At 70.3% G+C, this 112,033-nt stretch carries 110 protein-coding genes, 3 tRNA genes and 1 other RNA gene (2 of these 114 cut by a window edge); 69 read left to right on the top strand and 45 right to left on the bottom strand.

Annotated elements, in window-relative coordinates:
- The 4 genes from AC1DWR_RS14020 to AC1DWR_RS14035 all read left to right on the top strand — a co-directional run.
- A protein-coding gene (locus tag AC1DWR_RS14020) for a hemolysin family protein (RefSeq protein ID WP_477612552.1) crosses the window boundary here: on the top strand, positions 1-705 show its 3' portion. Its footprint begins 618 nt before the window's first position; only the last 705 of its 1,323 coding nucleotides appear in the window; the start codon falls outside the window, past its left edge; its stop codon occupies positions 703-705.
- Entirely contained in the window at positions 702-1,685 is a 984-nt protein-coding gene (gene era / locus AC1DWR_RS14025; protein WP_477624667.1) for a GTPase Era, read from the top strand. The genes AC1DWR_RS14020 and era overlap by 4 nt, the downstream gene beginning before the upstream one ends.
- 317 nt (positions 1,686-2,002) lie before the next feature.
- Positions 2,003-3,739, top strand: a complete 1,737-nt coding sequence (locus tag AC1DWR_RS14030) for a BCCT family transporter (protein WP_477624736.1) — start codon at positions 2,003-2,005, stop codon at positions 3,737-3,739.
- Positions 3,740-3,783: 44 nt separating this feature from the next.
- Positions 3,784-4,818 carry an aspartate-semialdehyde dehydrogenase gene (locus AC1DWR_RS14035; protein WP_477612554.1) on the top strand — a complete coding sequence of 345 codons (1,035 nt, stop codon included), beginning with the start codon at positions 3,784-3,786 and terminating at the stop codon, positions 4,816-4,818.
- Positions 4,819-4,890: 72 nt separating this feature from the next.
- Here the strand turns inward: AC1DWR_RS14035 and AC1DWR_RS14040 are convergent, their stop codons facing one another.
- From AC1DWR_RS14040 to AC1DWR_RS14050, 3 genes are all read right to left on the bottom strand, one after another.
- Positions 4,891-6,882 (bottom strand): acyl-CoA dehydrogenase family protein, encoded by a 1,992-nt coding sequence (locus tag AC1DWR_RS14040; protein ID WP_477624668.1) that lies wholly within the window; start codon positions 6,880-6,882, stop codon positions 4,891-4,893.
- Positions 6,883-7,023: 141 nt separating this feature from the next.
- Entirely contained in the window at positions 7,024-7,668 is a 645-nt protein-coding gene (locus AC1DWR_RS14045; protein ID WP_477624669.1) for a GNAT family N-acetyltransferase, read from the bottom strand.
- A 5-nt stretch (positions 7,669-7,673) separates the two neighbouring features.
- Positions 7,674-8,570, bottom strand: a complete 897-nt coding sequence (locus AC1DWR_RS14050; protein ID WP_477624670.1) for a GNAT family N-acetyltransferase — start codon at positions 8,568-8,570, stop codon at positions 7,674-7,676.
- A gap of 121 nt (positions 8,571-8,691) precedes the next feature.
- On the opposite strand from AC1DWR_RS14050, the gene AC1DWR_RS14055 reads away from it, so the two are divergent.
- Genes AC1DWR_RS14055 through AC1DWR_RS14070 form a run of 4 tightly spaced genes read left to right on the top strand, consistent with a single transcriptional unit; the run spans position 8,692 to position 12,332 of the window.
- Entirely contained in the window at positions 8,692-9,303 is a 612-nt protein-coding gene (locus AC1DWR_RS14055) for a helix-turn-helix domain-containing protein (RefSeq protein ID WP_477624671.1), read from the top strand.
- Complete coding sequence (locus tag AC1DWR_RS14060) at positions 9,300-10,586, top strand: MFS transporter (protein ID WP_477612559.1); 1,287 nt, start codon at positions 9,300-9,302, stop codon at positions 10,584-10,586. Before AC1DWR_RS14055 ends, AC1DWR_RS14060 begins: the two co-directional genes overlap by 4 nt.
- A gap of 32 nt (positions 10,587-10,618) precedes the next feature.
- Positions 10,619-11,272 carry a GntR family transcriptional regulator gene (locus tag AC1DWR_RS14065; RefSeq protein WP_477612560.1) on the top strand — a complete coding sequence of 218 codons (654 nt, stop codon included), beginning with the start codon at positions 10,619-10,621 and terminating at the stop codon, positions 11,270-11,272.
- Between the two features lie 40 nt (positions 11,273-11,312).
- Positions 11,313-12,332 carry a 1-aminocyclopropane-1-carboxylate deaminase gene (locus tag AC1DWR_RS14070; protein WP_477612561.1) on the top strand — a complete coding sequence of 340 codons (1,020 nt, stop codon included), beginning with the start codon at positions 11,313-11,315 and terminating at the stop codon, positions 12,330-12,332.
- Here AC1DWR_RS14070 and AC1DWR_RS14075 read toward each other — a convergent pair.
- A complete protein-coding gene (locus AC1DWR_RS14075) occupies positions 12,311-13,123 on the bottom strand; it encodes a hypothetical protein (protein ID WP_477612562.1) in 813 nt (270 codons plus the stop codon). The genes AC1DWR_RS14070 and AC1DWR_RS14075 overlap by 22 nt on opposite strands.
- 222 nt (positions 13,124-13,345) lie before the next feature.
- Between AC1DWR_RS14075 and leuA the strand changes: the two genes are divergently transcribed.
- Positions 13,346-15,091, top strand: a complete 1,746-nt coding sequence (gene leuA, locus AC1DWR_RS14080; RefSeq protein ID WP_477612563.1) for a 2-isopropylmalate synthase — start codon at positions 13,346-13,348, stop codon at positions 15,089-15,091.
- Between the two features lie 51 nt (positions 15,092-15,142).
- On the opposite strand, the gene AC1DWR_RS14085 is transcribed toward leuA, so the two are convergent.
- The gene (locus tag AC1DWR_RS14085) at positions 15,143-16,630 is read right to left on the bottom strand and encodes a hypothetical protein (protein ID WP_477624672.1); all 1,488 of its coding nucleotides are present in this window, start codon (positions 16,628-16,630) and stop codon (positions 15,143-15,145) included.
- A 170-nt stretch (positions 16,631-16,800) separates the two neighbouring features.
- Positions 16,801-17,430 carry an alpha-ketoglutarate-dependent dioxygenase AlkB gene (locus AC1DWR_RS14090; protein WP_477624673.1) on the bottom strand — a complete coding sequence of 210 codons (630 nt, stop codon included), beginning with the start codon at positions 17,428-17,430 and terminating at the stop codon, positions 16,801-16,803.
- Between the two features lie 114 nt (positions 17,431-17,544).
- Between AC1DWR_RS14090 and AC1DWR_RS14095 the strand changes: the two genes are divergently transcribed.
- From AC1DWR_RS14095 to AC1DWR_RS14105, 3 genes are read left to right on the top strand one after another with little or no spacing between them, the layout of a single operon-like run.
- Positions 17,545-17,673, top strand: a complete 129-nt coding sequence (locus tag AC1DWR_RS14095) for a hypothetical protein (RefSeq protein ID WP_477624674.1) — start codon at positions 17,545-17,547, stop codon at positions 17,671-17,673.
- 53 nt (positions 17,674-17,726) lie between these two features.
- Positions 17,727-18,563: a DNA repair protein RecO gene (gene recO, locus AC1DWR_RS14100; RefSeq protein WP_477612566.1), complete on the top strand. Its 837-nt coding sequence runs from the start codon at positions 17,727-17,729 to the stop codon at positions 18,561-18,563.
- Positions 18,560-19,342: an isoprenyl transferase gene (locus AC1DWR_RS14105; RefSeq protein ID WP_477624675.1), complete on the top strand. Its 783-nt coding sequence runs from the start codon at positions 18,560-18,562 to the stop codon at positions 19,340-19,342. The genes recO and AC1DWR_RS14105 overlap by 4 nt, the downstream gene beginning before the upstream one ends.
- Before the next feature lie 27 nt (positions 19,343-19,369).
- On the opposite strand, the gene AC1DWR_RS14110 is transcribed toward AC1DWR_RS14105, so the two are convergent.
- The 6 genes from AC1DWR_RS14110 to AC1DWR_RS14135 are packed head-to-tail and all read right to left on the bottom strand — an operon-like array spanning position 19,370 to position 24,177.
- Complete coding sequence (locus AC1DWR_RS14110; protein WP_477624676.1) at positions 19,370-19,789, bottom strand: Fur family transcriptional regulator; 420 nt, start codon at positions 19,787-19,789, stop codon at positions 19,370-19,372.
- Positions 19,786-20,835, bottom strand: a complete 1,050-nt coding sequence (locus AC1DWR_RS14115; RefSeq protein ID WP_477624677.1) for a metal ABC transporter permease — start codon at positions 20,833-20,835, stop codon at positions 19,786-19,788. The genes AC1DWR_RS14110 and AC1DWR_RS14115 overlap by 4 nt, the downstream gene beginning before the upstream one ends.
- Positions 20,832-21,665 carry a metal ABC transporter ATP-binding protein gene (locus AC1DWR_RS14120; RefSeq protein ID WP_477612570.1) on the bottom strand — a complete coding sequence of 278 codons (834 nt, stop codon included), beginning with the start codon at positions 21,663-21,665 and terminating at the stop codon, positions 20,832-20,834. The genes AC1DWR_RS14115 and AC1DWR_RS14120 overlap by 4 nt, the downstream gene beginning before the upstream one ends.
- Complete coding sequence (locus AC1DWR_RS14125) at positions 21,662-22,618, bottom strand: metal ABC transporter substrate-binding protein (protein ID WP_477624678.1); 957 nt, start codon at positions 22,616-22,618, stop codon at positions 21,662-21,664. Before AC1DWR_RS14125 ends, AC1DWR_RS14120 begins: the two co-directional genes overlap by 4 nt.
- Before the next feature lie 53 nt (positions 22,619-22,671).
- Positions 22,672-22,956 (bottom strand): DUF6703 family protein, encoded by a 285-nt coding sequence (locus tag AC1DWR_RS14130; RefSeq protein ID WP_477624679.1) that lies wholly within the window; start codon positions 22,954-22,956, stop codon positions 22,672-22,674.
- Between the two features lie 18 nt (positions 22,957-22,974).
- On the bottom strand, positions 22,975-24,177 hold the full coding sequence (locus AC1DWR_RS14135) for an aminotransferase class I/II-fold pyridoxal phosphate-dependent enzyme (RefSeq protein ID WP_477624680.1): 1,203 nt from the start codon (positions 24,175-24,177) through the stop codon (positions 22,975-22,977).
- 113 nt (positions 24,178-24,290) lie between these two features.
- On the opposite strand from AC1DWR_RS14135, the gene AC1DWR_RS14140 reads away from it, so the two are divergent.
- From AC1DWR_RS14140 to AC1DWR_RS14170, 7 genes are all read left to right on the top strand, one after another.
- Positions 24,291-25,694 carry a glycine--tRNA ligase gene (locus AC1DWR_RS14140; RefSeq protein ID WP_477624681.1) on the top strand — a complete coding sequence of 468 codons (1,404 nt, stop codon included), beginning with the start codon at positions 24,291-24,293 and terminating at the stop codon, positions 25,692-25,694.
- Between the two features lie 65 nt (positions 25,695-25,759).
- Complete coding sequence (locus AC1DWR_RS14145; protein WP_477624682.1) at positions 25,760-26,275, top strand: SigE family RNA polymerase sigma factor; 516 nt, start codon at positions 25,760-25,762, stop codon at positions 26,273-26,275.
- On the top strand, positions 26,272-27,537 hold the full coding sequence (locus tag AC1DWR_RS14150) for a hypothetical protein (RefSeq protein WP_477624683.1): 1,266 nt from the start codon (positions 26,272-26,274) through the stop codon (positions 27,535-27,537). The genes AC1DWR_RS14145 and AC1DWR_RS14150 overlap by 4 nt, the downstream gene beginning before the upstream one ends.
- 108 nt (positions 27,538-27,645) lie before the next feature.
- Positions 27,646-28,581, top strand: coding sequence for an ABC transporter ATP-binding protein (locus tag AC1DWR_RS14155; protein WP_477613407.1), 936 nt, complete (start codon positions 27,646-27,648; stop codon positions 28,579-28,581).
- Positions 28,578-29,381: an ABC transporter permease gene (locus AC1DWR_RS14160; protein ID WP_477612577.1), complete on the top strand. Its 804-nt coding sequence runs from the start codon at positions 28,578-28,580 to the stop codon at positions 29,379-29,381. The genes AC1DWR_RS14155 and AC1DWR_RS14160 overlap by 4 nt, the downstream gene beginning before the upstream one ends.
- Positions 29,382-29,440: 59 nt before the next feature.
- Positions 29,441-30,685 carry a sensor histidine kinase gene (locus tag AC1DWR_RS14165; protein WP_477612578.1) on the top strand — a complete coding sequence of 415 codons (1,245 nt, stop codon included), beginning with the start codon at positions 29,441-29,443 and terminating at the stop codon, positions 30,683-30,685.
- The gene (locus AC1DWR_RS14170) at positions 30,682-31,290 is read left to right on the top strand and encodes a response regulator transcription factor (protein ID WP_477612579.1); all 609 of its coding nucleotides are present in this window, start codon (positions 30,682-30,684) and stop codon (positions 31,288-31,290) included. Before AC1DWR_RS14165 ends, AC1DWR_RS14170 begins: the two co-directional genes overlap by 4 nt.
- A gap of 25 nt (positions 31,291-31,315) precedes the next feature.
- Here AC1DWR_RS14170 and AC1DWR_RS14175 read toward each other — a convergent pair whose 3' ends face one another.
- The gene (locus AC1DWR_RS14175) at positions 31,316-32,155 is read right to left on the bottom strand and encodes a sulfurtransferase (RefSeq protein WP_477612580.1); all 840 of its coding nucleotides are present in this window, start codon (positions 32,153-32,155) and stop codon (positions 31,316-31,318) included.
- Between the two features lie 38 nt (positions 32,156-32,193).
- Here AC1DWR_RS14175 and dusB point away from each other — a divergent pair, with 38 nt between their 5' ends.
- Entirely contained in the window at positions 32,194-33,423 is a 1,230-nt protein-coding gene (gene dusB, locus AC1DWR_RS14180) for a tRNA dihydrouridine synthase DusB (RefSeq protein WP_477612581.1), read from the top strand.
- Between the two features lie 4 nt (positions 33,424-33,427).
- On the opposite strand, the gene pdxR is transcribed toward dusB, so the two are convergent.
- Positions 33,428-34,864, bottom strand: coding sequence for a MocR-like pyridoxine biosynthesis transcription factor PdxR (pdxR, locus tag AC1DWR_RS14185; RefSeq protein ID WP_477624684.1), 1,437 nt, complete (start codon positions 34,862-34,864; stop codon positions 33,428-33,430).
- Positions 34,865-34,944: 80 nt separating this feature from the next.
- Here pdxR and AC1DWR_RS14190 point away from each other — a divergent pair, with 80 nt between their 5' ends.
- Genes AC1DWR_RS14190 through AC1DWR_RS14200 form a run of 3 tightly spaced genes read left to right on the top strand, consistent with a single transcriptional unit; the run spans position 34,945 to position 38,191 of the window.
- Positions 34,945-36,351: an APC family permease gene (locus AC1DWR_RS14190; protein WP_477612583.1), complete on the top strand. Its 1,407-nt coding sequence runs from the start codon at positions 34,945-34,947 to the stop codon at positions 36,349-36,351.
- On the top strand, positions 36,269-36,952 hold the full coding sequence (locus AC1DWR_RS14195) for a YdeI/OmpD-associated family protein (protein ID WP_477612584.1): 684 nt from the start codon (positions 36,269-36,271) through the stop codon (positions 36,950-36,952). Before AC1DWR_RS14190 ends, AC1DWR_RS14195 begins: the two co-directional genes overlap by 83 nt.
- 9 nt (positions 36,953-36,961) lie before the next feature.
- Positions 36,962-38,191 (top strand): deoxyguanosinetriphosphate triphosphohydrolase, encoded by a 1,230-nt coding sequence (locus AC1DWR_RS14200; RefSeq protein WP_477612585.1) that lies wholly within the window; start codon positions 36,962-36,964, stop codon positions 38,189-38,191.
- 40 nt (positions 38,192-38,231) lie between these two features.
- Here AC1DWR_RS14200 and AC1DWR_RS14205 read toward each other — a convergent pair whose 3' ends face one another.
- The 3 genes from AC1DWR_RS14205 to AC1DWR_RS14215 are packed head-to-tail and all read right to left on the bottom strand — an operon-like array spanning position 38,232 to position 41,904.
- The gene (locus AC1DWR_RS14205; RefSeq protein ID WP_477612586.1) at positions 38,232-39,269 is read right to left on the bottom strand and encodes an ABC transporter ATP-binding protein; all 1,038 of its coding nucleotides are present in this window, start codon (positions 39,267-39,269) and stop codon (positions 38,232-38,234) included.
- Positions 39,266-40,831, bottom strand: a complete 1,566-nt coding sequence (locus AC1DWR_RS14210) for an ABC transporter permease (protein WP_477612587.1) — start codon at positions 40,829-40,831, stop codon at positions 39,266-39,268. The genes AC1DWR_RS14205 and AC1DWR_RS14210 overlap by 4 nt, the downstream gene beginning before the upstream one ends.
- A 14-nt stretch (positions 40,832-40,845) precedes the next feature.
- Positions 40,846-41,904, bottom strand: a complete 1,059-nt coding sequence (locus AC1DWR_RS14215; RefSeq protein ID WP_477612588.1) for an extracellular solute-binding protein — start codon at positions 41,902-41,904, stop codon at positions 40,846-40,848.
- A 199-nt stretch (positions 41,905-42,103) separates the two neighbouring features.
- Between AC1DWR_RS14215 and dnaG the strand changes: the two genes are divergently transcribed.
- From dnaG to AC1DWR_RS14230, 3 genes are all read left to right on the top strand, one after another.
- Positions 42,104-44,050 (top strand): DNA primase, encoded by a 1,947-nt coding sequence (dnaG, locus tag AC1DWR_RS14220; protein ID WP_477612589.1) that lies wholly within the window; start codon positions 42,104-42,106, stop codon positions 44,048-44,050.
- A complete protein-coding gene (locus AC1DWR_RS14225) occupies positions 44,050-44,565 on the top strand; it encodes a hypothetical protein (RefSeq protein WP_477612590.1) in 516 nt (171 codons plus the stop codon). Before dnaG ends, AC1DWR_RS14225 begins: the two co-directional genes overlap by 1 nt.
- A gap of 86 nt (positions 44,566-44,651) precedes the next feature.
- Positions 44,652-44,724: transfer RNA gene (locus AC1DWR_RS14230), tRNA-Asn, on the top strand.
- Between the two features lie 79 nt (positions 44,725-44,803).
- Here the strand turns inward: AC1DWR_RS14230 and AC1DWR_RS14235 are convergent.
- From AC1DWR_RS14235 to AC1DWR_RS14250, 4 genes are all read right to left on the bottom strand, one after another.
- Complete coding sequence (locus AC1DWR_RS14235; RefSeq protein ID WP_477612591.1) at positions 44,804-45,685, bottom strand: amino acid ABC transporter permease; 882 nt, start codon at positions 45,683-45,685, stop codon at positions 44,804-44,806.
- Entirely contained in the window at positions 45,682-46,347 is a 666-nt protein-coding gene (locus AC1DWR_RS14240) for an amino acid ABC transporter permease (RefSeq protein ID WP_477612592.1), read from the bottom strand. Before AC1DWR_RS14240 ends, AC1DWR_RS14235 begins: the two co-directional genes overlap by 4 nt.
- 99 nt (positions 46,348-46,446) lie before the next feature.
- Positions 46,447-47,289: a glutamate ABC transporter substrate-binding protein gene (locus AC1DWR_RS14245; RefSeq protein ID WP_477612593.1), complete on the bottom strand. Its 843-nt coding sequence runs from the start codon at positions 47,287-47,289 to the stop codon at positions 46,447-46,449.
- Between the two features lie 104 nt (positions 47,290-47,393).
- The gene (locus tag AC1DWR_RS14250) at positions 47,394-48,134 is read right to left on the bottom strand and encodes an amino acid ABC transporter ATP-binding protein (protein ID WP_477612594.1); all 741 of its coding nucleotides are present in this window, start codon (positions 48,132-48,134) and stop codon (positions 47,394-47,396) included.
- 330 nt (positions 48,135-48,464) lie between these two features.
- On the opposite strand from AC1DWR_RS14250, the gene AC1DWR_RS14255 reads away from it, so the two are divergent.
- The 3 genes from AC1DWR_RS14255 (at position 48,465) to AC1DWR_RS14265 (ending at position 50,584) form a co-directional block, all read left to right on the top strand.
- Complete coding sequence (locus AC1DWR_RS14255) at positions 48,465-48,587, top strand: hypothetical protein (RefSeq protein ID WP_477612595.1); 123 nt, start codon at positions 48,465-48,467, stop codon at positions 48,585-48,587.
- Between the two features lie 429 nt (positions 48,588-49,016).
- On the top strand, positions 49,017-49,463 hold the full coding sequence (locus AC1DWR_RS14260) for an acyltransferase (RefSeq protein ID WP_477612596.1): 447 nt from the start codon (positions 49,017-49,019) through the stop codon (positions 49,461-49,463).
- Entirely contained in the window at positions 49,460-50,584 is a 1,125-nt protein-coding gene (locus AC1DWR_RS14265; RefSeq protein ID WP_477612597.1) for a hypothetical protein, read from the top strand. Before AC1DWR_RS14260 ends, AC1DWR_RS14265 begins: the two co-directional genes overlap by 4 nt.
- Here AC1DWR_RS14265 and AC1DWR_RS14270 read toward each other — a convergent pair.
- The 3 genes from AC1DWR_RS14270 to AC1DWR_RS14280 all read right to left on the bottom strand — a co-directional run bounded on the left by AC1DWR_RS14270 (position 50,503) and on the right by AC1DWR_RS14280 (position 51,586).
- The gene (locus AC1DWR_RS14270) at positions 50,503-50,940 is read right to left on the bottom strand and encodes a GtrA family protein (protein ID WP_477612598.1); all 438 of its coding nucleotides are present in this window, start codon (positions 50,938-50,940) and stop codon (positions 50,503-50,505) included. The genes AC1DWR_RS14265 and AC1DWR_RS14270 overlap by 82 nt on opposite strands.
- Positions 50,889-51,332, bottom strand: coding sequence for a helix-turn-helix domain-containing protein (locus AC1DWR_RS14275; RefSeq protein WP_477612599.1), 444 nt, complete (start codon positions 51,330-51,332; stop codon positions 50,889-50,891). Before AC1DWR_RS14275 ends, AC1DWR_RS14270 begins: the two co-directional genes overlap by 52 nt.
- A 177-nt stretch (positions 51,333-51,509) precedes the next feature.
- A tRNA-Ile gene (locus AC1DWR_RS14280) sits at positions 51,510-51,586 on the bottom strand.
- Positions 51,587-51,718: 132 nt separating this feature from the next.
- On the opposite strand from AC1DWR_RS14280, the gene AC1DWR_RS14285 reads away from it, so the two are divergent.
- The 3 genes from AC1DWR_RS14285 (at position 51,719) to AC1DWR_RS14295 (ending at position 53,608) form a co-directional block, all read left to right on the top strand.
- Positions 51,719-52,174, top strand: a complete 456-nt coding sequence (locus tag AC1DWR_RS14285; RefSeq protein WP_477612600.1) for a hypothetical protein — start codon at positions 51,719-51,721, stop codon at positions 52,172-52,174.
- A 203-nt stretch (positions 52,175-52,377) separates the two neighbouring features.
- Complete coding sequence (locus AC1DWR_RS14290) at positions 52,378-52,893, top strand: DUF3145 domain-containing protein (protein WP_477612601.1); 516 nt, start codon at positions 52,378-52,380, stop codon at positions 52,891-52,893.
- A 94-nt stretch (positions 52,894-52,987) separates the two neighbouring features.
- Complete coding sequence (locus AC1DWR_RS14295; RefSeq protein WP_477612602.1) at positions 52,988-53,608, top strand: hypothetical protein; 621 nt, start codon at positions 52,988-52,990, stop codon at positions 53,606-53,608.
- A 122-nt stretch (positions 53,609-53,730) separates the two neighbouring features.
- Here AC1DWR_RS14295 and fabF read toward each other — a convergent pair whose 3' ends face one another.
- The 5 genes from fabF to AC1DWR_RS14320 form a co-directional block, all read right to left on the bottom strand.
- Complete coding sequence (fabF, locus tag AC1DWR_RS14300) at positions 53,731-54,975, bottom strand: beta-ketoacyl-ACP synthase II (protein WP_477612603.1); 1,245 nt, start codon at positions 54,973-54,975, stop codon at positions 53,731-53,733.
- Positions 54,976-55,090: 115 nt separating this feature from the next.
- Positions 55,091-55,339, bottom strand: a complete 249-nt coding sequence (locus AC1DWR_RS14305) for an acyl carrier protein (protein ID WP_056923461.1) — start codon at positions 55,337-55,339, stop codon at positions 55,091-55,093.
- Positions 55,340-55,435: 96 nt separating this feature from the next.
- The gene (locus tag AC1DWR_RS14310) at positions 55,436-56,455 is read right to left on the bottom strand and encodes a beta-ketoacyl-ACP synthase III (protein WP_477612604.1); all 1,020 of its coding nucleotides are present in this window, start codon (positions 56,453-56,455) and stop codon (positions 55,436-55,438) included.
- Position 56,456: 1 nt separating this feature from the next.
- Positions 56,457-57,425: an ACP S-malonyltransferase gene (locus AC1DWR_RS14315; RefSeq protein WP_477612605.1), complete on the bottom strand. Its 969-nt coding sequence runs from the start codon at positions 57,423-57,425 to the stop codon at positions 56,457-56,459.
- A 142-nt stretch (positions 57,426-57,567) separates the two neighbouring features.
- Positions 57,568-58,764 carry a PucR family transcriptional regulator gene (locus AC1DWR_RS14320; protein WP_477612606.1) on the bottom strand — a complete coding sequence of 399 codons (1,197 nt, stop codon included), beginning with the start codon at positions 58,762-58,764 and terminating at the stop codon, positions 57,568-57,570.
- 126 nt (positions 58,765-58,890) lie between these two features.
- Here AC1DWR_RS14320 and AC1DWR_RS14325 point away from each other — a divergent pair, with 126 nt between their 5' ends.
- Positions 58,891-60,024, top strand: coding sequence for a glycerophosphodiester phosphodiesterase (locus AC1DWR_RS14325; protein WP_477612607.1), 1,134 nt, complete (start codon positions 58,891-58,893; stop codon positions 60,022-60,024).
- A 53-nt stretch (positions 60,025-60,077) separates the two neighbouring features.
- Here the strand turns inward: AC1DWR_RS14325 and AC1DWR_RS14330 are convergent, their stop codons facing one another.
- The 3 genes from AC1DWR_RS14330 to fdhD all read right to left on the bottom strand — a co-directional run bounded on the left by AC1DWR_RS14330 (position 60,078) and on the right by fdhD (position 64,811).
- Positions 60,078-60,965: an NAD-dependent epimerase/dehydratase family protein gene (locus tag AC1DWR_RS14330; RefSeq protein ID WP_477612608.1), complete on the bottom strand. Its 888-nt coding sequence runs from the start codon at positions 60,963-60,965 to the stop codon at positions 60,078-60,080.
- A gap of 104 nt (positions 60,966-61,069) precedes the next feature.
- Positions 61,070-63,835, bottom strand: coding sequence for a pyruvate dehydrogenase (acetyl-transferring), homodimeric type (gene aceE, locus AC1DWR_RS14335; protein ID WP_477624685.1), 2,766 nt, complete (start codon positions 63,833-63,835; stop codon positions 61,070-61,072).
- 148 nt (positions 63,836-63,983) lie between these two features.
- Entirely contained in the window at positions 63,984-64,811 is an 828-nt protein-coding gene (gene fdhD / locus AC1DWR_RS14340) for a formate dehydrogenase accessory sulfurtransferase FdhD (RefSeq protein ID WP_477612610.1), read from the bottom strand.
- Positions 64,812-64,874: 63 nt separating this feature from the next.
- Here fdhD and AC1DWR_RS14345 point away from each other — a divergent pair, with 63 nt between their 5' ends.
- From AC1DWR_RS14345 to AC1DWR_RS14395, 11 genes are all read left to right on the top strand, one after another.
- Positions 64,875-65,396, top strand: a complete 522-nt coding sequence (locus AC1DWR_RS14345; RefSeq protein WP_477612611.1) for a PH domain-containing protein — start codon at positions 64,875-64,877, stop codon at positions 65,394-65,396.
- Positions 65,393-66,853 (top strand): PH domain-containing protein, encoded by a 1,461-nt coding sequence (locus AC1DWR_RS14350; RefSeq protein WP_477624686.1) that lies wholly within the window; start codon positions 65,393-65,395, stop codon positions 66,851-66,853. The genes AC1DWR_RS14345 and AC1DWR_RS14350 overlap by 4 nt, the downstream gene beginning before the upstream one ends.
- Positions 66,854-67,027: 174 nt before the next feature.
- Positions 67,028-67,453 (top strand): DUF3052 domain-containing protein, encoded by a 426-nt coding sequence (locus AC1DWR_RS14355; RefSeq protein ID WP_477612613.1) that lies wholly within the window; start codon positions 67,028-67,030, stop codon positions 67,451-67,453.
- A gap of 22 nt (positions 67,454-67,475) precedes the next feature.
- Positions 67,476-67,946, top strand: a complete 471-nt coding sequence (locus AC1DWR_RS14360; protein ID WP_477612614.1) for a peroxiredoxin — start codon at positions 67,476-67,478, stop codon at positions 67,944-67,946.
- 169 nt (positions 67,947-68,115) lie between these two features.
- A complete protein-coding gene (locus AC1DWR_RS14365; protein WP_477624687.1) occupies positions 68,116-69,915 on the top strand; it encodes an ATP-binding protein in 1,800 nt (599 codons plus the stop codon).
- A gap of 171 nt (positions 69,916-70,086) precedes the next feature.
- Positions 70,087-70,159 (top strand) — tRNA-Val (locus AC1DWR_RS14370).
- A gap of 1 nt (position 70,160) precedes the next feature.
- A complete protein-coding gene (locus tag AC1DWR_RS14375; protein WP_477612616.1) occupies positions 70,161-71,021 on the top strand; it encodes a Nif3-like dinuclear metal center hexameric protein in 861 nt (286 codons plus the stop codon).
- Positions 70,967-71,758: a zinc ribbon domain-containing protein gene (locus AC1DWR_RS14380; RefSeq protein WP_477612617.1), complete on the top strand. Its 792-nt coding sequence runs from the start codon at positions 70,967-70,969 to the stop codon at positions 71,756-71,758. Before AC1DWR_RS14375 ends, AC1DWR_RS14380 begins: the two co-directional genes overlap by 55 nt.
- Before the next feature lie 3 nt (positions 71,759-71,761).
- Complete coding sequence (locus tag AC1DWR_RS14385) at positions 71,762-72,934, top strand: bifunctional RNase H/acid phosphatase (RefSeq protein ID WP_477612618.1); 1,173 nt, start codon at positions 71,762-71,764, stop codon at positions 72,932-72,934.
- Positions 72,935-73,010: 76 nt separating this feature from the next.
- The gene (locus AC1DWR_RS14390; protein ID WP_477624688.1) at positions 73,011-73,439 is read left to right on the top strand and encodes a rhodanese-like domain-containing protein; all 429 of its coding nucleotides are present in this window, start codon (positions 73,011-73,013) and stop codon (positions 73,437-73,439) included.
- 5 nt (positions 73,440-73,444) lie between these two features.
- Positions 73,445-74,635, top strand: coding sequence for an O-succinylhomoserine sulfhydrylase (locus tag AC1DWR_RS14395; protein ID WP_477613408.1), 1,191 nt, complete (start codon positions 73,445-73,447; stop codon positions 74,633-74,635).
- A 35-nt stretch (positions 74,636-74,670) separates the two neighbouring features.
- Here the strand turns inward: AC1DWR_RS14395 and AC1DWR_RS14400 are convergent, their stop codons facing one another.
- The 3 genes from AC1DWR_RS14400 to AC1DWR_RS14410 all read right to left on the bottom strand — a co-directional run bounded on the left by AC1DWR_RS14400 (position 74,671) and on the right by AC1DWR_RS14410 (position 77,438).
- On the bottom strand, positions 74,671-75,504 hold the full coding sequence (locus AC1DWR_RS14400; protein WP_477612620.1) for a CHAD domain-containing protein: 834 nt from the start codon (positions 75,502-75,504) through the stop codon (positions 74,671-74,673).
- Positions 75,505-75,574: 70 nt separating this feature from the next.
- A complete protein-coding gene (locus AC1DWR_RS14405; protein ID WP_477612621.1) occupies positions 75,575-76,672 on the bottom strand; it encodes an SLC13 family permease in 1,098 nt (365 codons plus the stop codon).
- 16 nt (positions 76,673-76,688) lie between these two features.
- Positions 76,689-77,438, bottom strand: coding sequence for a YaaA family protein (locus AC1DWR_RS14410; RefSeq protein WP_477612622.1), 750 nt, complete (start codon positions 77,436-77,438; stop codon positions 76,689-76,691).
- Positions 77,439-77,518: 80 nt separating this feature from the next.
- Here AC1DWR_RS14410 and AC1DWR_RS14415 point away from each other — a divergent pair, with 80 nt between their 5' ends.
- The 6 genes from AC1DWR_RS14415 (at position 77,519) to AC1DWR_RS14440 (ending at position 82,947) form a co-directional block, all read left to right on the top strand.
- A complete protein-coding gene (locus AC1DWR_RS14415; protein ID WP_477624689.1) occupies positions 77,519-78,961 on the top strand; it encodes an RNB domain-containing ribonuclease in 1,443 nt (480 codons plus the stop codon).
- 217 nt (positions 78,962-79,178) lie between these two features.
- Positions 79,179-79,576, top strand: an RNA gene (rnpB, locus tag AC1DWR_RS14420) — RNase P RNA component class A.
- Positions 79,577-79,627: 51 nt separating this feature from the next.
- Positions 79,628-80,287 carry an MBL fold metallo-hydrolase gene (locus tag AC1DWR_RS14425; protein WP_477624690.1) on the top strand — a complete coding sequence of 220 codons (660 nt, stop codon included), beginning with the start codon at positions 79,628-79,630 and terminating at the stop codon, positions 80,285-80,287.
- Positions 80,288-80,344: 57 nt separating this feature from the next.
- Complete coding sequence (locus tag AC1DWR_RS14430) at positions 80,345-80,557, top strand: hypothetical protein (RefSeq protein ID WP_477612625.1); 213 nt, start codon at positions 80,345-80,347, stop codon at positions 80,555-80,557.
- An 18-nt stretch (positions 80,558-80,575) separates the two neighbouring features.
- Positions 80,576-81,400 carry an ABC transporter ATP-binding protein gene (locus AC1DWR_RS14435; protein ID WP_477612626.1) on the top strand — a complete coding sequence of 275 codons (825 nt, stop codon included), beginning with the start codon at positions 80,576-80,578 and terminating at the stop codon, positions 81,398-81,400.
- Positions 81,376-82,947, top strand: a complete 1,572-nt coding sequence (locus AC1DWR_RS14440; protein WP_477624691.1) for a hypothetical protein — start codon at positions 81,376-81,378, stop codon at positions 82,945-82,947. Before AC1DWR_RS14435 ends, AC1DWR_RS14440 begins: the two co-directional genes overlap by 25 nt.
- A 122-nt stretch (positions 82,948-83,069) precedes the next feature.
- Here the strand turns inward: AC1DWR_RS14440 and ppgK are convergent, their stop codons facing one another.
- Positions 83,070-83,843 (bottom strand): polyphosphate--glucose phosphotransferase, encoded by a 774-nt coding sequence (ppgK, locus tag AC1DWR_RS14445; protein WP_477612628.1) that lies wholly within the window; start codon positions 83,841-83,843, stop codon positions 83,070-83,072.
- Between the two features lie 43 nt (positions 83,844-83,886).
- Positions 83,887-84,750, bottom strand: coding sequence for a type I methionyl aminopeptidase (map, locus tag AC1DWR_RS14450; protein ID WP_477612629.1), 864 nt, complete (start codon positions 84,748-84,750; stop codon positions 83,887-83,889).
- Positions 84,751-84,800: 50 nt separating this feature from the next.
- On the opposite strand from map, the gene AC1DWR_RS14455 reads away from it, so the two are divergent.
- Positions 84,801-84,989, top strand: coding sequence for a methionine aminopeptidase (locus tag AC1DWR_RS14455; protein WP_477612630.1), 189 nt, complete (start codon positions 84,801-84,803; stop codon positions 84,987-84,989).
- An 85-nt stretch (positions 84,990-85,074) separates the two neighbouring features.
- Here AC1DWR_RS14455 and AC1DWR_RS14460 read toward each other — a convergent pair whose 3' ends face one another.
- From AC1DWR_RS14460 to panB, 4 genes are all read right to left on the bottom strand, one after another.
- Positions 85,075-85,701, bottom strand: coding sequence for a class I SAM-dependent DNA methyltransferase (locus AC1DWR_RS14460; protein ID WP_477612631.1), 627 nt, complete (start codon positions 85,699-85,701; stop codon positions 85,075-85,077).
- Between the two features lie 102 nt (positions 85,702-85,803).
- Entirely contained in the window at positions 85,804-86,811 is a 1,008-nt protein-coding gene (gene fgd, locus AC1DWR_RS14465) for a glucose-6-phosphate dehydrogenase (coenzyme-F420) (protein WP_477612632.1), read from the bottom strand.
- 61 nt (positions 86,812-86,872) lie between these two features.
- Positions 86,873-87,940 carry a M36 family metallopeptidase gene (locus AC1DWR_RS14470; protein WP_477612633.1) on the bottom strand — a complete coding sequence of 356 codons (1,068 nt, stop codon included), beginning with the start codon at positions 87,938-87,940 and terminating at the stop codon, positions 86,873-86,875.
- Between the two features lie 152 nt (positions 87,941-88,092).
- Positions 88,093-88,971, bottom strand: a complete 879-nt coding sequence (panB, locus tag AC1DWR_RS14475; protein ID WP_477612634.1) for a 3-methyl-2-oxobutanoate hydroxymethyltransferase — start codon at positions 88,969-88,971, stop codon at positions 88,093-88,095.
- Positions 88,972-89,224: 253 nt separating this feature from the next.
- On the opposite strand from panB, the gene AC1DWR_RS14480 reads away from it, so the two are divergent.
- The 5 genes from AC1DWR_RS14480 to AC1DWR_RS14500 all read left to right on the top strand — a co-directional run bounded on the left by AC1DWR_RS14480 (position 89,225) and on the right by AC1DWR_RS14500 (position 95,588).
- On the top strand, positions 89,225-91,537 hold the full coding sequence (locus AC1DWR_RS14480; protein WP_477612635.1) for an immune inhibitor A domain-containing protein: 2,313 nt from the start codon (positions 89,225-89,227) through the stop codon (positions 91,535-91,537).
- 172 nt (positions 91,538-91,709) lie between these two features.
- Positions 91,710-91,988: a hypothetical protein gene (locus AC1DWR_RS14485; RefSeq protein WP_477624692.1), complete on the top strand. Its 279-nt coding sequence runs from the start codon at positions 91,710-91,712 to the stop codon at positions 91,986-91,988.
- A 54-nt stretch (positions 91,989-92,042) separates the two neighbouring features.
- Positions 92,043-93,593 (top strand): phytoene desaturase family protein, encoded by a 1,551-nt coding sequence (locus AC1DWR_RS14490; protein WP_477612637.1) that lies wholly within the window; start codon positions 92,043-92,045, stop codon positions 93,591-93,593.
- A 124-nt stretch (positions 93,594-93,717) separates the two neighbouring features.
- Complete coding sequence (locus AC1DWR_RS14495) at positions 93,718-95,142, top strand: HNH endonuclease signature motif containing protein (protein ID WP_477624693.1); 1,425 nt, start codon at positions 93,718-93,720, stop codon at positions 95,140-95,142.
- Positions 95,143-95,219: 77 nt separating this feature from the next.
- Entirely contained in the window at positions 95,220-95,588 is a 369-nt protein-coding gene (locus AC1DWR_RS14500) for a hypothetical protein (RefSeq protein ID WP_477624694.1), read from the top strand.
- Between the two features lie 12 nt (positions 95,589-95,600).
- On the opposite strand, the gene AC1DWR_RS14505 is transcribed toward AC1DWR_RS14500, so the two are convergent.
- On the bottom strand, positions 95,601-95,726 hold the full coding sequence (locus AC1DWR_RS14505; RefSeq protein ID WP_477624695.1) for a hypothetical protein: 126 nt from the start codon (positions 95,724-95,726) through the stop codon (positions 95,601-95,603).
- Positions 95,727-95,749: 23 nt separating this feature from the next.
- Positions 95,750-96,568 carry a DUF6299 family protein gene (locus tag AC1DWR_RS14510; RefSeq protein ID WP_477624696.1) on the bottom strand — a complete coding sequence of 273 codons (819 nt, stop codon included), beginning with the start codon at positions 96,566-96,568 and terminating at the stop codon, positions 95,750-95,752.
- A 167-nt stretch (positions 96,569-96,735) separates the two neighbouring features.
- On the opposite strand from AC1DWR_RS14510, the gene AC1DWR_RS14515 reads away from it, so the two are divergent.
- The gene (locus tag AC1DWR_RS14515) at positions 96,736-97,938 is read left to right on the top strand and encodes a S8 family peptidase (RefSeq protein ID WP_477624697.1); all 1,203 of its coding nucleotides are present in this window, start codon (positions 96,736-96,738) and stop codon (positions 97,936-97,938) included.
- Positions 97,939-97,991: 53 nt separating this feature from the next.
- Here AC1DWR_RS14515 and AC1DWR_RS14520 read toward each other — a convergent pair whose 3' ends face one another.
- Entirely contained in the window at positions 97,992-98,693 is a 702-nt protein-coding gene (locus AC1DWR_RS14520) for a hypothetical protein (RefSeq protein ID WP_477612638.1), read from the bottom strand.
- A gap of 163 nt (positions 98,694-98,856) precedes the next feature.
- On the opposite strand from AC1DWR_RS14520, the gene AC1DWR_RS14525 reads away from it, so the two are divergent.
- The 12 genes from AC1DWR_RS14525 (at position 98,857) to AC1DWR_RS14580 (ending at position 111,908) form a co-directional block, all read left to right on the top strand.
- The gene (locus AC1DWR_RS14525) at positions 98,857-99,531 is read left to right on the top strand and encodes a TetR/AcrR family transcriptional regulator (protein WP_477624698.1); all 675 of its coding nucleotides are present in this window, start codon (positions 98,857-98,859) and stop codon (positions 99,529-99,531) included.
- Positions 99,532-99,622: 91 nt separating this feature from the next.
- Entirely contained in the window at positions 99,623-100,960 is a 1,338-nt protein-coding gene (gene glnA / locus AC1DWR_RS14530) for a type I glutamate--ammonia ligase (protein ID WP_477612640.1), read from the top strand.
- Between the two features lie 81 nt (positions 100,961-101,041).
- Positions 101,042-104,071, top strand: coding sequence for a bifunctional [glutamine synthetase] adenylyltransferase/[glutamine synthetase]-adenylyl-L-tyrosine phosphorylase (locus tag AC1DWR_RS14535; protein ID WP_477624699.1), 3,030 nt, complete (start codon positions 101,042-101,044; stop codon positions 104,069-104,071).
- Between the two features lie 17 nt (positions 104,072-104,088).
- Positions 104,089-105,609, top strand: coding sequence for an MFS transporter (locus AC1DWR_RS14540; protein ID WP_477624700.1), 1,521 nt, complete (start codon positions 104,089-104,091; stop codon positions 105,607-105,609).
- Positions 105,610-105,652: 43 nt separating this feature from the next.
- Positions 105,653-106,999 carry a histidinol dehydrogenase gene (hisD, locus tag AC1DWR_RS14545; protein ID WP_477624701.1) on the top strand — a complete coding sequence of 449 codons (1,347 nt, stop codon included), beginning with the start codon at positions 105,653-105,655 and terminating at the stop codon, positions 106,997-106,999.
- 7 nt (positions 107,000-107,006) lie between these two features.
- A complete protein-coding gene (locus tag AC1DWR_RS14550; protein WP_477624702.1) occupies positions 107,007-108,140 on the top strand; it encodes a histidinol-phosphate transaminase in 1,134 nt (377 codons plus the stop codon).
- The gene (gene hisB, locus AC1DWR_RS14555; protein ID WP_477624703.1) at positions 108,137-108,778 is read left to right on the top strand and encodes an imidazoleglycerol-phosphate dehydratase HisB; all 642 of its coding nucleotides are present in this window, start codon (positions 108,137-108,139) and stop codon (positions 108,776-108,778) included. Before AC1DWR_RS14550 ends, hisB begins: the two co-directional genes overlap by 4 nt.
- Positions 108,775-109,401: a hypothetical protein gene (locus AC1DWR_RS14560; RefSeq protein ID WP_477624704.1), complete on the top strand. Its 627-nt coding sequence runs from the start codon at positions 108,775-108,777 to the stop codon at positions 109,399-109,401. Before hisB ends, AC1DWR_RS14560 begins: the two co-directional genes overlap by 4 nt.
- Positions 109,398-110,036 carry an imidazole glycerol phosphate synthase subunit HisH gene (gene hisH, locus AC1DWR_RS14565; protein ID WP_477624705.1) on the top strand — a complete coding sequence of 213 codons (639 nt, stop codon included), beginning with the start codon at positions 109,398-109,400 and terminating at the stop codon, positions 110,034-110,036. The genes AC1DWR_RS14560 and hisH overlap by 4 nt, the downstream gene beginning before the upstream one ends.
- Positions 110,033-110,458 (top strand): hypothetical protein, encoded by a 426-nt coding sequence (locus AC1DWR_RS14570; protein WP_477624706.1) that lies wholly within the window; start codon positions 110,033-110,035, stop codon positions 110,456-110,458. The genes hisH and AC1DWR_RS14570 overlap by 4 nt, the downstream gene beginning before the upstream one ends.
- Positions 110,455-111,192 (top strand): bifunctional 1-(5-phosphoribosyl)-5-((5-phosphoribosylamino)methylideneamino)imidazole-4-carboxamide isomerase/phosphoribosylanthranilate isomerase PriA, encoded by a 738-nt coding sequence (priA, locus tag AC1DWR_RS14575; RefSeq protein ID WP_477624707.1) that lies wholly within the window; start codon positions 110,455-110,457, stop codon positions 111,190-111,192. The genes AC1DWR_RS14570 and priA overlap by 4 nt, the downstream gene beginning before the upstream one ends.
- A complete protein-coding gene (locus AC1DWR_RS14580) occupies positions 111,189-111,908 on the top strand; it encodes an SseB family protein (RefSeq protein ID WP_477624708.1) in 720 nt (239 codons plus the stop codon). The genes priA and AC1DWR_RS14580 overlap by 4 nt, the downstream gene beginning before the upstream one ends.
- 13 nt (positions 111,909-111,921) lie before the next feature.
- Here the strand turns inward: AC1DWR_RS14580 and AC1DWR_RS14585 are convergent, their stop codons facing one another.
- A protein-coding gene (locus AC1DWR_RS14585; protein ID WP_477624709.1) for a DUF952 domain-containing protein crosses the window boundary here: on the bottom strand, positions 111,922-112,033 show its 3' end. It continues 218 nt past the right edge of the window; the window shows 112 of its 330 coding nt (coding positions 219-330); its start codon lies beyond the right edge, outside the window — the gene reads right to left on this strand; the stop codon is at positions 111,922-111,924.

The raw sequence follows: 112,033 nt of genomic DNA on the forward strand, positions 1-112,033 counted from the left end.
ACCGACATGGTGACCATCGACGGCGAGAAGACGCTGCGCTCGGCGATGTCGCTGTTCCTGAGGTCCGGGTTCTCCCGCATCCCCGTGGTGGGCGACGGTTCCGACGACGTCCTCGGGCTGCTCTACTTCAAGGACGTCGTCCGCCGGGTCAACGCCGACCACGAGTCGGGCACCCTGCCGGTCACCGCGCAGATGCGACCCATGCACTACGTCCCCGAGAGCAAGCCGGTCGACGACCTCCTGCGCGAGATGCAGCGCGACCAGAGCCACTTCGCGCTCGTCGTCGACGAGTACGGCGGCACGGCCGGCCTCGTGACGATCGAGGACATCATCGAGGAGATCGTGGGCGAGATCGCCGACGAGTACGACCGCGAGGCACCCGGGGTCGAGGACCTCGGCGACGGCACCTTCCGCGTCCCCGCCACCATGGACATCGACGACCTCGCGGACCTCTTCGGCGTCGACATCGAGGAGGACGAGGTCGACACCGTCGGAGGCCTCATCGGCAAGTCCATCGGACGGGTCCCGATCGTCGGCTCCCGCTGCGAGGTGGGCGGGCTCGCCCTCACCGCCGAGCGGATGGCCGGTCGTCGGCACCGCATCGCCAGCGTCATCGTGCAGCCCCTGGTCGTCGACGACGAGGCGGACGCCGACGGTGGGCGCGAGCGCACTACGGTGGAACCCGAGCGCGAGGGAGTGTCATGACTGCGAGTGGTTCCGGACCGACCGAGGGTGCTTCACCTTCGATCGCCACGCCATCGAACGCCACGCCATCGGAATACACCGCCGGCTTCGCCTGCCTGGTCGGGCGGCCCAATGCCGGGAAGTCGACGCTGACCAACGCCCTCGTGGGGGAGAAGGTGGCGATCACCTCCTCGAAGCCCCAGACCACCCGGCACACGATCCGAGGGATCGTCTCGACGCCGGCGTCGCAGCTCGTCCTGGTCGACACCCCGGGGCTGCACAAGCCGCGGACCCTGCTGGGGGAGCGGCTCAACGACGTCGTGCGCGAGACCCTGCTCGAGGTCGACGTCATCGGGTTCTGCCTCCCGGCCGACCAGAAGATCGGTCCTGGCGACGGGTTCATCGCCCGCGAGCTCAAGGAGATCCAGCAGGACCGGCGCCGGCCCGTCGTCGCGATCGCGACCAAGATCGACGCGGTCGACCGACAGCGGCTGGCCGAGCACCTCATCGCGATCGACCAGCTGGGGGACTGGGCGGCGATCGTGCCCTGCTCCGCCGTCGACGGTCGCCAGGTCGAGGACGTGGCGCAGGTGCTGTCGAGCTACCTGCCGCCGTCGCCGGGCCCCCTCTACCCCGTGGGACAGCTGACCGACGAACCGGACGTCGTCATGATCGCCGAGCTGGTCCGCGAGGCCGCCCTCGAGGGAGTCCGCGACGAGCTGCCGCACTCGCTGGCCGTGGTCGTCGAGGAGATGTTGCTGCGCCCCGACCGCCCGGAGGACAAGCCGTTGCTCGACATCCGCGTCAACGTCTTCGTCGAACGGTCGTCCCAGAAGGCCATCATCATCGGCCGCGGTGGGTCGCGACTGCGTGAGGTCGGCACCACTGCCCGGATCGGCATCGAGAAGCTGCTGGGCCAGCGGGTCTACCTCGACCTGCACGTCAAGATCGCCAAGGACTGGCAGCGCGACCCCAAGCAGCTCCAGCGCCTCGGCTTCTAGTCGCTCCCGGTTCTGGACCATCCCCTCGACCGCGTGTGGTGAGGCTCACGGCATACCTGGGAACCGTTGCAGGGCAACGGATCTGGCTCAGGCACTTGCCCCGTGTGGTGTCGGCGACTTGAGATCGTTGGTCGTTCTCGACAGGGTTGGCGGTCGGCCGCAATGGTTTTGAACCGCAACTGATACGTCACCGACGAGAACCGAAGGAGCGGCGCCCTCCCCAACGAGGGCGCCTACGCCACGTGGACACGACACTGACCAAGACGGGCCCCGTTGCCCCGGCAGAAGCTGCCGGCGAGCACAACGCCCTCGAGCACCTGCCGGACAACCAGCACCCCGCCCTCGACCCCGTCGTGGTGGAGCACCAGGCCGACGAACCACAGAAGGTCGACACCATCGTCTTCGGTGTCACCGCCGCCATCGCGGTCGCCTTCGTCCTGTGGGGCTTCCTCAGCACCGACACCCTCAGCTCGGCCTCAGGCGCTGGTCTCGGCTGGGTCGTGCACAACATGGGCTGGCTCTTCTCGCTGGTGGCGTCGGGCTTCGTGCTCTTCGTCATCTGGATCGCGGCCAGCAAGTACGGGCGCATCACCCTCGGCCGTGACGACGAGGAGCCCGAGTTCAAGACGGTCTCCTGGATCGCGATGATGTTCTCCGCGGGCATGGGGATCGGCCTGATGTTCTACGGCGTATCCGAGCCGCTCTCGCACTTCGTGACGCCGCCGCCCGGCACCGGGGCGGCCGGCAACCCCGAGGCCGTGCAGAACGCCATGGCCACCACGCTGTTCCACTGGACCCTGCACCCGTGGGCCATCTACGCGGTCGTCGGACTGGCCATCGCCTACGGCGTGTTCCGCAAGGGGCGCTCGCTGCTCATCAGCTCGGCATTCGCACCGCTGCTGGGGGAGAAGCACACCAACGGTCCTGCCGGTCGCGTCATCGACATGCTCGCGATCTTCGCGACGCTGTTCGGCTCGGCCGCCTCGCTCGGCCTCGGCGCGCTCCAGATCGGTTCGGGCTTCCAGATCGTCGCGGGCATCGGCAAGGCGGGCAACATGCTCCTCGTCGCCATCATCGCGGTCCTCACCGTCTGCTTCATCCTGTCGGCCGTCTCCGGCGTCGCGAAGGGCATCCAGTGGCTGTCCAACATCAACATGGTGCTGGCCCTCGGGCTCGCGGTCTTCGTCTTCGTCGTCGGCCCGACCGTCTTCATCCTGGACCTCGTGCCCACGGCCGTGGGCTCCTACTTCCAGGACCTCGCGATGATGTCGGCGCGCACCGACGCCGCCGGCGGTTCCGCCATGAAGGAGTGGCTGTCGGGCTGGACGATCTTCTACTGGGCCTGGTGGGTCAGCTGGACCCCGTTCGTGGGCATGTTCATCGCGCGCATCTCGCGGGGTCGCACCATCCGCCAGTTCGTGACCGGCGTCCTGCTGGTCCCGAGCCTGGTGTCCCTGGTGTGGTTCGCCATCTTCGGTGGCGCCGGCATCGACATGCAGCGTGGTGGCACCGACCTGGCGGGTGCAGGGTCCTCCGAGGGGACGCTGTTCGCGATGCTCTCGCACATGCCCTTGTCGACGATCACCTCGATCGTCGTCATGGCGCTCGTCGCGATCTTCTTCGTCTCCGGTGCGGATGCCGCGTCCATCGTCATGGGCACGCTGTCCGAGCGAGGCACCCTCGCACCCAGCCGCAAGACGGTCATCTTCTGGGGCGCCGCCACTGGTGCGGTCGCCGCGGTCATGCTGCTGGTCGGCGGTGAGGACGCGTTGTCAGGGCTGCAGAACATCACCATCGTGGCAGCGCTGCCGTTCCTCGTCGTGATGATCGGGCTGGCCATCGCGCTGGTCAAGGACCTCAGCAGCGACCCGCTCATCGTCCGCCGCGCGTATGCCGTGGCTGCGATCGAGCAGGCTGTCGTGGCGGGCGTGACCGAGCACGGTGACGACTTCACCCTGACGTTCGAGGAGTCCGCTCCGGGCGAAGGTGTCGGCGATCTCGTGACCGTGGGGTCGACTTCCGACAACGAGCACACAGGTTCTGCCACATCGTGAGCCGCTGAACCGCTGCACGACCGAGCCGACCTATCCTTGGTCCCATGAGAATTGGTGTCTTCGGGGCCACCGGGCAGGTCGGCTCGGTCATGCGCGCACTCCTCGCCGAGCGGGGCTTCCCGGTCGACGAGATCCGCTACTTCGCGTCGGCGCGGTCTGCCGGCACCACGCTGCCGTGGGCCGGCGGCGAGGTCACCGTCGAGGACTCGGCCACGGCCGACTTCTCCGGGATCGACATCGCGCTCTTCTCCAACGGGGGAGCGGCCTCCAAGGAGCTCGCCCCCAAGGTCGCCGCAGCGGGGGCGATCGTGGTCGACAACTCGTCGGCCTGGCGCAAGGACCCGGAGGTCCCGCTGGTCGTGAGCGAGGTCAACGCCGACGACCTCGACACCATCCCCAAGGGCATCGTCGCCAACCCCAACTGCACGACGATGGCCGCGATGCCGGTGCTCAAGCCGCTGCACGACGAGGCAGGTCTGGTTCGCCTCACCGTGGCGTCCTACCAGGCCGTGTCCGGATCCGGTGGCAAGGGCGTCCAGGAGCTCGACGGCCAGCTGCGCGGTGGGTATGCCGCGGGCGCACCTGCCGACCTCGCCCTCGACGGGCGCGCGGTGGAGGTGCCGGCACCGAACGTCTACGCCGTGCCGGTGGGCTTCAACGTCATCCCGCTCGCCGGGTCGATCGTGGACGACGGCTCGCTGGAGACCGACGAGGAGCAGAAGCTCCGCAACGAGTCCCGCAAGATCCTGCACATCCCCGACCTCCTTGTCTCCGGCACCTGCGTGCGCGTGCCGGTCTTCACGGGTCACTCGCTGGCCATCCACGCCGAGTTCGCCGACGACATCACGCCGGAGCGCGCTCTCGAGCTGCTGGCCAAGGCGCCGGGTGTCGTCGTGACGGACGTGCCCAACCCGCTCGAGGCCGCCGGGCGTGACGAGGTCTACGTCGGGCGCGTGCGCGTCGACCAGGCCGCCCCCGCCGGCAAGGGACTGGTGCTGTTCGTCGTCGGCGACAACCTGCGCAAGGGTGCGGCCCTGAACGCCGTCCAGATCGCCGAGGAGCTGCTCAAGCGCCGCTGACCCGCTGTCGAGAGCGCACGACACGCTGACGGACTGCGGGTAAGCCCAGCGTGTCCTGCACTTTCGACGCTGTCAGCGGACGCCGCGCCAGACCGACTCGGTCTCGCTGGCACCCGGTGACCAGGGCGCGATCCACGGCCCAGTGCCCTCGCTCTGGTCGAGTACACCTTCCTCCAGCCAGGTGTAGTCGCCCGCCAGCACGCCCTTGGCCAGACGCGTGTCGGCGTCGTCGGAGTTGGACCACAGGTCCGTGAACAGAGCCTCCACCCGGTGTCGGCTCTGCTGGCAGAACACGTCGGCCAGCTGGTAGGCCGAGCGTCCTCGGGCCTCGTCGTCCACGCGCAACATCTCTGCCCGGCTGCAGGCCGCGGCGATGGCGAACAGCTCGGCGCCGATGTCGACGACCCGGCCCAGGAACACCTGCCGGTACTCCATCCTCGCCTGCCACCGCGACATGCCGTAGAAGGTCTGCCGGGCGAGCTTGCGACTGGACCGCTCGACGAACCGCAGGTGGGTCGCCAACGGTCCGAACTCGGCATACGAGGTGGGGGTTGCGCCCTTGCCGATCACGAGCTGCGGCAGCCACTTCGCGTAGAAGCCGCTGGCGCCCGCGGCTGCACGGGCCTTGTCCTCGAGCGAGGCGTCCTTGTCGGCGAGGGCGCCCGCGGCCTTGAGGTGGGCGTCGACGGCCTCGCGGGCGACGATGAGGTGCATGATCTCGGTCGACCCCTCGAAGATCCGGTTGATCCGCAGGTCGCGCATCATCTGCTCCGCCGGGACGGCGCGTTCGCCACGGGCCCTCAGCGACTCGGCCGTCTCGTAGCCGCGACCGCCTCGCACCTGGACGAGCTCGTCGGCGATCTGCCAAGCCATCTCGCTCGACCACAGCTTGGCCAGCGCCGCCTCGATCCGGATGTCCTTGCTGCCGGCATCGGCGAGCTGGGCCGACAGCTCCAGGACCGACTCGAGGCCGTAGGTGGTCGCGGCGATGAAGGCGATCTTCTCCGCCACGGCCCCGTGCTCGCCGACCGGACGGCCCCACTGGACCCGCTCGGCCGACCACTCGCGCGCGATCTTCAGCGCCCACTTGCCCGCGGCGGCGCACATCGCCGGGATCGACAGGCGTCCGGCATTGAGGGTGGTGAGCGCGATCTTGAGCCCCTCGCCCTCCTTGCCGAGCCGGTTCTCCGCCGGCACGCGCACCTGGTGGAAACGCGTGAGGCCGTTCTCGATGCCCTTGAGCCCCATGAAGGAGTTGCGTCGCTCGACGGTGATCCCTTCGGCGCTGCCCTCGACCACGAAGGCGGTGATGCCGCCCTTCTGTTGGTCGTCACCGTGACCCTCGTGGGCCGGCACCCGGGCCATGACGACGAGCAGCTCAGCGACGACGCCGTTGGTGGTCCACAGCTTCACCCCGTCGAGCAGGTATGCCGTGCCGTCCTCGGTCGGGGTGGCGGTGCTGCCCATCCGGGCCGGGTCCGAGCCGACGTCCGGCTCGGTCAGCAGGAACGCGGAGATGGCGCCTGCGGCGCACCGGGGCAGGAACGCCTGCTTCTGCTCGGGCGTGCCGACCAGCTTGACCGGCTCGGGGACGCCGATGGACTGGTGGGCGGACAGGAGGGCGCCAAGGCTCGGGTGCGCCGAGCCGACCAGCATCAAGGCCTTGCCGTAGGACGACATGGTCAGGCCGAGCCCGCCGTACTCGCGGGGGATCTTCATGCCGAAGGCACCGATGGCGGCGAGCCGGGCGAGGTCGTCGTCGGGGATCTTCGCCTCGCGCTCGATCCGGGCCCTGTCGATGTCGGCGCAGACCTCCCGCAGCCTGATCAGGAACTCCTCGCCGCGTTCCTCGTCCTCGGGGGTGGCACGCGGGTGCGGATGGACGAGGTCGAGGTCGAAGTGGCCGAGGTAGAGGCCCTTGGCGAAGCTGGGGCGGTCCCAGTCCGACTCCCTGGCCGCCTCGGCGACCGCTCGCGACTCCCGCTCGGTGGCCTGCACCACTGGTTGCTGGCTGCTGCCGGCGCCGCTCGTGGTCGGCCGCTCCTGCTCGACGTCACTGCTCATGGCTCGCCTCCTGGGGGCCTCTCACGCTACCCGCGGGTAGCCCTCCGCGCGAGTGCTGAGGCAGGCCCGCGCCAGTCAGCCTGACCGCACGCTGTGACGTGAACCCTCGGCTTCACTCCAGTCCGCACACCGGTGTCGGGCTCACGCGAACATCGACCGCGCTGCGTCCAGGCCGGTGACGTGCACGGGGACTCGGTTGGTGACCGCGGCCCAGCGGTCGCTGGTCAGCCGGAGCCGATCGGACACCACCACCTCGTCGCCGCGGCGGTCGCGCGAGATGCCATCGGGTTGGTAGCCGAGCTTGCGAGACACCCCCTGGGAGGCGTGGTTGTCCTGGAAGACCTCCGTTGTCGCGTCGGTGGCCCCCAGGTGGTCGAAAGCCAGGGTCAAGAGGGCTGTGCGAGCCTCCGTGCCGAAACCCTGCCCGTGAAATCGCAGGCCGAGCCAGGACGACGTGGTGACCTCGCGGTTGACGCGGAAGTCGCGCGCCCTCAACGTCGCGATGCCCATGGTTGTCCCGGCTCGGTCGATGATCGCCATGCCAAGGCTCCAGCTGTCCTGCTCCCAGCAGGACAACCTGTACCAGTGCCCGCTCAGAACGGCTCTCGCTCGTTCTTCAGTGGTGCCTTCCGTCCAGGGCGTGAGGAAGGGGCGTTCGTCCGGACGGTGCACTCCCTCGCCAGCGAGCTCAGCCAAGGCGGTGAGCTCGTCCTCGGACGGGAGGTGCAGGGTGAGCCGGGGAGTGGTCAGGGTCAGGCCGAACGTGGGCCACAGGTCAGCAAGCACGGCACTCAGAGGTCAGTCATCCAGTGGCGCCAGGTCTGGGTGACTTGCATGCCCACGTGCTCGTACAGGCCGAGGGCGCCGGTACGCGAATCGGTGGACAGCTCGCTCACCGTGGCGCCGTGGTCCCTCGCGTGTCCGAAAGCATCCACGAGCAGCGCCCTCGCCAGACCCAGGCCGCGCTGGTCGCGCCGCACCGCGATCGCGTCGACGTAGCCAGTGCTGCCCGCGAGGATCGTGTAGCAGACCCCGACCTCGCTGCCCTGCGGGTTGACGACGAACCGGATCTGCCACGGCTCGAACCCGGGGCGGAGCGGGCCACGGGGCGCCCAGTCCTCGAACGTCGACGGGTCGCGGTCGGGCCACTCGTTGAAGGCGTCCTCGATGAGCTGGAAGGCGACGCGGCCGTCGGCCGGCCCCGCGAACTCCCGAAGGGCGTAGCCCTCGGGCAGTGGCTGTGGCTCGATGGTCCGCTCCGCAGGCACCTGGAGCACCCACGAGGTCCACCCCAGTCGGTAGTCGCGGGCCTTGAGGAACGCCTCAGGGTTGGTGTCGCCGGGCACCGTCTGCCCGACGAGCTTCGAGCCACGAGCTCGGGCACAGTCCTCGAGCCAGTCGGCGAGCCAGGTGCCGATGCCGCGACCCCGGAACTCGGGGTGCACCGAGGCGTCGGCCCGACGCCCCTTGAACACCTCGCCCGAGGCCACGAGCCGGTCACCGTCCCAGATGCCGATGGCTTCCGTGGCGAGGTCGAAGCTGCCGCGGGCCCAGTCGCCCTCGATGTCCTCCACCTCGATGGCGGCCTCACCGACGTCATGGGTCTCCGCGGCGGTGACGATCTCGAAGACGGCGTGCGCGTCCGCAGGGGAGAGGGGGCGGGCCACCAGCCCGACGGGAAGCTCCATGGCGGAATCGTGCCGGGCTGAGGGGACCTGGTGCACCTGTATTTCGGGACGACAGGGCAGGAAGATTGTGAGAGAGTTCTCTCGAAACAACTCTCTCACAATCTCTGGTCAGGGGGCCACGGTGTCCACCAACCCGTACGGCGACGTCGAGCTGACGCCTCGGGGGATGCGCGCGCTCGCCCACCCTGTTCGGCTGGCGATCCTCAGCCGCCTCCAGGTGGACGGCCCGAGCACGGCCACCGCGCTTGCCCCTCAGGTCGGTGCGACCCCGTCGGTGACGAGCTGGCACCTTCGACACCTCGCCGAGCACGGCCTGGTGAAGGATGCGGCAGTCGACTCCGACGGCCGCCAGCGGTGGTGGGAGGCCGTGGGTCGAGGCTTCCGCTTCACTCCCACAAAGGACGACGCCGGGCGCGACGCGGCGACCCTGCTGTCCCGAGTCATGTTCGAGCAGGCCGAGGACCTCCCCGGCCGGTGGGCGAGGGACGTCGAGCCCCTCCTCGAGGACGACTGGCGCCAGTCGGCCGGCCTGTCCAACACGACCTTCGTGGTGACGGTGCAGGAGCTGGCTGACGTGGAGGCCGCGATCGAGCAGCTGCTCGCTCCCTTCGTCCTGCGCAAGGCCGACCGGGAGCCGGTGCCGGACGGGCGCAACGTGCGGATGCTGCGCTACCTGCTTCCCGAAGCGGACCTTCCCGAAGCTGGCCGCACCGAAGCGGAGCGGACCTCGTGAAGGAGACGACGGCAGGCCCAGCGGTCAAGGCCCCACTGTGGCGGGACCGACGGTTCGCCACCTACTGGGCGGGTCAGGGCATCTCGCAGTTCGGCGACCGGATCACCGAGCTGGCGCTGCCACTCATCGCGGTCACGGCCCTGCACGCCACCGCCCCCACGGTCGGCCTGCTGACGGCGGCGGTGTGGACGCCCAACCTGCTGTCGCTGTTCGTCGGCACGTGGGTCGACCACCAGGCGCGCAAGCGCCGGTTACTCATCGTCGCCGACCTCCTGCGCTGTGTCGTGCTGCTGACCCTGCCCGTCGCGCACTTCCTCGGGGTGATCACGATGGGTCAGCTCTTCGCCGTGGCGCTGCTCGCAGGAGCCGGGCAGGTGCTCTACCAGACCTCCTATCCGAGCTTCTTCGTCGGACTGGTGCGGCGTGACCAGTTCGTCGAGGCCAACAGCCTGCTCAGCGGCACCCGGTCGGCGTCGTTCGTGGCGGGTCCAGCGGTGGCTGGTGGCCTCATCCAAGCGGTGACGGCGCCGGTGGCCATGCTGGTCGACGCGGTCACCTTCGCCGTATCGGCGTTGCTGATCGGGAGGGTTCGCGTGCCCGACCTGCCGGTCGACACCTCCAACGAGGCCCGCCTGTTGCGTCGATCCCGCGACGGCATGGGCCTGGTCCTCAAAGATCCGTACCTGCGGGCGTCCCTGGCGTGCGCCACGACCATCAACCTGTTCAACCTGATGGCCGGCGCGCTGCTGATCCTCTTCGCCAGCCGCGAGCTCGGACTCTCGGCCGGGGTGATCGGCCTCGCGCTCGGCACCGGGGCGACGGGAGGACTGCTCGGCACGGTGCTCGCCGGACCGATGGCCCGGCGGATCGGGCTCGGGCGCACGATCGCGTTCGGCGCGGTCGTGTTCTCCGCGCCTTTCGCACTGCTGCCTCTGGCCCACGGTCCGACGTGGTCGAGGGCTGGCGTCCTGGCGCTCGTCGAGTTCATCTCGGCTCTGGGGGTGATGTGCCTCGACATCCCACTCAACGCCCTGATGACGGCGGTGACCCCGGACGGCGTCCGCAGTCGCGTCAGCGGTGCGTTCTCCACGGTGAACTACGGCATCCGCCCGCTCGGCGCAGTCCTCGGCGGGCTGGTCGGGGAGTGGATCGGGCTGGCGCCCACCATGGTGGTCGCAGCGGTCGGTGGCTCCCTGTCGGTGCTGTTCCTGCTGTGGTCTCCGGTCTTCTCGACCGCCTCCATCGAAGAGCTGGACGCGGTCCACGAGGTGAGTGGGGCTTGACGCGAACCACCTCTTGATATGCAATATATCGGGTGCCGATACCGTCCTCCCAGACCCCCGTGTCCCGTGCCCTGCTCCGCGACGACGTCTACCGGCGGGTGAGGGACGCGATCGTCGACGGCACCCTCGCCCCCGGCGAGCAGCTCCGCGACCAGGAGCTGGCGGTCTGGCTCGGCGTGAGCCGGACACCGGTGCGGGAGGCCCTGCTCCGCCTCCAGCAGGCCGGGCTCGTCGCCTCCCTCCCCGGCCGCTCGACCACGGTGGCTTCGCTCGACCACCGCGCGGCCCGTGACGCCCAGGCAGTCGTTGCCCAGATGCATCGGTTGGCCGTCCACGACGCCGTCGGACAGCTGACCGCCGACGACCTCGACCGCATGCGCGACGCCAACGCGCGCTTCCGTGCGGCTCTGGAGGCTGGTGACGCCGAGGCGGCGCTCGCCGCCGATGACGAGCTCCACGGCATACCGGTCTCGGCAGCGGGCAATGCGGCGCTGGCGGCCGTCCTCGACCAGTTCACCCCTGTCCTTCGGCGGGTCGAGCGACTGCGCTTCAGTTCGCTCTCAGGCCGCGGGTCGGTCGCCCTGCACGCCCGGCTCATCGACCTGTGCGAGGCGGGGGACCGCGAGGCCGCCGCCGAGGTCTCCCACGAGACGTGGCAGACCCTCGCACCCCTGCTCGACACCTGACCGCTTCAGCCCAGCCAGCCCTCTCAGCCCAGGAGACGCCATGTCGATCCACGACTTCGAGCGCTACCCGCTCACCTTCGGCCCGAGCCCGGTGCACCGCCTCGCGCGCCTCACCGAGCACCTCGGTGGCGCCCAGGTGTGGGCCAAGCGCGAGGACTGCAACAGCGGACTGGCCTTTGGTGGCAACAAGACCCGCAAGCTCGAGTACATCGTGCCGGACGCGCTCGCCCAGGGTGCAGACACGCTCGTGTCCATCGGTGGGTACCAGTCGAACCACACGCGTCAGGTGGCGGCGGTCGCGGCGCACCTCGGTCTCAGGTGCCGCCTCGTGCAGGAGAAGTGGGTGGACTGGGACGACCCGGTCAACGACAAGGTGGGCAACATCCTGCTGTCACGGATCATGGGCGCCGACGCCCGCCTGGACCCGCACGGCTTCGACATCGGCATCCGCTCGTCCTGGGAGGACGCCCTCCGCGAGGTCGAGGAGGCGGGCGGCAAGCCCTACGGCATCCCGGCCGGCGCGTCGGAGCACCGGCTCGGCGGGCTCGGCTTCGCCAACTGGGCCTACGAGGTGGTCGAGCAGGAGAAGGAGCTCGGGGTCTTCTTCGACACGATCGTCGTCTGCACGGTGACCGGGTCGACCCACGCCGGCATGATCGCCGGGTTCGCGGCGCTCGAGGATGGGGGCGGTCGGCCTCGCCGGGTGCTGGGGATCGATGCCTCGGCGACGATCGACAAGACGCGCGACCAAGTGCAGCGCATAGCGCAGCACACCGCAGACCTCATCGGGGTCGGCCGGCCGCTCCGTGACGACGAGGTGACGGTGCTCGAAGGCTGGGCCGGCGACCTCTACGGCATCCCGGTGGAGTCAACGGTCGACGCCATCAGGCTGAGTGGCCGGCTGGAAGGCATGATCATCGACCCCGTCTACGAGGGAAAGTCGATGGCCGGCCTCGTCGACCTCGTGACGTCCCGCGAGATCCCCGAGGACTCGACGGTGCTCTACGCACATCTCGGCGGGCAGCCCGCCCTCAACGCCTACTCAGGGATCTTCGACTGACCGGCGAAGGTCCAGCCGCGTTCGGCCAGCGCCTCTCGCAGGAAGCGCAGGGCGATCGGCCCCACGCCGTGGAGCGCCGCCAGCCCTTCCTCGCTGCGGTCCCTGACCTGCTCCAGGGTCCAGATCCCCTCGGCCCGCAGAGCCCGCGTCGCCGGGGCGCCGATGCGAGGCAGGGGAGTGCCGTCGGGGGCTGTGGCCCGGTCCAACCGAGGAGCACCCGACTCGGCGTCGACCACGGCCGCGCCGCGGGGTGAGAGCCGGTAGCCGATGTCGAGCGACTCCGTGAGGCCGAGCTCCTTGAGCTTGCGGACGTCACGCTTGAAGCTGGGGGTGTCCCGGCCCAGCTCGGCGGCAAGCTCCGGCGCGCGGACCGTGGGGAAGCGGTCGATGATCGCCAGCGTCGCCCTCGTCCAGGGGCCGATCCCCGAGGCGCGGTCGAGCCGGTCGAGTCGCTCGCGGATCGTGGCCACCTCGTCGGCCTCAGGCAGGGTGGCGCGCAGCTGCTCCCTCGGGTCGGCTCCCGCGTGGCGCAGCCCGACCCGCCACACCGGGCGGTCGGCCTTGGCCTCCAGCATCCGGCGCAGCTCGAGGAGGGACTTCGCGCCGGCCCGCCGGGCCTCCTCTGCAGTGATGCGCGAGGGGGCCACCTTGTCGACGGAGGTCACCTCCAGCAGGCCCACGCGGGTGCGCAGCCGGGTGCCCACGACGACCCGCGGACGGTCCCAGCGCCGGAACGCCAGATCGACGTCGCCCGCCTTGATGGCCGCGAGGGTGTCCGGTCGGATCATCATGGCGGCAACCTACCGGGCCAACGTCCGGATGGTGGGCGACGTGGTTCGGACGTTGGACGTGGGCCGGGCACGCGGCATACCCTCGTCCCGTGCGTTCCTTGCGCCTCCTCCTTCGCCGCCGCGGCGGGGCCTGACCGATCAGCCGCCCCTCGTCGCGGAGTTCGCGTTGCCGGCTGAGACCCTGAGTACAGCCACCTGCAGCGAATCGTGAGGCGAGAGAACATGATCCACCCCCAGCAGCCGTCGGGTATGCCGGTCGCGAAGTACGTGCCGTTCAAGGACCAGATCCCCTTCGAGCTGCCGGACCGCACCTGGCCGACGCGCGTCATCGAGCGTGCCCCGCGCTGGTGCGCGGTCGACCTGCGCGACGGCAACCAGGCGCTCATCGACCCGATGAGCCCGGACCGCAAGAAGCGGATGTTCGAGCTCCTCGTGCGGATGGGCTACAAGGAGATCGAGGTCGGCTTCCCCTCGGCGAGCCAGACCGACTTCGACTTCGTGCGGATGCTCATCGAGGACGACATGATCCCCGACGACGTGACGATCCAGGTCCTGACCCAGTGCCGCGACCACCTGGTCGAGCGGACCTTCGACTCCATCCGCGGGGCCAAGCAGGCGATCGTGCACTTCTACAACTCGACGTCGATCCTGCAGCGTCGCGTGGTCTTCGGGCTCGACCAGGACGGCATCGTCGACATCGCCCTCCAGGCAGCGCGACTGTGCCGCAAGCTCGAGGAGACCATCCCCGACACGATCGTCTACTACGAGTACAGCCCGGAGTCCTACACCGGCACCGAGCTCGAGTTCGCGGTGCGCATCTGCAACGAGGTGGCCGACGTCATCGACCCCACGCCGGACCACAAGATGATCATCAACCTCCCGGCCACGGTCGAGATGGCCACGCCCAACGTCTACGCCGACTCGATCGAGTGGATGATCCGCCACCTCGAGCGGCGCGAGTCGATCGTCGTGAGCCTGCACCCCCACAACGACCGGGGGACCGGCGTGGCCGCGGCCGAGCTGGCCTACCTCGCCGGCGCCGACCGCATCGAGGGCTGCCTGTTCGGCAACGGGGAGCGCACCGGCAACGTCGACCTGGTCACCCTCGGTATGAACCTCTTCAGCCAGGGCATCGACCCGCAGATCGACTTCTCCAACCTCGACGACATCCGTCGCACCGTCGAGCACTGCAACCAGCTGCCCGTCGGCGAACGCCATCCCTGGGGCGGGGACCTCGTCTTCACCGCATTCTCCGGGTCTCACCAGGATGCGATCAAGAAGGGCTTCGAGGACATGGACCGCCAGGTCAAGGCGTCCGGCAAGTCCATCAACGAGCTCGTGTGGGGCGTGCCCTACCTGCCGATCGACCCGCACGACGTGGGCCGTTCCTACGAGGCCGTGGTCCGCGTCAACAGCCAGTCGGGCAAGGGCGGGGTTGCCTACCTGCTCAAGACCGAGCACCAGCTCGACCTGCCGCGTCGTCTCCAGATCGAGTTCAGCGGGGTCGTCCAGGCCAAGACCGACAGCGAGGGTGGCGAGGTCAGCGCGGCCCAGCTGTGGGAGATCTTCCAGGACGAGTACCTGCCCGCGGTCGACGGCGCCGTCAACACGTGGGGCCGCTTCACGCCGGTCAGCCACTCGCTCATCAGCGAGCAGGGCGGCGTCGACCGGATCAGCGCGACCATGCTCGACCGCGGCGTGGAGGTCACGATCGAGGGCACCGGCAACGGACCGATCGCCGCGTTCATCGACGCGTTGTCGACCCTCGGGGTCGACGTCCGCGTCCTCGACTACGCGGAGCACGCGCTGTCCGCAGGTGGCGACGCGAAGGCTGCCGCCTACGTCGAGTGCGCCGTCGGCGACCGCGTGCTCTGGGGCGTCGGCCTGCACTCCTCGATCGTCAAGGCGTCACTCACCGCGGTGCTGTCCGCCGTCAACCGTGCGGAGCGGATGGCCCCGGGCGAGTGACCTGAGGTATGCCGCGTGGCTGGGCCACGCGGCATACCGTCGCCGTCTCCGTCAGCGGATGCGGGTCGTGTAGGTGGCGCTCGTCGGCGCCGACTCGTTACCCACGGGGTCGGTGGCCGTCGCCCGCACAGTGACGGAGCCGGCCTTGCCGGTGAGGACACCGGCTCGGGCGAAGTAGTCCTCTCCCAGGACGACCGACCACGTGCCGGAGGAGCTCGACGTGGTGGTCGTGTAGGGCGCCCCGTCGGAGTGCAGGACGCCGATGGTGAGCCCGCCTTCGACGGTCGTGCCCGAGAGGGTGACCGTGCGGGTCTTGATCGTCGAGCCCGGTGTGGGCGAGACGATGGTGGGCGGTGCCGGGGCGAGCGTGTCGACGGTGAAGGTGCGGGTCTTCGTCGCGATGACCTGCTGCGAGGCGACCATGCTCACGGTCAGGGTGCGCTCGCCGTCGGCGACGTAGGCCAGGCCGCCGCTGTAGGTGCCGGAGTAGCAGTTCTGCTCGGCGACCCACGGGTCGGAGTCGACGCTGATGCGCACGGTCGTGCCCTCGGCACACTGGCCGGAGAAGTCGACGAACGCGTTGTGGAGGCTGCCCTCCTGCGGGGCGTCGATGGTGAGGCGGGACGGGTCGATCGCGAAGCGGACGGCGGCGCAACCCTCACCGGTGAATCCCTCGCCGTCGGTGAGGCGAGCGCAGATCGTGTTGTCCCCGTAGGTCAGGTAGGCGTAGGCGTTCCAGTTGCCGTCGCCGTCGGAGAACGCCTCACGGACGTCGTGGCCGTTGATGGACACGATGACGGTCTGGCCCGGACGGTTGCTCGTGCCCCGGATGTAGACCGCCTCGGTGTCGACGGTCGACCCGTCGGCGGGGGAGGTGACCTCCACGACGACCGGTGGGGGCGCCACGACGGTGAACGAACGGTCGGCCGAGGCGAAGCTCGTCCCCGCATACCGAGCCTCCACCCTCAGCGAGTGCGACCCGGCGGCCACCCCGTAGTACTCCTGGTAGAAGAAGTCGTTGCTGCAGTCGACCGTGGCCGTGGAGCCGCCGTCCAGTGCGAGGGAGACCTGGGTGCCGTTCTGGCATGGACCGCTCACGGAGAAGCGGGTCGCCACCGACGCACCCTGCTCGGGCCAGGCGACGGCGAACGCGTTCGGGTCAGGTCGGACGGTGCGGTTCACGCACGCGGTGGCGGGCGTCACGTCGTCGACCCGGACCAGCGCGCAGATGCTGTGGTCGCCGACCTGGAGGGAACCCACGGTGGTCGACCAGGCGCCGCGGCTGTCGACGGTGGGCGTCTGACCGGTCTCGACGCCGTCGACGACCATGGTCACGGTGCCGTTCGGCGAGCTCGCCTTGCCCGAGACCGGCACGAGGACCGCCGTGCCCGACGTCCCGTCCGCCGGACTCGTGATCGAGACGCTGGCGCGTACGGGTTTGGCCGCACCGGCCGGCACGGCGCCGCCGACGAAGGCGACCAGGGCGGCCACCAGGGCAGCGAGGACGCAGAGCGGGCGACGGGTGAGGTGCAGGCGCATGTGGAATCCCCCCATAGCGGACAAGTCGACACTGACTCGTGCCCGGAAGGATGACCCATCCCCACCAAGTTTGGCAACCCCCAATCTGCCCTGACCTGCACAAACGCCGAGGGGCGGCCGCTTGGCGCCGGCGGACCGGCTCGGTCGTCGCGTGCCGTGGGATCGGCGGGTCAGCGGACGCCGCGGGGGCGGAACTGGATCGAGATGCGCGGACCGACCGCCTTGGTGGTCTTGGGGATCGCGTGGTCCCACGTGCGCTGGCACGAGCCACCCATGACCACCAGGTCGCCGTGGCCGAGGGAGAAGCCCCTCGACTCCCCGCCACCCCGTGGCCGCAGGGCCAGGGTGCGGGCCGAGCCGATGGACAGGATCGCGACCATGGTGTCCAGGTCCTTGGCGCGGCCTATCCGGTCGCCGTGCCACGCGACGGAGTCGCGGCCGTCGCGATAGAGACACATCCCGGCGGTCACGAAGGGCTCGCCGAGCTCCGCGGCATACCACCGGGACAGGGCGTCGCGGGCCTGCGTGAGGACCGGGTGGGGGAGAGCCTCGTCCTCGTCGTAGAACTTCAGCAGTCGGGGAACATCCACCATCCGCTCGTACATCTCGCGGCGCTCCGCGTGCCACGGCACCTCGCCGTGCAGGGACTCGAACAGCGTGTCGGCGCCGGCGAGCCAGCCCGGTCGGTAGTCGACCCACGCACCGCGCGACAGCTCCGTGCGCGTCAGGCCCCCCGACAACGGGTGCAGCTCGATCTCGTCAGCGGTGTCGAGGAGCGAGCCCTGGAAGGCCATGGACATGCCCCCACGATAACCCATCTTCGAACAGGTGTTCTAGCCTTTCAGCGTCTGTCGGGCTCGGCAGCTCCAAGCGGTTCTCCAAGTGGTGCTGCCGGGTGGCGCTACCGTCGTCCCATGGCGCAGAGGGACACTGGCGACGACAAGCTGGCCAGCGGACTGGCGTGTGGTTTGTGGGTGGGGCTGGTCGCAGTGGTGCTGCTGGTCCTCATCGTGGTCGTGGCGGTCTACGGCTTCGGTCTCTGAGCCGCGCGGCACGGCAGACGAGCTTCGGGCCCGGGACTTGCGACAATGGAGGCATGCCGCTCTACCGCGACGAAGGGATCGTCCTGCGCACCCAGAAGCTGGGTGAGGCCGACCGCATCGTCACCCTGCTCACGCGCACCCTGGGCAAGGTCCGCGTCGTCGGCAAGGGTGTCCGTCGCACCAAGAGCCGCTTCGGGGCGCGGCTCGAACCGGCGATGATGGTGGACGTCCAGTGCTATGAGGGCCGCAACCTCGACACCGTGACCCAGGCCGAGACGCTGGCCTCCTGGGGTGACGTGCTGGCGCGGGACTACACGACCTACACCGCCGCGGCCGCGATGCTCGAGACCGCCGATCGGCTCACCGAGGAGCGCGAACCCAACCTCCAGCAGTACCTCCTGCTCCAGGGCGCGCTGCGCTCGATGGCCGAGGGACTGCACGACCCCGGCCTGGTCCTCGACGCCTACCTGCTTCGCGCGCTCGCCGTGGCCGGCTGGGCGCCGAGCTTCCACGACTGTGCACGCTGCGGCGCCGAGGGGCCGCACCGCGCGTTCAACCTCGCCTCGGGTGGCACTGTCTGCCCCGTATGCCGTCCGGTCGGGTCTGCTGCGCCCGCGCCCGAGACGCTCGCCCTCTTGGCCGCCCTGCTGGCCGGGGACTGGGTCATCGCCGACGCGTCGCAGGGGCGACACCGCCGAGAGGGCAGCACCCTGGCCAGCGCCTTCCTCCAGTGGCACCTCGAGCGGGGTGTGCGATCGTTGCGCCTCGTGGACCGACGTGACCCCGACCAGCCCCGGCTCGACTCCCGCGTGACGTGGTCGCCCGCACCGCTCAGCGTGGTGGAGAAGGTCGAGGCGGCACACGCCGCCGCCCAGGTGGCCAAGGCGTGAGCACGGCATACCCCCGGCCGTTCGCCCACCCGAGCGGCGCCCAGCCACCGTCGCTGCCCGCCGAGCTCGTGCCACGCCACGTCGCGATCGTCATGGACGGCAACGGACGCTGGGCCAACCAGCGAGGCCTGCCCCGCACCAAGGGCCACGAAGCCGGAGAGGCGGCCCTGCTCGACGTGACGGCCGGCGCGGTCGAGGCCGGTGTGACCCACCTGTCGGCCTACGCCTTCTCCACCGAGAACTGGAAGCGCAGCCCCGACGAGGTGCGTTTCCTCATGGGCTTCAACCGCGACGTGATCCGGCGCCGTCGCGACCAGCTGCACGAGTGGGGCGTCCGCATGCGGTGGGTCGGTCGGCGGCCGCGCCTGTGGGGCTCGGTCATCAAGGAGCTCGAGATCGCCCAGGAGCTGACCAAGCACAACACCGGGCTGACCCTGTACTTCTGCGTCAACTACGGCGGGCGTGCGGAGATCGCCGACGCGGTGCAGCGGATCGCCGAGCAGGTGCAGCGTGGCAAGCTCAAGCCGGGATCGATCGACGAGAAGACGATCGCGCGGCACCTGCCCGAGGCCGACATGCCGGACGTCGACCTGTTCGTGCGCAGCTCGGGGGAGCAGCGGACCAGCAACTTCCTGCTGTGGCAGAGCGCCTACGCCGAGATGGTCTTCCAGGACACGCTGTGGCCCGACTACGACCGGCGCCACCTGTGGGCGGCCATCCAGACCTACGCCGAGCGTGATCGACGCTACGGCGGGGCAGTCGACCTTTCCACGACCTGACGAGGGGCCCCCCACCGCGAGCAGCGGTCAGGACGAGGCGCAGGTGGCGCAGGTGCCGAAGATCTCCAGCGTGTGGCGCACCTCGGTGAACCCGTGCTCCGCACTGACCCGAGCCGCCCATGCCTCGACGGCGGCACCCTCGACCTCGACGGTCCGGCCGCACTCGCGGCAGACCAGGTGGTGGTGGTGGCCGGTCGAGCAGGCGCGGTAGACGGCTTCGCCCTCGTCGGTGCGCAACATGTCGATCTCGCCCTCGGCGGCCATCGCCTGGAGGTTGCGGTAGACGGTGGCGAGCCCGACCTTGTCCCCGCCCTCGCGCAGCAGGGCGTGCAGCTCCTGCGCAGAGCGGAACTCGCCGGTCTCGGCCAGGACGGCAGTGACAGCGGCTCGCTGGCGGGTGGGGCGCCGAGCGCCCTCGGTGGTGGGCCGTTCCTGGACTCCGGTCATTGTGGTGCCTTCTCCTTCTCGGCCTCATGACTGCCGTCGTGCGGACTGCCGTCGTGGTGGTGGCTGATCGCCTCGTGCCTGGCGGGGTCGTGCTCGTCGTAGTGACCCTCGTGCGGAGCGTGCCGGTGCCCGTCGTGGACGTAGTCGACGTGGTCGCCGTGGGCGACTGCGGGGTGGCCGCACTCGGGACCGTGCTCGTGGTCGTGGCGCTCGGCTCTTCGGTGCTGGTGGGCCCGCGCCCTGGCGACTGCCCCCGTGCCGGTGGCGGCCACCACGAAGAACCCGATGGCCAGCAGCACGATCGTTCCGCCGGAAGGGGTTTCGGCGTAGAACGACATGATCACCCCGCCGACACTGGACACGACGCCCACGAGCACCGCCCATCGCGTGGATGCGCGGAAGCTGCGCCCCAGCAGCTGGGCGGTCGCGTTGGGGATGATCATGAGGGCGCTGATGAGCAGCAGCCCGACCACGCGCATCGACACCACCACCGTCACGGCTGTGAGCACGGCCAGGGCGATGTTGAGGCCGGTGACGGGAAGCCCGCTGGCCCGGGCGTACTCCTCGTCGTTGGCGACGGCGAACAGCCACGGCCGGAGCAGCCAGGTCGCGAAGAGCACCACCAGGGCGAGTCCGGCGAACACCCACAGGTCGCGCTGGTCGGCCGTGGTGATCGCACCGAACAGGTAGGCCGTGAGGTTGGCAGGGCTGCTGCTCGGCGACTTCGCGATGATCACCACACCGGCGGCGATACCGCCGTAGAACATCACGGCGAGGGCGATGTCGCCACTGGTCCGGCCCCGCCCGCGGATCACCTCGATCGCGACCGCCGCGGCAACGGCAGCCACCAGGGCAGTGACGACCGGGGCCTGGCCGGTAAGCACGCCGACCGCGACACCGGCGAGGGCGACGTGACCCATGCCGTCACCGATGAGGGACAGCCGGCGCTGGACGAGGAAGACCCCGACGAGGGGCGCGGCGACACCGACCAGGACGGCGGCGATGAGGGCCTGCCGCATGAAGTCGAGGGACAGCAGCTCGCTCATGAACGCACACCTCCGCGCGGGTCGAGGGGGCCGGCTGATGGGGCGCCGGGCAGTCTCGAGGTGGTCATGCGGTCCTCGTCCTCATGGTGGTGGTTGTCGGCGGACGACGCGAACTCGCCTGTCCGGGCAGCGAACTCGTCACGCGACCCGTCGAAGGCGATCCGCCCGGCTTGCACGACCACGATCCGGGTGACGATGTCGGCGAGGGCGGCGAGCTCGTGGGTGACGATGACCATCGTGGTGCCGCGTCCGGCGAGCCGGGCCAGCACCGCCGACAGCACCTGCTGGTTGGCGGCGTCCACCCCGGCAGTCGGCTCGTCCATCAGCAGGACGTCGGGGTTGGACGCCAGCGCCCGGGCGATGAGGACGCGGCGCTGCTGGCCGCCCGACAGGGTTGCCACGTCGGCGTGCGCACGGTCGTTCAGCCCGACGACGTCGAGGGCGCGGTCGATGATGGCGGCGTCCTGCGCCGTCCTGATGACCGGTCGCCACCAGCGGTGGTGGGGCAGTCGTCCGACCGCGACGATCTCGGTGACGGTGGCCCGCACGGACGCCGAGAGGGTGTGCCGTTGGGGCACGTAACCGAGCCGGGCGAAGTCCGAGAAGGACTCACGCGGCTGGCCGAACAGCTCCACGTCGCCACCGAGGTGGTCGTTGAGGCCGAGCAGACCGCGGACCAGGGTCGACTTGCCGGACCCGTTCGGCCCTAGGACCGCCACCACCTCTCCGGGACGGACCGTCAGCGTGGCGCCGGTGACGACCGGCTGGTCCGCGTAGCCGAAGCTCGCGCGCCGCAGCTCGATGATCGGTGGCACGTCCGTGGTGGTCATGAACACTCCTGTCCCGCGCGCAGGATCCCCAGGTTGGCCCGCATCACCGCGGGGTAGTCGCGACCGGCCGAGGCGCTGGTGATGCCCTCGATCGGGTCGAGCACGGCCAGTCTCGCACCGGTCTCCTGGGCCAGTGTCTTGGCGACGTCCTCGCTCACGAGCGTCTCGGCATACACGGTGCTCGCGCCGGTCTCGCGGATGTGCCTGGTCAGCACCGCCATGGCAGCCGGGCTCGGTTCGGCGTCGGGGGTCAGGCCCGTGATGGACTCCTGGTGGAAGCCGTAGGACTCGGAGAGGTAGCCGAAGGCAGCGTGCGAGGTGACGAGCTCGTGGTTGGCGCAGCTCTTCAAGCCGGTCCGGAACTCGGCGTCCAGGGTGGTCATCGCCGCTCGGAACACCTTCGCATTCGCCTGGTATGCCGCGGCGTTCGCCTTGTCTCGCGTTGTCAGCTCGGCGGCGATCGCGTCGCCGACGTCGGCGTAGCGCATGGGGTCGAGCCAGAAGTGCGGGTCGCGAGTGCCTGACGCGTCGGCTGCGTGCCCGGCGTGTTCCTCCTGCGTCTCGCCACCGTGGTCGTGACCGTCCTCGACCGCGACCAGGTCGAGCCGCGCGGCAGGGGAGACGTCGAGAGCCGTGTCATGTGCCTGCCCGTCGACGGCGGCGTCGACAGCGGGCTGGAAGTGCTTCTCGTAGACCACGAGGTCCGCCTCCGCGACCTTCGCGACCTGCCGCGGGCTGAGCTCGAGGTCGTGCGGCTCGGCGCCGGGCTTGGTCAGGCCCGTGACGACCACGTGGCTGCCCCCGATCTGGGACACGGCGTACTCCAGGGGGTAGAAGGCGGCCACGACACCCAGTCGACGGTCGTCGGCGCCGCGCCCCCCGGCCCCGCCGCAGGCGGAGACCATGGCGATGGACAAGAGGCCTGCGACCAGACCGAGGGGGCGAAGCGTCATGACAATCATTCTCATCTGAAGTGAGAACGATTGTCAAAGTCGCCTGGCGACGCTCAGGTGCGCGGGATGGCTCGCGTGATGGTGATGGCCACGGCGATCAGCAGAACCGCGAACCTGCCCAGTCGTGCGGTCCGGTCCAGCGCCGGCCACGCCAGGTAGAGGGTCCAGCCGAGGAAGGCCACGACGACCACGAGGAACAGCCAGCCCCACGTCGGGACGAGGATGCCGGCGACCATCAGGCCCAGGACCAGGAGGAAGGGGACCGCACGAGGCATCCGGTTCAGGGCGTTGATGACGGGCAGGCTGACGTCGGCGACGCGTTCACGCAGGGAGGGCACGGGCGAAACCCTATGTCGTCAGGTGCCTCGGACCTGCGCCAGCGCCGTCGCGAACCGCGGCAGGCTCTGCTCCATCACCGGGAGGGTCTGGGTCAGGGAGATCCGGAAGAAGCCCGGCGTCTCGAAGATCCTGCCGGGCATCACGATCACGCCCAGGTCTGAGAGCAGTCGCACGAACGCCTCGTCGTCGGGCACCGGCGAGCGGGGGAAGAGGTAGAAGGTCGCCTCGGGCACCCTGAGGTCGTAGCCGATCCGGCGAAGCCCCTCGACCATGAAGTCACGCTTGACCTGCAAGTGAGCCACGTCGAGGCTGAGCTCCTCGAGGCGCGGGGTGGCGTACTGCATCACGTTGTTCGGGAAGAGCCACCCCGCAGCGATCTGGACGCTCTCCACGGCCTCGATGATGGCGTCCACCACGTCGGCGGGCATCGACGGGGGCAGCGCGAGGTAGCCCAGCCGCTGTCCGGGTGACACCAGGACCTTGCCGTAGGAGTAGCAGAGCAGGGTGTAGGGGTAGTGCTGGCCCGGGCTGACGAAGCGTGCCCCGTCGAAGACCAGCCGGTTGTACGCCTCGTCGGACACGAGGTAGATCCGCCGGCCGTTCCTGGCGGACGCCTCCTCGAGCAGCGCGCCCAGGGCCTGCAGGGTCGACGCAGGGTAGATCCGACCGGTGGGGTTGTTCGGGGTGTTCACGATGACCACCCGAGTCCTCGGGGTGATCGCGGCCTCGATGGCGGCCAGGTCGAGGTCGAAGGTCGCGGGGTCGATCCGCACCTTGATCGGCACCAGGCTGGCCTCGAGGACCAGGGACTCGTACAGGAACCACGGCGGGAGGCTGAAGATGACCTCGTCGCCGGGGTCCGCCACGGTCTTGAGCGCGGTGGCGATGGCACCGAAGCCGCCGGTGGTCATGCGGACGCGGTCGGCCGGCCACGCGATCCCGAGGTGCCGCGACAGCGAGGCGGCGGCCGCCTCCTGGGCCGGCTCCTGGCTGAACTTGTAGGCGAACCAGAGCTCGTCCTTGGGCAGGGCGGCCTCTCGCAGCGCCTCGACGTAGGCCGGCTGGGGCAGCTCGTGCGGGTCGCCGAAGGTGAAGTCGAGCACGCCGGGCTCGAGGCGGTGCTCCTGGTAGCCGGACTTGCGGGCGAAGTCGAAGAGCATCCGGAAGGACTCGGCCTGCTGGATCCGCACCGCCCGCGTGGAGACGGGGTGGTCACTCATGGCCACCAAGGCTAGGCGGGGCCCGTGGTGGTCGGGACCACCATTCGACGGAGGCGGCCACGCGGCATACCCGTCGAGAGCCGAGCCGACGCACGCACAGTAACCTTCTGCGCATGGCTGCACCTTCCACCGTCGACACCGTCGTCTCCCTCTGCAAGCGCCGAGGCTTCGTCTTTCCCTGCGGCGAGATCTACGGAGGTACGAGGTCGGCGTGGGACTACGGCCCGCTCGGCGTCGAGCTGAAGGAGAACATCAAGCGCCAGTGGTGGAAGAGCATGGTCACCAGCCGCGACGACGTCGTGGGCCTGGACTCCTCCGTGATCCTTCCGCTCCAGACCTGGGAGGCCTCCGGTCACGTCGCGACGTTCTCCGACCCGCTCGTCGAGTGCCTGTCCTGCCACAAGCGGTTCCGCGCCGACCACCTCCAGGAAGCGGTGTTCGAGAAGTCGGGGGCCAAGCACGGGCTGACTTCGCCCGACGAGGTCAAGCTCGCCGACGTCGCCTGCACCAACTGCGGCACCCGTGGCCAGTGGACCGAGCCGCGCCAGTTCTCCGGGCTGCTGAAGACCTACCTCGGTGTCGTCGAGGACGAGTCGGGCCTGCACTACCTGCGGCCCGAGACCGCGCAGGGCATCTTCCTCAACTTCCTCAACGTGATGAACACGGCCCGCAAGAAGCCGCCGTTCGGCATCGCCCAGACCGGCAAGAGCTTCCGCAACGAGATCACCCCGGGCAACTTCATCTTCCGCACGCGCGAGTTCGAGCAGATGGAGATGGAGTTCTTCGTCAAGCCCGGCGAGGACGAGGACTGGCACCAGTACTGGATCGACGAGCGCACCCGCTGGTACACCGACCTCGGGATCAACCCCGACAACCTGCGCCACTTCGAGCACGCCCAGGAGAAGCTCAGCCACTACTCCAAGCGCACCGTCGACATCGAGTACCGCTTCGGCTTCACCGGCAGCGAGTGGGGCGAGCTCGAGGGCATCGCCAACCGCACCGACTTCGACCTCACCACGCACAGCAAGCACTCGGGCACCGACCTCGTCTACTTCGACCAGGCGAGCGGCGAGAAGTACACGCCCTACGTCATCGAGCCCGCGGCGGGCCTGTCGCGAAGCCTGATGACCTTCCTCGTCGACGCCTACACCGAGGACGAGGCCCCCAACACCAAGGGCGGCGTCGACAAGCGCGTGGTGCTCAAGCTCGACAAGCGCCTCGCGCCGGTCAAGGCGGCGGTGCTGCCGCTGTCGCGCAACGCCGACCTGTCGCCGAAGGCCCGCGACCTCGCGGCCACCCTGCGCAAGCACTGGAACATCGACTTCGACGACGCGGGGGCGATCGGTCGTCGCTACCGTCGTCAGGACGAGATCGGCACGCCGTTCTGCATCACCGTGGACTTCGACACCCTCGAGGACCAGGCGGTCACCATCCGTGAGCGCGACACCATGGCGCAGGAGCGCGTCTCGCTCGACAAGGTGGAGGAGTACCTCGGAGCGCGCCTGCTCGGCTGCTGACGCCAACCTTTTGCGTGCTCTCGTGCGTTACTGAGGTGAGATGACTCGCCGAGGTGGGAGGTGGCATGCGGCACGAGATGGACGAGGAGTTCGCTCGCTACGTGCGGGCGCGCCAGCACCGGTTGCTTCGCGCGGCGTACCTCGTCTGCGGTGACGCCCACCTGGCCGAGGACCTCCTCCAGGCAGCTCTGACCAAGGTCGCAGCCCGTTGGGACAGGCTCCGGCACGAGAACCCTGACGCCTACGTGCGGCGGATCCTCTACCGCGACGCCGTGTCCTCGTGGCGCAGGACTCGGCGCGAGTCGCTGTCGTCCCTGCCGCTCATCGAGGTCCCGGTCCACGATCGATCGGAACAGACCGGGCAGCGGGTCGACCTCGAACGAGCCCTGGCAGAGCTCACGCCCAAGCAGCGCGCGATGGTCGTGCTGCGCTTCTTCGAGGACCGCAGCGAAGGCGAGGCCGCGGAGGTTCTCGGCGTCTCGGTCGGCACGGTGAAGAGCCAGACGCACGCGGCGCTGGGTCGGCTGCGCACGCTGCTGCCGGACTTCGCGCCACACCTGTCCGGAAAGGACCAGCCATGACCGAACGGGATCTCGGCAGCCTCCTCGAGCGGGCCAGCGAGCAGCTGCCGGAGGTGGACTTCGCCCAGGGTGCGTGGGCGGCTGCCCTGGCCGAGCGAGCACGTCGCCGCCGGTTGGCGGTGGGCGCCGTCGGTGTCGTCGCGGCGGTGGGGCTGGCTGTCGCCGCCGTCCAGCTGGGGGGCTCCACCAAGCCCCGGCCGACGCCCGCCATCACCTCCACGACGCCGGCCCGCACCGGCACCCTGTCGGACGGAACGGCATACGCGGTCATGCCCCTGGAGGGCGCCGAGGCGCAGCTGCCCGACTTCGATGCCGGGCTGCCCTCGGTCATCGACGTCCGCGCCAGGAACGCCGCCCACCCGTTTGCCGGCCCGCCCGCGTCAGTGGTCGCGGTCTACCTGCGCGCGGACGGGGACGTCTTCCATCCCGTGCTCGTGGCGAGGGACGGGACGCAGACCGTCGTCGACAAGGTCGACCTGGTGAGCACGGACGAGGCCAACGGGAACGCCGCGACGCCGCTGGGTCCCCGTGCCTTCGGCGGGGGAGGGCGGTACGTCGTCTTCCCCCAACGGGACCACGTGGTCCGCCTCGACACCCAGACCGGTGAAACGGTCTCCTATCCGGTGCCGTCCCTGGTCGTGGAGTGGGCCGGATGGAATGCCTCGGGCAGTGCGATCGTGGCTCGGGATGCCGATCATCAGGCCTGGGTCATCGACCCCGGGAAAGCGGGCGCGAAGGCCGTGCGGGTCGATGCTGGGTACGACGGAACTTTCCGGGTCACGTCTGTCGACATGAACTCGGACGGGCTGATGGTCACGAGGTTCGACGAGCTGGGGCACCCAGGGGCTGAGTCCCCCGTGCGGGCCCCGGTGGCCTCAGTGTTTAAGGACACGGTCAGCACGGGTGTGTTGGCGGCGACGGGTGTGTTCTTCGACCAGAACGTGACGGCAGAGGTGATTCGGCGCGGCAACGGCCCGATCTACCAGGGACTGTTGGTCGTCGACGCGGGGTCTGCCTCGGCCCGTGTCCTGCTGGCACCGGAGAACCCGGACGGACAGACCGGCCGGTTCAAGGGGTGCTGCACGGTGCTCGGCTGGGCCGACGCCACGACCGTCCTGTACGAGTCGGTCGGCAGCCACGGCCGGTGGATCTTGGCCTGGAACGTCGACACCGGAGCGGTCTACGACGTGTCCCGTCTGACCACTGGCGCTGCCGACGACCCGCCGACCGCCATCGCGCTCAACGTTGGCGTGCGCAACTGACCCGGCACCTGTCCGATGGGGGCCCACCTGACAGACGTCATGGGGACGTCGTGACGACTGTCCGAGACCAGGGGCGGTCCCTCGCGGCATCGTGGCGCCATGCCACAGATGCAGACCCCCGCGAAGACGCTCGGGGTGCCACGAGCCGCGGAGGAGCTGCCTGCCATCGAGCTCCGCGGGCTCACCAAGAGCTTCGGCAGCGTGCGCGCCGTCCGGGGGATCGACCTGACGGTGCGACCCGGCGAGATCGTCGCGTTCCTCGGTCCCAACGGGGCAGGCAAGACCACCACCATCGACCTGGTGCTCGGGCTGTCCCGCCCGGACCAGGGGAGCGCGCAGGTCTACGGCATGGAGCCCTCGGCGGCAGTCCGACGTGGGCTGGTCTCGGCCGTGATGCAGACCGGCGGACTCCTCAAGGACCTCACGGTCGAGGAGACCCTGCGGCTCACCGCGAGCCTGTTCAGCAACACGCGACCGGTGGCCGAGGTGCTGGGTCGCGCCGGCATCTCGGACATCGCCGGACGGCGGGTCGTGAAGTGCTCCGGCGGCCAGCAGCAGCGGCTGCGGTTCGCCATGGCGTTGCTGCCGGACCCTGAGCTCCTCGTCCTCGACGAGCCCACGACCGGCATGGACGTCACGGGGCGTCGCGACTTCTGGGGGGCGATCCGTGAGGACGCCGAGCAGGGGCGCACGGTGCTGTTCGCCACGCACTACCTCGAGGAGGCCGATGCCTACGCGGACCGGATCGTCCTGGTCAGCCACGGCCAGGTGGTCGCCGACGGCACGGCGGCGCAGGTCAAGGCACTGGTGTCAGGCAGGACGGTCCGCGCGACGTGGCCAGGCGCGGATGTCGTTGCGCTGCAAGAACTTCCCGGGGTCGAAACCGTGGAGGTGAGGGGTGACTCCATCCTCATCGCGTCCACCGACAGCGATGCCGTCGCCCGTCACCTGCTCGTGTCCACCGACGCTCGCGACCTCGAGATCACCTCGCGCGGGCTGGAGGACGCCTTCATCTCGCTCACCACCGACGAAGGACAGCCATGAGCACCACCACGTCCACCACCGCGTCCGCGGTCCCGCAGCGGGACGTCCCACCTCTCGGCGGTTTCAACAGCACCCTGCTGCGGCTCGAGCTGCGCCGCATGCTCCGCAACCGGAGGACCGTGATCTTCTCGGTTGTGCTCCCCGTCGTCTTCTTCCTCCTGTTCGGGACCGGGAAGGACTACTCGCTGAAGAGCGCCGGGGCGCACGGCAACTGGGCGGCCTCGATCATGATCTCGATGGCGTTGTACGGCGCGATGCTCTCCACGACGGCGGGTGGCGCCATGGTCGCCACGGAACGCAGCCAGGGATGGAGCCGCCAGCTGCGGCTCACCCCGCTCACGCCCGCGGCATACATCGTCGTGAAGGTGCTCGTCGCAATGCTCCTCGGTGCGGTCTCGGTTGCTGTGACGTATGCCGCGGGGGGCTTCACCCAGGCGCAGCTGGACGGCCCCCTGTGGGTCGAGACAGCCCTGATCGCGTGGGTGGGGTCGCTCGTCTTCGCGGCGTTCGGGGTGTTCATGGGCTACCTGCTGCCGAGCGAGAACGTCATGCAGATCCTCGGTCCGGGCCTGGCCCTGTTGGCCTTCCTGGGTGGCTTGTTCACGCCGCTCGACCAGATGGGGTCGACGTTCCAGACGATCGCGAAGCTCACCCCGATGTACGGCCTCAGCGAGCTGGCCCATGCGCCGCTGAAGGGGACAAGTCCTGGGTGGGCGGCGGTCGTCAACGTGGCGCTGTGGCTCGTGGTCTTTGCGGGAGGGGCGGCATGGCGCTTCCGACGCGACACGGCGCGCGTCTGAGCCTGCTGCGGGCGTTGCGCCCATTCACCACCGACCCCGTCTCTGCGAGGCTGGGGCCTGTGAGCGAGCACAGCACCGAGGACGTGGTCCCGGGAACCCCCGGGCGCGTGGGGGCTCCCGAGCCGCGCCCGCAGTTCTTCGCGGGCACGGGCGAGAACACCTGGGGCGAACGAGTCCTCGGCTTCTTCTTCGCCAGCATCTGGCTGGTGTTCCTCTGGGACGCTGTCGGTGCGGCCTGGGAGCAGCGAGAGACCCTGCGCGCCGATGGTGGTCTGGTGGTGCTCGCGCTGTTCGTCGTGCTCTACCTCGTGCACTTCTCCCACCTGCGAGCGGCGGTCTGGGGGACCCGCGGGTCGATCGCCTCGCGTTGGTACGTCACGTCGGTGGGGCTCCTCTACTGGGCCGCCCTGGCGGTCCTGGCTGCCCTCGCCCCCCTCACCATCGGCCAGGAAGGTGCAGCCACGTGGGTGTTCCTCGCGGTGTCGGGGTTGTGGACCTTCCAGGTCCGCATCGGGTTGGCCATCGGTGGGGCGCTGGTGGCGCTCTACGAGTTCCTCACCTTCCACGTCGACGGCTGGCGTCACGACGCGAGCATCAGCATGTCGATGGTGCTCGCCATGGCCGCCGTCACCGGAGGGATGATCGCGTCGCAGCGGCAGCGTGCCCTGGCCGAGGCGCGTGAGGAGAACGCACGCCTGGCCATCCAGGACGAGCGCAACCGGATGGCCCGCGACGTCCACGACATCCTCGGCCACAGCCTCACGGTCATCACCGTCAAGGCCGAGCTGGCCGCGCGGTTGATGGACGTCAGCCCCGAGCGGGCCAAGGTGGAGGTCGGGGACCTCGAGCGGCTCGCCCGGGACGCCCTCGCCGACGTGCGCCAGGCGGTCGCGGGTTTCCGCGAGACGTCGTTGCCGGCCGAGCTGGCCCGTGCCCGGTCCTCGCTGGCATCCGCCGGGATCGAGGCAGACCTGCCCACCGCGGCCGACGCCGTGCCCAGCCACCTGCGCGAGCTGTGCGCCTGGACGCTGCGCGAAGGCGTCACGAACGTCATCCGGCACAGCGGTGCCACCAGCTGTCGAGTGACTCTCGACGAGCGGGGGATCACCGTCGTCGACAACGGTGCCGGCGCCCGGCCGGGCACGCCCGGCACCGGACTGCTCGGACTCAAGGAACGCGCTGAGGGCGCCGGCGCCCGGCTCGTCACGGGGCCCGTCTCACCACACGGCTTCGAGCTGTCGGTCACCTCCTCGCCGCCCCCGCGCTCCGTGGATCCGGACTGGCACGAGAGGGTTCAGGCATGACGATCCGCCTGCTGCTGGCCGACGACCAGGCCATGGTCCGCGGTGCCATCGCCACCCTCCTCGGGCTCGAACCCGACATGGAGGTCGTGGCGGAGGTCGGCAGCGGTGATGCCGTGGTCGCCGCGGCTCGCAGCAGCAAGCCGGACGTTGCGCTGATCGACGTCGAGATGCCGGGGCTGGACGGGATCGCTGCCACCGCGGCACTCCACGAGGCAATGCCCGGCGTGCGGGTGCTGATCGTCACGACGTTCGGCCGCCCCGGCTTCCTGCGTCGCGCGCTGCAGGCCGGCGCCAGTGGCTTCGTCGTCAAGGACACTCCCGCCCGCCAGCTCGCCGAAGCCGTGCGCCGCGTGCACTCGGGGCTGAGGGTGGTCGACCCGGCCCTGGCCGCAGACTCGCTGGCCGGTGGTGAGTCGCCGCTCACGGCGCGCGAGACCGAGGTGCTGATCGCTGCCCGCGAGGGCGGGTCGGTGGCGGACATCGCCCGGCACGTGAGCCTCTCCGAGGGCACCGTGCGCAACCACCTCTCGTCAGCGATCGGCAAGACCATGGCACGCAACCGCGCGGACGCCGTGCGGATCGCCGACGAGTACGGCTGGCTCTGAGCGGTGGTTGTGTAGCGCAGCGGGCTCAGTCGCCCGTCGCGACCGGACGGCTCGGGTCGGTGATCCACTCGCTCCACGACCCTGCGTAGAGAGCCGCCTCGATGCCCACTTCGTGGAGGGCGAGCACGGTGTGCGCGGCGGTGACCCCCGACCCGCAGTAGGCCACCACCGGTCCCGACGTCGGAAGTCCCTTGCGTGAGAACAGCTCTCGCAGGTCGTCGGCACCCAGGAACCGTCCGTCCGGGCCGACGCTGTCGGTCGCGGGGGCGTTGACGGCACCCGGCACCCGACCTGCCACGGGGTCGATCGGCTCGGTCTCGCCACGGAAGCGCTCGGGCGTCCGGACGTCGAGGAGCACGCCGTCCCTGGCTGCCGTGGCTGCTCCGACCGCATCGATCACGGGCATGCCGCCGGCGTGTGCCTCGAACGCGCCCGCGCCGGGTGCGGGCAGCTCCGACGTCACCGGACCACCTGCGGACCGCCAGGCCGCGAGACCGCCGTCGAGAACCCGCACGTCGCGAGCCCCGAAGTGGCGCAGCACCCACCACGCCCGGGCCGCGGCATACGACGGGCCCTGGTCGTAGACGACGATGCGCGAGTCGTTCGCGGCACCGCACCGCTGCGCCGCCGCGGCGACGGCGTGTGCCTGGGGGAGCGGGTGACGACCTCCGCGCCCGGGCGGCCCGGCGAGCTCGGCGTCCAGGTCGACGTGGTGGGCACCCGGGAGGTGCTCGGCCGCATACAGCTCTCGCCCGGGCGGGCCGGCTGCACTGGTGAGGTTCCACTGGACGTCCACGAGGACGACTGCACCCGGATCCCGGGTGAGGTCTGCGAGGAGCTCGGCGGCGCTGATCAGGGCACGCATTCGGCCAGTCAAGCACCAGATGGGACACTGGTGCCGCCATGACCACGACCTCAACGCGCTCCGCCCCGCAGCAGCAGGCGTCGACCGCCGTCCTGCCTCCGCTGCAGATCGGCCGGCACACCATCGAGTCCCCGGTCGTGCTCGCCCCGATGGCCGGCATCACCAACCGGGCATTCCGCAAGCTGTGCCGCGAGTACGGCGACCAGGGGCTCGACCAGGGCGGCGCCAGTGGCGCGACCTCGCTCTACGTCAGCGAGATGATCACCTCGCGCGCCCTTGTCGAGCGGACGCCCGAGTCGATGCGGCTCATCGAGCACGACCCCCAGGAGAACCCGCGGTCGATCCAGCTCTACGGCGTCGACCCAGCCACCGTCGCCGCGGCGGTGCGGATGCTCGTCACCGAGGACCGCGCCGACCACATCGACCTCAACTTCGGCTGCCCCGTCCCCAAGGTGACCCGCAAGGGCGGCGGCGCCGCCCTGCCCTGGAAGCGCGACCTCTTCCAGGCCATCGTCACCGGCGCGGTCCGGGAGGCCAGCCCGTATGCCGTGCCCGTCACCGTGAAGATGCGCAAGGGCATCGACGACGAGCACCTGACCTACCTGGAGGCCGGGCTCATCGCCGAGCGCGCCGGGGTCGCAGCCGTGGCCCTGCACGGTCGCACCGCCTCGCAGGCCTACTCGGGCGAAGCCGACTGGAGCGCCATCGCGCGACTCAAGGAGACCGTGCGGAGCATCCCGGTCCTCGGCAACGGCGACATCTGGTCGGCCGAGGACGCCGTCCGGATGGCCCACGAGACGGGCTGCGACGGCGTGGTCGTCGGGCGCGGCTGCCTGGGTCGTCCCTGGCTGTTCACCGACCTGGCGGCGGCCTTCGCCGGGACGCCGGCTCGTGTCGAGCCCACCCTCGGCGAGGTGACGGCCACCATGCGCCGTCACACCGAGTACCTCATCGACTTCTACGGCGACGAGTACAAGGCCTGTCGAGACATCCGCAAGCACATCGCCTGGTACCTCAAGGGATTCCCGGCAGGTTCCACAGTGCGCCACCAGCTGGCGCTCGTCGACTCGCTGGCCGCGCTGGACCGGCTGATCGCCACGATGGACGCCTCGGCCCCCTGGCCCGGTGATCCTGCCGAGGGGCAGCGCGGGCGCGCTGGATCACCCCGACACGTCGCCCTGCCCGAGGGCTGGCTCGACAGCCAGGAGCTCAGCGAGGCCCATCGCCTGGCGGTGTCCGAGGCCGAGCTGTCCGTCTCCGGCGGCTGAGGGGCTACAGCGGGAGGACGGTCGCGAGACGGCGGATGGCTTCCGGGACCTGCTCGACCGTGACTCGACGGAACCCCATCGCGAGGCCCGGCCTCGGCGGGGTGTCGAGGAACCGTACGGACACCGGCTCGAGCGACACACCGGCCTCCCACGCGGCCGATGCCACCGCCACGTCGTCCACGGTCCGGTCGACGAAGTAGGCGCACAGGTGCAGCCCAGCTGCCGACGGGAGCAGCTCGAGGACACCCGCCGGAAGGCTCTGCAGACCGTTCACGAGGGCGGCGCGGCGCTCGGTGTAGATCCGGGTGACCCGGCGGACGTGCGCGGCGAGCAGACCTTCGGCCATGAACCGCGCGAGGGCGCCCTGGGTGACGGCATCTCCCTGCCAGTCCGTCAGCAGCTTGGCCTGTCGCAGGGTGTGCTGGAGGGACTGGGGTGCGATGAGGTAGCCCACCCGCAGCGACGGCATCAGGGTCTTGGAGAACGACCCGACATAGACGACACGCCCGTCCCGGTCGAGGCTCTGCAGTGGCGCGAGCGGCCTGTCCTCGAACCTGAACTCGGAGTCGTAGTCGTCCTCGACGATCACCGCGTTCCGTCGAGAGGCCCACTCCAACAACGCGATCCGCCGCCGCAGTGACATCACCGCCCCGGTCGGGAACTGGTGGGACGGGGTGACGTAGACCATCCGGGCCGTGCGCGGGAGCTCGTCGACGACGAGACCCTCGGCATCCACGCGCACCCCCTGGACCCGGGCGCCGTGCGAGACGAACAGCCGCGTCGCGGCGGTGTACCCCGGGTCCTCGACGACGACGACGTCACCGGGGTCGAGCACTGACCGCGCGACGACGTCCAGCCCCTGTTGGGCGCCGTTGGTGAGCAGCACGTCCTCCGGGCCGGCGACGACGGAACGGGACAGGCCGGCATACCGTGCGATCTCCCGCCGCAGTGCGGCGTCCCCTTGGCCCTCGTACGCAGAGGCGGCCAGCAGGGAAGGACGGAGGGTGGCCGAGACGAGCCGCCGCCAGACCGCGAGGGGGAACAACGAGGTGTCGGGACCGCCGACGGACAGGTCGAACTCGGCCGCCGGCGAGTCGAGCACCGGGGGAGGCAGGGTCGACCAGACGGCGCGTGGACACACGTCGCCCACCGGTGCGCTACGGGTGCGGTGCGGTCGGGCCTCCCTGCTCACGAAGGTGCCCGAGCCCACTCGTGTCGCCAGGAAGCCCTCGGCGGTGAGGCGGTCGTAGACCGTGGTGACCGTGCCGCGCGACAGGCCCAGCTCGGCAGCGAGCTCGCGAGTGGGCGGCACCCTCGAACCCGCGACCAGCCGTCCGTCGACAATGGCCTCGAGCAGGTGCTGGTAGAGGGTCGAGGCCCGGTCGCCGACGACCACGCCGTCGAGCGACAGGCCCAGCTGCGGGCGCAGGTGCGGGTTCACTCCGCCAGCCTAGATTGGTCCAATCAGGATGGCCAGAACTGGCTCTTCGCACGGGTCCAATCGACCGGCACGCTGGAGGCATGGCCAAGACCAGCACGACCCCCGACGCCACCCCCGACTCCGCCGCGACCAAGGGCAGGGGCACCCGGCCGTTCGGGCTGTCCGTGCCACAGGGGGCGGCCCTGTCGATCGGCGCGGTGCTCGGCACGGGCGTCATCACGCTTCCGGCCCTCGCTGCGGGCATTGCCGGACCGGCCTCGCTCGTCGCCTGGGCGGCCCTGGTGCTGCTCAGCGTCCCGCTCGCGTCGACCTTCGCCGCGATGGGTGCGCGGTTCCCCGACAGCGGTGGGGTCTCGACCTATGTGCGGGGTGCCTTCGGGCCCAAGGCCTCCGCAGCCGTCGGCTGGTGCTTCTACTTCGCGGTGCCGGTCGGGGCGCCGCCGGCGTCGCTGATGGCAGGTGGCTACGTTTCCGATGCGGTGGGCGGTGGGCGCGCGGTGGCGGTCGCTGTCGCGGCTGGCCTCATCGTCGGCGTCGGGCTGATGAACGCCGCCGGGCTGCGCCTGTCGGGGCGCATCCAGCTGGGCCTCACCGCAGTCCTCGCCACGCTGATGGTGGTCACGATCGCCGCCGCCCTGCCGCATGCGCGAGTGGACCACCTCCAGCCCTTCGCCCCCCACGGCTGGGCCGCCGTGGGGTCGGCAGCTGCACTGCTGGTCTGGGGGTTCGCAGGCTGGGAGGCTGTTGCGTCCCTCGCCGGGGACTACCGGCGCCCGTCCCGCGACGTGCCCAGGGCCACCGCTGTTGCCGTGGTGGTCGTGGGCACTCTCTACCTCGCCCTCGCTGCCACCAGCCTGATGGTGCTCGGGCCTGCCACCGGTTCCAGCGAGGCGCCGCTGTCCGACCTCCTCGCGGCGGGCGTCGGTGGACGGGTGCGCGTCGTCACCGCCGTGGTGGCCGTCCTCCTCACGGTCGGTGCCATGAACGCGTACTACGCCGGCGGGTCCCGGCTGGGGGCCGCGCTGGCCCGCGATGGTGCGCTTCCCGCATACCTCGCCGTGGGCGCCGGCGCCGGTGAGGTGCCACGACGGAGCCTGGCCCTCATCGCGGGGCAGTCGGTGCTCTGGCTGACCGCCGGCGAGGTGCTGCACCTGGGCATGACGCCGTTGATGCTGCTGGCCACCGGCTGCTTCACGCTCGTGTACGTGCTCGGCACGGCAGCGGCGGTGCGCCTGCTCCCGCGGGGCACCAAGGTGTGGTGGACCGCACTGGCCGCACTGACGTCAGTGCTCGGGCTGCTGGTCATGAACGGCTGGCACGTGCTGTGGGCACTCGGCATCGCCGCGGCAGCGGTGGGGTACCAGACCTGGCGCGGGCGTCGGACCGTCGTGGCAGGCTTCGCCCATGACGAGGAAAGGCACGCCCAGCCAGATCGGCACACCGGGCGGGACACCGGAGAGGCCTGCGACGTTCTTCTCGGGGCCTGAGGAGTTCGCGGCCTGGCTGGCGGCCAACCACGACACCGCCACGGAGCTCTGGATGGGCCTGTACAAGAGGCACGTCCCAGACCGCGGGCTCACCTGGGAACAGGCCGTCATCGAGGCGCTGTGCTGGGGTTGGATCGACTCGGTCGCGCAGCGCGTCGACGAGGACACGACGCGGCAGCGCTGGACCCCGCGCAAGCGCACGAGCAACTGGAGCTCGATCAACATCGCCTCGGTCGAGCGGCTCAAGGCGGAGGGGCGGATGCAGCCGCCCGGGTTGGCCGCCTACGAGCGGCGCCGCGACGACCGCTCCAGCATCTACTCCTACGAGAACCGAGGCGACCTCGAGCTGCCGCCGGAGTATGCCGCGCAGCTGGCCGGCGACGCGGCCGCCAGCGCCTTCTGGGAGGTCGCCACGGAGACCTACCGGAAGCACGTCGTGTACTGGGTGCTGACGGCCAAGCAGGCGGCCACCCGCGACAAGCGGATGGTCCAGCTGGTGGAGGACTGCGCGGCCGGCCGGCTGATTCCGAGCCAGCGCTACGGCACCCAGCCGAAGTGGGTGGAGCGAGCCGCCGAGGCCGCGCGGGCCGCCCAGCCGTAGGCTCGCGGCGTGGCATACAGCTCGGTCGACCGTGAGCGCTGGGTGCGGGAGGACCCTGCCACCAAGCGGGCCGACCGCGACGACTTCGCCCGTGACCGGGCCCGGCTCGTTCACTCCGCGTCGCTGCGCAGGCTCTCGGCCAAGACCCAGGTGGTGCAGCCCGGCGACGACGACTTCGTCCGCAACCGGCTCACGCACAGTCTCGAGGTCGCCCAGATCGGCCGCGAGTTCGGCCAGGCGCTGGGGTGCAGTGCCGACGTCGTCGACTCGGCCTGCCTCGCCCACGACCTCGGCCACCCACCCTTCGGTCACAACGGCGAGCGCGCCCTGGATGACGTCGCCCGCGACATCGGGGGCTTCGAGGGCAACGCACAGACGCTGCGCCTGTTGACCCGTCTGGAGCCCAAGCGAGTCCATCCCGACGGCCGTCCTGCAGGTCTCAACCTCACCCGCGCCACCTTGGATGCGGCCACCAAGTACCCCTGGGTGCGTGGCGAGAGCACCACTCCCACAACGAAGTTCGGCGTCTATGCCGATGACGTGCCGGTGTTCGACTGGTTCCGCGATGGCAGGGCCCCTGGGGAGCGCTGCATCGAGGCCGACGTCATGGACTGGTCCGACGACGTCGCCTACTCGGTGCACGACGTGGAGGACGCGATCGCCTCGGGCCGCCTGGACGTGCGACGGCTGCGTGACACGACCGACGTGGACTCGGTGCTGGCCGTGGCCACCGGGCTCTACGCCGCCGACCTGGGCGTCGACGCCCTCGGTGCGGCGCTGGAACGCGTGCTGGCCAGCGGCGCCGTCCCCACGGCATACGACGGCTCGCGGGTGGACCGGGCGGCGCTCAAGGACATGACCTCACGGCTCATCGGGCGGTTCGTCCACGGGGTCGAGGTGGCCACGCGCGAGCGGCACGGCGACGGGCCCCTCACCCGGTATGCCGCCGACCTGGTGGTGCCCGACCAGACCCGTGCGGAGTGCGCCGTCCTGAAGGCCGTGGCCGCCCACTTCGTCATGAACGCCCTGGAGCGGGTCGACGTGCTCACGAGGCAGCGGGAGGTCGTGGCCGACCTCGTGGCGGCCTACCAGCAGGACCCGGTCTCGCGTCTGGACCCCGACCTGCTCGGTGACTGGAAGAACGCCGAGTCCGATGCTGCTGCGCTGCGCGTCGTCGTCGACCAGGTGGCCTCACTCACCGACGTGCGTGCGGAGTACCTGCACCGCGCCTGGAGCTGACCCGAGCCGTCCCCCCCCGGGATGGCGCCGCGACGACCCGTCAGGGTGCCTCGAAGGCCCGCGCCTCGCCGACCACCGAGAGCCCGACGATCGAACCGGTGTGGGGTACGTCCGAGCCGTTGACGCGGGCTGTTACCACCGTGTGGTCGGCCTGCAGCCGCAGCGCCACGAGGGCGTCGTGCCCGAAGTAGGTCGTCGACAGGACCTCGGCGCAGGGGATGCCGGGCGCCATGTCGCGCAGCACGATCTGCTCGGGACGGATGAGCACGTCGACCGTGCCCGCGGGAGCCGGCTGGTGGACAGCGAGCCGCCCGAGCGCGGTGCTGACATCTGTGCCGTCCGCGCTACCGCGAAGGAACACCGCGTCTCCGAGGAAGGCGGCCGCGTGTCGGTCCGCAGGGGTGCCGTAGACCTCAGCAGGTGTCCCGACCTGGGAGAACCGGCCGTCGTGCATGATCGCGACCTGGTCGGCGAAGGACAGCGCCTCGGCCTGGTCGTGGGTGACGAGCACGACCGTGACGTCCTCGTGGGCCAGCGCCTGCGCGACGGCCTCGCGGGTCGAGGACCGCAGCCCGGCATCGAGGGAGGAGAACGGCTCGTCGAGCAGCACGACCGTGGGGCGCCTGGCGAGGGCCCGCGCCAGCGCCACCCGCTGCTGCTGGCCACCCGAGAGCTGGTCGGGGCGGCGGGTCGCCAGGTCGGGGGAGAGACCCACGAGCTCGAGCAGCTCACCGACGCGCTCGCCCGCCCGCCGAGCGTGTCGGGGGAGTCCGTAGGAGACGTTGGCCCCGACGCTCAGGTGGGGGAACAGGTTGCCCTCCTGGGCGACGTAGCCGATGCCTCGCCTCTCCGGCGCCACCCACACGCCCGGGCCGGCCACCGTCCGGTCGCCGAGCTGAACCACTCCTTCGTCGGCAGGCTGGAACCCGGCCACCACGCGGAGCAGCGTCGTCTTGCCGCAGCCCGAGGCGCCGAGGATCGCTGACGTGGTGCCGGACGGCACGACGAGGTCGAGCCCGTGCAGGACGGGTCGTCCGTCGTAGGACGCGGCGACGCCCGAGATGCGCAGCGTGGTCACAGTGCGGGCTCCTCGTCGGGTCGGCGTAGCAGGAGGTAGGTCAGGGGGGCGGACACCAGCACGAGCGCAGCGGCGTAGGGCGCCGCACCCGCGTAGTCGATGCTCTCACTCGCGCTCCAGAACGCCGTCGCCAGTGTTTGCGTGCCGGTCGGGGCGAGCAGCAGCGTGGCGGTCAGCTCGGTCGACGTCGCGATGAACACCATGGCGAAGCCGGCCAGCGCCCCGGGCGCCGTGAGGGGCACCAGGACGCGCACGAAGGCCCGGAACGGTCCGTCACCCAGGGCCCGTGCGGCTTCCGTGAGCTCCTCGGGCGCGTGGGCCATGGCCGCCCGGATGCTCACCATGGCGCGGGGGATGAACAGGATGGCGTATGCCGCGACGAGGACGACGCTGGTCTGGTAGACCGGGCGGGCGTAGCGGACCGACAGGGTGACCAGTGCGAGGGCGATCACCACCCCGGGCAGGGACGAGGCCACGTAGGTGGCGCGCTCGACCAGGACGGACAGCCACGTGCGACGCCGGGCGATGAGCCAGGCCACGGGGAAGGCGGCGACCACCGTGACCACGCCCGCGAGGAGGGCCAGGCGCAGCGTGCCCCACAGGGTCGTCACGAGCTCTGCCGGGTCGAAGGCGCTCTCCGTGAGGCCCCCACTCCCGGCGCGGAACCAGTAGACGAGGCTCCCGAGCGGCACCCCGAGGGCCAGCACCGTCAGGGCGCCCATGCCCAGCAGGGCCGGAGCCGTCCACCTGCCGAGCCTCGCGGGGAGGGCTCGACGGGCGGCGCCGCGGCCAAGTCGCGCATGCCGCACCGTGCCGCGCAGCAACAGCTCGACCGTCAGCAGCCCGAGGCACAGGGCGATCAGCACCACGGCGAGCAGGCTGCCGGCACTGTTGCTGAAAGCCACCTGGAACTGTTCGAGGATCGCCGTCGTGAACGTGGGGAACCGCAGCATCGCGAGCACGCCGAACTCGGACAGCAGGTGGAGCGAGACGAGGAGCATGCCGCCGAGGGCGGCGGGCCGCAGCTGGGGCAGGACGGCGCGGAAGAAGGACCGCCAGGGACCCAGACCCAGCGACCGGGCAGAGTCCTCGAGGCTCTGGTCGAGCCCCCGCAACACCGCCGCCACGGGCAGGAAGACGAACGGGAAGTACGACAACGTCGTCACCAGCACGGCCCCACTCAGGCCCTGCAGCTCGGGACGCACCGTCACCCACGCATAGGAGTTCACGAACGCCGGCACGGCCAGTGGGCAGACCATCAGCACCCGCCAGAACCTCGCACCGGGCAGCGAGGTCCGCTCCACCAGCCAGGCGGCAGCGATGCCGATCGCTGTCGTCAGCGAGACCGTGAGCACCACCAGCGACCCGGTGTTGCGCAGCAGCTCACCGACCCGCGGCCGCCACAGGAGGTCCCAGGCCGGTCCCCAGCCGATGTCGAACGCCTTCACGGCCACGACCACGAGCGGCAGTACGCACACAGCCGCGACGAGCAGGCTGGCCGCGACGACCGCTGCGGGGGTGGGGTTCGAACGACCCCGTCGTGGTGTGTGCAGTGGACTCATCGGGAGTACGGCACCTAGAGGATGCCGGCGGTCGTCATCAGCTCGATGACCTTGGGGCCGTTGAGCTTGAACGGGTCCACGCGCGGCGCCTCGAGGGTGTCAAGGGGCTCCAAGGCCTTGTCGGAGGCCACTGCGTTGCCCACGGCATACTCCTTGGCGTCGCTCGTGGCGAGGATGCCCTGGCCCTCCTTGGACGTCACGAAGGCAAGGAACTTCTGCGCGTTCGCGGCCTGCTTGGTGGACTTGAGCACCGCGCCGCCGGAGATGCTGACGAACGCACCCGGGTCCTGGTGGCGGAAGTAGAGCAGCTTGGTGTTCTTGCTGCCGGCCTTGGTGAGCGCCTGGTCGCGGTACCAGTAGTAGTGGTACATGATCCCGACCGGCACCTGTCCGGCGTTGACGGCCTTCATGACGGCGATGTTGTTCTGGTAGATCTGCGCACCGTCCTTGAGGCCCTTGAGCCAGGCGGCGGTCTTGGCCTCGCCCTGGGTCTCGAGGATCGCCGAGACGATGGCCTGGAAGTCGGCACCCCCGGCGGCCGCGCCCCACTTGCCCTTCCACTTCGGGTCCTGCAGATCCATGATCGACGTCGGCAGCTCGGCCTCGGTGATCTTGCTGGGGTTGTAGACCAGCACCGTGGAGCGGGCGGCGATGCCGACCCACTCGTGCGTCGACGGCGCGTACTCGGCGCCGACCTGGCTGATGGTGGCGTCGTCGACCTTCGCGAGGAGCCCGGCGTTCTGCACCGTCGTCATGGCGGGGGAGTTCTCGGTGAGGAACACGTCGGCGGGGCTCTTGGCGCCCTCCTGGACGATCTGCGCCCCCATCGAGGAGTCCGACCCGTAGCGGATCTGCACCTTGACCCCGGTGTCTTCCTGGAACTTCTTCGCCCACGCCTGGGTGAGGTTCTCGTGCTGTGCGCTGTAGATCGTCAGCTTGTCCGGATCGAGGTTCTTGCCTGCCTCGAGGCTGCCGTCGCCGCCGCAGGCCGCCAGGGCCAGGGTGGCTGTGGTCGCCAGGGCGAGCAGGGCGGTCCGTCGACGGATCACGGTGGTGGTTCTCCTGAACAACATGGGGGACGAGAAGGCAAGGCTTACCTTACCTTTGACGTCGTGGACCGCCCAAGTCCGGGTATGCCGCGTGGCTGGCTGCCGTCTGGCTGCCGTTCTGGCCGGGGGCCATGGACCCGGCCACGCGGCATACCTGACCTGTGGAGGTGGGCCACGCGGGGCGGGCCGCACAGCCTAGACTCGGCCCCGACAAGGAGGGCCAGTGCCGGGTCGGATCAAGGCCGACGACGTCGCGCTCGTGAAGGAGCGCTCGTCGATCGAGGACGTCGTGCGCGAGCACGTGACCCTTCGACCTGCCGGACCGGGCTCGATGAAGGGGCTGTGCCCGTTCCACGACGAGAAGTCCCCGTCGTTCAACGTCCGTCCGACCGTGGGTGCCTGGCACTGTTTCGGCTGCGGCGAGGGCGGCGACGTCATCTCGTTCGTGCAGAAGGTCGAGCACCTGACCTTCACCGAGGCGATCGAGCGGCTCGCGCAGAAGCTCGGCATGGAGCTGCACTACGAGGAAGGCGGCAAGCCGGGCGGCGGGGAGTCCCTCGGACGGCGCTCGCGGCTGGTCGAGGCGCACCGCGTGGCGCAGGAGTTCTACCACCACGCGTTGCTCAACGCCCCCGAGGCCAGGGCCGGCCGCGACTTCCTGCGTGAGCGCGGGTTCGACAGCGAGGCCGCGAAACGGTTCGGCGTCGGGTTTGCCCCACGCGGCGGCGAGGACCTGTCGCGCCACCTGCGGTCCAAGGGTTTCACCGACGAGGAGCTCGTCCTGGGCGGGTTGTCCGGGCGCGGGAGTCGCGGGCTCTACGACCGGTTCCGAGGGCGGCTGGTCTGGCCGATCCGCGACATCACCGGTGACACGGTCGGGTTCGGCGCGCGGCGGCTCTATGACGACGACCGGATAGCGGCCAAGTACCTCAACACGTCCGAGACCCCGATCTACAAGAAGTCGACCGTGCTCTACGGTCTGGACCTTGCGAAGAAATCCATTGCAGGAGAACGCAAAGCGGTCATCGTCGAGGGCTACACCGACGTCATGGCCTGCCAGCTGGCCGGCATCGAGGGTGCCGTGGCGACGTGTGGCACGGCCTTCGGCGTCGACCACATCAAGATGCTGCGCCGCATCATGCGCGACGAGGTCGACCTCGCGCCGGCCCGGGTCGTGTTCACCTTCGACGGAGATGCGGCGGGGCAGAAGGCCGCGATGCGGTCGTTCGCCGAGGACCAGCGCTGGGCGTCCCAGTCGTTCGTCGCAGTGGCCGACGGGGGCATGGACCCCTGCGAGCTGCGGATCGCCAAGGGTGACGATGCCGTGCGCCACCTCATCGACGACGCGGTGCCGATGTTCGAGTTCGCGGTGCGCACGACGATCGACCGGTTCGACATGGTGACGGCCGAGGGGCGGGTGCAGGCCATGCGCGCGGCCGCGCCGATCGTCAACTCGATCCGCGACAGCTCGATGCGTCCCGAGTACATCCGTACGGTCGCGGGCTGGATCGGGGTCGAGGTCGAGCAGGTGCAGGCCGAGGTCTCCCGCGCCCAGCGGATGGCTGCACGGGACGCCAAGGAGGCTGCTGACGCGCCCGCCGGCCGCGAGCGACGTCCCGACGCCGACACCGTGCCTGAGCCCTCGATCGAGGAGGCCCGGGCGGCCCTGCCGACGCCGGACCTGCGTGACCCGATCGTCTTCGCCGAGCGCCAGCTGCTCCAGACGCTGCTGCAGTACCCCGACAGCTTCACCACCGACGACGTCGACAAGGTGTCGGCCGACGCGTTCACCGCCCCGGCTCACCGAGCGGTCTTCGACGGGGTGCGCGGTGCGGGTGGGCCACAGCGCGGGCTCTCGGTGCAGGCGTGGGCCAACCGGGTCATCGAGGCCGCGCCCCTGGCGGTTCACGGCCTCGTCGCCGAGCTCGCCGTGGCGCCCTTGCCCACCCGCATGGACAGGGCGACCGGCCTGCCCGAGCGTCGCTACATCGACGCCCTCCTCACCCGCGTCCAGGAGGTCTCGCTGACCCGCCGGATCGCCGACGCGATGTCGGCGATGCGGCGCATGGCGACCGACTCGCACTCCGACCCCGCCGCCGCGCGCACGCTCAGCAGCGAGCTCCAGGACCTCCAGCGCGAGCTCGCGACGCTGCGCGACAGGGCCTCCTGATGGCGCTCTCGCTGAGACGCCCCGAAAAGCTGCCCGCCCCGGTCAGCGAGGCGGTCGGGCTGTCCGGGGGCGAACGCGTGCTCAGCTGGGGTCGGGAGGTGGCCACCGGCGCCATCGTGGTGGCCACCAACCGTGCCCTGTATGCCGTGGACGCAGCGGGCGCGCGCACGCTCGCCCGCCCGTGGCACGAGGTGGACGGGGGCACCTGGTCGCCCGAGCTCACCCAGCTGACCGTGACCTGGGTGGATGGTTTGAAGCCGTCGCAGTGGGTCCTCGGAGCCACCAGCCTTCTCCCTGAGACGCTGCGCGAGCGCGTCCAGGCGAGCGTCGTCCTGGCTCAGCGGATCGAGCTCGGCCCGCAGCGGTGGGCCAAGGCGGTCCTGCGTCAGGACCTGGCCACGGGCGACCTTGTCGAGCAGGTGGTGCTGGGCCGCGGGGTGCGCGCCGACGACGCCGAGATGACTGCCCGCACCGAGGCCGCGCTGGCCTACCTGCGCGAGCAAGTCGGACGCTGACAGCACGGGCCCGGCCGTTTTCAGAACTGCGCGCATCCTTTGCTATGGTTGCGCAGCGCCGAACGCGGGGGACCGCAGACGGACATTCCCCTGTAGCTCAATTGGCAGAGCAGCCGACTGTTAATCGGCAGGTTGTTGGTTCGAGTCCAACCGGGGGAGCCCGCCACACCACGAGGCCCCAGACCATCAGGTCCGGGGCCTTCGTCGTGCACTCTCGAGTCAGGGAGGTCGCGCGTGGTCAGGTGGCAGCGCCCTGGCCGGCGTCAGCCGGCGCGGGGACGGCTGTCGCCTCGTGGAGGGTCGTGCGGCCACGCTTGGACAGGCGCTTCTCGATGCGGCCCGCCACCACCGTCAGCGCGTAGTTGATGAGGATGAACAGCACCGCCGCCACGAGGTAGGCCTGCAGCACGTTGGCGAAGGCCGAACCCAGGGTCTTGGACCAGTTGAGCAGCTCGAGGTAGGTGATCGCGTAGCCCAGCGCCGAGTCCTTGAGGATCACGACGAACTGGCCGATCAGGGCGGGCAGCATGGCGGTGAGCGCCTGCGGTAGCTGGATCGACCGGAGGGTCTGCGACGCGGTCAGCCCGATCGACAGGCCCGCCTCCGACTGGCCTTTGGGCAGCGAGAAGACACCAGAACGAACCAGCTCGGCAATGACCGACCCGTTGTAGAGCGTGAGGCCCGTGACGACACCCGCCAGGGGAGCGGTCTCTGGCGGGAACAGCCCGCTCCGGGAGTAGAGCCCGTAGCTCGCGATCATCATGATCAGGACGGGGACAGCGCGGAAGAACTCGACGACGATGCTGCTGACCCAGCGGACGGGGGCGATCTGCGACAGCCGGCCGATCCCGAAGAGGAGCCCGAAGGCGCCGGCGAGCAGGATCGAGATGAAGGCCGCCTTGAAGGTGCCCCAGAGCCCCTTCAGCAGGTAGTCGCGCCACACCGAGCGGTCTGTCAGGAACGGCTTCCACTGGTCGGCCTCGAGCTGACCCGCGTCCTTGAGCTTGCGGACGACTAGGAAGGCGATCGCGATGACGAGGAGGACGCCGAACACCGAGAGGATGGCGTGGCGTCTGCGGGCCCGGGGACCCGGCGCGTCGAACAGGACGTTGGCGCTCATCGCTTCACCGCCAGCCGACGGGACATCGTCGTGAAGAGCAGGCCGAGGGGGAGGGTCAGGATGACGAACCCGATGGCGAAGATGAGGAACACGATGAGGCCACCGGTCTCGTTCTCGATGATGACCGCCATCAGGTTGGCCGCCTCGGCGACCCCGACGACAGCGGCCACGGTGGTGTTCTTGATGAGGGCGATGAGGGTGGACCCCAAAGGAGCGATCGATCCGCGGAAGGCCTGTGGCAGCAACACTTCTCGCATGCTCTGGCCAAAGGTCAGGCCGATGGCGCGGGCAGCCTCGGCCTGACCTGCGGGGATGGTGTTGACGCCCGACCGCAGCGCTTCGCACACGAAGGACGCGTGGTAGATCGAGAGCATCACGATGGCCCAACGACTCGCGTTGCCGGTGATCGACGACGGGTCGAGGTTGAGCCCCAGGATGTAGGTCAGGCCCAGGACGCTGAGGACCACGAGCAGCGTCAGTGGTGTGTTGCGGAAGATGTTCACGTACCCCGTGCCAAGCAGTCGCAGGACGCGCACGGGAGACAACCGCATGATGCCGACGATGGTGCCGAGCACGAGTGACCCGATCGCCGAGAAGAAGGCGAGATAGACCGTCATGCCGAAGGCACCGAGAACGTCGTACTTGCTCAGGATGTCACCCATGCAGGAAACCTTCCGTTGCTGTGGGGGTGCAGTCCGAACGCTTCGGTATGCCGCCCGCTCGGGCGAGCGGGCGGCATACCGACAGCGGTGTGGAACCGGTCAGGAGCAGGCGTCCTGCTTGGGCGGGTTGGTGGCCGCGTCGACCTTGAACCCGGCCGGGCCGAGGTTCTTGTCGACGGCTGCCTGCCACGCGTTGGAGCTGATCATCTTGCCGATGGCCGTGTTGATCTTCTCGCAGGTGGCCTTGTCACCCTTCTTGAGGCCGATGCCGTAGCGCTCCTCGGAGAAGGTCTTGCCGACGACCTTGAGCTTGCCCTTGTACTGCGCCTGCGAGGCGTAGCCGGCCAGGATCGTGTTGTCGGTCGTGAGGGCGTCGACCCCCTTGGACACGAGGGCGGTGACGCACTCGGAATAGGTCCCGAACTCCTGGAGCTGGACGCCGGGGTACTTGTCCTTCACCTTCTGGGCGGACGTCGACCCGGTCACCGAGCAGAGCTTCTTGCCGGTGAGTGCTTCCGGTCCGGTGATGGTGGAGTCGTCGGCGCGGACGAGGAGGTCCTGACCGGCGATGAAGTACGGGCCGGCGAAGGAGATCTTCTCCTTGCGCGCGTCGGTGATCGAGTAGGTCGCGACCACCATGTCCACCTGGCCGGTGGAGATCAGCGTCTCGCGCTGGGCCGAAGGTGCCTGGACGAACTGGATGTCGGCCGCGTCGTGGCCGAGCTCCTTGGCGACGTAGGTCGCGACATCGACGTCGAGGCCGGTGTACTTCGAGCCCTCCTTGAGCCCGAGTCCGGGCTGGTCGAACTTGATGCCGACCTTGAACTTGCTGCCGCCACCACCGCCACCCGAGCCGGTGTCCTTGGCGCTGTCGCCGCAGGCGGTCAGGCCGAGCGCGAGGACCGATACGGCGGTCACTGCGCCAATCCGACGAATCTTCATTCCGTTTCCTCCTGATGTGTTGCCGCTGCGCTGGTGCGCCCCGGTGTGCAGTGCAGTGCGGGTCTGGATTGTCAGTGGGTCCTTGTTGTCAGTGGGTCAAATGGTCAGTGCGTCAGGATCTTCCCGAGGAAGTCCTTGGCGCGATCCGACTTGGGCGTGGTGAAGAAGCCCTCTGGGGTGTTCTCCTCGACGATCTGCCCGTCGGCCATGAAGACCACCCGGTTCGCTGCCTTGCGGGCGAAGCCCATCTCGTGGGTGACGACGACCATGGTCATCCCGTCCTTGGCCAGGGCCACCATGACGTCGAGGACCTCGGTGATCATCTCGGGATCCAGGGCCGAGGTGGGCTCGTCGAAGAGCATCACCTTGGGGTCCATGGCGAGCGACCGTGCGATGGCCACCCGCTGCTGCTGGCCGCCGGAGAGCTGGGCCGGGAACTTCTGCGCCTGGTGGGCGACGCCCACCCGCTCGAGCAGCTCCATCGCGCGCTTCTCGGCCTCCGCCTTCGGGACCTTGCGCGCCTTGATCGGCCCCAGCGTGACGTTGTCGAGGATCGTCTTGTGAGCGAAGAGGTTGAACGACTGGAACACCATCCCGACGTCGGCACGCAGCTTGGCCAGCTCCTTGCCCTCCTCGGGCAGGGGAACTCCGTCGATGGTGATCGAACCGGTCTCGAAGGTCTCGAGCCGGTTGATGGTGCGGCACAGCGTCGACTTGCCCGACCCCGAGGGGCCGATCACGACGACGACCTCGCCCTTGCCGATGGACAGGTTGATGTCCTGGAGGACGTGCAGCTCGCCGAAGTGCTTGTTGACGCCCTTGAGAACGACCAGTGGCTCCGTCATGTCCGGCAACCTACCGGTTTGTCGCGATCAACGGATCCCTCAGGCAGCCACCGTCATGCAATAGCAACCCGACGTGAACTGGCCCTCAGGCGGGAAATGCTGGCGGGTAGCCGCCGGTGGCGCGACGGTAGTCACGCAGCGTGATGCCGAGGAACGTTGCGGCACAAGCCACGAGGTGACGTAGCCACTTCGCCGGTGTGACGGACATCGAGGCCCAGCAGCCCAAGTCGGGCCGTTCGTCATGGGGTCCGCCTCATCCGTTCGGTGAGACCTCCCGTCGGCGCGCTCGATGTGGCGCGCAAAGGCGGAACGGGTTTGTAGCCTTTCCGCATGAGTGAGTCGAGTCCCCCCGTCAGCGACGCCAGGACACTGTCCGCCGAGGAGCGTGCCGACCTGGTGCGCTTGCTCCGCCACGGTGCCTGGCGTCCGTTCGGCGGCCCGCAGGGCGAGTAGGCCCGTTGCACGCGACCAGGACAACCGGGAGCGTCAAGGATCAGCCGAAACAACTGTCAAGCATCAGCCGAAGTCATTTCGACACTGGTGGGGCAGGTCGGGCTTGAACCGACGACCGACGGATTATGAGGGTGTCGTGACCTGCAGTTATGCGCTCTCGGCACGCGTTGCGGACGCCCGAGCGGCACCTACCGGGGCAGGCTGGTGCGCCGAACCATCCGTCCATTGTGCTCGATGACCCCGCCGACGCGGCCGTCCAGAGTTGCCATCCATCTGCGGCCAGCTGCTGGCACCAGGTCTCGAGGTCGCCTTCGGAGCCGTCGAGCGGGTAGTCGAAGAGCCGGTAGCGCCACATGCTGCTGAGGGTATGCGGCGATGGTGTCGCCCGAACTCCTGCGAACCGGTACATACCCATCTAGGTTGGCACCCATGTCTCTGAAAGCAGCCCTGCTCCACCGTGTCGCCGACTGGGTCCCCGACGACACCATGCGCTCCAAGGTCTACCGGGCATCCGGGCTCACGATGGGCACCGACGTGTTCATCGGCGAAGGGGTCCTCTTCGACAAGCTCTACCCCGCGAACGTCGTCATCGGTGACCGGGTCGCGATCGGCGCCAGGTGCATCATCACTGCGCACCAGACGACCGTCACCGCCCGCGACCTGTCCGTGCTGTACCCGGACAAGCAGTTCACCACGACCATCGAGCACGACTGCTGGCTGATGCCCGGCGTCACGATCACACCCGGCGTCACGATCGGGCACCACTCCGTCATCGCCACCGGGGTCGTGGTCCACAAGGACGTGCCGCCCTACTCGGTCGTCGTCGGCTCCGGGTTCCGGATCGCGAAGACCATGGACCCCAAGGACTTCGCGTGAACAGCCTCGCCTACCAGCAGTGGACCCCAGACCCGGCCGAGCGTGACCTGGTGAAGTCGCTCATCGTGACCTACGAGGGTGACGAGCGACGGTTCTGGGTTGAGGGCGGCCGCGTGCACGTCGCCTGCGACTGGTGGGCATACGAGCGGTGGGCACTGCTCGAGGAGGCGCTGCCGGCGCAGCAGCCGACCTACTCCAAGTCCTCGCTGATCCCCTACACCAAGATCCCCTTCGAGCTGCGGGTTCACCTAAACCGGGTGAGGATCGCGCTCCTGCGAGCGCGCGCCGAAGACGACGGCTTCCCAGCCGACCCTGTCGAGACCAGCGTCGACCTGTTCCGCCGCGACCTGTGGGCCGCCGCGGCCGAGCTCGCCGGCGCCACGGTCCACGAGGCCCCGCAGCGGCAGCTCGTGCTGACCCACGACCTCGACGAGGAGTACGGGTGGCCAGGGGTTGGCCAGATCCGCCAGGTCGAGCGTGACCTGGGGGTCGTGTCGGCCACCGGGGTCCTGTCGCAGCGCTACACCCTGCCCGAGTCGGCACTGCAGGGGCTCGTCGACGACGGGTGTGAGGTCTTCTCCCACGGCTACCTGCACGACGGAACGCTGGCCTTCCTCCCGGCTGACGAGCTGCGGCGGCGCCTCGGTCACTTCTTCGAGGCGTACCCGTCGATGCGTGGGGTCGTGCGGGGCTTCCGCGCCGGCCAGCTCGTCCGCAGCCAGCACATGTTCAAGCACGTGGGCGAGTTCTTCGACTACGACATGACGCCACCGACGACCGAGGTTGGCGGCGCCCACGGGTGGCGCACCGGATGCGCCACGACCGTGCCGTTCGTCGACGACCACGGGCTGCCACACCTGCCCCTGTCGATCGTCCAGGACTACTTCCTCCAGTTCATCGACCGGATGACGCCGGCGCAGATCACCGCGCTCTGGGTCGAGTCGACGCAGGCCGTCTGGGACGCTGGCGGTGTGGCCGTTCACCTGGTCCACCCGGACAACGTGCGTCGGCGCCCGCAGCTGCTGGCGGCATACCGGGACTACCTCGAGGTCGTGCTCGACCGTGGAGCCGAGGTGCGCCTTCCCGGGGACGTCATGACCAGCCTCGGCGTCAGAAGGTAGTTGCTGAAGAACAACGTGACGACGGCGATGATCTTCGCGACCCGGTAGTCGAGGCCTGTGCTGGTGAGGCCGAGGACGATCGCGAGGGTGGCTGCGATGTTCACGCAGCCGAGGAGTAGGTAGCGAACGACACGGCCTGTCTCGCCGGCGTTGTCGTCCTGGGGGAACACCCAGACGCGGGTGAGGGTGTAGTGGACGACGCCCCCGATGATGTACGCCGCCGCGGTGGCTGCCCCGAGCGGTATGCCAGCCGTCTTGAGGAGGATGAGGATGCCGAAGTCGACGGCGAAGCCGGCGCAGCCTGTCAGGCCGAAGCGGATGAGTCGAGGACCGTGCTGGGCGATGGTGCGACGCACAGGCTGAGTGTGCCAGCCTCGGCAGTCCGGGCATGACGAAACCGCTCCTCCCACCCGAAGGTGAGAGGAGCCGGTTTTGTCCCGCGTCGGCGTCGTGCGCCCGGGTCGATCAGATCGGCGCGGTGCAGCGCCTGGTACACCCCGGACTCGCTGGGGACCGCGACGATTCCGGCCCGGGCCAGCTCGTACACGATCCGCCGCGGGCCCCACTGAGGGTGGGCACGCCGCATCTCAAGCAGCAGCACTTCCACCGCCGGGTCTATCTGATGCGAACAGCTTCCAGGCCGGTGGGAGCGGTCGGCCAGCTCCTCCAAACCGCCCAACTCGTACTTGGCCAACCACTCGTGAAGGGTTTGCCACGAGACCGACCAGGCGGCCCCGACCTCCTTCACCGGGCGGCCGTCACTGATGACGCCAGAACAGCCTGTACCGCTGCTCAGCCACGCTCATCTCCCTCATCAAGGGAGTGTCAAGGATCAGCCGAAGTAGGTGTCAACCATCAACCGAAACACTGTCAGGCATCAACCGAAGCCACAACGGTCAAGCATCAGCCGAAGTCATTTCGACACTGGTGGGGCAGGTCGGGCTTGAACCGACGACCGACGGATTATGAGTCCGCTGCTCTGACCGACTGAGCTACTGCCCCGGCACCAGCTCGGCGTTCACCGGCTGGGCGCCGTGAGCCTACCGCCCGGCGCACAGGCAACCCACGGTCTGGGGAGGTCCCTGTCACAGAGCGCGGTTGCACGGTGGAGCTCCACCACCGAAGGAGCACCTCATGAAGATCCGAATCGTCCCCGTGGCCGCCGGTCTCGCTGCCGCCGCCGGCATCGCCCTCACCGGAGCGTCCCTGGCCAGTGCCGACGCGACCTCACCGACGTCGACCGTTGCCGCCTACGGCCAGGTAGCGCCAGGGGAGGCGCCCCAGGGCAACGGCAACACCGACCCCAGCAAGCCGATGCGCTCCGACGAGACGTTGCTCACCGGCGACGTGGCGGCCAAGGTCACGGCCGCGGCCAAGGCCAAGGAGCCCACCGCAACGATCGAGCGCGTCGAGACCGACTCCGACGGGGTCTACGAGGCACACATGGTCCGCACCGACGGCACCCACATCATCGTGCAGATCGACAAGAGCTACGCGGTGACCAACGTCCAGGTCGGCGGCGCCGGGGGACCGGGTGGCGGTGGAACGGCGCCGACCGCACAGTCCGCGGAGTCCAGCTCGACCACCTGAGTGGGAACGCCCCTGGTCACTCCAACCAGGGACCAACCACCAGAGGTGGCCGGGGACACTGAGGTTGGTGTGGGTGCTGGTGCCTGAGTGCTTCGTGGTGCACAATGGGCGAGCACAGCCAACTGAAGAAGCGACAAGCAGCCAGGCCAGCAGGTGACGAGGTTCGTGGGGAAGACGTCCCTCGCACACCAAAGGAGGCCCGGATGTCTGTCGCGATGCCGCGTGTCATGACTCGCGGGGTGGTGTTCATTCACTCCACCCCCAAAGCGCTGTGCCCGCACATCACCTGGGCTCTGGAGGCCGCGCTCGACGGCCGGGTGGCCATCGACTGGACGCCCCAACCTGCCGGTGCCGCACTCGTCCGCGCGGAGCTCGCGTGGGCAGGGGTGCAAGGCACCGGCGCCAAGCTCGCCTCGACCCTGCGTGGCTGGGACAACCTGCGCTACGAGGTGACCGAAGAGCCCAGCGCCGGGTCGGACGGCTCACGCTGGTCCCACACCCCCGCCCTCGGGATCCACCACACGTGGACCTCGGCCTCCGGCGACGCGGTGATCAACGAGGACCGGCTGCGCGAGGTCCTGCGGCTGTCCCAGGGCTCCCCCGAGGCGATGGCCGAGATGGTGGAGGAGCTGCTCGGCACCGACTGGGACGCCGAGCTCGAGCCGTTCCGGTATGCCGGGGACGGGGCTCCGGTGCGCTGGTTGCACAAGGTGGGCTGAGCTCGTCCGACGGGCCGCGCTGACCTGCACGTTTCGAGGATTCGTTCCCACCTTCGGTAACCTGTCGCGCTGACCGACGACTCTGGAGGAACGTGTGACCCGCCCCAACCTGCTCCTGGGGGCGCTGGCCGCAGTCTGTGGGGGGACGCTGCTGTGGTGCGCCCAGCTCATCCTGGCCGCCGACCTACCCCGCGGGGCGCACATCGCATCGTGGGGCCTGTGGGTGGTGGCAGCGGTGGCTGTCCTGACGCTCATCGCCTATGTTCGCGAGTTCCTGCGACACCGGCAGCAGGCCGGGCGTGAGGCCAGCTGGAAGCCCCTGCCGTCGTTGGTGCTGCTCTGGATCGGCGGGCTCACGGCCCTGCTGTCCTTCGCCTTCATCCTGCCCCACAAGGACTCGTCGGATGGCGCCTCAGCACCGGCCAAGGCGGGCACCTCCTTGTCCGCCCAGACCATGACGCCACCCTCGTCGACCCCTACCGCGGCATCGGACGTGACTCGGCCGGTGACGTCCTCGACCTCGTCGCGGTCCAAGTCGTCCCGGACCGTCCCGCCTGCCCCCGCCGCGACGACGGCGCAGCGCAGCTCCACGGGTGTCGCGCCGGCTCCGCGGTCCACGACCACGACCCCGACACCGTCCTCCACCACGTCACCCCTGATCGACATCCACATCTTCCCGACACAGTCCCAGCGGACGAAGCCGCCGCGTCACTAGCTGGCGGTCGGCGAGGGGACACGCCTCGCCGTGCGGCCTGAGACGACAGGCGCCCGCCCCGGATGGGGGCGGGCGCCAGTTGTTGGCTCGCGGCCGTGTGATCGCCTCGGCTGGAGCAGTGCCTAGACGCTGGTGAAGACCACCGCGACGTTGTGGCCACCGAAGCCGAACGAGTTGTTGAGCGCGGCGATGTCGCCGTCCGGCAGCGTGCGCGCCTCGCCGTGCACGACGTCGAGCTTGATCGCTGGATCGAAGTCGTCCAGGTTGATCGTCGCGGGTGCGAGCCGGTGGTGCAGGGCCAGGATCGTGAGGACGCCCTCGAGGGCCCCGGCAGCACCCAGAAGGTGACCGGTCATCGACTTGGTGGCGCTGACCGGCATACCGTCGGCGTCGTCACCGAAGGCGCGCCGGATGGCGTTGGACTCCGCCACGTCACCCACCGGGGTCGAGGTGGCGTGGGCGTTGACGTGGACGATGTCCTTGGGGGACAAGCCGGCCCGCTGGACGGCCTCGACCATGGCACGCGAAGCGCCGGCGCCCTCGGGCTCCGGGGCGGCGATGTGGTGGGAGTCGGCGGACATGCCCACGCCACCGATCTCGGCATAGATCTTGGCGCCACGAGCCTTGGCCGCTTCGTACTCCTCGAGCACGATCACGGCCGCGCCCTCGCCGAGGACGAAGCCGTCACGGCCGGTGTCGTAGGGGCGTGAGGCGCGCTCGGGGTCGTCGTTGCGGGTCGAGAGCGCCTGCATGGCGGCGAAGCCGGCGATCGGGAGCGCGTGGACAGCGCCCTCGGTGCCACCGGCGACGGCGATGTCGGCACGGCCGTTGCGGATCATCTCGTAGGCATACCCCATCGCCTCGAGCCCGGAGGCGCAGGCGGAGACGGGCGTGTGGGCGCCGGCTCGCGCGCCGATCTCCAGTGAGACGGCTGCCGACGAGGCGTTGGGCATGAGCATGGGCACGGCCAGGGGGAAGACCCGGCGTGGTCCCTTCTCCCGCAGGTTGTCCCACTGGTCGAGGAGCGTCCAGACGCCGCCGATCCCCGTGCCGATGCACGCGGCGAGACGTTCGGGGTCGACCTCCGGGGAGCCGGCGTCCGCCCAGGCCTCGCGGGAGGCGATGAGGGCGTACTGGGCGCTGGGGTCGAGCCGGCGCACCTCGACCTTGGTCAGCACGTCCAGTGGCTGGGTGTGGATCGTGGCGGCGAACTTCACCGGGAGCTCGTACTTCTCGACCCAGTCGAAGGGCATGGTCTTCGCGCCTGACCGTCCGGCCAGGATGGCGTCCCACGTGTCGGGGACGTTGCCGCCCACCGGGGTGGTGGCTCCGAGGCCTGTGACGACGACGCGTCGTTCGGCGGTCATGGCTGGGTCTGCTCCTTCGTCGAGGTGGTGCGGTGGCGGGGCGCCGGTTGCGGGGTGGCGGCCGAGCGACATCGGGATGCCGCGTGGCCGCCACCCACGCTGGGTTCAGACCGGCTCAGCCCTGGTTCTTGGCGATGAAACTGACGGCGTCGCCGACAGTCTTGAGGTTCTTGACCTCGTCGTCCGGGATCCGCACGCCGAACTTCTCCTCGGCGTTGACGACGATGGTCATCATCGACAGCGAGTCGATGTCGAGGTCGTCGGTGAAGGACTTCTCGGACTGCACCGACTCGGTGTCCAGCCCGGTCTCCTCGTTGACGATCTCGGCCAGACCCTCGAGGATCTCCTGCTCGCTCTGCGCCATCCGGCTCAGCTCCTTCATTTCTGTTGGTGTGACAGGTGGTCGTCACGTGTGGTCACTGCGGTGGCCCGGATCACCCGCGGGCCGGCGGGAGTCTGGTCAGGGGAGGACAACGACCTGCGCGGCATACACGAGCCCGGCACCGAACCCGATCTGCAGGGCCAGCCCGCCATGGGCCACCTCGCCCTCGCGGAGCATCCGCTCGGTGGCGAGGGGGATCGAGGCGGCGGACGTGTTGGCGGTCTCGGCGATGTCGCGGGCGACGGGGATGTCGGAGGGCAGCTTGAGCTGCTTGATCATCGCGTCGATGATCCGCATGTTGGCCTGGTGCGGGATGAAGGCGTCGAGGTCCTCGGCGCGCACCCCGGCGGCGTCGAGAGCCTTCTGGGCGACAGGTGCCATGCCCCAGACCGCCCAGCGGAAGACCGACTGGCCGGCCATGCCGATGGCGGGCCACCCCAGGTCGCCGTCGCGGACCTCGACCCACGAGTCGCGCTGCGAGATGGTCTTCCACTGCGACCCGTCCGAGCCCCACACGGTCGGGCCGATGGCGGGGATGTCCGACGGGCCGACGATCGCGGCTCCCGCGCCGTCGCCGAAGATGAAGGCGGATCCGCGGTCCGACATGTCGGTGAAGTCGGAGAGCTTCTCGACCCCGACGACGAGGACGTGGCGTGCGCTGCCGCCGCGAACCATGTCGCTGGCCAGGCTCACGGCGTGGCAGTAGCCCGCACAGGCGGCGGAGATGTCGAAGGCTGCGCCACGGATGCCGAGGCGGTCGGCAAGGATCGGTGCGGCTGCGGGCGTCTGGTAGGGGTGGGTGACCGTGGCCACGACCACCGCATCGACGTCGGACGCCTCGAGCCCGGCGGCGGTGAGCGCCTCACGGGTGGCTGCCTCGGACATGTCGACGACACTCTCGTCCTTGGCCGCGAACCGGCGGCTCTTGATGCCGGAGCGCTCCTGGATCCACTCGTCGGAGGAGTTGATCGCCTCGACGAGCTCGGAGTTCATGACGACGCGTTCGGGTCGGTAGCCACCGACGCCCATGATGCGTGCGTACGTCGCTCCCTCCGCAGGGGTGATGAAGCCGGTGCCCTTGGGGGCTGGTGCGGTCATGTCAGGCCTCTTGCGAGTCGGTCGGGAGGGAACGGGTGGGGGCGGGGTCTCCGCCGTGGTCGCGAACCAGCTGCTGGGCCGCCTCGAGGTCGTCGGGCGTCTTGACTGCCAGTGTGGCAACTCCGGGCATCGCGCGCTTGGCGAGGCCCACGAGGGTGCCTGCTGGGGGGAGCTCGATCAGCGCCGTGACGCCGAGGTCGACGAGGGTCTGCATGCACTGGTCCCAACGCACCGGGCTGCTGACCTGTCGCACGAGCCGGGCCAGCGTGTCGGACCCGCCAGCCACCGGTCGGCCGTCGGCGTTGGACAGGAGGGTGACGCCGGGGTCGCTGACGTCGAAGTCGGCGGAGAGCTGCTCGAGGGCGTCGACGGCAGGCGACATGTGGGCGGTGTGGAACGCGCCGGCCACCTGGAGCGCGATGACTCGCGTCTTGGCGGGGGGATCGGCGGCCAGGGCCGCGAGCTGGTCGAGGGTGCCTGCGGCGACGGTCTGGCCGGCGCCGTTGGCGTTGGCGGCGGTGAGGCCGTAGCGGCTGAGCGCCTCGGCGACCTCGACGGGGTCTCCCCCCAGGACGGCGCTCATGCCGGTCGGGGCGAGGGCGCTGGCGGCGGCCATCCCGGCCCCGCGCTCGCGGACGAACACCATGGCGTCGTGGTCGGACAGCGCGCCCGCGAAGGCGGCGGCCGTGATCTCGCCGACCGAGTGCCCGGCGGTGACCGCGACCACGGGCTGGGGGCCGTCGGGGAACAGGACGGCGGCGGCGGCCAGGCCCGCGGCGACGATGAGCGGCTGGGCGACTGCGGTGTCCTTGATGGTCTCGGCGTCCGAGGTGGTGCCGTGCGCCACCAGGTCGAGCCCCGCGACGTCGGAGAGCGACTCGAGCCGCTCGCGGAACGCCGGCAGCTCGAGCCACGGGGCGAGGAAGCCGGGGGTCTGGGAGCCCTGTCCCGGGCAGACGATTGCTAGCACGCTCCCAGCCTTGCGGTCCGGTCGTGACCTCAGCGTGACCGTTTGGCACGAACATCCGGCACGACATTTGGAGGATGTCTACAAATGGCGTGGCGTGGGAGCGGGTCTGTGCAGTCCCCTCCGAGCGTGGGTGAAGCCCTCTCTAGGTGCCGTTGACGGGTCTGGACGCGGAGATGACGGGTCGACTCAGCCTTCCGAGGGCGAGGGCGATCCGCACCGTGTGCGCGTCATGCGGGTCGGTGAGCTGGTAGCCCGTCAGGTCGGCGATCTTGCCCAGGCGGTAGCGCACCGTGTTGGGGTGGACGAACAGCACCCGCGCCGTGCCCTCCAGGCCGCCACCGGTCTCGAGGTAGGCCGACGCGGTCTCCAGGAGACCACCGCGGCTGGACGACAACGGGTGCCAGATGCGGTCGAGGAGCAGTGCCCTGGCCGGAGCGTCGCCCACGAGGACGCGCTCGGCGAGCAGGTCGTCGGCGGTCACCGGCCGGGGTGCGCCCGGCCAGGCATGAGCGCAGGACTGGCCGGCCAGGGCAGCCCGCGCCGACCGGCCGGCCGCGAACAGGTGCGGCACCGTGGGGCCCACGACGAGCGGTCCGTCGCCGAAGTGGTCGGCGACGGCAAGGGCTGCGGTCATGGGGTCGTCGACGTTGCCGAGGATGCAGACGAGTCGGCGTCCCTGCACCGCGATGAGCGTGTCCACACCGACGCGTTCGGCCGCACGACGGAGCCCGTCCACGATGCCGGCTGAGCCTCCCGGAGGGGTGCTGCCGGCGATGACCGCGACCCGGGTCGTGGACCCCCAGCCCAGGGCTGCGGCGCGAGACTGCATCGAGTCGTCGGCCTCACCGCGCAGGACCGCGTCGACCACGAGGCCCTCGAGCCGCGCATCCCAGGCGCCGCGCGCCTCTGCGGCGTGGGCGTAGACCTCGGCGGCGGCGAAGGCGATCTCGCGCGAGTAGCGCAACACCGACTCGCGCAGCGCCTGTTCCTCGCCGGGCTCGGCGAGGGCCGTAGCGTCCTGCTCGACGACGTCCACGACGGACCGCACGAGGTCCAGGGTCTGGCGCAGGGTGATCGACCTGGTCAGCTCGCGTGGCGCCGTGCCGAAGACGTCGGCGGTCACGGGGGTCTGGTCGCCGCCGGCCCGGAGCCACGCGATGAACGCGGCAATGCCGGCCTGGGCCACCAGCCCCACCCACGATCGGTCCTCGGCGGACAGCACCCGGTACCAGTCGTGGGCCGCCTCCATCCGCTTCGTCGCGGCCGACGAGAGCTCGCCTGCGGAACGCTCGACCCGTTGCAGGGTGGCGGTCGACGTGCTCACGCGAGTGGCCGGCATACCCCCAGTCTATTTGTATGCCGCCCACAACCATGGCACCGCGGCCTCCGACGGTTCGGCTCGGCTTCACCCGCTCGACACCGCGCGGTCGCCCGCTGCCGCCCGGCAGTTCCTAGCGTCGTGGCCATGACCAGAACCCTCCCTGTCCTCCTCGCCACCGGGGCCCTCGTCCTCGGCTCCACCGTGGCCGCCAGCGCCAGCGCCAGCACCACGGCCGCACGCGCCACCCCGGACACCGGACGTGCTGCGACCCTCCCGCTCGTGCTGGCCCATCGGGGCGCCTCCGGGTACCGACCCGAACACACCGTGGCCGCCTACGAGCTGGCTGCCGCCATGCATGCCGACTACATCGAGCCCGACCTCGTCATGACCAAGGACGGCGTGCTCGTCGACCGCCACGAGCCCGAGATCTCGGGGACCACGGACGTCGCCGACCACCCCGAGTTCGCCGCCCGCAAGACCACCAAGCTGCTCGACGGCGTCTCGACGACGGGGTGGTTCACGGAGGACTTCACGCTCGCGGAGCTGCGGACCCTGCGTGCCAAGGAGCGGCTGCCCCAGATCCGCCAGGAGAACACCCTCTACGACGGGCGCTACGCAGTCCCGACCTTCGAGGAGGTGCTCGAGCTGCGCGACAGGCTCTCCAAGGAGTACGGCCGCCAGGTCGGCATCATCCCCGAGATCAAGCACTCGACCTACTTCCACACCAAGGGCCTCAACCCCGAGGCCGCGCTCATGAAGCTCTTGGACAAGCACCACCTCAACCGCCCCAACGCACCGGTGTGGGTGCAGAGCTTCGAGCTCGGCAACCTGGTCGCGCTCCGCAGGACCTACGGCTACAAGGCGAACGAGGTCTTCCTCGCCAGCGGGACGGGCGCGCCCTACGACCTGGCCAGCAGCGGCGACCCCCGCACGTACGCGGACCTGCTCGCGCCCGCGAGCCTCAGGTCGCTGTCAGGCACGATCGACGGGATCGGCCCGGACAAGAACCTCGTGGTGCCCCGCAGGAGCGACGGCACCCTGGGCAGCCCCACCGGACTGGTTGCTGCCGCCCATGCGGCCGGCCTCAAGGTCACCCCCTACACGTTCCGTGCCGAGAACACCTTCCTGCCCACCGACTACCGGGTCGGCCCCAACCCTGCGGACTACGGCAGGGCGGTGGACGAGGTCGTGGCGTTCCTGCGGGCGGGTGTGGACGGGGTCTTCTGCGACCAGCCGGACATCTGCGTCACGGCTCGCAAGGAGCTGCTCGGGCGCTGACGTCGGGCTGACCTTGAGCTGACGTCGGCTGACGTCGGGCTGACTGCGCGCAGTCAGCCGGCGTGCTCCCGCCAGGAGTGCGCCGGCTCGTAGCCCAGCAGCCGTCGGGCCTTGTCGATGCCCAGCAGGGTCTCGTGCTCTCCGAGGTCCTTGCGCACCTCGACGCCGGGGAACACCTCGGCCACGAGGTCCGCGCTCGAGCGGCTCATCACCGTGTCCGCGTTGGCGATGACGAAGACCTCGCACCCTGGCTCGGTCCGCTCGAGGCCGAGCCGCACCGCCTGCGCGCCGTCGCGACCGTCGATGTAGCCCCAGAGGTTCCATCTGCGCAGGGACGGGTCGGCGTCGAACGACGGGAAGGCCGCGTAGTCCTCCGGGTCCATGACATTGGAGAACCGCAGCCCCACCATGGCCAGCTCGGGATCCCACCGGCAGAAGTGCCGGGCCATCTCCTCCTCGAGCGCCTTGTTCAGCGAGTAGGTCGACTCCGGCCGCGGGTCGTACTCCTCGTCGACAGGGACGTACGGCGGGGGAGTGTCGAAGGGCAGGCCGAGAACCGTCTCGCTCGACGCCCAGACGATGCTGCGGACCTTCAGGGCGCGGGCGGCGGCGAAGACGTTGTAGGTCGCGGCCGAGTTGTTCGCAAACGTCGCCGCATTGGTCGTCAGCCCGGACGCGGGGATGGCCGCGAGGTGCACGACCGCGTCCACGGGTGTCGAGTGCTCGTCCACCCCGCCGGAGAGCGCCTCGAGCACCTGGCCGTAGTCGGTGAGGTCGACGGTGATGAACGGCGTCGCCGGCGAGGGGGGTCGGGTCCGGTCGAGCGCGAGCACGTCGTACCCGTGCTCGGCAAGGTGGGCGACGACCGTGCGGCCGAGCTTGCCGGTGGAGCCGGTGACGGCGACGCGGCGCCGTGGGGTCAGTGCGGGCTGGGAGGTCACCCTGTCATCCTGCCCCAGGGACAGGTATGCCGCCCGCTCAGGTGAGCGGGCGGCATACCTTGTCGTGCAACAGGTTTCATCTCATGGGCATGGCGGGGCCAGGGTCAGCTGTCGCCACCTGCGTTGCCGGACGTGCCGGCGGTGACGTCGAGCAGGCGGTAGCGGGCCGCAGCCTCACGGGCCACCCCACCGTCGACCTCGCCGCGCTGGACGAGCATCTGCAACGCCCGCACGGCGACGGACGGGCCGTCGATGTGGAAGTACCGACGTGCCGCCGGCCGGGTGTCGGAGAACCCGAACCCGTCGGCGCCGAGCGAGGCGAAGTCTCCGGGCACCCACTGCTGGATCTGGTCCTGCACCTGGCGCATGTAGTCGGAGACGGCGACGACCGGACCGCGCGTGTCACGCAGCCGCTCGGTGACGTAGGGGGTCCGGGCCTCGCCCTCGGGGTGCAGGAAGCGCTGCTCGTCGCAGGCCATCCCGTCCCGGCGCAGCTCGCTCCATGACGTCACGGACCACACGTCGGCGACGACGCCCCAGTCGTTGCGCAGCAGGTCCTGCGCCTCGAGGGCCCACGGAACACCGACACCCGAGGCCAGGAGCTGCACACGCGGCGCGTCGTCGGGCAGCCCGTCGGGGATGCCGGGAGCGAACAGGTGCATGCCCCGCAGGATCCCCTCGTGGTCGACGTTCTCGGGCTCCTGCGGCTGGCTCATCGGCTCGTTGTAGACGGTGATGTAGTAGATGACGTTCTCCGGGTCGTCGCCGTACATCCGGCGCAGCCCGTCCTCCATGATGTGCCCGATCTCGAACCCGAACGCCGGGTCGTAGGACACCACGGCCGGGTTGGTCGCAGCCAGGATCGGGCTGTGGCCGTCGGCGTGCTGCAGGCCCTCACCGGTGAGGGTGGTGCGGCCGGCGGTGGCGCCGATCAGGAACCCGCGAGCCATCTGGTCGGCGGCCGCCCAGATCGAGTCAGCTGTGCGCTGGAAGCCGAACATCGAGTAGAAGACGTAGATCGGGACCATCGGCTCGCCGTGCGTGGCGTAGGACGTGCCGGCCGCGGTGAACGCTGCCATCGAGCCCGCCTCGTTGATGCCGAGGTGCAGGATCTGGCCGTCCTTGGCCTCCTTGTAGGCGAGCATCAGCTCCGCGTCGACCGAGGTGTACTTCTGGCCGTGCGGGTTGTAGATCTTGATCGTCGGGAAGAACGAGTCCATGCCGAAGGTGCGTGCCTCGTCCGGGATGATCGGCACCACGCGCTTGCCGAACTCCTTGTCGCGCATCAGCTCCTTGAGCAGTCGGACGAACGCCATCGTCGTGGCGATCTGCTGCTTGCCGGTGCCCTTCTTGACGACGTCGTAGGCCGAGTGGTCGGGCAGCTTGAGCGGCTCGTGCTGCACGCGACGCACGGGCAGCGGGCCTCCGAGCTTCTCGCGGCGCTCGAGCAGGTACTTGATGCTCGGGTCGTCGGGGCCGGGGTGGAAGTAGGGAGGGGAGTAGGGGTCCTTCTCCAGCACCTCGTCGGAGATCGGCAGCTTGAGGCTGTCGCGCAGGCCCTTGAGGTCGTCGAGGGTGAGCTTCTTCATCTGGTGCGTCGCGTTGCGGCCGGCGAAGTGGCTGCCGAGGCCGTAGCCCTTGATCGTCTTGGCCAGGATCACGGTCGGCTGTCCGGTGTGGTTCATCGCCGCCTGGTAGGCCGCGAAGACCTTGCGGTAGTCGTGGCCACCGCGCTTGAGCCGCCACCAGATGTCCTCGTCCGACCAGTCCTTGACCATCTCGCGGGTGCGGGGGTCGCGGGCGAAGAAGAAGTCCCGGACGTACTTGCCGTCGTTGGCGCGGAAGGTCTGGTAGTCGCCGTCGCTCGTCGTGTTCATGAGGTGCACGAGGGCGCCGTCGCGGTCCTGGGCCAGCAGCGGGTCCCAGCCGCGACCCCAGACCACCTTGATGACGTTCCAGCCGGCGCCACGGAAGAACGCCTCGAGCTCCTGGACGATCTTTCCGTTGCCACGGACGGGGCCGTCGAGGCGCTGCAGGTTGCAGTTGACGACGAAGGTGAGGTTGTCGAGCTCCTCGCCGGCTGCCAGCTGCAGCAGGCCGCGCGACTCGGGCTCGTCCATCTCGCCGTCGCCCAGGAACGCCCACACGTGCTGCTGGCTGGTGTCCTTGACGCCGCGGTTGTGGAGGTACTTGTTGAACTGCGCCTGGTAGATGGCGTTCATCGGGCCGATGCCCATCGACACCGTCGGGAACTGCCAGAAGTCAGGCATCAACCGCGGGTGGGGGTAGGACGGCAGCGCCACCGGCTGACCGCCGACGATGTGGCTCTTCTCCTGGCGGAACCCGTCGAGCTGGTCCTCGGTGAGCCGGCCCTCGAGGAAGGCGCGGGCGTACATGCCGGGGGAGGCGTGCCCCTGGAAGAAGACCTGGTCGCCACCGCCGGGGTGGTCGGGCCCGCGCCAGAAGTGGTTGAAGCCGACCTCGTAGAGGGTCGCGGCAGAGGCGTACGTGGAGATGTGCCCGCCGACCCCGATGCCGGGACGCTGCGCGCGGTGCACCATGACCGCGGCGTTCCAGCGCAGGTAGGCGCGGTAACGACGCTCCACCTCCTCGTCGCCGGGGAACCACGGCTCCTGCTCGGGCGAGATGGTGTTGATGTAGTCGGTCGCCGTCAGCGACGGGACCCCGACCTGCATCTCACGAGCGCGCTCGAGCAGCTTGAGCATGACGTAGCGAGCCCRCTGCCGACCGCCCTCCTCGATGACCCCGTCGAGGGAGTCGAGCCACTCCTTGGTCTCCTCGGGGTCGATGTCCGGGAGCTGGCTGGGGATGCCGTTGAGAATGGGTCCGGCTTCCTCGCGTGCGGCCACGGTCGTGAGTCCTTTCTCGCGCCAGAGTTGACGAGGGGTCGCGGGGTTGCCTGCGACCTCCTCGTCCATCTTCCACCCCAAAGAGGCGCAGGTCACAACCGGAGGTGGCTACTGGCCAGTATGCGAAGCGTGGACGAACTGCCTCGGCTCACAGACCGAGGCGGTGGCCGCCCGCATAGACCGTCAGGCGCGGCGGGCGGGCGAAACCCACGAGCGTCAGCCCGGACTCCGTGGCCAGCTCTGCGGCCAGCGACGAGGGTGCGGACACCGCTACCAGGGCGGGCAGCCCGGCCATCACGGCCTTCTGGACCAGCTCGAAGCTCGCCCGCCCGCTCACGACGAGGACGTGCCCGGTCAAGGGCAGCAGCCCCTCACGACCGGCCCAGCCGACCACCTTGTCGACGGCGTTGTGGCGCCCGACGTCCTCACGCACGACGAGGGGTTCGCCATCGGCGGTGAAGATCCCCGCCGCGTGCAGCCCGCCCGTCCTGTCGAAGACCTTCTGCCGGGTCCGCAGCGTTTCGGGGAGGCCAGCCACGACGACGGGTGACAGCCGCAGCGGGTCGTCGCCGACGGCATACGGGCTGCTCGCGGTGATGGCGTCGATGCTGGTCTTGCCGCACACGCCGCAGGCGCTGCTCTGGTAGCCCGAGCGGGCGACGCGTCCGAGGTCGGGCACGACGCCGGGTGCCAGCGTCACGTCGACCACGTTGTAGGTGGGGGAGCCGGACTCGTCCTCGTCGAGGCAGTGCATGAGGCGGAGGACCTGGTCGGCCCGGCGCAGCACCCCTTCGGTGAGCAGGTTGCCCAGTGCCAGGTCGAAGTCGTCACCCGGCGTGCGCATCGTGACGGTGACCGAGGTGCCGGCCACGCGGATCTCGAGGGGTTCCTCGACGGCGAGGGTGTCCGGTCGCGCCGTCGACCGGACCCCGTCCGAGGTCACCTCGACCCGGAGCGCCGGCGTCCGTCTCGTCACCCGTCCCACGCGAGCAATGTATGTCGCGGACCCGAGCCTCTCACCGGCGGATAGGTTGGGAACGTGAGCGACGCCCCCATCGAACAGTCCCCGTCCCCCGATGAGGTCCGCCTCTTCGGCGACACCGGTATGCCGTGGCGGCCCGTCTCGCCGAAGCTCGCCACCGCGCGGCTGCTCGTCCTGTCGGTGTTCCTCGTTCCGCCACTGCTGGCCCTGCTGGCGCTCGCGGTGTTCGTGTGGACGTGGTTCTGGGTGGGAGCCGTGGTCCTCGCAGTCGCCCTCGCCTTCGGTGCCTGGCTGATCAGTCGGCAGGTCCCTGCGATCACGTGGGCCGAAGGTGCGGAGGAGCTGGTGGTCCGCCGCGGTCGGATGTTCCGGACCCTGGTGAGCGTGCCCTACGGCCGGCTGCAGTTCGTCGACGTGCAGTCCGGTCCGCTGGGGCGGCGGTTCGGCATGGCCACCGTCGAGCTGCACACCGCCTCGCCCCAGAGCGGCGGCCAGATCCCGGGGCTGCCCACGGCCGAGGCCGAGGCCCTCAGGGAGCGGCTCGCGGCCCGGGGCGAGTCCCAGCGGGCTGGCCTGTGAGCGCTGTCGAGCCGACGCCGGTCCCGGCGTCGGAGCCGGCTCCCGAGACCGGATGGCGGCACCTGCACCCCCTCTCACCATTGCTCAAGGGCGGTATCGCGTTCGTCGCCGTGCTGGCCTACGTCGTGTCGCAGCAGGCGGACTCGTTCTTCGGCGCGCAGCGGGACGACCCCACGCAAGGCCACCTGGGCTGGGCCGCGATCGGCGTCCTCGTCGTCCTGCTCGGGATCATCGCGGGCGCCTGGGTGTCCTGGCGGTTCTCCCGATTCCGGGTCGCCGACACCCTCATCGAGCTGCGGACCGGCGTGGTCTACCGCCAGCACCGGCAGGTGCGGTTCGACCGGATCCAGGCCGTCGACCTGGGGCGGCCGTTACTGGCTCGCCTGACGGGACTGTCCGAGGTCGTGGTCCAGTCCGCGGGTGGCAAGGACTCGCACCTCAAGCTGTCCTTCCTCACCGACGCCCAGGCCCAACAGGTGCGAGAGCAGCTGATGGCCCTCGCGGGACGCAGCGACGAGGTCGGCGCACCCTCGGTCGCACCGCCGAGCGGAACGCGCGAGTGGGGCGGAGCCCACCTGTCTGACGAGGACTACGCCGACCTGCCGGCGCCGGCGCCCGTCGGCCAGCGCATCCTCGCGATCCCGAACTCCCGCATCCTGCAGTCCATCCTCTACACCGGCCCCGGGGCGGTCATCCTGCTCGCGGTACCCGCGCTCGTGGTCTCGGTGGCGCTCGGCGTGCCGGAGATGGTGGCCTGGCTCGGCCCGATGACCTTTGCGGTGGGCACGTCCCACCTCAAGCGACTCATCCAGGAGTGCAACTTCGAGCTGCTCCAGCAGGGCGACCGGCTCCGGATCCGGCACGGCCTCACCGACCTGCGGACCACCACGGTGCCGCTGCACCGCATCCAGGCGGTCGAGGTGAGCCAGTCGCTGCCATGGCGGCTGACCGGCTGGTGGCGGATCAAGGTCAACGTCGCCGGGGCGGGCACCGGCGACGACGTCACCCAGACGGTGCTGATGCCGGTCGGCAACCGACAGGAAGCCCTCCACGTCCTCGCTCTCGTGCACCCCGGCATACCTCCGGCTGCGGCCCTCGCCGCGCTGGAAGGGGAGGGCACGGCAGAGGGGTTCGTCACCGCGAGCAGGCGAGCGATGCCACTCGATCCCCTGAGCTGGCGACGCCAGGGGTATGCCGTGGTGCCCGGAGGCCTCCTCACCCGCCGCGGCGCGTGGTACCGCGCGGCCCAGTTCGTGCCGCACGCGCGCATCCAGTCGCTGAAGGTGGAGCAGGGGCCGGTGCAACGCCGTCGCGGCGTGGCGACGGTCAAGCTGCTCTCGACCGTGGGCCCGGTCTCACCGGTCGTCGCCCACCTCGACGAGGTGGAGGCGGTCCGTCTGCTTGCCGAGCAGGTGGTCCGCTCGGGCCGAGCCCGCCAGCGGGCCCAGCAGGTCTAGCCGGTCTAGCCGGTCCTAACCGGTCGCGTGGGGGAGTGCTGATCGGCCATATGCCCGACCCCAACCTTGTCCACGCGGTGGGAATGTGTGCGTTTTCCGCCGACTCGGTTGAAAATCCCGGCTCAACCCGATGGACTTACCCGCAACTGACCGCCTCGAGGGATGGAGAAGGGTGTGACCACGCCAGCGCGCTCCGCGCTGCAAGCATCGGTGGGCCGACTCGGCCTCACCGCAGGACAGGTGATCCAGGAGTTCGGCTACGACTCCGACGTCGATGACGACTTCCGCTTCGCCATCGAGGATCACACCGGCACCGAGCTCGAGGACGAGGAGTACCAGGACGTCGCCGACGCCTCGCTCATCTGGTGGCGGCAGGACGACGGAGACCTCGTCGATGCCGTCGTCGACGCCCTGACCAACCTGGGAGAGGGCGGCTCGGTCGTCGTCCTCACGCTGAAGTCGGGTCGTCCCGGCCACGTCGAGGCGAGCGACATCGAGGAAGCCGCGACCACCGCGGGTCTGCACACCTCGGGCACCGTCAACGCCTGCGACGACTGGACGGCCACCAGGCTGGTCGCCCCCAAGACCGGTCGGCGTTGACGTCGCTGGCAGACTGCCGGGCATGACCTCACCCTTGGCTGTCGGGGCTGCGGCCCCGGACTTCACCCTCAGGGACCAGAACGGCCAGGAGTTCTCCCTCGCGCAGTTCCGCGGCGCCAAGAACGTCGTCCTGGTGTTCTACCCCTTCGCGTTCTCCGGCATCTGCACCGGTGAGCTGTGCGAGATCCGTGACGACCTCGGCGGCTTCGTCGCCGACGACGTGCAGGTGCTCGCCGTCTCCTGCGACCACATGTTCAGCCAGCGCGCCTGGGCCGACAAGGAGGGCTACTTCTTCCCCCTCCTGTCGGACTTCTGGCCGCACGGCGGCGTGGCGCAGAGCTACGGCGTCTTCAACGAGCAGGCCGGTGCGGCGGTGCGCGGCACGTTCCTGGTCGACACCGGTGGGGTGGTCCGGTGGTCGCTGGTCAACGAGATCGGCCAGGCCCGCGACTTCACCGGTTACCACTCGGCGCTGGCCGAGCTGCGCGGCTGACCATCCCCTCCCGGGCGGCGGGTGGCTGTTTCGCCCCCCTGCGCTAGTCCCAACGGATGAAGAGGGCGGACATACCGGGCGATAGCGGTTGGACGAGCCCCCTTTGCGGTTACCCTGCGTCGGTGCTGGGGAGTCACGACAGTCAGTCAGGGGTGAGCAGTCGGTGGTCTTGACCACGACCGGGATGCAGGCGTTGCGGGGCCTGTCGGAGCTGATGAACCGCGCCAGCGGCCAGGAGAGCCTTCAGGACGTGCTCGACCTGATCGTCGAGGGCGCGGCCGACGTCGTGGGCTTTCGTGTGGCCGCCGTCAGTCTGGTGCAGCCCGACGGCGACCTCGAGGTCGTTGCCGTGGGCGGTGACCCGGGTGCGCGCCGCGAGCTGATGGGCCGACGCACCCCCCGCGGCCTGGTGGAGGCCGAGTTCGAGATCGCCGAGAAGTGGGGCACCCTGCGGTTCGTACCGGCGGACCGTTTGCCGACGACCTCGCAGCCCGGCTGGGTGGCAGAGGGGTGGGATGTCTCCGCGATCGGGGAGCCGGACTCCTGGGACCCCCTCGACACGCTGCTCGCGCCCTTCTACGACGTCGCCGGCACGTGGCTGGGCATGATCACCGTCGACCTTCCGCTCAGTGGCAAGCGCCCCGACGAGGTGCAGCAGGCGCTGCTCGAGGTCTTCGCCAACCAGGCAGGCATCGCCATCAACGGAGCTCGACAGCGACTCGCGCTGACCGAGCAGGCGCGCCTCGCCGCCGCGGTGCACACCGTCGCCCGGATCTCCCAGGAAGTCCTGGACCCGGCTCGCGCCGTGGAAGCCGTCGTCGAACCCGTGTTGGAGGGTCTGAAGGGGTCCGCGATCTGGGTGCGCACGTTCGGCCGCGAGAACGACCCGGCCGACGGCAGCGTCGTCGCCCACTTCGGACACGGCTCCGACAGCGCCCCCGCGGAGGTCCTCAACCTGGTGCGGAGGGTGGCCCAGCAGTGCTGGCGACGGCGGACTGCCGCGCTGGTGCGTGCGGGTTCGACTCACCCCCAGGGACTGCTGACCGAGGAGGAAGTTGCCACGATGCTCGCCTTCACGGCGCCCTTCGGCGGCGGGGCCTGGATGCTCGCACCCATCGGGGCGGGCCGTGAGTGCCTGGGCCACCTCGTCATCACCCGCTCGGCCCAGGAACCGACCTGGAGCGACGCGGAGGCCGCCTCGGCGCTGGAGATGGGCCGCGACATCGGACGGGCCATCGTCAACGCGCGGCTGCTCGAGCTGGAGCGCCGCCTGGTTGACCGGTTGCGCCAGTCCGACCGCGCGAAGACGGACCTGTTCGCCACGGTGGCGCACGAGCTGAAGAACCCCCTCACCTCCATCGTCGGCCACCTGGAGCTGCTGCATGACGACCCGACGACGGACAGCGACTGGTCGCTGGGGGTCATGGAGCGCAACACCCACCGGCTGCAGGCCCTGGTCAACGACCTGCTCACCCTGTCGAAAGTCAGTGACCCGGATCGCCCTCTCGTCAGCAGCCAGGTGGACCTGGCCGGGCTGACCCGCGATGCGATGGACATGTTCCTGCCGGGCGCCGAACAGCGCGGCATCCGCCTGACCAGCGACCTGTCCGACGGGGTCGCGGTGGTCACCGGCAGCGCCGACGAGCTGGCGCGGGTGGTCGACAACCTCGTGAGCAACGCGGTGAAGTTCAGCCCTGACCACGGAGAGGTGCGGCTGAGCACCCGGCGAGACAGCGACAATGTCGTCCTGCTCTGCACCGACGACGGGCTGGGCATCTCCACCGAGGACCAGCAGTCCCTGTTCACCGAGTTCTTCCGGAGCACCAACCCCGTCGCCCTCCAGGTCCCCGGCACCGGTCTGGGCCTGAGCATCGTCGCCCGGATCATCGCGCGCCACGGCGGCTCCATCAGCGTGGAGTCCGAACTGGGCAGCGGCACGACCTTCGAGGTGGCCCTCCCGGCCGCGTGACACCCCTTGGGGAAGAAGCACCGGCATGATTTCTCGGTTCCGGCAGGTAAATTCTTCGTCTGACCCCCTCCGAACAGGACGTTGTGTTGCGGTGGCGTGGGGTGGCGCCACAACCTGACAGAATGTCGACCGCAGTCCGAACGCGGCGCCCTGCGCCGGCCGTGACGACGCGGGCCTGTAGCTCAGTTGGTAGAGCGCCACGTTTACACCGTGGATGTCGTCGGTTCGAGCCCGGCCGGGCCCACATGCACACCACCCTGGCTGACGTCGTCCGTGTGCTTGATGACCTCTACCCGCCGTCGACGGCGCAGTCGTGGGACCAGGTCGGGCTGGTGGCCGGCGACCTCACCCAGCCGGTGCGGCGGATCCACTTCGCCGTCGACCCCACGCTGGCCGTCATCGAGGAGGCGCGCGCCCTCGGCGCGGACCTCCTGGTGACGCACCACCCGCTGCTGCTGCGCGGCATACACAGTGTGGCCACGTCGGGCGCCAAGGGCGCCAGTGTCACGGCGCTCGTGGTCCACGACATCGCGTTGTACGTCGCACACACCAACGCCGACGTCGCCTCGCCGGGCGTCAACGACGCCCTCGCCCAGGCGTGCGGCCTCAGCGACGTCGAGCCGCTCGCCGTCGTCGAGGGACAGCCACTGGGGCGGGTCGGACGGCTCACCGCGCCGGTGTCGCTGGCCGAGTTCACCAGGTCCCTGTATGCCGCCCTGCCGCCCGCCGCGGGCGGGCTTCGGGTGGCCGGCCCGGCCGATGCCACGGTCCAGCGGGTCGCCGTGATGGGCGGCGCCGGCGACGACCTGTTCGACCACGTGAGGGCCAGCGGTGCCGACGTCTACGTCACGGCCGACCTGCGCCACCACCCGGTCCTCGAGGCCCGCGAGGAGTCCAGGGGAGGTCCGCCCTACCTCGTCGACGCAGGTCACTGGGCCACCGAGTCGCTCTGGCTCGCGCGTGCTGCCGAGCGCGTCCGGACGGCGGTTGCGGAGGCCGGCCCGGAGGCCCCTAAGGTGGAGACCCACATCTCAACACTGCGCACCGACCCGTGGGACTTCGTGGTCGGAGCCGAATCGCCCGCTGGGCCTGGAGGTACGTCCTGAAAGCCGACCCGTCCCGTCAATGGCGACTGCTCGACCTGCAGGCGATCGACACCCGTCTCGACCAGATCGCGCACGCCCGCAAGAGCCTGCCCGAGCACGCGGTGCTGGCCGACCTCCAGACCAAGGCCGCGGGCCTCGACTCGCTGCTGGTGCGGGCTCGGACCGAGCTCGGCGACATCCAGCGCGAGATCGCCAAGGCGGAAGCCGACGTGCAGCTCGTCCGAGACCGGGCGGCCCGCGACCGAGCCCGGCTGGACTCCGGCACCGGCTCGGCCAAGGACCTGCAGGCGATCCAGCACGAGCTCGAGTCCCTGGTTCGTCGACAGTCCGAGCTCGAGGATGTCGAGATCGAGGTCATGGAGCGCGCCGAGGACGCCGAGTCCGCCGTCTCGCAGCTCGACGTCGAGCACGCCACGCTGGCCGCGCAGATCACCGCGGCCACCGAGGCGAGGGATGCCGCTCTGGCCGACCTCGAGCACGAGGCCATCAAGGTGGCCGCCCCACGCGCCGACATCGTGGCCGGCGTGGGCGACGACCTCGTCGCGCTGTACGAGAAGATCCGCGTCCAGAGCGGCGGCCTCGCGGCGGCGCCGCTGCGGCAGCGTCGGTGCGGCGGGTGCCAGCTCGAGCTCAACAACGTGGACATGAACCGCATCAAGGCGGCGCCCGCGGACGAGCTGCTGCGCTGCGAGGAGTGCCGGCGCATCCTCGTGCGCACGGCCGAGTCCGGCATCTGAACCGTGCCGTCGACCCGACGTGCGCTCGTCATCGAGGCTGACGGTGGCTCCAGGGGCAACCCCGGGGTCGCCGGGTACGGCGCCCTCGTGCGCGACCCTGTCACAGGGCGGGTGCTGTGGGAGGGCGCCGCGCCACTGGGCAAGGAGTCCAACAACGTCGCGGAGTACTCCGGCCTCATCGCCGGCTTGAAGGCGGTCCTGCGGATCGACGCGGGCGCCGACGTCGAGGCGCGGATGGACTCCAAGCTCGTCGTCGAGCAGATGGCCGGACGCTGGAAGATCAAGCACCCGGACATGCGCATGCTCGCGCTCGAGGCCCGTGACCTGGCCGCCCAGATCAGCGCGGCGGGTGGGTCGGTGTCGTTCACGTGGATCCCACGCGAGCAGAACAAGGACGCGGACGCCCTGTCCAACGACGGCATGGACGGGCGGACCATCGACCGCATGCTGGGGGAGGGCGGTGCCGGCGGCGAGACCGGGGGCGACCCTGTCGACGAGGTGGTCGACGAGGTGGTCGACGAGCTGATCGACCCCGAACCCAGTCCGGCAGCCACCGGGCCCTGGCAGGGCACCCCGACCCGGATCGTGCTGGTGCGCCACGGCGTCACCGAGTTCACGGTCGCCTCACGCCTCGACGGCCGGGGCGGAGCCGATCCCTCGCTCAACACCGTCGGCCAGGCCCAGGCGGCAGCCGCAGGACGGGCCACCGCACACCTCCTTGGCGGCGCACCGGCACGCCTGGTCACGTCATCGCTGGCGCGGGCGCGCGAGACGGGTGCCGCCGTGGCCGAGGCGATCGGGGTCACGACGCTGGTCGACGCGGACTGGGACGAGCAGGACTTCGGTGACTGGGACGGCGCCGGCATCCCCGACCTGGTCCGCGACCACCCGGGTGAGCTGGCTGCCATGCGCGAGGACCCGGCATACGCCCGTCCGGGCGGGGAGTCGCACGACCAGCTGGCCGCGCGAGTCGTCGCCGCCTTCGACCGGGTGGTCGCCGCGGGCGGCACCACGGTGGTGGTCTGCCACCGCAAGCCGATCATGTGCGTGCTCGCCCACGTCCTGGGCATCCCGCACGACAAGGTGTGGCGTCTCGCTGCCGCCCCGGGGTCGCTGACCGCGCTGGAGGTCTGGCCCGACGGCAACGTCTCGGTCGCGTTCACCAACCGCACCTGAGGACATCCCCGCCCCGGGGCGGTCCACGACGTGGGCCGCCCGTCTCGCCATGTGGCGTGAGTTCTAGGCTGGCGCCATGAGCGCTGAGTCCATCACCTACGCCGGTGACGTCGCCCCCGAGGATGCGTATGCCGCGTTGGCGGCGGAGGAGGACGCCGTCCTCGTCGACGTGCGAACCACCGCGGAGTGGAGCTATGTCGGGCTGCCGGACCTTTCGCCGATCGGCAAACGGGTGGTCTGCGTCGAGTGGCAGCGCTATCCCGACGGTGCCCTCAACGGTGACTTCGTCGAGCAGCTGCAGGACGCAGGTCTGCCCGACGGGGCGCCGATCTACTTCATCTGCCGCTCCGGCGTGCGATCCATCGCCGCGGCGGAGGCCGCGACCAAGGCTGGCCTCAGGCCGGCGTACAACGTGCTCGAGGGCTTTGAGGGACCGCACGACGAGCACGGCCACCGCGTGGTTGCGGGCTGGAAGAATGCTGGTCTGCCGTGGCGGCAGGGGTGAGCAACGTGACGCCGAACCCGTTGTCGCAGAGCGGATTCCGCCCTGACACCATCGCGGTGCGCGGCGGTCTCAACCGGAGCAACTTCGACGAGACCGCCGAGGCGCTCTACCTGACGTCCGGCTTCGTCTACGAGAGCGCGGAGCAGGCCGAGGCGGCCTTCAAGGACGAGGTCGACCACTTCATCTACTCGCGCTACGGCAATCCCACGGTCACGATGTTCGAGCAGCGGCTGCGCGAGCTCGAGGGGGCGGAGGCGTGTTTCGCCACGGCGTCCGGGATGTCGGCAGTGTTCGTGGCGCTGGCCGCCCTGCTCGGCAGTGGCGACCGGGTCGTGTCGTCGCGCGGGCTGTTCGGGTCGTGCTTCGTCATCCTCGACGAGATCCTGCCGCGCTGGGGCGTCGAGACCGTCTTCGTCGACGGACCGGACCTCGACCAGTGGCGTGCGGCCCTGTCCGAGCCGACGCAGGCCGTCTTCTTCGAGACCCCCAGCAACCCGATGCAGGAGCTGGTGGACATGCGAGCGGTGTCGGACCTCGCTCACGCAGCCGGCGCCCAGGTCGTCGTCGACAACGTCTTCGGCACCCCGGTGTTCTCCAAGCCGCTCGAGCACGGTGCCGACATCGTCGTCTACTCGGCCACCAAGCACATCGACGGCCAGGGCCGCACGCTCGGTGGGGCAGTGCTCGGGACCGCCGAGTTCGTCGACGGTCCCGTCAAGAACCTGATGCGGCACACGGGTCCCTCGATGTCGCCGTTCAACGCCTGGGTCCTCGTCAAGGGGCTGGAGACACTGTCCCTGCGGGTCGAGAAGCAGGCTGCCAACGCCCTGGCCGTCGCGGAGGCGCTCGAGACCCACCCCAGGGTGTCGAAGGTGCTCTATCCGTGGCTGCCGTCGTTCCCGCAGCACGAGCTGGCCCGTCGGCAGATGCTCGGTGGAGGGACCGTGGTGACCTTCGAGCTCGATGGGGGCAAGGCCGAGGCGTTCGCCCTGCTCAACGCACTGCGGGTGGTCGACATCAGCAACAACCTGGGTGACGCCAAGTCGATGGTCACGCATCCGGCCACCACCACCCACCGCCGGCTCACGCCCGAGGCGCGCGCCGCCGTCGGGATCACCGACGGCACGGTGCGCATCTCGGTCGGGCTCGAGGACGTGCAGGACGTCATCGAGGACCTCATCCGCGGACTGGGCTGAGCGACCACTGACCGGAGCCGGTCCGGGCTCGGTGGTCAGTGACGGCGGCGGAAGTGTGGTTCGAGCTGCGGCCAGGTCGCGGCGAACCTCGCCAGCGCTCGGTCCCGCGCAGAGTTCTCCACGTCGAACAGCAGCACGTAGGCCGCGATCCTGCCCGGGTCGCGCTCGTCGGCAGCCAGCCCGCGGAGCAGCCCGATGCTGACCACCGCGTCGTGGTGCTCGCCCAGGACCTCCTGCACCGTCTTGGCTTCTGCGGCGCCCGCCACGATGCGCGACCCGCACGAGGTGCCGAGCGCGTCGCAGGCGTAGCGCAGCCGGCGGAGCGACTTGCGCACCTCGTGCAGTGCCTCGTCGCGCAGGTGCTCATCCCGAGCGGCCAGGTATGCCGCGTGGCGCCGTTGCGTGCGGTGCCACACCTGCCGGACGGCCCGGCGCAGCTCCCGCCGCCGGGGTCGCGGGGTGGCTATCGCGCCGGCCGCCGCGAGGGCCGGCGAGAGGGCGGCGAACCGAGGTGAGTCCAGGGCCGTGCGCAGGTCGGTCGTCGCCCGCGCCAGCGCCTCGGTCAGCGCCTGCTCGACGGGAGCGGGCACCTCGTGCTCTGCCGGCAACCTCGTCGCGAGGACCTCGGCGTCCCGGAACGCCCCGAGCTCGGCGCTGAGCCAGGACAGCTCACGCCCCATGCCGACGCCATCGGGGATGGCCAGTGCGTCGCCGAAGGACGTCAGGCAGGCCGAGGCCCGGCGGGCGGTGGTCCGCATCTGGTGCGCGGCGTCAGGCGTCCCGGCGACGACCGTCGGGGCCAGCTCGTCCAACCGAGCCGCCAGGTCGCGCAGGTACCGTCCGACGTCGCGACCTGCATGCGGGTTCATGCGCCAGTTCTACCGGACGAGCCGCTGGACTCCGGTTGACCCCCGTGACAGGCCACCCGCGACTGCTGGGTCAGGCCGCGATCACGAGCGCAGCGAAGGCCAGTCCGGCGGAGACGACGGCGCAGAGCAGGCCTTGGGCCGCAAGTGACTTCATCGAGGGGTGCACGCCGCGCGCCCGGCACCGCTGCGCCCACAGCAGCGTCGCGAGAGAGGCCCAGGGGGTGACCAGCGGTGCGACGTTGACGCCGATCAGGAGCGCCATCAAGCGTGCCCGCGCGTCGGAGGTCACCGACTCGAGCGCGATGTAGGCGGGCAGGTTGTTGACCGCGTTGGCGGCCAGAGCGCCCACACCCGCCACCCGTGCTAGGTCGCCGGCGGACGTGCCCTCGCCCGCCAGGGCCGCCAGTGCGGGCTGGAGCCCGAGCTGGAGGGCTGCGTCGATGACGACGAACAGTGCCGCGACGGCCAGGGCCATCCGCCACGGGACCGCGAGCCGGCGAACGAGGTCGCGGTTGCGACCCCAGGCGGCGACCACGAGCACCAGCGCGGCGGTCGACGCCACCCAGGCCGGGGACAGGCCGACGGCGAAGAGGGGACCGACCGCCACACAGACGGCGGCCGCGACGCGCAGCAGCACCTGGTCGTGCGGATCGGGAGGGGCATCGGGCAGGTAGCGCCCGCTCAGCTCGCGGCGATGAAGGGCGTAGAGCACCGCGACGGTGCCCAGCACGGCCGCTACGGCGGGCAGGGCCGCCAGTCGCACATATCCCACGTGGCCTACCCCCAGCAGTGCGAAGTGGTGCAGGGCCAACAGGTTGGTGAGGTTGGAGACGGGCAGCAGCAGGCTGGCGGTGTTGGCGATCCACAACGTCGTCAGCGCGAACGGGACCGGGGAGATCTTCAGCTGCGCGGCAATGGCCAGGCCCACGGGGGTGAGCAGCACCGCTGTCGTGTCGAGGCTCAGCACGACGGTGCACCCGACCGCGACGAGCACGAACAGCAGCCACAGCACCGGCGTCCGATGGCGTCCGGCACGCGAGGCCCAGTGACCAGCAACATCGAAAACCCCTGCTGCATCAGCTATCTCGGCCACCACCGTGATCGCGACGAAGAAGATGAGCACGGGCAGCACCCGCGCGAGGACGTCGCCGAGCTCGGCGACGTTCACTGGCGGTGCACCGCGGTCACGTGCGCGCGGTGGCGTCGATGACCCAGGGGCGCCCTGGCTTCGTCGGCTCCTCGACGGTCACGGCGAAGGCGTCGCCGAGCACGTCGGCGAGCTGAGGCACCCGACGGACGTCACGACCGACGCGGCACAGCTCGCGAGCCACCAGCCCGCGAGTGTGCTTGGCCATGTGGGTGGCGCCGGGCACCCGTACCTGCACCCAGCGCTCGGCGAGGTCGCCCTGGGGAGTCCACGCCGCGGCATACGTGCTGGAGCGGCAGTCGACCACGACGCCACGGCCGGCTGCCTCCGGGAGCACGCGGCCCAGCTCCGGCTTCCACGCGCTGGCGAGGGGACCCACACCGGGCAGGTTCACGGCCATCGAAAGCCGGTAGGGGGCGATCGCGTCGGTGGGGCGCACTGCGCCGTAGAGCGCCGAGACGACCACGAGCCAGCGGTTGGCCCGGCGTTTCGCGGCGCCGTCGAGGGAGGCGTAGTCGAGCGCGTCGTAGAGCACCCCGGAGTAGACCCGCGAGGCCGGCATCGCCGGTGCCGTGTGCAGCACGAGGTTGCGGGCGATCTCGGTCGTGAGGTTGGGGCTGACGCCGAGCGTGGCGGCCGCGTCGGCGTGTGCGCTGACCTTGGCGACGGCCTCGGCGACGGACTGGCGGGTGGCGGCGAGCTCGGGGAACGACAGGTGCTCGGCGACGACCGACCGTCCGCGGGCGCGGCCCGTCTTCGACTCCGACGGAGGCAGCAGGATCAGCACGGGCCCAGCCTAGGTGTCGACGTGCGTCGGTCCGGTGAGGGTCACCCGCGCAGGCGTCTGGATAGGTTGGCTCCATGCCCATGCGCCGCATTCACGTTCAGCAGCCCCACGCCGACAAGGCCGTCGCACAGTCCGCGGAGCTGGTCGCCCGGTTCACCGCGATCCGGGCCGAGCTCGACGTGCCCGAGGCGTTCCCGCCGGAGGTGGAGGCCGAGGCGGCCGCAGCCGCGGCTTCGCCGGAGCTGCCGCCGCGGGACGAGACGGCGGTCGCCTTCCTCACCATCGACCCGCCCGGGTCGATGGACCTCGACCAGGCGTTGCACATCGAGCGCGACGGTGACGGCTACCGCGTGAGGTATGCCATCGCCGACGTGCCGGCCTTCGTGAGGTCGGGGGGTGCCGTCGATGCGGAGACCCGTAGGCGTGGCCAGACGGTCTATGCGCCGGACAAGCGAACTCCGTTGCACCCCACCGTGTTGAGCGAGGGCGCAGCCAGCCTGCTGGCAGGGCAGACGCGTCCGGCCTTCGTCTGGGACATGCGGCTCGATGCCGCTGCCGAGGGTGTCGCCGTCGAGGTCTACCGGGCCATGGTGAGGAGCACCGACCGGCTCGACTACGAAGGAGTTCAGAAGGCCATCGACGACGGCTCGGCCGACGAGCGCCTGGTGCTCCTCAAGGAGGTCGGAGGCAAGCGCATCGAGCTCGAGCGTCGTCGTGGGGGCGCGAGCCTGCCCATGCCCGAGCAGGAGGTCGAGGAGGACGACCAGGGGCACTACCGGATCGGCTTCCGTCCGCCACTGGAGGTCGAGGACTGGAACGCCCAGATCTCGCTGATGACCGGCATGGCGGCCGCGGAGCTGATGACGAAGGCGAAGGTCGGCATCCTGCGCACCATGCCCGCGCCGGACCAGAACGCCGTGGGTCGGTTCCGTCACGCGAGCCGGGCCCTGGGCGTCGAGTGGCAGGAGGGGACGGCCTACGGCGAGTTCCTGCGCACCCTCGACCGCACCAACCCCAAGCACCTGGCGCTGATCCACGAGGCGACCTCCCTGTTCCGCGGGGCCGGCTACACGCCGTTCGACGGCGACGTGCCGGAGCAGTCCGGGCACGCCGCAGTCGCCGCCCCCTATGCGCACGTCACGGCTCCGCTTCGTCGTCTGGTGGACCGGTTCGGACTGGCCATCTGCGAGGCGCTGAGCGCCGGTGAGGAGGTGCCCCAGTGGGCACGCGAGGCGCTGCCGTCGCTGCCCGAGGTCATGGCCGCCTCGGACAAGGTCGCCCACGGTGTCGAGCGGGCGTGTGCCGACGCGGTCGAGGCCGCCGCCCTGGAGGACCGCGTGGGTGAGGTGTTCGACGCGATGGTGGTCGACAAGCGCGAGAAGGGTGGCGCGGTCGTGCAGGTCCAGGACCCCGCTGTGCTCGCGAACGCAGACGGTCAGAACCAGCTCGGCACGTGGGTGAAGGTCAAGCTGGCCGAGGCCACCGTCGCGACCGGCACCGTCCGGTTCGAGATCGTCCGCTAGGACCCGCCCCGGCCCCCCSACCCCACCCGCCCGTCACCCGACGACCACGGTCCGGCGGCGTGAGTGGTGTGTTGTCCAGTTCGAGCAGGACGGGTCAGGTGCTGCTCGCTGCAGTGCAAACCGTGGTCGTCCGCCGACGACCCATCCGGGCGAGGGACGTTCGAGGTATGCCGCGTGGCGGGCCACGCCGCATACCTGCCCTATCCTTAGCGACGGATGAGTCGGTCAGGCGGTCGCGTCGGTGAGCAATCACCGCCGAGGAACGTCCGGGCTCCACAGGGCAAGGTGGTGGCTAACGGCCACCCGGGGTGACCCGCGGGACAGTGCCACAGAGAACAGACCGCCACGGTGAACCATCCGGCTCCGGCCGGACAGGCACCGCGGTAAGGGTGAAACGGTGGTGTAAGAGACCACCAGCGGGCCAGGTGACTGGTTCGGCTAGGTAAACCCCACCTGGAGCAAGCTCAGACAGTGCGCGTTCGAGGGCGGCCCGTCCGAGTGCACGGGTAGGGCGCTGGAGGCAGTCGGCAACGGCTGTCCTAGATGGATGACCGTCTCCTGCTGGCCGGTAACGGCCAGCGGTGACAGAACCCGGCGTATCGACCGACTCATCCACCCCATCTGCTCACGAGAGGGTCCGAGGCGTCACGTCCTACCGTGGGAGCCATGCGGATCACCCACCTCGGCCACGCCAGCCTGCTCGTCGAGATCGCCGACGCGCGCATCCTGCTCGACCCCGGGGGCTGGTCGCCCGGCGCCCACGAGCAGCGCGACGTAGACGCCGTGCTCGTGACCCACCAGCACCCGGACCACCTCGACCAAGAGCGCTTCCCCGAGCTCCTGAAGGCCAATCCTCGCGCCCAGGTCCTTGCCGACCCGGACACCGCGAAGCTGTTGCAGGACAGCGGCTTCGACGTCGTCGCCTTCGGTCCCGGCGACCGTGCTGGAGTCGGTTCGGCCACCGTGGCGGGCGTGGGGGAGCTGCACGCCCTGATCCACGAGGACATCCCTCGGATCCACAACACCGGCATGCGGATCAGCGCCGACGGTGAGCCGACGTTCTTCCACCCCGGCGACGCGCTCGACGCGGAGCCGGCTGGCGTCGAGGTCCTCGCCTTCCCCCTCAACGCCCCCTGGCAGCGCAGCCGGGAGATGACGGCCTTCCTGCGGCGGATGGCGGCTCCCCACGCGATCCCGATCCACGACGCCCTGCTCAGCCGTGTCGGACGGGCCCTCTACCTCGGCCAGGCGGGGAACCTCGGGTCGAAGGACACCAGGATCCACGACCTCGCCGGGGGAGAGCCCCGGGAGTTCGACGCCGGGTGAGGTTCCAGCCTGCGAGTCCGATTTGGATGTTAGGTTAGCCTCACCTACTCTCCTTCCGTGCCCAAGAACTCCAAGGCCGCCAAGGGGACGAAGGTCGCCAAGGCGAAGAAGAAGTGCTGCAAGGACAAGCCGCGCTGTGCGGAGTGTCCGGTGGTGCTCATGCGCCTGGAGAAGATGGGCTACGCCGAGCGCGACGCCGACAAACCGCGCCGCTACATGGTCGACAAATCGGTCCCAAAGAAGGCAATGCTCGTCGCGCGACAGCGGTGAAAGGTTAGCGTCGACACCATGTCGGACCCGCAGACCACCCCCGAGCCCGCCGTGGGGTCCTCCACGGTGACGACCCGTGCGCCCGAGGTCGCTCTGGCCCTGCGTGGCCTGACCAAGCGCTTCGGCGCGACCACCGCCGTCGACGGTCTGGACCTCGACGTGCCGCGCGGGTCCTTCTACGGGCTGGTCGGTCCCAACGGCGCCGGCAAGACCACGACGCTGTCGATGGCCACCGGGCTGTTGCGTCCCGATGCGGGGAGTGCGCACGTCCTCGGCACCGACGTGTGGGCCGATCCCGTCGGCGCCAAGTCCCAGATCGGCATCCTCCCGGACGGCCTTCGCCTTTTCGACCGCCTGACCGGCCTTCAGCTCGTGACGTATGCCGGCCTGTTGCGCGGCATGGACCGTGACCTCGTCGTCGAGCGGACCGGGGAGCTGCTGGCCGCGCTGGGGCTGACCGAGGCGGCCGGGAAGCTGGTCATCGACTACTCCGCGGGCATGACCAAGAAGATCACCCTCGCCTGCGCGCTGGTCCACGCTCCCCGGCTGCTCGTCCTGGACGAGCCCTTCGAGGCCGTGGACCCGGTGTCCGCTCGCACGATCCGTCGCATCCTCGAAGACTTCGCCGCCAACGGCGGCACGGTCGTCCTGTCGAGCCACGTGATGGACCTCGTCGAGCGGATCTGCACCGACGTGGCGATAATCGCCGTCGGTGTCGTCCGCGCCTCGGGCACCCTCGACGAGGTGCGAGGCGATGCGAGCCTGGAGGACCGCTTCCTCGACCTGGTCGGCGGCAACACCGACGTGGAGGGACTGGCGTGGTTGCGCACCTCCTCCGACTGAAGCTCGACCTCCTTCGCAACGGGCTGCGCCGAAGCACGGCCGCCATCGTGGGGATGGTCGTCGGAGTGCTCTACGGCGGCGGCCTCGTGGTGGCCGGGCTCGGCGGGACGGTCACGCTGCGTGCCCAAGGAGACGTCGACCTGGCGCGCACGGCGGTGGTGGTTGCCGGATCGGCAGTGGTGGCCGGCTGGGCCCTCCTCCCGGTCCTGCTGTTCGGGATCGACCCCACGCTGGACCCCACTCGTTTCGCCACCTTCGCCGTGCGCGAACGCACCCTGGCCCTCGGTCTCGCGCTCACCGCACTGGCCGGGCTGCCGGGCATCGCCACCACCGTCCTGGTGCTGGGCAGCGTGGTGGCGGGTTCTTGGTCGGTCGCGGCCACCCTGGCGGCGCTCATCGGAGGTGTCCTCGGTCTGGCCACTTGCGTCCTGCTCAGCCGGATCGTCACTGCTGCCTCGTCAGCGGTGCTCGGCACACGGCGCGGCCGGGATATGGCCGGCGTGGCCGGCCTGCTCTTCCTGCTCAGCGTCGGCCCGATCGTTGGTGGGCTCAGCGACGGTGGCCTCGACCGAGCCACCGTCGACAGACTCGCCGACGTGCTCGCCTGGACGCCGCTGGGCTGGGCGTGGGCGCCCGCTGGTGACCTCGCCCTCGGGCTCTGGGGTACTGGGTTGACCCGCCTCGCGCTGGCGGCCGTCCTGTGCCTCGGGCTGCTGGTGGTGTGGGAACGGCTGCTCATCTCGGTCCTGCGCAACCCCCGGGCGACCTCCGGCGACGGCGGCGCGGTGTCCGGAGGACTGGGGTTGTTCGCTCGACTGCCCGGCACGCCGATGGGTGCCATCGCGGCGCGAGCCGGCACCTACTGGCTCCGCGACCCGCGCTTCAACATGCCGGCCGTCATGACGATCCTGCTCCCTGCGGGGTTGCTCATCCCCGGCATCGGGTCGGGTTCCAAACTGGCCCTGCTCGCCATGCCGCTCGCCTCGGCCTACCTCATCGGCTGGGGACAGCACAACGACGTGGGCTACGACTCCACGGCCTTCTGGATGCACGTCGCCTCCGGCGTCGATGGGGTCAGCGACCGGCTGGGACGGCTGCTTCCGTCAGGGTTGATGGCGGTCGTCTGCGTCCCCACGTATGCCGTGCTGGGACCGGTGTTCGGCGCGCCCTGGAGGTTGTTGCCCGCCACCTTCGGCGTGGGATGTGCCTTGGCGCTCAACGGCTTTGCGGTGGCCTGCGTGACCAGCGCGGTGAAGCAGTACGGCGTACCTGCGCCCGGGGAGAACCCGTTCACGAGCCGTCCGGGGTCGACGGGCGTCACCCTCGGGGTGCAGGCGGTCTGCGGCGCCGCCGTGTTCGCGCTCTCCATCCCCGCGCTGGTCCTGGGTGTGCTGGCCCTGGTCGGCTGGCAGTGGGCGGCATGGACGGTGCTGGTGGTCGGACCGGCGCTGGGGGTGGTGGCGCTGGCCGTGGGGACCCGGATGGGTGCGGACCTGTTCCGCCGACGTCAGGCCATCCTGCTCCAGGACCTCATCTCGATGCGCTGACCGGCGGCCGGCGAGACGTGGGCCCGGCCCGGGCGGCCGCGCACCTTGTGGGCTGCGTGGGGTCGGCGCTACTTGTGGGCTGCGAGGGGTCGGCGCTACTTGTGGGCTGCGAGGGGTCTGCGCTATTTGTTGGCCGCGAGGTGGGCCGCCCCGATGATGCCGGCCTTGTTCTCGAGCGTGGCGGGCACGATCGGGGTCTTCAGCGTGAGCAGGGGAAGGAACTGCGCGGCGTCCTTGGACACGCCGCCCCCTACGACGATGAGGTCCGGCCACAGGAGCGCCTCGAGGTGGCTGTAGTAGCGCTGCAGCCGCTTGGCCCACTCCGGATAGCTCAGCCCTTCCCGGTCCTTGATCGAGGAGGCGGCGCGCGTCTCCGCGTCGTAGCCGTCGATCTCGAGGTGGCCCAGCTCGGAGTTGGGGATGAGGACCCCGTCGTGGATCAGTGCGGTTCCGATGCCGGTGCCCAGGGTCGTCATCACGACGAGGCCCTTCTGGCCCTTGGCGGCGCCGTAGTGGAGCTCGGCGACCCCGGCTGCGTCCGCGTCGTTCACCAGGATGATGTCGTGGCCGAGCACCTTCTCGAGCATCGGCTCCGCGTCGAAGTCGAGCCACCCCTTGTCGATGTTGGCGGCCGAACGGACCACGCCATGGGTCACGACACCGGGGATGGTGACTCCGATGGGGGAGTCGCCGCGGACGGCGTCGAAGTGGTCGACGATCTGGTCGATGACCAGGGCCACCGCCTCCGGTGTCGACGCCAGGGGAGTGTCGATCCGCATCCGCTTGGCCGCGAAGGCCCCCTTGGACAGGTCGACGGGCGCCCCCTTGATGCCGCTGCCGCCCACGTCGATCCCCAACGGGAGCCCGTGCTTGGCCTGCTTGGCTTCCTTCGCCATCGGTCCGCCTCCTTGCGGTTGCCCTGCCCTGGGTTGCCCACCATCAGGCCAGCGTCAGGATCTCGTTGCCCGTGTCGGTGATGAGGATGGTGTGCTCGAACTGCGCCGACCGGCGCCGGTCTTCGGTGACGACGGTCCACTTGTCGTCCCACATCTCCCATTCCGGCGTGCCCAGGTTGAGCATGGGCTCGATCGTGAAGGTCATGCCCGGCTCGATGATCGTGTTGTAGGAGGGTGCGGCGTCGTAGTGGGGGACGATCAGACCGCTGTGGAACGACCGCCCGATGCCGTGCCCGGTGAAGTCGCGGACGACGCCGTACCCGAAACGGCGCGCATAGCTTTGGATCACTCGGCCGATGACGTTGATCTCGCGGCCCGGGATGGCGGCCTTGATGCCCCGCATCATGGCTTCGTGAGTGCGCTCGACGAGCAGCCGTGACTCCTCGTCGACGTCTCCGCACAGATAGGTCGCGTCGGTGTCGCCGTGGACGCCTCCGATGAAGGCGGTGATGTCGATGTTGACGATGTCGCCGTCCTCGAGGGGGCGGTCGTCGGGGATGCCGTGGCAGATCACCTCGTTGACGGAGGTGCACAGCGACTTGGGAAATCCCTTGTAGCCCAACGTCGAAGGATAGGCGCCGTGGTCCATCAGGAACTCGTGGCCGACCCGGTCGATCTCGTCGGTGGTGACACCCGGCGCGATGATGGCCGCCGCCGCTGCCATGGCTTGGGCGGCGATGCGCCCGGCGACCCGCATCAGCTCGATCGTCTCGGCGTCCTTGACCTCGGGGGCGTTGTCGAGGGTGGGGGCCGGTCGGTCGACGTACTCCGGCCGCTCGATCGACGCGGGCACCGGGAGACGTGGCGACACCACGCCCGGGGCCACGCTTGCGTAGGTCAACGGCATACGGTGGAGTCTAGGGACGTACGCAGATCCGTCGAGTTGGAGGGCACCCCATGGCTTACTGGTACAACGTGAGCAGCGGTCAGGTCGAGAGCGACGACAACAAGAGCCAGGGCGAGGACCTCATGGGCCCGTACGGCACCGAGGCGGAGGCTGCGAACGCGCTCCAGACCGCCCGTGAGCGCACGGAGCAGTGGGACGCCGAGGACAGGGCGTGGGAAGAGGGCGGCTCGGAGGACTGAGCCCACCCGCGACGAGCCCACCCGCGACGAGCCCACCCCGGCGACGAGCCCACCCGGGAAACGAGCCCAGCTGCGGCGGTGGACCTCAGCCGCCGAAGCGGTGCACCGAGACCGCGTACCCGGACTCCGGCCGCCAGGTCTCGCGACCCCACGTGCTGAACCGGCGCGTCAGCGTCAGGCCGGCGACCTCGCAGGCCCGGTCGTAGTCCTCCAGTGGAGTCGCCGGGCACCCCTGCGGAAGGTGCGAGGAGTCCAGGCCGAAGCCCGCGACGAGCAGTCCGCCGGGTTGCAGGTGCGCTGCCAACCGCTGGAGGGCGACGAGCAGGGTGCCGGGTGCGAGGAGCGGGATCACGTTGCCGGCGAGCACGGCGAGCTCGAACGCCTGGGACCGCAGCTGGAGTCGGCTCAGGTCCTGGCGCACCCAGGTCGTGGCTGGGTCACGCTGCTCGGCCACCTCGATCATCGCGGCGTCCGCGTCGACGCCCACGCAGTGGTAGCCCAGGGCGGTCAGCTGGGTCGCGACGCGGCCGGTGCCGCAGCCTGCGTCCAGGACGCGAGCCGGTGGAGACAAGAGGGAGGCGACCAGGGCGGCTTCACCGTGGATGTCCATCCCCTGGGCGGCGAGGTCGTCGAAGCGCTGTTGGTAGGCGGTTGCCGCGCCCGGTCCACCCGAGACCTCGGACCACCGTGTGCGGGGCTCCATCTCGGTCATGCTCACTCACCCTCGTCCATGGTCGTGCGGTGCACTCCAGCCTAGGTTCGGTGGGGTCGCAGGGGAAAGAGTCAGGGGCGCCGACGAGTCGGTCGACGCGGGTCAGCCGAGGTTGCGAAGGCCGGGCAGGACGCGATCGGCGAACGTGCGCAGGAACCGCGCCTGGTCGTGACCGGGACCGTGGAAGACCAGGTGGTTGAAGCCCCAGTCGACGTAGGGCTGCACCGCGGCCACGACCTCTTCGGGGTCGTCCGAGACGATCCACCGCGAGGCGACCTGCTCGTCGGGGAGGGCGTCGCCCAGCCGCTGCATCTCCAGGGGGTCGCTCGTGCCGTGCTTCTGCTCCGCCGTCAGCGACAACGGCGCCCAGAAGCGGCAGTTGGTCACCGCCTGTGCGCGGTCGGGGTCCCACGACAGCTTGATCTCGATCATCCGGTCGATGTCCGCGCGGGTGCGGCCGGACTTGCCCAGGCCCTCGTCCACGGCCGGCAGCAGCTTGTCGCGGTAGAGCTCCTCGCCCTTGCCGGAGGTGCAGATGAACCCGTCACCGGACCGGCCGGCATACCGAGCGACGAGCGGGCCGCCGGCGGCCACGTAGACGGGGACCGGCTGCTCCGGCCGGTCGTAGACGGTCGCGTCGACGGCGCGGTAGTAGTCACCCTCGAAGCTGACGCGCTCCTCGCTCCACAGCCGGCGCATCAGGGTGACGGCCTCGCGCAGGCGCGCGAACCGCTCCTTGAACTCCGGCCACTCCTGCACCGACCCGACGACGACCTCGTTCAGCGCCTCGCCGGTCCCGATGCCGAGCATGACCCGACCGGGGTAGAGGGCGCCCAGTGTGCCGAACGCCTGCGCCACCACGGCCGGGTTGTAGCGGAACGTCGGCGTCATGACCGAGGTGCCGATCTGCACCCGCTCGGTCCGCTCGCCCAGCGCCGCCAGCCAGGCGAGCGAGAAGGGGGCGTGGCCACCGTCGTGGCGCCACGGCTGGAAGTGGTCGGAGATCAGCACGCTGTCCAGCCCGACCTGCTCGGCCAGCACGCCGAACTCCAACAGCTCCCGGGGAGCGAACTGCTCGGCGGAGGCCTTGTACCCGATGCGCAGCGTCATGCGCCCACCGTATGCCGTGCTCGCGCCGCGGCGGCGCTGGGTCACCGCCGCGGCAGGGCGGTCAGAAGCTGATGCCCCGGGCCTCGAACCGGTCCTTGACGAGGGCTGCAGCGGCGGCGCCGTCGCGGGCCAGCGCGGTGTCGTAGGTCGCCTTGGCGGCTGCCGAGAACGAGGTGTCCGGGGCGAACCGGAACTGTGCGTCGATCAGGGTCGTGTCCCAGGCCTCCGTGGTCGAGCCCATCTTGACGTAGCCGAGGCGGATCTCCCACAGGGCCTGGCTCCAGATCTGGCCGTCGGCGTGGACCTCTCCCTTGCGGGTCGCCACGGTCATGCCGGTGTCGAAGCGCCGGATGCAGTGGGGCGCATCGGTGTAGGAGGTGGCGTCCCAGTCCATGGGGCAGGCCTGCTCGGCCTTCACCGGCCAGTGGTACTGCTTGGCGGCGGCCAGGCCGACCGAGACCGCGAGGTAGTCGCCGAACGACTCACCGATCGAGCCCGAGTCCAGGGTGGAGCCGAAGCCCGGGACCTGGGACTGGTGCACGGCGTGGCCGTACTCGTGGACGATGACCTCGGCGTCCTCCGCGTCGTCGACGCCGCCCTTGCCCAGCCGGATCCGGAAGGGCTTGCTGGTCTCGTAGGAGTTGTCCCCGCCGTACTGGTCGATCTTGACCGGGAACTGCTGCTTGAGGATCCCGCGCAGCGTCGAACCGAAGCCGAGGGACTGGAGGTACTCCTGCGCCTGGTTGACCCAGAAGTACCCCATCACCTGCTCGAACTGGTCTTGGTGGCGCGTGTAGACGAAGGTGTTCGAGGGACTGAATGCCGGTGTGCCCGTGGAGGACTGGACAGTGGCCCACGATCCGCGCAGGTAGCCCGAGCCGTCGAGGTTGCGCAGCGGGACGTTGGCGTAGGCGCTGGAGGGAACGGCAGCGTCGGAGTCCTTCTGGTCGGTCAGGCCCTGGTTGCCCGAGGACTGCACCGGGTTGACCATGAACACTGCGCCAGTGCCGGTCGACGTGCCCGGAGTCGGCTTCGTGGCCTGGGCCGGAGCTGCGGCGAACAGCAGGCCGCAGGCCGCCGCGGTGGCGACGAATGGCAGGAGCGCGGGACGGTGGTGGCGCTGGGGCACGGAAGGTCCTCCGATCACGACGGGCGACCACGATCTGTGGTCCACCGGTGCACGGTAGTCGTGATCCGCAACCGTTGGGGTCCTACAGGTGGATGAGCTTGCACGCCGTACCGGGAAAGTGTCGTGCCGGGGAAGGGGGAGCCCCCCGTGGGCTATTCGAGGAAGGAGTTCTCGGCCGCGGGGAACGAGCCCGAGGCGACGTCGGCGGCATACGCGGCAGCCGCCTGACCCAGCTCCGTGCGGAGGTCGGCGTACTTCTTGACGAAGCGGGGTGCCTTGCCACCGCGCAGGCCGGCCATGTCCTGCCAGACGAGCACCTGGGCGTCGCAGTCCGGGCCGGCGCCGATGCCGATGGTCGGGATCGACAGCACCTCGGTGACCCGCGCGGCCAGGGGAGCAGGGACCATCTCCATGACGACGGCGAAGCAGCCTGCCTTCTCCAGAGCCACCGCGTCCTCGACGAGCCGGTCGCCGGAGTCGCCGCGGCCCTGGACCCGGTAGCCGCCGAGGACGTGCTCGCTCTGGGGGGTGAAGCCGATGTGTCCCATGACGGGGATGCCCGCCCGGACCAGCAGCTCGACCTCGGGGACCATCAGCTTGCCGCCCTCGAGCTTGACGGCGTGGGCCAGGCCCTCCTTCATCATCCGGGTGGCGGTCGCCAGGGCCTGCTGCGGGCTGGCCTGGTAGGAACCGAACGGCAGGTCGGCGACGACCATGGCGTGCTTGGCCGCCGAGGTGACCGCCCGGACCAGCGGCACGAGGTGGTCGACCGTCACCGGGACGGTCGTCTCGAAGCCGTAGACGTTGTTGCCGGCGGAGTCCCCGACGAGCAGCACGGGAATGCCCGCCTCGTCGAAGATCTCGGCGGAGTACATGTCGTAGGCGGTGAGCATGGCCCACTTCTCGCCCTTCTCCTTCATCGCCTGCAGGTGCGGGATGCGTACCCGGCGCTGCGGCGCGGCCTGGGCGCCCGTGCCATAGGGGGCCGCGACCTCGGCGGTGGTGGGAGGCGTCGTTGGCTGATCGCTCATGGCGCCATCCTAGGAGGGGGCGGCGGCAGGGCTTCCGGGTGACCGCCCAGGGCTGCTGAAGTGCTCACTGGGGCCAGTGGGACTCAGGGGCGCCGGGCCGGCTCCGTCGCCAAAACGGACGAATGGGATAGCGACCGATCGGTCAGAAATTTACGAAGTCCATACCCGGCGAAGTCTTGGTATGCCGTCTGCCGCGTGTTTGGCTCGCCCTTGCGTGTGCCGAGAGGGGTCGCGCACAGACACTGGAGGATTCGTGAACAGACGTCATCTGAGCCTGGTCTCGGGAGTAGCGGTTACCGCCGTCGCCCTGAGCCTGGCTTCCGCTCCTGCGCAGGCAACCCCTGTGCAGGGCGACAAGGAGCCCACGGCGAACAACCGTGAGCACGACCTGCCGAACCCGCTCGGCGACGCCGCCCGCGCCCTGCGCAAGGAGGCCGTCGACAAGCTCGTGAAGGGCGAGGCGACCACCGAGATGCGGGGCGGCCAGCGCGTCATCAAGCTCGCGGGCAACGCCAAGGCACCCAAGGGGAGCAAGGCTGCCCAGGACCGATACGTGTCCTACCCGGTGGAGCGCGAGGAGGACATCTTCACCATCCTCACCGACTTCGGGACCAAGACCGAGACCGGCTTCGACGCCACCCCGGGACCGGTGCACAACCAGATCCCGGCACCGGACCGCGTCTGGGACGGCAACGCAACCGACGACAACTCGACCGCCTGGACCGCGGACTTCAACCGCGCCCACTACCAGGACATGATGTTCGGCGGGGGCGAGTCGTTCAAGGACTTCTACCTGAAGCAGTCGAACGGTCGTTTCGTGGCCAAGGGTGACGTCTCCGACTGGGTCACCGTGCCGTACAACGAAGCCCGCTATGGCCGGAGCAACAACGCCGACGGCTACTGGAACTACGTCAAGGACACCGCCACGTCCTGGTACAACGCCCAGAAGGCGGCCGGGAAGAGCGACGCCGAGATCACGACCTACCTCAAGCAGTTCGACAAGGTCGACCGCTACGACGCCGACCACGACGGCAACTTCAACGAGCCGGACGGCTACATCGACCACTTCCAGGCCATCCACGCCGGTGAGGGCGAAGAGGCCGGCGGCGGCGCCCAGGGCACCAACGCCATCTGGTCGCACCGTTGGTACGCCTACTCCACCGACGCCGGCAAGACCGGCCCCGAGGGCGCGAAGCTCGGCGGAGTGCCGCTGGGCAACTCCGGGATCTGGATCGGTGACTACACCACCGAGCCCGAGAACGGTGGCCTGGGTGTCTTCACCCACGAGTTCGGCCACGACCTCGGTCTCCCGGACTACTACGACACCGCAGGCGGCGACAACGGCACCGGCTTCTGGACGCTGATGTCCGGTGGCTCGTGGCTGAACCACGGGGGCGACTCGATCGGCACCACGCCCGGCTACATGGGTCCGCTCGAGAAGCTCCAGCTCGGCTGGCTCGACTACAAGGCGGTGCCCTACGGCCAGGCCATGACGGTCAAGCTCAACCCGGCCGACCAGCCCAAGACCACGTCGTCCTACCAGGCGCTGGCAGTGACCCTGCCCGACAAGACGGTCAAGAACGACTACAACACCCCCCGTTCGGGGTCCTACGAGTGGTGGGGCGGCGCGAACGACAGCCTCAACAACACCCTGACCCGCACGGTGGACCTCACCGGGGCGACCAGCGGTTCGGTCTCGGCCTGGCTGCAGTACAACATCGAGCAGGACTACGACTACCTGTACGCCGAGGTCAGCACCGACGGTGGCGCGACCTGGAAGGACGCGGCGGCGCCGATCTCCGGCCCGTCCGACAACGCCGGTCTGACCCCCTGGGCCCAGAAGACCTGGGACCTCACGCCATACGCCGGCAAGAGCGTCCAGTTCCGCTTCCGCTACGCCACCGACGGCGGGCTGCACTTCGAGGGCCCGTTCCTCGACGACCTGGCCGTCACCATCGGCGGCACCACGGTGTCCGACGACGTCGAGGGCGGCACCAACGGCTGGACCGCCAACGGGTTCACCCGCATGACGGGCAAGACCTCCGAGGTCGTCAGCCACTACTACCTGGCCGAGAACCGCACCTACACCGGTTACGACCAGACCCTCAAGACGGGTCCGTACAACTTCGGCTGGGCGAAGACCAAGCCCGACTGGGTGGAGCGGTTCCCCTACCAGAACGGCCTGCTCGTCTGGTACGTCGACGGTGAGTTCACCGACAACAACACCTCGGGCCACCCGGGTGGCGGCCAGTCTCTGCCGGTCGACGCGCGTCCGGCACCTGTGACCTTCGCCGACGGCGTCAAGCTGGGCAACCGGCGCCAGCCGTGGGACGCGACGTTCGGGCTGGAGCGGACCGACGCGGTGACGTTCCACCGCAACGGCACCGCGCTCGACGTCGCCTCGCAGCCGGCCATGCCGGTCTTCGACGACAGCGACCCGATGCGCTACTGGAGCGCGAAGAACCCCTGGTCCTCGGTCCAGGTCGCGGGCTCCGGCACGGTCATGAAGGTCAACAAGTCCGAGGACGGCGGCAACCTGCTGCAGGTCCAGGTCAGCTTCAAGTGACCTGCGCCCGGCTGGCAGGGGTACGCCGGGTGTAAGACGGGGCGGGGCTCCGGGAGCAATCCCGGGGCCCCGTTTCGTGTGCCCGACCTCGGCTCGAGTGGTGCGTCCAGCGCCCCGGCGACAGACTCGGGAGAGGTCGCCGACCAGCGGTGACACCGGTGATGGAGGACTGATGTCAGACAACTTCGAGGTCGCCACGAGCAACTCCGAGGGCGAGCTGTCCGAGGAGAAGCGGCACGAGGTCGTGGCGGCGCAGCTGCGCGGTGAGGCCAAGGCGGCGGGACAGGGTCCGGAGGCGGTGGTGGCAGCGGTGAGCGCCGAGCTGGAGTCGCTCGGCCTGGAACCGAACCCCGAAGAGCTGCACCGGCGGTACGAGGAGATCGACCCCGACCTGCCCGTCCTGGCGGACGCGGACGAGGCATCGGAGAGCGACGACGCGGCACCGCAGTAGCGACCCGGCCACCGAGGTCAGAACGGCTCGACACGGCACCGTAGGCTCTGCGCCGTGGACTACGACGACGTCGTCATCGGTGCCGGTCACAACGGGCTGACCGCCGCGGCATACCTTGCCCGGGCGGGGCGCCGGGTGCTGGTTCTGGAGGCCGGCGATCACGTGGGTGGTGCGGCTGTCTCGGCCCAGGCGTTCGCTGGCGTCGACGCGCGCCTGTCGCGCTACTCCTACCTGGTGTCGCTGATGCCCCGTCAGGTGATCAGCGACCTCGACCTCGACGTCCAGCTCATCCGGCGGCGCTACTCCTCCTTCACGCCCGTCCCCGACCGACCGGAGCGCGGGCTGCTCGTGGACCACGGTGACGCCGCCTCGACCGCGGCCGGCTTCGCTGCCCTCACCGGAGGGGCGAAGGAGTATGCCGCGTGGCAGGACTTCTACGGGCGCGTCCACCACCTTGCACAGCAGGTCTTCCCGACGGTGCTCGAACCGCTGCGCACCGAGGCGCAGGTGGCTGCCCTCGTCGGGGACGACCCGCTCTGGGAAGCCCTGGTCCGACGACCGTTGGGTGAGGTGCTCGAGGCCGAGTTCGGCGACGACACCGTGCGGGGCATCGTCGCGACCGACGCGCTCATCGGCACCTTCGCCGAGATGGGCTCGACCGACCTGCGGCAGAACGTCTGCTTCCTCTACCACCTCATCGGAGGGGGGACCGGCGACTGGGACGTGCCGGTCGGTGGCATGGGTGCCGTGACCGACGGACTCGCTCGTGCCGCGGTCAAGGCAGGGGCCGAGATCCGCACGGGGACGAGGGTGCTCGCGGTCGACCCCGACGGTCTGGTCAGCTGGGACGGTGGCGAGGCGCGGGGCTCGACGATCCATGCGGCCTGCGCGCCCACCGTCCTCAACACCCTGCTCGCCGAGACCGGCGCCGACCCCGTCCCGACGGAGGAGGCGCCCGAGGGCGCCCAGCTCAAGGTCAACATGCTCCTGTCGCGCCTGCCGCGGCTGCGCGACCAGGACGTCGACCCGACGGCCGCGTTCGCGGGCACCTTCCACGTCAACGAGGGCTACGACCAGCTGCAGGAGGCGTATGCCGCCGCTGCCGCCGGCCGGGTGCCGCAGGTGCCGCCGTGCGAGATCTACTGCCACAGCCTGTCGGATCGTTCGATCCTGGGGCCTTCGCTGGCGGAGACGGGTGCCCAGACGCTCACGTTGTTCGGACTGCACCTGCCGGCCCGACTCTTCGAGGGGACGACCGCCGAGCACGACCTGGTCAAGGACCTGGCCCTCGCGCGGACCCTCGAGTCACTGAACTCGGTGTTGGCCGAGCCCATCCAGGACGTCCTGCTGCGGGACCCCGACGGAGCCCTGTGCATCGAGGCGCGGACCCCGGTCGAGCTCGAGGCCGACCTCGGCCTCCCGGGCGGCAACATCTTCCACCGCTCCCTCCAGTGGCCGTGGGCCGAGAGGGAGGACGAGGTCGGCACCTGGGGCGTCGAGACACCGCACGAGAAGGTGCGCATCGCGGGAGCCGGCGCCCGACGCGGTGGGGGAGTCAGCGGCATACCGGGTCACAACGCCGCCATGTCGGTGCTCAAGGGCTGAGGCTGCCCGCGTAGACAGCCGTCCCCACGAACGCGGGGAACAGGTGCTCAATCCCATTCCATCCCAACGGTTTTCCCGAGCTGCTCACCTTGGACTGTCAGTGGTGGTCGCTAGTGTGGGAAACATGCTCGACAGTGTGGAAGCAGTGCAGGCGACCGACCCGGCCGCCCTCGCAGGTGCGCTCTTCACCATGACGGACGAGCAGATCGCCGACCTGTCGGTCGAGGAGGCCGAGGCCCTCGTCCTCGCCTCCCAGCGGGTGGTCAGCGCGGCGACTGCGCGGCAGCGCTCGGCCATGGAGACGGTGGCCAGGCGGTGCGATGAGCGCACCGATCTCGACGCGGCTGACGTGGCCCGGGCCGGCGGACGTCGCCAGCACCTGTCCGGCCACGCCATCGCGGCGGGTTCGCTCGCGGCTCTGTTGCACGTGTCACCCCGCACCATGTCGACCCGCATCGACCACGCCCGCCGCGTCGTCTGCGCGCTGCCCCAGGTGCAGGCGCTGGCCTGGTCCGGGGACCTCGAGCCCTACCGTGTCGACGCGGTCGTCGCCGAGTCGGCGGCCGCACCTTGGGCACGGTTGCACGAGTTCGAGGCTCGCGTGCTGGAGGGCGGCGTCACCCAGATGTCCTGCGCGGCCCTACGCCGCCGGGCACGGCGTGCGGCCGACCGTTGCGCCCCTGACGACGCCGATCGTCTGGCTGTGCTGGCGCGGAGCCGCAGCGACGTGCGAGTTCGCCCGGGTGAGTGCAAGGGCATGACCCGGCTCGTGGCCGACCTGCCGACGCCCGTGGCCATGCAGGTCTGGAGTGCGGTAGACGGTCTCGCGGCCGAGTACGCCCGTGCCCAGCCGGGCCTGCCGATGGGCGCCGCGCGGGTCGATGCCCTGGCCGACCTCATCGCGGCCAACGCGACGATCAGCACCACCATCGAGCTCGTCGCTCCGATCGACAGCGGCCTCGCCAGCCGGCCAGACCTCGGCGTCTCCGCCGAATGCCTCGACGAGCCGTCCGACCTCGAGTCGCCCGAGCCGAACGGCGGCTACGTCGACCTCGGTGGTTGCGAGGAGCTCGATGACGGAGTGCTGCACGACCACGAGACCCTGTGGTTCGTCTCCGCGCACACCGAGGTGCCGTTGCTCGGGTCGTTGCTCCCGGCGGACGTGGTCGCCCTGCTCAACGACCCGGACGTCACCATCCGGATCGCCCGCAGCGACTCCGTCACCGGCGCGATCCGGTGGCAGGACCCACAGACCTACCGGCCCGGCGCAAGGACTGCGCGAGCCGTGCGGTCACGCGACGGCACCTGCCGTTTCCCCGGCTGTGCCAGCGCCGCCAGACGGTGCCAGCTCGACCACGTGGTCCGACATCCCGACGGTCCGACCACCGTCACCAACCTCCAGACGTTGTGCTCGACCCACCACGGGTTCAAGCACCATGCCGGCTGGCAGGTCGAGATGGACGAGCTGGGCATCTGCACCTGGATCGCGCCCGACGGCCGCACGCACATCACCCACCCCATGGATCGCCACGGTCACCAAGCAGCCTGATCGCCGACCCAACTTCCGCTCATGCCGATGAGCGTGCATTGGCTGCGGACCGAACTCCGGTGCGGCAGGCTGGCCACATGGCTGGCTTCACGGTGACCGCGTGGGATGAGATTGAGGCGTTCTATGAGGACCTGATCGACAACCATGCCTTCACGTTCGTGAATCCGATGCTGGAACTGGTTCGGAGCGTCATGGCTGAGGGCGCAACCCACACGCTCGCGGCGCACACATCTCACGAGGATCTAGTGGTGACGACCGCGCCGGTGTCTGCTAGCCCGGACTGGCTTCGTGTCACGCTCGTGCGAGCTGACCGAGTCCGCATTGGTCACGAGACCGCGACTGGCCCGGGCGACTCGATTGAGCGGCCCGTGTCAGATCTGTTGCCGCTCTTCTGGCGGTTCACGATTGAGAAGTGGGGCGTCAGCCCCGTGCGTGACTTGCGGTAGGTATGTGCACGCTCATGCCGCTGACCGCGCCGTCATGTCGAAGCGCGGCCACATGAGGGCACCAGCGAGCACCGCCGCGCGCCAGTTGATGGACCGGCTGTCGGATAGTGGGTATGCCGCGCCGGTGGGACGCGGCATACCCAACCGCTGTGTGAGAGCGCCTACTTGCGACTGCCCTTGAGCTGGATCGTCTGCTCCGCGAAGTACTCGGAGCACAGGAACGAGCAGGCCGCCGAGAAGGTCAGCTGGGCCGCCTTACCGCCCTTGAAGAGCCCGTTGTCGCCGATGATCTCCAAGGTGTACGGACGGGTGGTCCCGTCGCAGGTGACCTCGGTGCCGCCGAAGCCACGGATGAGCACGCGGCCGACCCTCTGGGTGAGCTGGGCCTCGAGGAAGGCGAAGTCCGCATCGGCGCCGCACATGATGGTGCCCGAGACGATTGCGCTACCGGTACGGCTGACGAAGTTGGCGGTCGGGTTGACCGTCACCTCAAGGTCCGGCGGCGGCGGTGCCACGTCGATGACCAGGTCGAGTGTTCCGCCGTTGCCGACACCGTCGATCTGGTCGTCGAAGACCAGGAGGGTGTAGGTGGTCCCGGCCTCCGCGTCCCACACCGCACCGCCCGGGCCGCAGGACAGAACCGTGAAGGAGCCAGGCGAGCCGACGGCCACAGCGACACCAGCGGAGTAGCTCGACCCACGCACGTCTCCGATCAGGGTCGCCGCCGTCGGTGTCGAGAACTGGTACCAGACGCTCGCATCGGTCGCAGGCGCCCCGCACTGGTTGCGGATGGGGGTGTCGTCGGCATCGGTGGTGGCCTGCGTGGTGTCGACCTGGGTGGTGTACGGGACACCGCTGACGACGATTCGCCCGCCATAGGTGTCATTGCCGGGGGGTGCCGCGAACGCCGGCGCGGCCCACGCGCCGACGACCAACGCGGCCGTTGCCCCCGCACCCGCGATACGCAAGGAAAGACTCATGGTTGTCCCCTTCTGCGGCGAGGCACGTTGGTGCGCCTCGGGTGCAACCGAAGGTAGTCCCGGGCAACCGAGCGGAAATCATTCAATCGGGTGAGGCGGCGGCGGCGGAGCGCTTCTAGGGTCGGGACGCGGGCACCTGCCTGCTTCGACGAGGACGGGGGTCGGTCATGGCGCTTCGATCGATGGGCGTTGCGGTGGTCGTGGCCGCCTGCACACTGGGGTCAGCCTTCCCGGCGAGGGGCGCGGCCGGGGTCGCTCCAGACGACACCCGGGCCTCGTACATCGTCAGCCTCCGCAGCGGGGACCCGGACAGGGCGGCGTCTGCAGCTCATGGGCGAGGTGCGGAGGTCACCCATGTCTACCGGCACGCGCTGCACGGGTATGCCGCGAAGCTGTCGGCTCGCGACGTCGCACGCCTGTCGGCAGACCCGGCGGTCGCCGCAGTGGTGGCCGACCGTGAGGTGAGCATCACCGCGCAGACGGTCCCAGCCGGCATCAACCGGATCGGCGCCCCGCAGAGCTCGACCGCCGCAGGCAACGGACGCGGCGCGGTCGACGTCGATATCGCGGTCATCGACACGGGCATCGACCCCAGGCACCGAGACCTCAACGTCGTCGGCGGTGTCAACTGCGTGGCGGGCGGCACGTCGTTCGCGGATCTCAACGGCCACGGCACCCACGTGTCGGGAACCGCTGCCGCCAAGGACGACAAGGTCGGCGTCGTGGGTGTGGCTCCAGGTGCACGGCTGTGGGCGGTGCGCGTGCTGAACTCGCAGGGCGGCGGCACCTGGTCCAGCATCATGTGCGGTATCGACTGGGTCACCGCCCACAGCGACACGATCGACGTCGCCAACATGAGCCTCGGGGGAAGCGGCGGCCCCGGGTCCTGCACCGATGGGGGCCTGCGGCAGGCAATCTGCGCCTCCGTGGCCGCCGGAGTCACCTACGTCGTGTCCGCCGGCAACTCCGCCGCGGACGCATCCTTCTTCGTGCCGGCCAGCTTCCCGGAAGTGATCACCGTCTCCGCCATCACCGACTTCGACGGCGCCCCGGGAGGCACCGGCACCCCGACCTGCGCCTACGGCGTGGATGACCGGTTCGCCGGCTTCTCGAACTTCGGTCCCGCCGTCGACCTCGCCGCACCCGGTGTGTGCGTGCTCTCGACCTGGCGGGGCGGCGGCTACAACACCATCTCCGGCACCTCGATGGCGAGCCCGCACGTCACGGGTGCCGCAGCCCTCTACAAGTCCACGCATCCCAGCGCCACCCCGGCTCAGGTGAAGGCGGCACTCCAGGCGGCGGGAACCTTCGATTGGACCGGCGATCCGGACGCTAGCCAGGAGCCGCTACTCAACGTTTCCGGACTCTGACCACAGGCGCGCGTTCTTCTGGTGCGCGACCTCAGCGCCGCATCGTGGTTTGGTCACGTCCGGACGAGACGCACGCCGGTTGCGAGCAGCCATACGAGCCAGGCGGCGAAACCCAGGAGCCCGACGAAGATCAGCGCCGAGCCGTCGGCGATCGCCAGGTTGCCGACCCCCGCGACGAGCAGCAGGCCCCCGCCCCCCAGGCCCAGCGACCGCTGCCACGCCGGAGTCAGCCTGCTCGCGTGCGCAGCGAGGGCCGTTCCGACGAGGGTGGCGCCGAGCATGGGCATCGCCAGCGCGAAGGCCGCCGCGTGAACCTGCCACACGAGCTCGAACAGGGGCGTCGGCTCCGCGACGCCGCCGGCGGACAGTGCGAGCCCGACCTGCAGCACATTGACCAGCACGAAGGTGGCCGACAGCGTTGCACCAGCGGCGACGGCGAGGCGCGACCAGTCGGAGCCCGCTCCGCCGCCCCGTTCCACGAGCCCGTGCAGGCCCGTCACGAACACGAGTAGCAGCGGCAGGTAAACGGCCACCAGCCCGGACGCGATCGCCACCGAGGCGCGGTTGGCCGCGTAGTAGTCGAGCACCTCGCCGATCGGAGCGCCGTAGGACGGCGCGCCCGTTGCCGCCAGCACGGCGTTCTCCACGACCACCATCACCGCCAGCGCCATCGCCGCGAGGCCGACGAGCCGCCCTCGACCGAATCCACTGTGGCCATGCGTGGTGCCGGTGTCCTGCTGCGATCTAGTTCTCATGCTCCTTGGCTCCAGTCGGTTGGCGGTGGGTGTGCAGCGGGTTCGACGTCGTCCGGATGGCCGGTGGCCTCTCACCGATTCACCTGTCGTACACCGTACGTCGTACACCGTACTATCCTCGTACGACGTACTGTTGTCAATCCGTCGAGAGGAGCAAGAACCCGTGGCCCCAGGGAAGCAACGCCAAGTGGCGTCAGAGGCGGGGCTGAGCAAGCAGCGGGTGGTGGACGAGGCAGTCCGGCTCGCCGACGGCGAGGGGGTCGAGGGCCTGAGCATGCGCCGCCTGGCTGGCGAGCTCGGCGCCGGCGCCATGTCGCTCTACCACTACGTGGCGGGCAAGGAAGAGCTGCTCGACGCCATGATCGACGTCGTGTTCGGGGAGATCGAGCTCGCGCCGGAGGGGACCGACTGGCAGGCGGCGATGCGGAAGAGGTCGGTGTCCGCCCGAGAGGTCCTGGCACGCCACCCTTGGGCGATCGGCCTGATGGAGTCGCGGACCTCGCCGGGGCTCGCCCACCTCCGCCACCGCGAAGCGGTCACCGCCTGCTTGCGCAAGGCCGGCTTCTCGGTGTCGATGGCGACGCACGCCCACTGGTTGCTCGACGGCTACGTCTACGGCTTCGCCCTGCAGGCGGTCAACCTGCCGTTCGACACAGCCGACGAGTTCGCGGACATGGCCGAGGACGTGTTCCTGCCCCAGCTTCCTCCCGACGAGTTCCCCTACCTCAACGAGAGTGCCGCCGCGCTCGTCGCCGCCGGCTATGACCCGGCAGACGAGTTCGCCTTCGGCCTCGACCTCGTCCTGGCCGGCCTCGAGCGCCTGAGAACCTCGGCGTAGCAACGCCCAAGCACCGTCCCACCGCCCTTGACGCAGCCGACCCGCGTGGCACGTAACGCTGGGGAAACACAACTAGGGCAGGATTCGACACATGGATCGTCAGCAGGAGTTCGTCCTCCGCACCATCGAGGAACGCGACATCCGCTTCGTGCGGCTGTGGTTCACCGATGTGCTCGGGACCCTCAAGTCCGTGGCCGTCGCCCCCGCCGAGCTGGAGGGGGCGTTCGCCGAGGGCATCGGTTTCGACGGCTCGGCCATCGAGGGCTTCGCGCGCGTCTACGAGGCCGACATGCTCGCCAAGCCGGACCCGGCGACCTTCCAGGTGCTTCCGTGGCGTGGCGACAACCCGGGGACCGCCCGCATGTTCTGCGACATCACCCTGCCCGACGGCTCCCCGAGCCACGCCGACCCGCGCCACGTCCTGCAGCGCGCCCTCGCCCGGGCCGCCGACCTCGGCTTCACCTTCTACACCCACCCCGAGATCGAGTTCTACCTGCTCAAGGCCGGCTTCAAGCCGGGCGACAACCCGGAGCCGATCGACCAGGCGGGCTACTTCGACCACGTCCCGCACGGCACCGGCCACGACTTCCGGCGCGCGGCGATCACCATGCTCGAGTCGATGGGGATCTCGGTCGAGTTCAGCCACCACGAGGGCGGGCCCGGCCAGAACGAGATCGACCTGCGCTACGCCGACGCGCTGTCCACCGCCGACAACATCATGACCTTCCGCACCGTCATCAAGGAGGTCGCGCTCGAGCAGGGCATCTTCGCCTCCTTCATGCCCAAGCCCTTCTCCGAGCACCCGGGGTCCGGCATGCACACCCACATGTCGCTCTTCGACGGCGACAGCAACGCGTTCTACGAGGCGGGCGCGCCCTACCAGCTGAGCAAGGTCGGGCGGCAGTTCATCGCGGGCCTCCTGCGCCACGGCGCCGAGATCACCGCCGTGACCAACCAGTGGGTCAACTCCTACAAGCGGCTCTGGGGCGGGGGCGAGGCCCCGGCCCACCTGACCTGGGGCCACAACAACCGGTCCGCGATGGTTCGCGTGCCGATGTACAAGCCGACCAAGGGCCAGAGCAGCCGGGTCGAGGTCCGTACCCTCGACGCCGCCTGCAACCCCTACCTCGCCTTCGCCCTGATGCTGTCCGCGGGCCTCAAGGGCATCGAGGAGGACTACGAGCTCCCCGCCGAGACCGAGGACGACGTGTGGGGCCTGACCTCCGCCGAGCGCCAGGCGATGGGGATCGAGCCGCTGCCCACCTCGCTCTACGAGGCCATCCGCGTGATGGAGAGGAGCGAGCTGGTCGCAGACACCCTCGGCGAGCACGTCTTCGACTTCTTCCTGCGCAACAAGCGGGCCGAGTGGGACGACTACCGCGGCGAGATCACCCGGTTCGAACTCGAGCGCTACCTGCCCGGTCTGTGACCGGCCCCGGCAACCCGCTCCGGTATGCCGCCTGCTGACCGGAGCGGGCGGGTGCCACCCACCAGTGCGTAGGCTGTCGCGGTGACCTCAGGCCGCGTTGTCTCCCAGACTGCGACCCTGGCCCGACTCGGTTTTGCCGATCCACCCCGCGCGGAGCACCTACTCGCGGACCCGGCGCTCGCCGGGCTCATCGACCCCCTCGACGACCTGTTCAGTGACGGACTGCCCGACGCCCTCGGCGCGGTCGCCGACCCCGACCTCGCCCTGCTCAGCCTGGTGCGGCTCATGGAGTCGCTGCGTGCCTCTGCGCCACGGCGCCGCGACATCGAGTCCGGGGCGGAGGCGCAGGTGTCCGGCCTCGTGGCTGCGCTCCGCCACCGCGGGCCCGCGCGCGACCGGTTGCTGGCCGTCCTCGGCGCCTCCACGGCCCTCGGCGACCACCTGGTGGCCCACCCCGAACACTGGCGCAGCGTGGCGGAGGCTCGGCCTCGGACGCCGCACGAACGCATCCACGAGCTCGTCGAGGCGGTTCGCGCGGCCGGTGAGCACACGGCATACGACGCTCTGCGGATCGGGTACCGGCGCCAGCTGCTGGGGATCGCGGCGCTCGACCTCACCTCGGGCGACCCCGAGCTTGCCCTGCCCGAGGCGGCGGCGGCGCTGGCCGACCTGGCCGAGGCAGCCCTCGAGGCGGCCCTGGTCATCGCGCGGGCCGAGATGGGGGAACAGGCCGAGCTGTGCGACTTCGCTGTCATCGGCATGGGCAAGACGGGCGGGCGCGAGCTCAACTACGTCAGCGACGTCGACGTCATCTTCGTGGCCGAGCCGCGCGAGGGAGTGGAGGAGGCCAGCGCCATCGCGGCTGCCACCGGGCTGGCCACCCACCTCATGCGGGCCTGCTCCACCTCCACGGGGCAGGGGACGCTGTGGCCGGTCGACGCGGCGCTGCGTCCGGAAGGCAAGAACGGACCGCTGGTGCGCACGATCGACAGCCACCGTGCGTACTACGAGCGGTGGGCCAAGACGTGGGAGTTCCAGGCCCTGCTCAAGGCGCGCCCCGTTGCCGGGGACCGGGCCCTCGGCGACGCGTACATCGCCGCCGTCAACCCCCTGGTGTGGGGTGCCGCCTCGCGCGACAACTTCGTCGAGGACGTGCAGGCGATGCGCAGGCGGGTCGAGCAGCACGTGCCGGCCGGGGAGGCCGAGCGCCAGCTGAAGCTCGGCCCTGGAGGGCTTCGCGACGTGGAGTTCAGCGTCCAGCTGCTGCAGCTCGTCCACGGCCGCTCCGACGACGCGCTGCGCTCGGGCACGACACTCGAAGCCCTCGACGCCCTGGCGCGCGGTGGCTATGTCGGCCGCGAGGACGCCGCGACCCTTGACGCGTCCTATCGCCTCCTGCGCACCCTCGAGCACCGCATCCAGCTGTTCCGGTTGCGTCGCACCCACCTCATGCCGACGACCGACACCGACCTGCGCCGCCTCGGCCGCGCCCTGGGACACCGCTCGGACGCCGCCAAGGCAGTGGTCGCCCAGTGGCAGCAGCAGGCGCGCGAGGTCCGCCGCATCCACGAACGACTCTTCTACCGGCCCCTGCTGGCTGCGGTGGCCCGGCTCAGCTCGACGGACGCCCGACTCGCACCCGAAGCCGCCAAGGAGCGACTGGCGGCGCTCGGGTTCCGCGACCCCGGCGGTGCGATGCGCCACCTCGAGGCGCTCACGGCCGGGGTGAGCCGACGGGCGGCCATCCAGCGCACCCTGCTTCCCGTGATGCTCGGCTGGTTCGCCGACGAGGCGGACCCTGACGGAGGTCTGCTCGCGTTCCGCAAGGTGAGCGAGGAGCTGGGCTCGACGCACTGGTACCTGCGGCTGCTGCGCGACGAGGGGTCCGCGGCCGAACGCCTCGCGCACACCCTCGCTCGGAGCCGCTACGCGGCAGACCTGCTGGTCGGCGCGCCCGACTCGGTCGCGATGCTCGGCGACTCGGGCGGGCTGACTCCGTCGTCGCGCGAGGACCTGGTTCGCCGGATGACGGCGGCGGCGGGTCGGCAGGACGACGCCGACAAGGCGGTGCGGGCGGCGCGGAGCATCAGGCGCCAGGAGCTGTTCCGGATCGCCGTGGCGGACCTCTCGGGAAGCCTCGACCTGGCCGGGGTGGGCGAGGCCCTCACCGACGTCACCGCTGCGCTGGTCGAGACGGCGCTCCAGGTGGCCCAACGCACCGTCGAGGAGCGGCACGCGCCGCTGTCGACCCGGCTGCTGGTCGTCGGGATGGGCCGGCTCGGAGGTGGCGAGGTCGCCTATGGCTCGGACGCGGACGTCCTGTTCGTCCACGACCCCGTCGACGGGGCGGATGAGGCAACGGCCCAGGAGCAGGCTCTCGAGACCGTGCAGGAGCTCCGTCGACTGTTGGCCGCTGCCGGTCCCGACCCACAGCTCGGCCTCGATGCCGACCTGCGTCCCGAGGGCAAGAGCGGGCCGCTCGTGCGCAGCCTGGCCAGCTATCGCGCCTACTACAGCCGGTGGTCGCTCACGTGGGAGTCCCAGGCCCTGCTGCGGGCCGCTCCCTTGGCCGGCGACCTCGAGCTGGGCGCGCGTTTCGTCGAGCTCATCGACCCGTTGCGGTGGCCCCAGGAGGGTCTCACCGACCAGCAGGTCCGGGAGATCCGGACCCTGAAGGCGCGGATGGAGGCAGAACGACTGCCTCGCGGTGCCGACCCGAAGAGCCACTTCAAGCTGGGCCGAGGTGGGCTGTCCGACGTGGAGTGGACCGTGCAGCTGGTTCAGATGCGCCACGCCCATGCCGTGCCGACGTTGCGGACCACCAGCACGCTGCCTGCCCTCGACGCTGCAGAGACGGCCGGCCTGATCGCCGCCGACCACGCCGCCGCCCTCAGGGACGCCTGGTCCTTCGCCTCCCGCTTGCGCAACGCCTCCGTCCTCTACCGCGGCAGGGCGGTCGACAGCGTGCCCTCCGACCTGCGGGTTGCCGACGGGGTCAGCAGAATCCTCGGCCGCGAGCCGGGAAGTGGTGCACATCTTGCGGAGGACTACCTCCGAATCGCCCGACATGCGCGTAGCGTGACGGAGTTCAACTTTTACGGTTCAACCTAGGAAGGTACGGTCGGCGCATGGCCACGGGCAGGGACGACTCCGTCACGGTCCCCTCGTTCTCCGAGGTCCTCCGCACCCCGGTGTTCCTGCCTGTCTTCCTGGTCGCGACGCTCTCGACGTGGGGCGACTACATCGCCCGCATCACCGTGGCTGCAGTGGTCTACTCGTGGACGGGTTCGGCGTTGGCGACGGCCGCGACGTTCGCGGTCTCCCTGGTGCCGAGCATCCTGGGCCGGGCGCTCCTCTCGCCCCTGTGCGACCGGATGCCGCCGCGCGTCTGCCTCGTCGGGACCCACCTGATCCGAGCGGCCCTGGTCGGCGTGCTCATCGTGGCGGTGTCGGTCACCGAGTCCCTGTGGCTCGTGCTCGTGCTCGTCGCCGTCCTGGAGTTCGTCGGCGGCCCTGCCGTGACCGCCAGCCAGATGCTGCTGACCGACATCTTCCCGGACCGTCGGCTCTATGCGCGGGCATTCGGGCTGACCACCCTCGCCGCCCAGGTCAACCAGGCGATCGGCCTGGCCATCGGCGGCGCCATCGTGGGCCTCGTGGGCGACACCAAGACGTTGGTGCTGGATCTGGCCACGTTCCTCGTCGGCGCTGTCATCCTGATGGCGGTCCGGCCGCCGAAGTCGATCGTGAAGGTCGATGACGCACCACTCTCCGGCCTGGTCGGCGACGTCGGCCAGGCCTGGCGCCAGATCCGATCCAGCCGGGTGCTGACCTACATGCTCATGCTGTCGCTCGCGAGCGCACTGGCCATTGCGGCGCCCGAAGCGGTGGCGTTGCCCTACGCCGCCCAGCACAGCCCGTCGCCGAACTGGGGCGGCCTGCTGATGGCTGCGCCGATCCTCGGGGCCGTCGTCGGCCTCCTGATCATCGGGCGGCTGCCCGCCGAGCGCCAGTCTGCGCTGGTCATGCGCCTTGCTCTGCTCACTCCACTGCCGCTGCTCGCGACGATCTTCGAGCCGCCGCTCGTCGTGGTGGGCGCCGCGTGGTTCCTCTGCGGCGCCCTGCAGTGCTACATGCTGCCGTTGCAGGCTGCCTTCACCCTGCTGGTCCCGACCGCCATGCGAGGTCGGGTGTTCGGGCTCGCAGGGGCGCTCTCCGTGGGCGTCACCGGCGCCTGCTTCCTTGCCGCCGGCTGGGTCTCCGAGCGCACCTCACCCGCGGCGTCGGTCGGCATCTGTGCCGTCGTGACGCTGGGGGTGCTCGTGCTGCTCGCGGCCCGCTGGCCCAAGGAGGAGCTCGCAGGCAGCGTCGAGGCCACCTTCACCGTCCGGCAGGGCGGGGCTGCCCAGGCGGTGGCCCGACTGGCCGCAGCCCGCCAGGCCGGGGTGGGCCAAGCCGGGGTGGGCCAGGACGCACTGGGCCACGCCGCCGCGAGCCACGGCGCAGTGAGTCAGGGCGCAGGGAGTCGGGCCGTCGCGAGTCAGGGCGCTGTAGGCCCTGGTGATGCAGGCGAGGAGGAGACCGGGGACGCTGGGGAGGCCGGGGAGGCCTCCGCAGTCGAACGGTCCTCCGCACAGACCGGGGGCTGAGACCGCACCGGGTCGCCCAGTGGGCCCGACCTAGACTTGACCCATGCTCTCCACGATCGACCTGCGCGGCCGGCCGCTCGGCGTCCGCGAGCTGCGTCACCTGCTGCCGAGGGCGGAGTTCGACGTCGCCGCCGCGGTCGAGACGGTCCGGCCGATCTGCGAGGACGTTCGTCACCGTGGTGCTGCTGCGCTCTATGAGCTGGGCGAGCGGTTCGACGGCGTCCGCCCGACGACCTTGCGCGTCCCCGTGGCCGTGCTCGAGGCGGCTCTGGAGTCCCTCGACCCACAGGTGCGGGCCGCCCTCGACGAGGCCATCCGCAGGGTTCGGATCGTCCACGAGGACCAGCGCCGCACCACCACCACGACCACCGTCGTCCCTGGCGGCGAGGTCAGCGAGCGGTGGATCCCGGTCGACCGGGTCGGTCTCTATGTCCCGGGTGGACGCGCCGTGTACCCCTCCAGCGTCGTCATGAACGTCGTCCCGGCCCAGATCGCCGGTGTCGGCTCGCTGGCCGTCGCCAGCCCACCGCAGCGCGACAACTCCGGCGCCTTCACCGGCTACCCCCACCCGACGGTGCTCGCCGCGTGCGCGCTGCTCGGCGTCGACGAGGTGTATGCCGTGGGCGGCGCCCAGGCGGTGGCGGCGTTCGCCTTCGGCTTCGAGGACACCACCGGCGCCGAGGGGGCGACGGTGGTCTGCGACCCGGTCAGCCTCGTCACCGGACCGGGCAACATCTACGTCGCGGCTGCCAAGCGCTACCTCAAGGGCGTCATCGGCATCGACTCCGAGGCGGGCCCGACCGAGATCGCGATCCTCGCCGACGACACCGCACTGCCTGCCCACGTCAGCGCCGACCTGGTCTCGCAGGCCGAGCACGACCCGCAGGCTGCCTCCGTCCTGGTGACTGCCTCGGTGGCCCTGGTCGAGGCGGTGCAGGCCGACCTCGAGGACCGCGTCGCCACCACCAAGCACTCAGAGCGCGTCCGCGAGGCGCTCACCGGACCCCAGTCGGGAGTGGTCCTCGTGGACGACCTCGACGCCGGTCTGGCCGTCGTCAACGCCTACGCCGCCGAGCACCTCGAGCTGCAGGTCGCCGATGCCGCCGCGGTCAGCGAGCGCGTGCGCAACGCCGGCGCGATCTTCGTCGGGCCACACTCACCGGTGAGCCTGGGTGACTACGTCGCCGGGTCCAACCACGTCCTTCCGACCGGTGGATGCGCGTGTCACAGCAGCGGGCTCTCGGTGCAGTCGTTCCTGCGCGGCGTGCACGTGGTCAGCTACACCGAGGCCGCCCTCCAGGAGGTCGCCCACCACGTTGTCGCCCTCGCTCAGGCCGAGGACCTGCCCGCCCACGGCGAGGCGGTCCAGGTCCGCTTCGACGGGTCGTGACCGGACGATGACCGACTTCGGCGGCTCCCGCATCGAGGGCCTGCTGCGCGAGGACCTGCGCGGTGGGACCCCCTACGGCGCACCCCAGCTCGACGTGCCCGTGCGCCTCAACACCAACGAGAGCTCCTACCCCGTCCCGCCGTCGGTGGTGGCCGAGATCACGGCCGCCGTTGCCGAGGTCGCGGCTGGCCTGAACAGGTACCCCGACCGGGAGTTCACCGACCTCCGGACTGCGCTCGCGGCATACCTGTCGTCGTCGGGGACTGCCGTGGACCCGGCCCAGGTGTGGGCGGGCAACGGCTCCAACGAGGTGCTCCAGCACGTCGTCCTGGCATTCGGCGGGCCGGGGCGCACGGCCCTGGGTTTCACGCCGGCCTACTCGATGCACCCGATCATCAGCACCTCGGTGGGCACCGCCTGGGTGGACGGCCTGCGCGGAGAGGGCGGCACCCCCTTCGACCTGACAGTCGAGTCCGCGGTCGCGCAGGTGCGCGAGCACGATCCCCACGTCGTCTTCCTCTGCTCACCCAACAACCCGACGGGCACCGCGCTCGGCCTCGACGTGGTGGAGGCCGTGTATGCCGCGGCCGAGCGTGCCGTGGTCGTGGTGGACGAGGCCTACGCCGAGTTCGCCCGCCCCGGCACCCCCAGCGCCCTGACGCTGCTGGACGGGCGCCCCCGGCTCGTGGTCACCCGCACGATGAGCAAGGCGTTCGCGTTCGCGGGGGGCCGGCTGGGCTATCTCGCCGCGGACCCTGCGCTCATCGACGCCCTTCGGTTGGTGCGGTTGCCCTACCACCTGTCGGCGCCGACGCAGGCGATCGCCCTGGCGGCCCTGCGGCACGCGCCGGAGATGCTCGGCACCGTCGAGGCGATCAAGGAGCAGCGTGACCGGATGGTCGCCGGACTCACCGAGCTCGGTCTGGCGCCCGTGCCCAGTGACGCCAACTTCGTGCTGTTCGGCGGCCTCGCGGACGCCGCCCAGACCTGGCGTGCGCTGCTGGACCGGGGCGTCCTCGTCCGCGACGTCGGCATTCCCCACTATCTTCGTGTCACGGCCGGGACCCCGGACGAGACAGGTGCGTTCCTCGCCGCCGTGGCGCAGATCGCCCGACCTGAGCAGGACAGGAGCGCACCGTGACGCAGGAGACCGTGACGCAGGGGAACCAGCCCGGTGACCGCACGGCATCGCTGAGCCGCTCGACGTCGGAGTCCAGCGTCGAGGTCGAGCTCAACCTCGACGGCTCCGGCCAGTCCGAGATCTCGACTGGGGTGCGCTTCTACGACCACATGCTCGCGTCCCTGGCCAAGCACTCGCTGATCGACCTCCGCGTCAAGGCCACCGGCGACGTCGACGTCGACGCGCACCACACCGTCGAGGATGTCGCGATCGTGCTCGGCGACGCGCTGCGCGAGGCACTCGGCGACAAGCGCGGCATATCGCGCTTCGGCGACGCGACGGTCCCGCTCGACGAGGCGCTCGTCCAGGCCGTCGTCGACGTGGCGGGACGCCCCTATGTCGTGCACACCGGTGAGCCCGAGGGCCAGGCCTACGTCGTCATCGGCGGCACCTACGTCGGCTCGCTGACCCGCCACGTGTGGGAGTCCTTCGCCGGACGCGCCGGGATCGCGCTGCACGTGCGCGTGCTGTCGGGCCGCGACCCGCACCACATCGTCGAGGCCCAGTTCAAGGCGGTCGCCCGCGCCCTGCGTGCCGCGGTCGCCCGCGACCCCCGGGTCAGCGGCATACCCAGCGCGAAGGGCAGCCTCTCCACGTGAGCGTGCCGTGGCAGCCCGCGCAGGAGGCGCGCGGACTGCTCCTGGTGAGCGGCGGCCCCGCGCCGGTGTCGTCCTGGCTGCGCCGGGGCCTGGTGGCCTGCCAGGTGGTCCCCCTCGGGGACTGGACCGCGGTGCTGCCCACCGAGCGCCGGTCACGCGCCGAACCGCCGTATGACGACGCCCTCGCCGTCCTCGCCGCGCGCCCGGTCCCACGCCGGCTGCGAGGCGCCCTCGGGTTCTTCACCGTTGACGGCCGGGCCGTGGTGACCTCCCACGCGCCCGGGTGGCGCGACGTCGCCCGGTGGCTGGTGTGGGAGCCCGGCGCCGGAGTGGTGCGCGCCCCCCAGCTCGAGCTGGCCCGGCCGGCGGACCTCCTGGCTGCGGCTGATCGGACAGGGGACCCGCGTGCGGTGATGCGGGTCGTGGCCGAGCGCAACGGCACCGCAGACCGCGTCATCACCGACCTGTTGTCCGTCCTGGGCCTGCCGGGCTCGGACCTGGTCGGACCGGGGGTGGGTCTGCGCGGCCAGGTGGTGGCACCGACGGCACAGGCGGTGGCCCGTTTCGACGCGCGGATGGCCGAGCAGGCACGGCACCGCACCGAACTCGAGGAGAACTCATGAGCCGGGTGGTCGTGTTCGACTACGGCAGTGGCAACGTCCGTTCGGCGGTGCGCGCCCTGGAACACGTGGGTGCGGAAGTGGAGCTGACCGGTGACCGCGCGGCAGCGCTCGCGGCGGACGGGCTGTTCGTGCCCGGGGTGGGAAACTTCCACGCCTGCATGGCGGGCCTGCGTGCCGCCGACGGTCCGGTCGTCATCGACCTGCGCCTGGCTGGAGGACGGCCGGTGCTCGGCGTCTGCGTGGGCATGCAGGTGCTGTTCGACGGGTCCGACGAACCCAGCGGTGCACCCCAGGACGGCCTGGGGGAGTGGCCCGGATCGGTGTCCCGCCTCCAGGCAGAAGTGGTGCCGCACATGGGCTGGTCCGACGTGGAGGTCGCCACCGGGAGCCGGCTCTTCGCCGGCGTCGAGTCCGAGCGGTTCTACTTCGTCCACTCGTATGCCGTGCAGTCCTGGACGCTGGAGGAGCCCAGCGGCGCCTTCGCCGCCGTCGCCCCCAAGGTCACCTGGGCCGACCACGGTGGACGGTTCGTCGCGGCCGTGGAGAACGGACCGCTGGCCGCGACCCAGTTCCACCCGGAGAAGTCCGGCGACGCAGGTCTGTCCCTCCTCGAGAACTGGGTGAAGTCACTGTGAGCGCAACCAAGAAGACGGCCAAGTCGGCCAGGTCGGCGGGCAGCACGGCTCGCAAGGCCACCACCCGCAAGAGGACGAGCACGGCCGGCACCTCCCGTCGCAGCACGACCCGGCGTCGGACGACGCGGCGCACCACCACGCGACGGCGGGCCCAGCCCAAGGTCGCCACGACGATCGGCGCGGGCCTGGCGACGCTGGCGGTGGCGGCCTTTGCCGGCGCGTCCTGGCCGGTGCGGATCGGGCTGGTGATGGCGGCCCTCGTGATCGTCGGCGGCTACCTGCTGGTGCAGGGCCGGCGACACGACGCCGCCACAGCCGCGGACGACACCCCGCCGCCACCAGAAACCACGCCGTCGAACCAGACGGCACCGTTGACCGACACCACGCCGCCGACCGAACCCCGACCCGAGGATCCCGCATGAACGACGCACCCCGACTCGAGCTGCTGCCCGCCGTCGACGTCCAGGGCGGCCGTGCCGTCCAGCTCGTCCAGGGGGTGGCCGGCAGCGGGGGAGAGTTCGGTGATCCCTGGGAGGCCGCGCTGGCGTGGCAGGAGCAGGGCGCCGAGTGGCTGCACCTCGTCGACCTCGACGCCGCCTTCGGGCGCGGTTCCAACCGCGAGCTGCTCGCGGGCATCGTCGGCCGGCTGGACCTCAAGGTCGAGATGAGCGGCGGGATCCGCGACGCCGAGTCACTCGAGGCGGCACTCGCCACGGGGTGTCGCCGGGTCAACCTCGGGACAGCGGCGCTGGAGGATCCCGAGTGGACAGCGCGGGCGATCGCCGAGCATGGCGACCGCGTCGCCGTCGGCCTCGACGTGCGTGGCACCACCCTGGCTGCGCGTGGCTGGACGAAGGACGGTGGCGACCTCTGGGAGACCCTGGCCCGACTCGACGCCGAGGGGTGCGCCCGCTACGTCGTCACCGACGTCAACAAGGACGGCATGCTCAAGGGCCCGAACCTCGACCTGCTCCGCGACGTCTGCGCGCGCACCGACCGCCCCGTCGTGGCGTCGGGCGGCGTGTCGACGCTGGAGGACATCGAGGCGATCCGGGGCCTGGTGCCCGTTGGCGTGGAGGGCGCCATCGTCGGGTCGGCGCTCTACCGTGGCGCGTTCACCCTGCCCGACGCGCTCGACGTTGCGGGTCGCCCGTGACCTCCCACGACTCCGCGGGGGTCCCGTTCGGCGGTCGTGAGCTCACCGGCACCGGTTTCGACGGCGACACGGGCGAGGCCGATGCGGCCCTGGTGAGGGCACTCGCGGAGCCGCTCGACGAGGTGGCCCTGATGACCGCCGTCGCAGCCGCGCGTCTGCTCGTGCCCATCGTCGCCGAACCCGTCTCCGTCGACACGTCGGGCGAGCACGCCGTCGAGAAGCAGACCGACATGGCGGCGGTGACCCTCGTCGCGCCCGACGGCACGCGGGCCCTCCCGGTGTTCTCGTCGATGGCAGCCATCGCGGCCTGGGACGCCGGAGCCAGGCCGGTTCCGGTGACTGCAGCCAGGGCCGCGCAGGCCGCGGTCAGCGAGCGGTGCGATGTGATGGTGGTCGACCTGGCAGGCCCTCTCACGGTTGCCCTGCGACCCAGCATGGTCTGGGCGCTGGCCCAGCAGCGCGAGTGGCTGCCGGCCCACGAGGACGAGACGGTGCGGCGAGCGGTGGCCAACGCGGTCCGGGAGCAGGACGCCGTGCTCGCCCACGAGATCGGCCCGGGGGCACCGGGCGAAGGCGTGCTCCGAGTGACGCTGCAGCTGGTGCCGGGTCTGGACGCGGACGCCGTGCAGGCGGTCGCCACGGCGGTCGGCGAACGGCTCGCCACCGACGGTGAGATCCGCGCCCGGATCGACGGGCTCTCGTTCTCGATCTCCTGAGGGCGCCCGCAGTTCAGGCGTGCGGCGGCGCGAGCTCGGTGACGGCCACGACGGCGTCGGCCGGCAGGGCGGCATAGAGGTGGGGGAAGGTCTCGCCCGTGTCTGGGTCGCCGATCTCCTCGATC

The sequence above is a fragment of the Pedococcus sp. P2_E2 genome (assembly GCF_056403955.1).

Bases quoted from the DNA above. Each gene is read 5' to 3' on its own strand.
- era (WP_477624667.1), top strand. From the start codon at position 702: ATGACTGCGAGTGGTTCCGGACCGACCGAGGGTGCTTCACCTTCGATC.
- AC1DWR_RS14035 (WP_477612554.1), top strand. From the start codon at position 3,784: ATGAGAATTGGTGTCTTCGGGGCCACCGGGCAGGTCGGCTCGGTCATG.
- AC1DWR_RS14040 (WP_477624668.1), bottom strand. From the start codon at position 6,882: ATGAGCAGTGACGTCGAGCAGGAGCGGCCGACCACGAGCGGCGCCGGC.
- AC1DWR_RS14050 (WP_477624670.1), bottom strand. From the start codon at position 8,570: ATGGAGCTTCCCGTCGGGCTGGTGGCCCGCCCCCTCTCCCCTGCGGAC.
- AC1DWR_RS14070 (WP_477612561.1), top strand. From the start codon at position 11,313: ATGTCGATCCACGACTTCGAGCGCTACCCGCTCACCTTCGGCCCGAGC.
- AC1DWR_RS14075 (WP_477612562.1), bottom strand. From the start codon at position 13,123: ATGATGATCCGACCGGACACCCTCGCGGCCATCAAGGCGGGCGACGTC.
- leuA (WP_477612563.1), top strand. From the start codon at position 13,346: ATGATCCACCCCCAGCAGCCGTCGGGTATGCCGGTCGCGAAGTACGTG.
- AC1DWR_RS14085 (WP_477624672.1), bottom strand. From the start codon at position 16,630: ATGCGCCTGCACCTCACCCGTCGCCCGCTCTGCGTCCTCGCTGCCCTG.
- AC1DWR_RS14090 (WP_477624673.1), bottom strand. From the start codon at position 17,430: ATGTCCATGGCCTTCCAGGGCTCGCTCCTCGACACCGCTGACGAGATC.
- AC1DWR_RS14095 (WP_477624674.1), top strand. From the start codon at position 17,545: ATGGCGCAGAGGGACACTGGCGACGACAAGCTGGCCAGCGGACTGGCG.
- recO (WP_477612566.1), top strand. From the start codon at position 17,727: ATGCCGCTCTACCGCGACGAAGGGATCGTCCTGCGCACCCAGAAGCTG.
- AC1DWR_RS14110 (WP_477624676.1), bottom strand. From the start codon at position 19,789: ATGACCGGAGTCCAGGAACGGCCCACCACCGAGGGCGCTCGGCGCCCC.
- AC1DWR_RS14115 (WP_477624677.1), bottom strand. From the start codon at position 20,835: ATGAGCGAGCTGCTGTCCCTCGACTTCATGCGGCAGGCCCTCATCGCC.
- AC1DWR_RS14120 (WP_477612570.1), bottom strand. From the start codon at position 21,665: ATGACCACCACGGACGTGCCACCGATCATCGAGCTGCGGCGCGCGAGC.
- AC1DWR_RS14125 (WP_477624678.1), bottom strand. From the start codon at position 22,618: ATGACGCTTCGCCCCCTCGGTCTGGTCGCAGGCCTCTTGTCCATCGCC.
- AC1DWR_RS14135 (WP_477624680.1), bottom strand. From the start codon at position 24,177: ATGAGTGACCACCCCGTCTCCACGCGGGCGGTGCGGATCCAGCAGGCC.
- AC1DWR_RS14140 (WP_477624681.1), top strand. From the start codon at position 24,291: ATGGCTGCACCTTCCACCGTCGACACCGTCGTCTCCCTCTGCAAGCGC.
- AC1DWR_RS14145 (WP_477624682.1), top strand. From the start codon at position 25,760: ATGCGGCACGAGATGGACGAGGAGTTCGCTCGCTACGTGCGGGCGCGC.
- AC1DWR_RS14150 (WP_477624683.1), top strand. From the start codon at position 26,272: ATGACCGAACGGGATCTCGGCAGCCTCCTCGAGCGGGCCAGCGAGCAG.
- AC1DWR_RS14155 (WP_477613407.1), top strand. From the start codon at position 27,646: ATGCAGACCCCCGCGAAGACGCTCGGGGTGCCACGAGCCGCGGAGGAG.
- AC1DWR_RS14160 (WP_477612577.1), top strand. From the start codon at position 28,578: ATGAGCACCACCACGTCCACCACCGCGTCCGCGGTCCCGCAGCGGGAC.
- AC1DWR_RS14170 (WP_477612579.1), top strand. From the start codon at position 30,682: ATGACGATCCGCCTGCTGCTGGCCGACGACCAGGCCATGGTCCGCGGT.
- AC1DWR_RS14175 (WP_477612580.1), bottom strand. From the start codon at position 32,155: ATGCGTGCCCTGATCAGCGCCGCCGAGCTCCTCGCAGACCTCACCCGG.
- dusB (WP_477612581.1), top strand. From the start codon at position 32,194: ATGACCACGACCTCAACGCGCTCCGCCCCGCAGCAGCAGGCGTCGACC.
- AC1DWR_RS14190 (WP_477612583.1), top strand. From the start codon at position 34,945: ATGGCCAAGACCAGCACGACCCCCGACGCCACCCCCGACTCCGCCGCG.
- AC1DWR_RS14195 (WP_477612584.1), top strand. From the start codon at position 36,269: ATGACGAGGAAAGGCACGCCCAGCCAGATCGGCACACCGGGCGGGACA.
- AC1DWR_RS14210 (WP_477612587.1), bottom strand. From the start codon at position 40,831: ATGAGTCCACTGCACACACCACGACGGGGTCGTTCGAACCCCACCCCC.
- AC1DWR_RS14215 (WP_477612588.1), bottom strand. From the start codon at position 41,904: ATGTTGTTCAGGAGAACCACCACCGTGATCCGTCGACGGACCGCCCTG.
- AC1DWR_RS14225 (WP_477612590.1), top strand. From the start codon at position 44,050: ATGGCGCTCTCGCTGAGACGCCCCGAAAAGCTGCCCGCCCCGGTCAGC.
- AC1DWR_RS14235 (WP_477612591.1), bottom strand. From the start codon at position 45,685: ATGAGCGCCAACGTCCTGTTCGACGCGCCGGGTCCCCGGGCCCGCAGA.
- AC1DWR_RS14240 (WP_477612592.1), bottom strand. From the start codon at position 46,347: ATGGGTGACATCCTGAGCAAGTACGACGTTCTCGGTGCCTTCGGCATG.
- AC1DWR_RS14245 (WP_477612593.1), bottom strand. From the start codon at position 47,289: ATGAAGATTCGTCGGATTGGCGCAGTGACCGCCGTATCGGTCCTCGCG.
- AC1DWR_RS14250 (WP_477612594.1), bottom strand. From the start codon at position 48,134: ATGACGGAGCCACTGGTCGTTCTCAAGGGCGTCAACAAGCACTTCGGC.
- AC1DWR_RS14255 (WP_477612595.1), top strand. From the start codon at position 48,465: ATGAGTGAGTCGAGTCCCCCCGTCAGCGACGCCAGGACACTGTCCGCC.
- AC1DWR_RS14260 (WP_477612596.1), top strand. From the start codon at position 49,017: ATGTCTCTGAAAGCAGCCCTGCTCCACCGTGTCGCCGACTGGGTCCCC.
- AC1DWR_RS14285 (WP_477612600.1), top strand. From the start codon at position 51,719: ATGAAGATCCGAATCGTCCCCGTGGCCGCCGGTCTCGCTGCCGCCGCC.
- AC1DWR_RS14290 (WP_477612601.1), top strand. From the start codon at position 52,378: ATGTCTGTCGCGATGCCGCGTGTCATGACTCGCGGGGTGGTGTTCATT.
- fabF (WP_477612603.1), bottom strand. From the start codon at position 54,975: ATGACCGCCGAACGACGCGTCGTCGTCACAGGCCTCGGAGCCACCACC.
- AC1DWR_RS14305 (WP_056923461.1), bottom strand. From the start codon at position 55,339: ATGGCGCAGAGCGAGCAGGAGATCCTCGAGGGTCTGGCCGAGATCGTC.
- AC1DWR_RS14310 (WP_477612604.1), bottom strand. From the start codon at position 56,455: ATGACCGCACCAGCCCCCAAGGGCACCGGCTTCATCACCCCTGCGGAG.
- AC1DWR_RS14320 (WP_477612606.1), bottom strand. From the start codon at position 58,764: ATGCCGGCCACTCGCGTGAGCACGTCGACCGCCACCCTGCAACGGGTC.
- AC1DWR_RS14325 (WP_477612607.1), top strand. From the start codon at position 58,891: ATGACCAGAACCCTCCCTGTCCTCCTCGCCACCGGGGCCCTCGTCCTC.
- AC1DWR_RS14360 (WP_477612614.1), top strand. From the start codon at position 67,476: ATGACCTCACCCTTGGCTGTCGGGGCTGCGGCCCCGGACTTCACCCTC.
- AC1DWR_RS14375 (WP_477612616.1), top strand. From the start codon at position 70,161: ATGCACACCACCCTGGCTGACGTCGTCCGTGTGCTTGATGACCTCTAC.
- AC1DWR_RS14390 (WP_477624688.1), top strand. From the start codon at position 73,011: ATGAGCGCTGAGTCCATCACCTACGCCGGTGACGTCGCCCCCGAGGAT.
- AC1DWR_RS14400 (WP_477612620.1), bottom strand. From the start codon at position 75,504: ATGAACCCGCATGCAGGTCGCGACGTCGGACGGTACCTGCGCGACCTG.
- AC1DWR_RS14415 (WP_477624689.1), top strand. From the start codon at position 77,519: ATGCGCCGCATTCACGTTCAGCAGCCCCACGCCGACAAGGCCGTCGCA.
- AC1DWR_RS14425 (WP_477624690.1), top strand. From the start codon at position 79,628: ATGCGGATCACCCACCTCGGCCACGCCAGCCTGCTCGTCGAGATCGCC.
- AC1DWR_RS14435 (WP_477612626.1), top strand. From the start codon at position 80,576: ATGTCGGACCCGCAGACCACCCCCGAGCCCGCCGTGGGGTCCTCCACG.
- ppgK (WP_477612628.1), bottom strand. From the start codon at position 83,843: ATGGCGAAGGAAGCCAAGCAGGCCAAGCACGGGCTCCCGTTGGGGATC.
- map (WP_477612629.1), bottom strand. From the start codon at position 84,750: ATGCCGTTGACCTACGCAAGCGTGGCCCCGGGCGTGGTGTCGCCACGT.
- AC1DWR_RS14455 (WP_477612630.1), top strand. From the start codon at position 84,801: ATGGCTTACTGGTACAACGTGAGCAGCGGTCAGGTCGAGAGCGACGAC.
- AC1DWR_RS14460 (WP_477612631.1), bottom strand. From the start codon at position 85,701: ATGACCGAGATGGAGCCCCGCACACGGTGGTCCGAGGTCTCGGGTGGA.
- fgd (WP_477612632.1), bottom strand. From the start codon at position 86,811: ATGACGCTGCGCATCGGGTACAAGGCCTCCGCCGAGCAGTTCGCTCCC.
- panB (WP_477612634.1), bottom strand. From the start codon at position 88,971: ATGAGCGATCAGCCAACGACGCCTCCCACCACCGCCGAGGTCGCGGCC.
- AC1DWR_RS14485 (WP_477624692.1), top strand. From the start codon at position 91,710: ATGTCAGACAACTTCGAGGTCGCCACGAGCAACTCCGAGGGCGAGCTG.
- AC1DWR_RS14495 (WP_477624693.1), top strand. From the start codon at position 93,718: ATGCTCGACAGTGTGGAAGCAGTGCAGGCGACCGACCCGGCCGCCCTC.
- AC1DWR_RS14500 (WP_477624694.1), top strand. From the start codon at position 95,220: ATGGCTGGCTTCACGGTGACCGCGTGGGATGAGATTGAGGCGTTCTAT.
- AC1DWR_RS14505 (WP_477624695.1), bottom strand. From the start codon at position 95,726: ATGCCGCGTCCCACCGGCGCGGCATACCCACTATCCGACAGCCGGTCC.
- AC1DWR_RS14510 (WP_477624696.1), bottom strand. From the start codon at position 96,568: ATGAGTCTTTCCTTGCGTATCGCGGGTGCGGGGGCAACGGCCGCGTTG.
- AC1DWR_RS14515 (WP_477624697.1), top strand. From the start codon at position 96,736: ATGGCGCTTCGATCGATGGGCGTTGCGGTGGTCGTGGCCGCCTGCACA.
- AC1DWR_RS14520 (WP_477612638.1), bottom strand. From the start codon at position 98,693: ATGAGAACTAGATCGCAGCAGGACACCGGCACCACGCATGGCCACAGT.
- glnA (WP_477612640.1), top strand. From the start codon at position 99,623: ATGGATCGTCAGCAGGAGTTCGTCCTCCGCACCATCGAGGAACGCGAC.
- AC1DWR_RS14540 (WP_477624700.1), top strand. From the start codon at position 104,089: ATGGCCACGGGCAGGGACGACTCCGTCACGGTCCCCTCGTTCTCCGAG.
- hisD (WP_477624701.1), top strand. From the start codon at position 105,653: ATGCTCTCCACGATCGACCTGCGCGGCCGGCCGCTCGGCGTCCGCGAG.
- AC1DWR_RS14550 (WP_477624702.1), top strand. From the start codon at position 107,007: ATGACCGACTTCGGCGGCTCCCGCATCGAGGGCCTGCTGCGCGAGGAC.
- hisH (WP_477624705.1), top strand. From the start codon at position 109,398: ATGAGCCGGGTGGTCGTGTTCGACTACGGCAGTGGCAACGTCCGTTCG.
- priA (WP_477624707.1), top strand. From the start codon at position 110,455: ATGAACGACGCACCCCGACTCGAGCTGCTGCCCGCCGTCGACGTCCAG.